The sequence below is a fragment of the Duganella sp. 1411 genome (assembly GCF_017833525.1).
GTDB lineage: Bacteria > Pseudomonadota > Gammaproteobacteria > Burkholderiales > Burkholderiaceae_D > Rugamonas.
This window is the reverse complement of the sequence record NZ_JAFICD010000007.1, coordinates 57,421-172,763: the sequence shown is the minus strand read 5'-3', so window position 1 is coordinate 172,763 and position 115,343 is coordinate 57,421. Positions and strand designations below refer to the sequence as shown.

The 115,343-nt window shown below is 63.9% G+C and carries 104 protein-coding genes (2 of these 104 only partly in view); 58 read left to right on the top strand and 46 right to left on the bottom strand.

Going from position 1 to position 115,343, the window contains the following annotated elements; all coding sequences use genetic code 11:
* Positions 1–778 carry the 3' portion of a molecular chaperone DnaJ gene (dnaJ, locus tag JOD97_RS27605; protein WP_209725649.1) on the top strand. Its footprint begins 353 nt before the window's first position, so only the last 778 of its 1,131 coding nucleotides appear in the window; its start codon lies beyond the left edge, outside the window; it ends in the stop codon at positions 776–778.
* Between the two features lie 104 nt (positions 779–882).
* On the top strand, positions 883–1,560 hold the full coding sequence (can, locus tag JOD97_RS27600) for a carbonate dehydratase (RefSeq protein WP_209725647.1): 678 nt from the start codon (positions 883–885) through the stop codon (positions 1,558–1,560).
* 58 nt (positions 1,561–1,618) lie between these two features.
* Here can and JOD97_RS27595 read toward each other — a convergent pair whose 3' ends face one another.
* The 5 genes from JOD97_RS27595 to JOD97_RS27575 are packed head-to-tail and all read right to left on the bottom strand — an operon-like array spanning position 1,619 to position 7,236.
* Positions 1,619–2,218: a HEAT repeat domain-containing protein gene (locus JOD97_RS27595; protein WP_209725644.1), complete on the bottom strand. Its 600-nt coding sequence runs from the start codon at positions 2,216–2,218 to the stop codon at positions 1,619–1,621.
* 35 nt (positions 2,219–2,253) lie between these two features.
* Complete coding sequence (locus JOD97_RS27590) at positions 2,254–2,520, bottom strand: PAAR domain-containing protein (protein WP_209725642.1); 267 nt, start codon at positions 2,518–2,520, stop codon at positions 2,254–2,256.
* 51 nt (positions 2,521–2,571) lie between these two features.
* Positions 2,572–3,039 carry a hypothetical protein gene (locus JOD97_RS27585; RefSeq protein WP_209725640.1) on the bottom strand — a complete coding sequence of 156 codons (468 nt, stop codon included), beginning with the start codon at positions 3,037–3,039 and terminating at the stop codon, positions 2,572–2,574.
* 1 nt (position 3,040) lies between these two features.
* Entirely contained in the window at positions 3,041–4,513 is a 1,473-nt protein-coding gene (locus JOD97_RS27580; RefSeq protein WP_209725638.1) for a hypothetical protein, read from the bottom strand.
* The gene (locus tag JOD97_RS27575; protein ID WP_209725636.1) at positions 4,510–7,236 is read right to left on the bottom strand and encodes a type VI secretion system Vgr family protein; all 2,727 of its coding nucleotides are present in this window, start codon (positions 7,234–7,236) and stop codon (positions 4,510–4,512) included. Before JOD97_RS27575 ends, JOD97_RS27580 begins: the two co-directional genes overlap by 4 nt.
* Positions 7,237–7,563: 327 nt before the next feature.
* Between JOD97_RS27575 and JOD97_RS27570 the strand changes: the two genes are divergently transcribed.
* The 18 genes from JOD97_RS27570 (at position 7,564) to JOD97_RS27485 (ending at position 28,938) form a co-directional block, all read left to right on the top strand.
* Positions 7,564–8,433, top strand: coding sequence for a TauD/TfdA family dioxygenase (locus JOD97_RS27570; RefSeq protein ID WP_209725634.1), 870 nt, complete (start codon positions 7,564–7,566; stop codon positions 8,431–8,433).
* Positions 8,434–8,459: 26 nt separating this feature from the next.
* Positions 8,460–9,467: an ABC transporter substrate-binding protein gene (locus JOD97_RS27565; protein ID WP_209725632.1), complete on the top strand. Its 1,008-nt coding sequence runs from the start codon at positions 8,460–8,462 to the stop codon at positions 9,465–9,467.
* A 4-nt stretch (positions 9,468–9,471) separates the two neighbouring features.
* Positions 9,472–10,317 (top strand): ABC transporter ATP-binding protein, encoded by an 846-nt coding sequence (locus JOD97_RS27560; protein WP_209725630.1) that lies wholly within the window; start codon positions 9,472–9,474, stop codon positions 10,315–10,317.
* Positions 10,314–11,192 carry an ABC transporter permease gene (locus tag JOD97_RS27555; protein WP_209725628.1) on the top strand — a complete coding sequence of 293 codons (879 nt, stop codon included), beginning with the start codon at positions 10,314–10,316 and terminating at the stop codon, positions 11,190–11,192. Before JOD97_RS27560 ends, JOD97_RS27555 begins: the two co-directional genes overlap by 4 nt.
* A 77-nt stretch (positions 11,193–11,269) precedes the next feature.
* Positions 11,270–11,893, top strand: coding sequence for an ANTAR domain-containing response regulator (locus JOD97_RS27550; protein ID WP_209725625.1), 624 nt, complete (start codon positions 11,270–11,272; stop codon positions 11,891–11,893).
* Positions 11,894–12,324: 431 nt separating this feature from the next.
* Positions 12,325–13,497: a CmpA/NrtA family ABC transporter substrate-binding protein gene (locus tag JOD97_RS27545; protein ID WP_209725623.1), complete on the top strand. Its 1,173-nt coding sequence runs from the start codon at positions 12,325–12,327 to the stop codon at positions 13,495–13,497.
* 41 nt (positions 13,498–13,538) lie between these two features.
* Entirely contained in the window at positions 13,539–14,435 is an 897-nt protein-coding gene (ntrB, locus tag JOD97_RS27540; protein ID WP_209725621.1) for a nitrate ABC transporter permease, read from the top strand.
* Positions 14,436–14,446: 11 nt separating this feature from the next.
* A complete protein-coding gene (locus tag JOD97_RS27535) occupies positions 14,447–15,253 on the top strand; it encodes an ABC transporter ATP-binding protein (protein WP_209725620.1) in 807 nt (268 codons plus the stop codon).
* On the top strand, positions 15,253–15,924 hold the full coding sequence (locus JOD97_RS27530; RefSeq protein WP_209725618.1) for a methyl-accepting chemotaxis protein: 672 nt from the start codon (positions 15,253–15,255) through the stop codon (positions 15,922–15,924). Before JOD97_RS27535 ends, JOD97_RS27530 begins: the two co-directional genes overlap by 1 nt.
* 406 nt (positions 15,925–16,330) lie before the next feature.
* Positions 16,331–17,635, top strand: a complete 1,305-nt coding sequence (locus tag JOD97_RS27525) for an MFS transporter (RefSeq protein ID WP_209725616.1) — start codon at positions 16,331–16,333, stop codon at positions 17,633–17,635.
* 17 nt (positions 17,636–17,652) lie between these two features.
* On the top strand, positions 17,653–20,184 hold the full coding sequence (gene nirB, locus JOD97_RS27520) for a nitrite reductase large subunit NirB (protein ID WP_209725614.1): 2,532 nt from the start codon (positions 17,653–17,655) through the stop codon (positions 20,182–20,184).
* Between the two features lie 11 nt (positions 20,185–20,195).
* A complete protein-coding gene (gene nirD / locus JOD97_RS27515) occupies positions 20,196–20,543 on the top strand; it encodes a nitrite reductase small subunit NirD (protein WP_209725612.1) in 348 nt (115 codons plus the stop codon).
* Positions 20,540–21,778: an NAD(P)/FAD-dependent oxidoreductase gene (locus JOD97_RS27510; protein WP_209725610.1), complete on the top strand. Its 1,239-nt coding sequence runs from the start codon at positions 20,540–20,542 to the stop codon at positions 21,776–21,778. Before nirD ends, JOD97_RS27510 begins: the two co-directional genes overlap by 4 nt.
* 29 nt (positions 21,779–21,807) lie before the next feature.
* Positions 21,808–24,531, top strand: coding sequence for a nitrate reductase (locus tag JOD97_RS27505; RefSeq protein WP_209725608.1), 2,724 nt, complete (start codon positions 21,808–21,810; stop codon positions 24,529–24,531).
* A 51-nt stretch (positions 24,532–24,582) separates the two neighbouring features.
* Entirely contained in the window at positions 24,583–25,953 is a 1,371-nt protein-coding gene (locus JOD97_RS27500; protein ID WP_209725605.1) for a glutamine synthetase family protein, read from the top strand.
* 94 nt (positions 25,954–26,047) lie between these two features.
* Positions 26,048–27,175: an ABC transporter ATP-binding protein gene (locus JOD97_RS27495; RefSeq protein WP_209725603.1), complete on the top strand. Its 1,128-nt coding sequence runs from the start codon at positions 26,048–26,050 to the stop codon at positions 27,173–27,175.
* A gap of 12 nt (positions 27,176–27,187) precedes the next feature.
* On the top strand, positions 27,188–28,096 hold the full coding sequence (locus JOD97_RS27490; RefSeq protein ID WP_209725601.1) for an ABC transporter permease subunit: 909 nt from the start codon (positions 27,188–27,190) through the stop codon (positions 28,094–28,096).
* Positions 28,093–28,938 (top strand): ABC transporter permease, encoded by an 846-nt coding sequence (locus JOD97_RS27485; protein WP_209725599.1) that lies wholly within the window; start codon positions 28,093–28,095, stop codon positions 28,936–28,938. The genes JOD97_RS27490 and JOD97_RS27485 overlap by 4 nt, the downstream gene beginning before the upstream one ends.
* On the opposite strand, the gene JOD97_RS27480 is transcribed toward JOD97_RS27485, so the two are convergent.
* Positions 28,921–30,447, bottom strand: a complete 1,527-nt coding sequence (locus JOD97_RS27480) for a PLP-dependent aminotransferase family protein (RefSeq protein ID WP_209725885.1) — start codon at positions 30,445–30,447, stop codon at positions 28,921–28,923. The two genes, JOD97_RS27485 and JOD97_RS27480, sit on opposite strands and share 18 nt — an antisense overlap.
* 98 nt (positions 30,448–30,545) lie before the next feature.
* On the opposite strand from JOD97_RS27480, the gene JOD97_RS27475 reads away from it, so the two are divergent.
* From JOD97_RS27475 to JOD97_RS27445, 7 genes are all read left to right on the top strand, one after another.
* Positions 30,546–31,304: a gamma-glutamyl-gamma-aminobutyrate hydrolase family protein gene (locus tag JOD97_RS27475; protein WP_209725596.1), complete on the top strand. Its 759-nt coding sequence runs from the start codon at positions 30,546–30,548 to the stop codon at positions 31,302–31,304.
* A 114-nt stretch (positions 31,305–31,418) separates the two neighbouring features.
* Positions 31,419–32,789 (top strand): glutamine synthetase family protein, encoded by a 1,371-nt coding sequence (locus JOD97_RS27470; RefSeq protein ID WP_209725594.1) that lies wholly within the window; start codon positions 31,419–31,421, stop codon positions 32,787–32,789.
* A 28-nt stretch (positions 32,790–32,817) separates the two neighbouring features.
* On the top strand, positions 32,818–34,281 hold the full coding sequence (locus JOD97_RS27465) for an aspartate aminotransferase family protein (protein ID WP_209725592.1): 1,464 nt from the start codon (positions 32,818–32,820) through the stop codon (positions 34,279–34,281).
* A gap of 36 nt (positions 34,282–34,317) precedes the next feature.
* Entirely contained in the window at positions 34,318–35,805 is a 1,488-nt protein-coding gene (locus JOD97_RS27460; RefSeq protein WP_209725883.1) for an aldehyde dehydrogenase, read from the top strand.
* A 14-nt stretch (positions 35,806–35,819) separates the two neighbouring features.
* Positions 35,820–37,154: a type III glutamate--ammonia ligase gene (gene glnT / locus JOD97_RS27455; RefSeq protein WP_209725590.1), complete on the top strand. Its 1,335-nt coding sequence runs from the start codon at positions 35,820–35,822 to the stop codon at positions 37,152–37,154.
* A 12-nt stretch (positions 37,155–37,166) separates the two neighbouring features.
* On the top strand, positions 37,167–38,504 hold the full coding sequence (locus tag JOD97_RS27450; protein ID WP_209725588.1) for a glutamine synthetase family protein: 1,338 nt from the start codon (positions 37,167–37,169) through the stop codon (positions 38,502–38,504).
* Positions 38,505–38,514: 10 nt separating this feature from the next.
* Positions 38,515–39,876 carry an aspartate aminotransferase family protein gene (locus JOD97_RS27445; RefSeq protein WP_209725586.1) on the top strand — a complete coding sequence of 454 codons (1,362 nt, stop codon included), beginning with the start codon at positions 38,515–38,517 and terminating at the stop codon, positions 39,874–39,876.
* 181 nt (positions 39,877–40,057) lie between these two features.
* Here JOD97_RS27445 and panB read toward each other — a convergent pair whose 3' ends face one another.
* The 6 genes from panB to JOD97_RS27415 form a co-directional block, all read right to left on the bottom strand.
* Positions 40,058–40,936 carry a 3-methyl-2-oxobutanoate hydroxymethyltransferase gene (panB, locus tag JOD97_RS27440; RefSeq protein ID WP_209725584.1) on the bottom strand — a complete coding sequence of 293 codons (879 nt, stop codon included), beginning with the start codon at positions 40,934–40,936 and terminating at the stop codon, positions 40,058–40,060.
* Positions 40,937–41,004: 68 nt separating this feature from the next.
* A complete protein-coding gene (folK, locus tag JOD97_RS27435; protein ID WP_209725582.1) occupies positions 41,005–41,520 on the bottom strand; it encodes a 2-amino-4-hydroxy-6-hydroxymethyldihydropteridine diphosphokinase in 516 nt (171 codons plus the stop codon).
* Between the two features lie 26 nt (positions 41,521–41,546).
* Positions 41,547–42,962: a polynucleotide adenylyltransferase PcnB gene (gene pcnB / locus JOD97_RS27430; RefSeq protein WP_209725580.1), complete on the bottom strand. Its 1,416-nt coding sequence runs from the start codon at positions 42,960–42,962 to the stop codon at positions 41,547–41,549.
* A complete protein-coding gene (locus JOD97_RS27425; protein ID WP_209725578.1) occupies positions 42,955–43,626 on the bottom strand; it encodes an HAD family phosphatase in 672 nt (223 codons plus the stop codon). The genes pcnB and JOD97_RS27425 overlap by 8 nt, the downstream gene beginning before the upstream one ends.
* Positions 43,627–43,636: 10 nt before the next feature.
* Complete coding sequence (gene hda / locus JOD97_RS27420) at positions 43,637–44,323, bottom strand: DnaA regulatory inactivator Hda (RefSeq protein WP_090325307.1); 687 nt, start codon at positions 44,321–44,323, stop codon at positions 43,637–43,639.
* Positions 44,324–44,371: 48 nt separating this feature from the next.
* Positions 44,372–45,454 (bottom strand): AI-2E family transporter, encoded by a 1,083-nt coding sequence (locus JOD97_RS27415; protein ID WP_209725576.1) that lies wholly within the window; start codon positions 45,452–45,454, stop codon positions 44,372–44,374.
* A gap of 181 nt (positions 45,455–45,635) precedes the next feature.
* Between JOD97_RS27415 and purM the strand changes: the two genes are divergently transcribed.
* Positions 45,636–46,679 carry a phosphoribosylformylglycinamidine cyclo-ligase gene (gene purM, locus JOD97_RS27410; protein WP_209725574.1) on the top strand — a complete coding sequence of 348 codons (1,044 nt, stop codon included), beginning with the start codon at positions 45,636–45,638 and terminating at the stop codon, positions 46,677–46,679.
* A gap of 51 nt (positions 46,680–46,730) precedes the next feature.
* Here the strand turns inward: purM and JOD97_RS27405 are convergent, their stop codons facing one another.
* On the bottom strand, positions 46,731–47,144 hold the full coding sequence (locus tag JOD97_RS27405) for a type II toxin-antitoxin system RelE/ParE family toxin (RefSeq protein ID WP_209725572.1): 414 nt from the start codon (positions 47,142–47,144) through the stop codon (positions 46,731–46,733).
* 86 nt (positions 47,145–47,230) lie between these two features.
* On the opposite strand from JOD97_RS27405, the gene JOD97_RS27400 reads away from it, so the two are divergent.
* Positions 47,231–47,524, top strand: coding sequence for a HigA family addiction module antitoxin (locus JOD97_RS27400; protein ID WP_209725570.1), 294 nt, complete (start codon positions 47,231–47,233; stop codon positions 47,522–47,524).
* A 68-nt stretch (positions 47,525–47,592) separates the two neighbouring features.
* Here the strand turns inward: JOD97_RS27400 and JOD97_RS27395 are convergent, their stop codons facing one another.
* From JOD97_RS27395 to JOD97_RS27355, 9 genes are all read right to left on the bottom strand, one after another.
* On the bottom strand, positions 47,593–48,360 hold the full coding sequence (locus JOD97_RS27395; RefSeq protein WP_209725568.1) for a hypothetical protein: 768 nt from the start codon (positions 48,358–48,360) through the stop codon (positions 47,593–47,595).
* A complete protein-coding gene (locus JOD97_RS27390) occupies positions 48,333–49,013 on the bottom strand; it encodes a polyphenol oxidase family protein (RefSeq protein WP_209725566.1) in 681 nt (226 codons plus the stop codon). Before JOD97_RS27390 ends, JOD97_RS27395 begins: the two co-directional genes overlap by 28 nt.
* 23 nt (positions 49,014–49,036) lie before the next feature.
* Complete coding sequence (locus JOD97_RS27385) at positions 49,037–50,251, bottom strand: 6-phosphofructokinase (protein ID WP_209725564.1); 1,215 nt, start codon at positions 50,249–50,251, stop codon at positions 49,037–49,039.
* An 84-nt stretch (positions 50,252–50,335) separates the two neighbouring features.
* Complete coding sequence (locus tag JOD97_RS27380; protein WP_209725562.1) at positions 50,336–52,288, bottom strand: alpha/beta fold hydrolase; 1,953 nt, start codon at positions 52,286–52,288, stop codon at positions 50,336–50,338.
* A gap of 148 nt (positions 52,289–52,436) precedes the next feature.
* A complete protein-coding gene (locus JOD97_RS27375) occupies positions 52,437–54,488 on the bottom strand; it encodes a S9 family peptidase (RefSeq protein ID WP_209725560.1) in 2,052 nt (683 codons plus the stop codon).
* A gap of 85 nt (positions 54,489–54,573) precedes the next feature.
* Positions 54,574–56,640 (bottom strand): sodium:solute symporter family protein, encoded by a 2,067-nt coding sequence (locus JOD97_RS27370; protein ID WP_209725558.1) that lies wholly within the window; start codon positions 56,638–56,640, stop codon positions 54,574–54,576.
* Entirely contained in the window at positions 56,637–56,897 is a 261-nt protein-coding gene (locus JOD97_RS27365) for a sodium/substrate symporter small subunit (protein ID WP_229264766.1), read from the bottom strand. Before JOD97_RS27365 ends, JOD97_RS27370 begins: the two co-directional genes overlap by 4 nt.
* 88 nt (positions 56,898–56,985) lie before the next feature.
* Entirely contained in the window at positions 56,986–58,545 is a 1,560-nt protein-coding gene (locus JOD97_RS27360) for a sensor histidine kinase N-terminal domain-containing protein (protein ID WP_373999952.1), read from the bottom strand.
* Positions 58,542–59,252, bottom strand: coding sequence for a response regulator transcription factor (locus tag JOD97_RS27355; RefSeq protein WP_209725554.1), 711 nt, complete (start codon positions 59,250–59,252; stop codon positions 58,542–58,544). Before JOD97_RS27355 ends, JOD97_RS27360 begins: the two co-directional genes overlap by 4 nt.
* Before the next feature lie 173 nt (positions 59,253–59,425).
* Here JOD97_RS27355 and recA point away from each other — a divergent pair, with 173 nt between their 5' ends.
* The 6 genes from recA to JOD97_RS27325 all read left to right on the top strand — a co-directional run bounded on the left by recA (position 59,426) and on the right by JOD97_RS27325 (position 65,130).
* Positions 59,426–60,535, top strand: a complete 1,110-nt coding sequence (recA, locus tag JOD97_RS27350; protein WP_209725552.1) for a recombinase RecA — start codon at positions 59,426–59,428, stop codon at positions 60,533–60,535.
* 118 nt (positions 60,536–60,653) lie between these two features.
* Positions 60,654–61,118: a recombination regulator RecX gene (recX, locus tag JOD97_RS27345; protein ID WP_209725550.1), complete on the top strand. Its 465-nt coding sequence runs from the start codon at positions 60,654–60,656 to the stop codon at positions 61,116–61,118.
* 632 nt (positions 61,119–61,750) lie between these two features.
* Positions 61,751–62,920 carry an ADP-forming succinate--CoA ligase subunit beta gene (gene sucC / locus JOD97_RS27340; RefSeq protein ID WP_209725549.1) on the top strand — a complete coding sequence of 390 codons (1,170 nt, stop codon included), beginning with the start codon at positions 61,751–61,753 and terminating at the stop codon, positions 62,918–62,920.
* A 13-nt stretch (positions 62,921–62,933) separates the two neighbouring features.
* Positions 62,934–63,815: a succinate--CoA ligase subunit alpha gene (gene sucD, locus JOD97_RS27335; RefSeq protein ID WP_209725548.1), complete on the top strand. Its 882-nt coding sequence runs from the start codon at positions 62,934–62,936 to the stop codon at positions 63,813–63,815.
* Positions 63,816–63,885: 70 nt separating this feature from the next.
* Positions 63,886–64,461, top strand: coding sequence for an FHA domain-containing protein (locus JOD97_RS27330; protein WP_209725547.1), 576 nt, complete (start codon positions 63,886–63,888; stop codon positions 64,459–64,461).
* 189 nt (positions 64,462–64,650) lie between these two features.
* Positions 64,651–65,130: a pilin gene (locus tag JOD97_RS27325; RefSeq protein WP_304511224.1), complete on the top strand. Its 480-nt coding sequence runs from the start codon at positions 64,651–64,653 to the stop codon at positions 65,128–65,130.
* A gap of 94 nt (positions 65,131–65,224) precedes the next feature.
* Here the strand turns inward: JOD97_RS27325 and JOD97_RS27320 are convergent, their stop codons facing one another.
* Both JOD97_RS27320 and JOD97_RS27315 read right to left on the bottom strand, forming a co-directional pair.
* On the bottom strand, positions 65,225–65,935 hold the full coding sequence (locus tag JOD97_RS27320) for a flagellar brake protein (RefSeq protein WP_209725546.1): 711 nt from the start codon (positions 65,933–65,935) through the stop codon (positions 65,225–65,227).
* Positions 65,936–66,211: 276 nt separating this feature from the next.
* Entirely contained in the window at positions 66,212–67,375 is a 1,164-nt protein-coding gene (locus tag JOD97_RS27315) for an alpha/beta fold hydrolase (RefSeq protein ID WP_209725545.1), read from the bottom strand.
* A 112-nt stretch (positions 67,376–67,487) separates the two neighbouring features.
* Between JOD97_RS27315 and JOD97_RS27310 the strand changes: the two genes are divergently transcribed.
* A complete protein-coding gene (locus JOD97_RS27310) occupies positions 67,488–68,426 on the top strand; it encodes a LysR family transcriptional regulator (protein WP_209725544.1) in 939 nt (312 codons plus the stop codon).
* On the opposite strand, the gene moaC is transcribed toward JOD97_RS27310, so the two are convergent.
* A complete protein-coding gene (gene moaC / locus JOD97_RS27305) occupies positions 68,423–68,929 on the bottom strand; it encodes a cyclic pyranopterin monophosphate synthase MoaC (protein WP_209725543.1) in 507 nt (168 codons plus the stop codon). The genes JOD97_RS27310 and moaC overlap by 4 nt on opposite strands.
* Positions 68,930–69,053: 124 nt before the next feature.
* Between moaC and JOD97_RS27300 the strand changes: the two genes are divergently transcribed.
* The gene (locus tag JOD97_RS27300; RefSeq protein WP_209725877.1) at positions 69,054–70,766 is read left to right on the top strand and encodes a M48 family metalloprotease; all 1,713 of its coding nucleotides are present in this window, start codon (positions 69,054–69,056) and stop codon (positions 70,764–70,766) included.
* Here JOD97_RS27300 and JOD97_RS27295 read toward each other — a convergent pair.
* The 4 genes from JOD97_RS27295 to JOD97_RS27280 are packed head-to-tail and all read right to left on the bottom strand — an operon-like array spanning position 70,741 to position 73,028.
* On the bottom strand, positions 70,741–71,346 hold the full coding sequence (locus tag JOD97_RS27295; protein ID WP_209725542.1) for a DUF2946 family protein: 606 nt from the start codon (positions 71,344–71,346) through the stop codon (positions 70,741–70,743). The genes JOD97_RS27300 and JOD97_RS27295 overlap by 26 nt on opposite strands.
* The gene (locus tag JOD97_RS27290) at positions 71,339–72,331 is read right to left on the bottom strand and encodes an alpha/beta fold hydrolase (protein ID WP_209725541.1); all 993 of its coding nucleotides are present in this window, start codon (positions 72,329–72,331) and stop codon (positions 71,339–71,341) included. The genes JOD97_RS27295 and JOD97_RS27290 overlap by 8 nt, the downstream gene beginning before the upstream one ends.
* Positions 72,332–72,347: 16 nt before the next feature.
* Positions 72,348–72,776, bottom strand: a complete 429-nt coding sequence (locus tag JOD97_RS27285) for a nuclear transport factor 2 family protein (protein WP_209725540.1) — start codon at positions 72,774–72,776, stop codon at positions 72,348–72,350.
* A 39-nt stretch (positions 72,777–72,815) separates the two neighbouring features.
* The gene (locus JOD97_RS27280; protein WP_090325353.1) at positions 72,816–73,028 is read right to left on the bottom strand and encodes a zinc-finger domain-containing protein; all 213 of its coding nucleotides are present in this window, start codon (positions 73,026–73,028) and stop codon (positions 72,816–72,818) included.
* 147 nt (positions 73,029–73,175) lie between these two features.
* On the opposite strand from JOD97_RS27280, the gene JOD97_RS27275 reads away from it, so the two are divergent.
* The 12 genes from JOD97_RS27275 (at position 73,176) to JOD97_RS27220 (ending at position 86,248) form a co-directional block, all read left to right on the top strand.
* Complete coding sequence (locus tag JOD97_RS27275; protein WP_209725539.1) at positions 73,176–73,955, top strand: AzlC family ABC transporter permease; 780 nt, start codon at positions 73,176–73,178, stop codon at positions 73,953–73,955.
* Positions 73,948–74,292, top strand: a complete 345-nt coding sequence (locus JOD97_RS27270) for an AzlD domain-containing protein (protein ID WP_209725538.1) — start codon at positions 73,948–73,950, stop codon at positions 74,290–74,292. Before JOD97_RS27275 ends, JOD97_RS27270 begins: the two co-directional genes overlap by 8 nt.
* Positions 74,293–74,359: 67 nt before the next feature.
* The gene (locus JOD97_RS27265; RefSeq protein WP_304511223.1) at positions 74,360–75,577 is read left to right on the top strand and encodes a phosphoglycerate kinase; all 1,218 of its coding nucleotides are present in this window, start codon (positions 74,360–74,362) and stop codon (positions 75,575–75,577) included.
* A 244-nt stretch (positions 75,578–75,821) separates the two neighbouring features.
* Positions 75,822–77,267 (top strand): pyruvate kinase, encoded by a 1,446-nt coding sequence (gene pyk / locus JOD97_RS27260; RefSeq protein WP_209725537.1) that lies wholly within the window; start codon positions 75,822–75,824, stop codon positions 77,265–77,267.
* 77 nt (positions 77,268–77,344) lie between these two features.
* Positions 77,345–78,409, top strand: coding sequence for a class II fructose-bisphosphate aldolase (gene fba, locus JOD97_RS27255; protein ID WP_090325362.1), 1,065 nt, complete (start codon positions 77,345–77,347; stop codon positions 78,407–78,409).
* 107 nt (positions 78,410–78,516) lie between these two features.
* Positions 78,517–79,410: a phosphoribosylaminoimidazolesuccinocarboxamide synthase gene (locus JOD97_RS27250; protein WP_209725536.1), complete on the top strand. Its 894-nt coding sequence runs from the start codon at positions 78,517–78,519 to the stop codon at positions 79,408–79,410.
* A 1-nt stretch (position 79,411) separates the two neighbouring features.
* Complete coding sequence (gene purE, locus JOD97_RS27245; RefSeq protein WP_209725535.1) at positions 79,412–79,918, top strand: 5-(carboxyamino)imidazole ribonucleotide mutase; 507 nt, start codon at positions 79,412–79,414, stop codon at positions 79,916–79,918.
* A 20-nt stretch (positions 79,919–79,938) separates the two neighbouring features.
* A complete protein-coding gene (locus JOD97_RS27240; protein WP_209725533.1) occupies positions 79,939–81,132 on the top strand; it encodes a 5-(carboxyamino)imidazole ribonucleotide synthase in 1,194 nt (397 codons plus the stop codon).
* Positions 81,129–82,211, top strand: a complete 1,083-nt coding sequence (locus JOD97_RS27235; RefSeq protein ID WP_209725531.1) for an L-threonylcarbamoyladenylate synthase — start codon at positions 81,129–81,131, stop codon at positions 82,209–82,211. The genes JOD97_RS27240 and JOD97_RS27235 overlap by 4 nt, the downstream gene beginning before the upstream one ends.
* Before the next feature lie 191 nt (positions 82,212–82,402).
* Positions 82,403–83,911, top strand: a complete 1,509-nt coding sequence (locus JOD97_RS27230) for a S9 family peptidase (protein ID WP_209725529.1) — start codon at positions 82,403–82,405, stop codon at positions 83,909–83,911.
* Between the two features lie 184 nt (positions 83,912–84,095).
* Positions 84,096–85,475, top strand: a complete 1,380-nt coding sequence (locus JOD97_RS27225) for an SGNH/GDSL hydrolase family protein (RefSeq protein WP_209725527.1) — start codon at positions 84,096–84,098, stop codon at positions 85,473–85,475.
* 74 nt (positions 85,476–85,549) lie between these two features.
* Entirely contained in the window at positions 85,550–86,248 is a 699-nt protein-coding gene (locus JOD97_RS27220; RefSeq protein ID WP_209725523.1) for an OmpW family protein, read from the top strand.
* A 72-nt stretch (positions 86,249–86,320) separates the two neighbouring features.
* Here the strand turns inward: JOD97_RS27220 and JOD97_RS27215 are convergent, their stop codons facing one another.
* Complete coding sequence (locus tag JOD97_RS27215) at positions 86,321–87,505, bottom strand: acyl-CoA dehydrogenase (RefSeq protein ID WP_209725521.1); 1,185 nt, start codon at positions 87,503–87,505, stop codon at positions 86,321–86,323.
* An 88-nt stretch (positions 87,506–87,593) separates the two neighbouring features.
* The gene (locus JOD97_RS27210; RefSeq protein WP_209725517.1) at positions 87,594–88,097 is read right to left on the bottom strand and encodes a flavin reductase family protein; all 504 of its coding nucleotides are present in this window, start codon (positions 88,095–88,097) and stop codon (positions 87,594–87,596) included.
* A 144-nt stretch (positions 88,098–88,241) separates the two neighbouring features.
* On the opposite strand from JOD97_RS27210, the gene msrA reads away from it, so the two are divergent.
* The gene (gene msrA, locus JOD97_RS27205) at positions 88,242–88,793 is read left to right on the top strand and encodes a peptide-methionine (S)-S-oxide reductase MsrA (protein WP_209725515.1); all 552 of its coding nucleotides are present in this window, start codon (positions 88,242–88,244) and stop codon (positions 88,791–88,793) included.
* On the opposite strand, the gene JOD97_RS27200 is transcribed toward msrA, so the two are convergent.
* Together JOD97_RS27200 and pdxH are read right to left on the bottom strand one after the other, a co-directional pair.
* Positions 88,786–90,024: a cyclopropane-fatty-acyl-phospholipid synthase family protein gene (locus JOD97_RS27200; protein WP_209725510.1), complete on the bottom strand. Its 1,239-nt coding sequence runs from the start codon at positions 90,022–90,024 to the stop codon at positions 88,786–88,788. The genes msrA and JOD97_RS27200 overlap by 8 nt on opposite strands.
* Positions 90,025–90,096: 72 nt before the next feature.
* Positions 90,097–91,332 (bottom strand): pyridoxamine 5'-phosphate oxidase, encoded by a 1,236-nt coding sequence (gene pdxH / locus JOD97_RS27195; RefSeq protein WP_209725508.1) that lies wholly within the window; start codon positions 91,330–91,332, stop codon positions 90,097–90,099.
* A gap of 85 nt (positions 91,333–91,417) precedes the next feature.
* Between pdxH and tcdA the strand changes: the two genes are divergently transcribed.
* From tcdA to cysK, 3 genes are all read left to right on the top strand, one after another.
* Complete coding sequence (gene tcdA / locus JOD97_RS27190; RefSeq protein WP_209725506.1) at positions 91,418–92,263, top strand: tRNA cyclic N6-threonylcarbamoyladenosine(37) synthase TcdA; 846 nt, start codon at positions 91,418–91,420, stop codon at positions 92,261–92,263.
* Between the two features lie 216 nt (positions 92,264–92,479).
* Positions 92,480–92,983 (top strand): FKBP-type peptidyl-prolyl cis-trans isomerase, encoded by a 504-nt coding sequence (locus tag JOD97_RS27185; RefSeq protein WP_209725873.1) that lies wholly within the window; start codon positions 92,480–92,482, stop codon positions 92,981–92,983.
* Positions 92,984–93,151: 168 nt separating this feature from the next.
* Positions 93,152–94,084, top strand: coding sequence for a cysteine synthase A (cysK, locus tag JOD97_RS27180; protein WP_209725504.1), 933 nt, complete (start codon positions 93,152–93,154; stop codon positions 94,082–94,084).
* Here the strand turns inward: cysK and JOD97_RS27175 are convergent.
* The 5 genes from JOD97_RS27175 to JOD97_RS27155 all read right to left on the bottom strand — a co-directional run bounded on the left by JOD97_RS27175 (position 94,081) and on the right by JOD97_RS27155 (position 97,496).
* Positions 94,081–95,124, bottom strand: a complete 1,044-nt coding sequence (locus tag JOD97_RS27175) for a cation diffusion facilitator family transporter (protein ID WP_209725501.1) — start codon at positions 95,122–95,124, stop codon at positions 94,081–94,083. The genes cysK and JOD97_RS27175 overlap by 4 nt on opposite strands.
* Positions 95,121–95,447 carry a helix-turn-helix transcriptional regulator gene (locus JOD97_RS27170; protein ID WP_209725499.1) on the bottom strand — a complete coding sequence of 109 codons (327 nt, stop codon included), beginning with the start codon at positions 95,445–95,447 and terminating at the stop codon, positions 95,121–95,123. Before JOD97_RS27170 ends, JOD97_RS27175 begins: the two co-directional genes overlap by 4 nt.
* 81 nt (positions 95,448–95,528) lie before the next feature.
* Positions 95,529–96,104, bottom strand: a complete 576-nt coding sequence (locus JOD97_RS27165) for a hypothetical protein (RefSeq protein ID WP_209725497.1) — start codon at positions 96,102–96,104, stop codon at positions 95,529–95,531.
* 6 nt (positions 96,105–96,110) lie between these two features.
* Complete coding sequence (locus JOD97_RS27160; RefSeq protein ID WP_209725495.1) at positions 96,111–96,863, bottom strand: hypothetical protein; 753 nt, start codon at positions 96,861–96,863, stop codon at positions 96,111–96,113.
* Between the two features lie 123 nt (positions 96,864–96,986).
* The gene (locus JOD97_RS27155) at positions 96,987–97,496 is read right to left on the bottom strand and encodes a CinA family protein (RefSeq protein WP_209725493.1); all 510 of its coding nucleotides are present in this window, start codon (positions 97,494–97,496) and stop codon (positions 96,987–96,989) included.
* Between the two features lie 279 nt (positions 97,497–97,775).
* On the opposite strand from JOD97_RS27155, the gene JOD97_RS27150 reads away from it, so the two are divergent.
* Positions 97,776–100,382 carry an EAL domain-containing protein gene (locus tag JOD97_RS27150; RefSeq protein WP_209725491.1) on the top strand — a complete coding sequence of 869 codons (2,607 nt, stop codon included), beginning with the start codon at positions 97,776–97,778 and terminating at the stop codon, positions 100,380–100,382.
* Here JOD97_RS27150 and thiL read toward each other — a convergent pair.
* The 8 genes from thiL to tssF form a co-directional block, all read right to left on the bottom strand.
* Complete coding sequence (gene thiL, locus JOD97_RS27145; protein ID WP_209725489.1) at positions 100,367–101,335, bottom strand: thiamine-phosphate kinase; 969 nt, start codon at positions 101,333–101,335, stop codon at positions 100,367–100,369. The genes JOD97_RS27150 and thiL overlap by 16 nt on opposite strands.
* A 77-nt stretch (positions 101,336–101,412) precedes the next feature.
* Entirely contained in the window at positions 101,413–101,676 is a 264-nt protein-coding gene (locus JOD97_RS27140) for a hypothetical protein (protein ID WP_209725487.1), read from the bottom strand.
* Positions 101,677–102,318: 642 nt separating this feature from the next.
* Positions 102,319–102,660, bottom strand: coding sequence for a hypothetical protein (locus JOD97_RS27135; protein ID WP_209725485.1), 342 nt, complete (start codon positions 102,658–102,660; stop codon positions 102,319–102,321).
* A 329-nt stretch (positions 102,661–102,989) separates the two neighbouring features.
* Positions 102,990–103,232: an Imm74 family immunity protein gene (locus JOD97_RS27130; RefSeq protein WP_209725484.1), complete on the bottom strand. Its 243-nt coding sequence runs from the start codon at positions 103,230–103,232 to the stop codon at positions 102,990–102,992.
* Positions 103,229–104,347 (bottom strand): DUF2169 domain-containing protein, encoded by a 1,119-nt coding sequence (locus JOD97_RS27125; protein WP_209725482.1) that lies wholly within the window; start codon positions 104,345–104,347, stop codon positions 103,229–103,231. The genes JOD97_RS27130 and JOD97_RS27125 overlap by 4 nt, the downstream gene beginning before the upstream one ends.
* Positions 104,348–104,354: 7 nt before the next feature.
* Complete coding sequence (locus JOD97_RS27120; RefSeq protein WP_229264765.1) at positions 104,355–106,520, bottom strand: type VI secretion system Vgr family protein; 2,166 nt, start codon at positions 106,518–106,520, stop codon at positions 104,355–104,357.
* Between the two features lie 91 nt (positions 106,521–106,611).
* Positions 106,612–107,649: a type VI secretion system baseplate subunit TssG gene (gene tssG, locus JOD97_RS27115; RefSeq protein ID WP_209725480.1), complete on the bottom strand. Its 1,038-nt coding sequence runs from the start codon at positions 107,647–107,649 to the stop codon at positions 106,612–106,614.
* On the bottom strand, positions 107,613–109,460 hold the full coding sequence (gene tssF, locus JOD97_RS27110; RefSeq protein ID WP_209725478.1) for a type VI secretion system baseplate subunit TssF: 1,848 nt from the start codon (positions 109,458–109,460) through the stop codon (positions 107,613–107,615). Before tssF ends, tssG begins: the two co-directional genes overlap by 37 nt.
* Before the next feature lie 355 nt (positions 109,461–109,815).
* Between tssF and JOD97_RS27105 the strand changes: the two genes are divergently transcribed.
* The 4 genes from JOD97_RS27105 to JOD97_RS27090 form a co-directional block, all read left to right on the top strand.
* Positions 109,816–112,134 (top strand): NADP-dependent malic enzyme, encoded by a 2,319-nt coding sequence (locus JOD97_RS27105; RefSeq protein ID WP_209725476.1) that lies wholly within the window; start codon positions 109,816–109,818, stop codon positions 112,132–112,134.
* Between the two features lie 263 nt (positions 112,135–112,397).
* Positions 112,398–113,441 carry a GDP-mannose 4,6-dehydratase gene (gene gmd, locus JOD97_RS27100; protein ID WP_209725475.1) on the top strand — a complete coding sequence of 348 codons (1,044 nt, stop codon included), beginning with the start codon at positions 112,398–112,400 and terminating at the stop codon, positions 113,439–113,441.
* Between the two features lie 10 nt (positions 113,442–113,451).
* Positions 113,452–114,369 (top strand): GDP-mannose 4,6-dehydratase, encoded by a 918-nt coding sequence (locus JOD97_RS27095; protein ID WP_373999951.1) that lies wholly within the window; start codon positions 113,452–113,454, stop codon positions 114,367–114,369.
* A 23-nt stretch (positions 114,370–114,392) separates the two neighbouring features.
* Positions 114,393–115,343, top strand: the 5' portion of a protein-coding gene (locus tag JOD97_RS27090) for a glycosyltransferase family 1 protein (protein WP_209725473.1). 207 nt of this gene lie beyond the right edge of the window; the window shows 951 of its 1,158 coding nt (coding positions 1–951); it begins with the start codon at positions 114,393–114,395; its stop codon lies off the right edge, out of view.

The following is a 115,343-nucleotide window of genomic DNA, read 5'->3' as shown; positions in this document are numbered from 1 at the left end:
CGGCGCCGATCTGCGCTACAACCTGGAGATCACGCTGGAGCAGGCGGCCCACGGCTTCGACACCACCATCCGCGTGCCGTCGTGGGACAAGTGCGACACCTGCCACGGTTCCGGCGCCAAGCCCGGCACCTCGCCGGTGACCTGCACCACGTGCGCGGGCCACGGCCAGGTGCGCATGCAGCAAGGCTTCTTCAGCATCCAGCAGACCTGCCCGAAATGCCACGGCACCGGCAAGATCATTCCCGAGCCATGCGCCGCGTGCGCGGGCCAGGGCCGCATCAAGCGTAACAAGACGTTGGAAGTGAAGATCCCGGTCGGTATCGACAACGGCATGCGCATCCGCTCGTCCGGCAACGGCGAACCGGGCACCAACGGCGGGCCGTCGGGCGATTTGTACGTGGAGATCCACATCAAGCCGCACACGGTGTTCCAGCGCGAAGGCGACGACCTGCACTGCGAGATGCCGATCTCCTTCGCCAAGGCGGCGTTGGGTGGCGAAATCGAAGTGCCGACGCTCTCTGGTAAAGTATCGTTCACGATCCCCGAGGGCACCCAGTCGGGCAAGACCTTCCGCCTCAAGGGCAAGGGCATCAAGGGCGTGCGTTCCGGCTTCGCGGGCGACTTGTTCTGCCACGTGGCGGTCGAGACCCCGGTCAAGCTGACCGAGAAGCAGAAGGAGATGCTGCGCGATTTCGAGAAGCTCACCACCGAGGGCGGCGCCAAGCACAGCCCGCAAAGCAAAACCTGGCGCGACAAGGTGAAGGACTTTTTTGAGTAACCGTTTTGTGTAACCGCGACGTCACGCAGGACGCGTAATATCGGACCGCCGCGCAGCCCATTTTGGGTGGTGCGGCGGTCTTCTTATGTAGAAGAGGAGCATTCATGAGCGATCAAGACATCAGCAATTCCCCGTTGCGCGGCCTGTTGGAAAACAACCGCAAGTGGGCCGAGTCGGAAGTGGAACGCGATCCGGATTTCTTCAACCGGTTGGCGACGCAGGCGGCGCCGGAATATCTGTGGATCGGTTGTTCGGACAGCCGGGTGCCGGCGAATGAACTGCTGGGCCTTGCGCCGGGCGACGTTTTCGTCCACCGCAATATCGCCAACGTGGTGGTGCATTCGGACCTGAACGCGCTGTCGGTGCTGCAGTTCGCCATCGACGTGCTGAAGGTGAAGCACGTGATCATCGTCGGCCACTACGGCTGCAAGGGCGTGCACGCGGCGATGACGGGCCAGCGTTTCGGCCTGGTCGACAACTGGCTGCGCCATGTGCAGGACGTCAACCAGAAGCACGGGCGGTATATGGGCGATGTGATGCCAAGCCAGGAACGGTCGAAGCGGCTGGTGGAGTTAAATGTGGTGGAGCAGGTCTCCAACGTTTGCCAGACCACGATTCTGCAGGACGCGTGGGATCGCGGCCAGGACGTTACCGTGCATGGCTGGGTCTACGGTATCGAGGACGGCAAGCTGCATGACCTGGGTATGACCGTTACCGCTGCGCATGAGCTTGCGCCGCGTTCGGCTGTTAGGTTGGGCAAGTATGAGGATGAGTTGGGCTGATTCAAGCAGCCAACGACGACGCCCCAATGGGGCGTTGTCGCAAGTAAGTAGCATCACTTTAGTCATATTGACGCTCTATCTCCCTAAACGCCTCCTCTATTTTAAGTAAGTCTTCGCTGTGCAGGTTCCGATAGATATTTGAGTATTTTCTCTTTCCTACAGTCTCCTTGTTTATGTCGTGATAGAGGAGTAGCGCGTTTACAGCATGAATGCGCGCAAGTTTGTCGGTCTCGGCCTTGATCATCGTCTCAAGGGCGAGCCTCAGATCCTCGGAGAAAAACGATAATGGCACGCACCTCGCGGCGGTGCCTCGAAGATGCTTATTCGTGTTCGACATAAAGCGTATGAAAATAGGTAGCAGTTTTTTATCGCCTGTAATTTGAAATATATTCGAAGCTGCCGCGAGCTGCGCTTCTTCATTCAGGGCCCCGCTTTCCATTAGCTGAGCAAGGGGCAGCAGGGCTCGTTCGAAATCCGCAGTAAAAATGCCGTTTACCGTCTCCGCAGTGCCACCTTTTTCGACGCGCCTCAACAGGTAATCGAACGCCATCTCTCTTTCTTGCTGCGTCATTCCACTGAAGTGCATTTCAGTGAGCCCATCCAAACGCTCTTTGTTGAACATCGAAAAGTGGTTCAGGAAATTTTGGTAGGTACCCATTTGATATGGCGTTTTGTGAAAAAGCTGTAGGCGGCTTAACCGTGGGTTGCTGTAGCTAGGCTGGAGATGAGGGTGCAACCACACGCACACTTATGCCCATGCAAAGCGACCATGCGTCCGGCAATTAAGTATGTCGTTGCTCCCTCGATAATTAAATTTACACCGTGCCCGGGTATGGGGCAGCCAACGTGATCGCCCATCCTTGCGATGCCTAGGCCTCCAATGCTATGGGTCGGAGATGCTGAAATGACCGAGCCGCCATGTGAAGTAAAGTCTCCCAATCGGACAATGGGTAGTGCCATGTTGATCCCTCCAGATGGTTCGCCAAGCGCAAGATTGAACTTCTATCGCTGTCATTCTTTGAGATATTTCATTTCCCGGGTGTAAGTCTTATAAAGTAGAGGATTGTTTATGTTTTGACAAAGCCAATAATAAAAATCAATATCATCACGAGTGTTGTTATATGGATGCAGTCCAATACCAAGTTTTTCCTCGTAGAACAAACCAAAGATGTGCTTTTCTTCATGTAATATTTGGAAATGAAAATATTTCCCATGATTTGTGATTTTTATTTTTGTTTTTTGAATTTCCGGATAGTATTTTTCATCTTTAAGGAATAGCAGTGGTCCTCTTGGTGTGGCTATTAGAGCAACTGAGTTTGGATTGGTTTCGTTCTCCTCAAAATCAAAGAGCCCAAAAGTAACATCTTTCTCGTCTACCTCGTCGGAGGAAATAACCTCTCGATCGCCGGTCGATAAGTTTATCTTTAATAAATTGACGGGTTTGTCAAACTGACTAATTGCGATTGTCAGATTTTCCATTTTAATCTCTCATGTTTTTCAGGGAATTGTCCAAATAGGTGGAGTCTTTCATGGCAAGCCAATTTTTAAAATTCGATAGCAGTTTATCTATGTCGCCGTTTGGTCTTGAAGATGATTTAATGATCGCCTCATACGGATCAAGCAATATTTCTTCTGCTTTCTTTTTCAACACCTCAAAGGACGGGCCCAGCGGGTCTTTATATCTTTTAGAGTTTAAGTCAAAGATGTAATCTCGTAAGGGTTCCGGCGTCATGCTTTTATATTTGACACCAATTCCCCTTCGGCGTGCCCACATTTTTCTCGCGATGGCTTCCTTTGTGGCACCTGATTTTGACATCATTTCCGCTTCTTCTTTAAGTCCGGTGACTTCTGCCTCGTATGCCTGCCTTAGCGGATGATTTTTGATGTCGCTGCCAACTTTCTCAGCGATTTTGTCGGCTTTTTCAAGCCGCGCAGCTGACTCAGCATCCAACGCATTTTGTTTTTTTGTGTTGCGCCCCTCATCAGGAGGCTTAGGGGCTGGGTCTGGCTGCAACGGCGGTTCATGTGCATTTTCAGGTTTTTTTGTCTGCGCTTTTGGTTGCGTCTCGGTCTTACTTGCAGCACCTGCAGCAGGTGTTTCATCCGCCATATTGGCCAAGACGTTTCCAGGCGTATCCTTGACCCGCCTTCTTGCAGGGACCGCCGCTATCGTTTTTTCAGCCTGAACACCAGCGGACACCGTGTGCGCTTCCTTGGGCGCAGCCTGCGCCAAAACCTTCGCCAGCCGCACATCGAGTTCGGCAAGCGCCTTCGGAATTTGTTTCAGCGCGTCCTGTTGGACCGCATAAAATTTCTTCTCCCACTCGACTAGTTTGGCGATAGCGGCCTTGGCACTATCAAAATACCGCAGACTTTCCAAGTGAGCGCGCAGCGACTTGACGATCTGGAGCAGCTTGCCGATGATCTTAGCCACAGCCTGAATCAGGGCCTTTTCATACTGCGCAAATTTAACCGCGCGCAAAAATTTTAAGACGTCGCCCTTGATGAACTTTTGCAGGAAACGCACCAGTTCCACCAGCTTGGACGCCTCCTTGATCAACAGCAGCATGACCGCCCGCAGCGCCGCGCCCAATTCCGAGCCGGCGATGCCGCCGACAATCGCACCGACGCCGGCCGCCGCCACACCGCCCGCAGCCATTGCCAGTGGCAAGGCGATGACGATCAAACAGGCGCTCAGCAACACCCATTCCATTAAATCTTCGCGCTTCTCCGGATGGTTGGCCAACCGCAGAATGACCGCGACCGCGTCGCGCGCGCTGGTGACGATGACCACACCAGGCAGAAAGCTCACCAACATATCGGCGATGACGGCCGACAGCGGCCGATGGTCGGAGAACTCGCCGAAGAGCACGGATTTGAGCCAATCCATGCCGCCAACGACCTGCGCCCACGTGTCATCCAGCATACCGCTTTCGTCTGGCTGCTTGGTCATGCTTGACCCTTTTTCGGACCGCGCGGGGTCCAGTTCAGTAGTTCGTGGATGTCGTCGTCCAATTCGGTACTGACGGTGGAGCTTGCCTGCAATGGCTTGTAGTCATATTCGATCTTCGCGCCTACGCCCGGTGGCACGTCGCTGATGCGGGCGACGCCCAACGCGTCGAGCACGCCCTTGCGAACGCTGCCGTCGCTTAACGTCGCTTTATACGCGGCGCCCGCCAGCGGCTCTCCCCAGTCGGTGAGGTGACGGAACTCGACATCGCTCTTCTGCAGTTCAGGTTTGGCCACATGCGGCATCACATAGGGGTTGTTTGTCGGTCCCGGCATGGTGTGCATCGACGCTTGGGCAGTCCAGGTGCCTGGCGTGCCATTTGTGATGCCGGAGCCGTTGATCTTGATAAATGAACCGCCGGCGGAGATCATCACCTCGTCTTTGGCATGAATTTCGATGCGCGACGTCGTCGATAACAGTCGCACGACTTTTTCGGCGATCAGATCGAGATCGTCGCTTTGTGCCTGGACTTCGACTTTGCCCTTGGCTGCAAAGAGTTTGATGCCGGCATTGAAGGCGAACAGACTAATTTTTTCGGCGATGCTGGCGATTAGGCTTTTGCCCGTGGCGACGTTGATATCTGTGCCCGACGACAGCGTGACCTCCGCACCCGCGTGCACGTGCGCGCCTTTGGTCGTGGTCAGGCCGATACCGGCCGGCGACGCGGCCAGCATTATCGGTTCTTTAAAGCGATTGGCGGCTCCCTGCCCATCGCCGTCGTACCGGTCTTGCGTCGCATCGATGAATCGATTGAGCGCGTCCTGACCGCCTAATGCTTCCGCGCCTGCTTTGGATGCGGTTTCGGACAGGCTTTTGGTAAGCGATGCACCTGCTTTAAGCTGACTAGTGGCGTCGGCTGCGTCGAGTTGCGTCCCTTGCGGCCCCGGGCGCCCATAGGTGCTCAGGTATAGACCTTTGTGCGTGACGATAGCGCCGAAATCATCGGTGCTGAGCGCAAATCCAGAGCCATAGAAGTTGCCGCGCCTATTACCCTGCTGGCTGACCAGATAGCCGAGGTTTAGCTGCGCATTGCCATTGGTGCTATAAAGTTGTGTTCTGTTTTGCCCGGTCGTGTCGTCGAACACCAGCTGATTGAAACCGCTGCCTTTGTATTCCTTGGACTTGTAGCCCGAAAGCTTGCCGTCCGTATGCCATTGGGGTGCCTGATCCTCGTTATACAGACGTCCGGTGATGACCGGGCGATCCGCATCGCCATTTAAAAAAGTGACGATGACCTCTTGCCGGACGCGCGGCACATTGACGCCTCCCCAGCCTTGGCCGGCGTTGGGATAGCTGACGCGTACCCAGCATGAGGCGCGTTCGTCGCCAGGATTTTGACGATCCCAGCGAAACTGGACTTTGACGCGGTTGAGGTGATCGGTATAAATCTCTTCATCCACCGGGCCGACGACCATGGCGGTCTGCGGATGCAAAGTGGGTTTGGTATGCTCGAACGGACTACGGAACGGCACGTTACGGCGTTGGACTTCCATGCGATTGAAGCAGTGGCCGGTAAGCTCTTGCGCCATGTCACGCGCCATGGAGTCCTTGGACGCATTCAACCGTGCCAACAGGCTACCCGGGAAGTTCTTCACCGTATTCGACACCGGTAAATTATTCTCGATACACCATTCCACCGCAATGACCAGGAACTGGCGGTCCTCGGGGACATCGGGTTGATGCACCCGATGGTCTTCGAAGGTGAACCAGCCACCTACTGGCAGCGAGCGCACGCCGGAAACGGCCGCGTACCGTTTCATGCTCGACTCCCATTGCTCCATCTTTAAACGCGCCAGTTTGTCGCCGTGATCCTGTTTTGAATAGGTATAGGGACCGGTGTATTCATAGACCTCCAACTGGGGAGGTAGATCGCCATATTCTGCGCGGACGAGAATATTGCTTTGCTTTGACACATTCGACGCTTTGTAATCGTCCGTTCTGATGGTGAGTTGACTTGGCGCCAAGCTGCGGTCCGCGCTCCAATGCGTGATCTTGTTTATTTCGTCTTCGGTGTCCCCGGCGTGGAAGTGAATTTGCTCCTGAGCGATAGGCTTGAGCTCAAATGTGGTGTCGGTAATCACCAGCACATGCCCGGAACCGTCGGGCTGTTGCTCGTGATAGCTGAACCAGCCTTCCTCTTCCATTAATCGTTGGGCGAAGTGCCAGTCTGTTTCGTACTGCGTGCAGTAAGAACGCGGCAGCGCCGGTTCCCTCACATCAAAGCGGAAATTCCCCTGCGCCTGTGGATGGGTGTTAAAGACGTCGCGGAGAATGTCTTCAGCGGTCTTGTCTTGCCAGATCCTGGCATCTTTCCGGAATTTCAGGAAGTGCAGCCACGGCGCAAATGCGAGCTGGTAGATCGTAAGCTGACCGTCACAGCCCAGGCGTTTCATCGTATGCACATACCCATGCACGGGCAGATATTCTCGATTTTCCTGTCGTACCCATAACGTGACAGGCTGCGCGATGAGCTTTTTAAGTTCGATATCGTGGACCACCGAAAGACAATCGAGCCAGTACTCGTAGCCCCGGCTTAGACGGTCGTGGGCGAGCACCCGTTGCGGTAGAAGGATATCTTCGCCAAGTGGCGTGGTTAATTTGACGAGGCGGTTGTGCTGTTCAACAAGTGCCGGATTCGTCGATACGAGGTTATTCAGATCGGCCATGAGGAACAGCTACCCTAGAGTGATCAAACCAGCGCAAACCGGGGAAATGAAGCGGCGCGCACTGATGGATTGATAACTGCCGATCATGTTGTGCAATCGGCTACTGCCGCACGGCGGAACCATCGAACATCCGAAGCCGGCTGAACATCGATTCTGCCTATTGCCCCACGGCATTGTCCATCGCTGCGTCCATCCTTCTTGCGCCCAGTCAAGTGTGTTGGATCAGCGTATCTAAGCAGCAATCCGAATATCGATATCGGATAAGCTTCGTTTTCTAAATATGGAGGGCGGCATAGACTGGACGCATATTTCTTCAATGGATGTGCCATGTCTGCCGTTCTCCAATCCTCCTTCGACATCGAATTGTTCGACGGGCCGCTCGGCGCCGAGATCCTCGGCCTGGACCTGAGCCGCCCGCTGTCGCCACGCCACTTCGAGCGCATCCACAAGGCCCATCTCGACCATCACCTGCTGGTGTTCCGCGACCAGCGCATCACGCCCCAACAGCAGGTCGATTTCAGCCGCCGTTTCGGGCCGCTGCAGATTCACGTGCTGCGCAACTTCCAGCTGCCGTCGCACCCCGAGGTGCTGATCATCTCCAACATCATCGAGGACGGTAAGCCGATTGGCCTGGGCGACGCTGGCCACTTCTGGCACTCCGACCTGTCGTACAAGGAGAAGCCTAGTCTCGGCTCGCTGCTGCACGCGCAGGAGCTGCCGGAGGAGGGCGGCGACACGCTGTTCGCCAATATGCACCTGGCGTGGGACACGCTGCCCGCCGCGCTGTGCCACGCGGTGCGGGACGCGCGCGCCGAACATAGCTACCTCGCGCAGTACGAAGAGCTGCGCCGCCGCAGTCCGTTCCGCCCGGCGTTGACGCAGGCGCAGATCGATGAAGTCAAACCGGTGGTGCACCCCGTGGTGCGCACGCATCCCGAGACCGGCCGCAAGGCGCTGTTCGTCAGCGAGCATTTCACCACGCGCATCGTCGGCATCCCGGAGGACGAAAGCCGCTCGCTGTTGGCCGAATTGTTCGCGCACAGCGTGCTGCCCGCGCATGTCTACCGCCACCGCTGGGCGCCGCATGATCTGGTGTTCTGGGATAACCGCTCGCTGATGCACCTGGCCGGCGGCACGCCCGACCACCTGCGCCGCAAACTCTATCGCACCACCATCGAGGGCGATGCGCCTTTCTGATGCCTCAACATATATAAAGGAATCCGATGTCCAGATTGACTCTCCGCGCGCTCGCATCCACCGTTGTTCTTAGCCTTGCCGCCGCATCGAACGCGCAGGCCGAGGGCACGCTGCGCATCGCCCAGCAGTTCGGTGTGGTCTACCTGCTGCTCAACGTCGCGCAGGACCAGCGGTTGATCGAGAAGGAAGGCAAAAAGAACGGCGTGGACGTCAAGGTCGAGTGGAAGCAGCTGTCGGGCGGCGCGGCCGTCAACGACGCGCTGCTTTCCGGCGCGATCGACATCGCCGGCGCCGGCGTCGGCCCCTTGCTCACCATCTGGGACCGCACCGCCGGCCGGCAGAACGTCAAGGGCGTGGCCTCGCTGGGCAGCTTTCCCTATTACCTGGTCAGCACAAATCCCAACGTGAAGACCATCGCCGACCTGACCGCGAAGGACCGTATCGGCCTGCCCGCCGTGACGGTCTCCGTGCAAGCCCGCATCCTGCAGTACGCCGCCGCCAAGCAGTGGGGCGACAAGGAGTTCGCCCGCCTCGACCAGTTCACCCAGACCTTGCCGCACCCGGACGCGGCGGCGGCCGTCATCGCCGGCGGCACCGAGATCAATGGCCACTTCGGCAATCCGCCGTATCAGGAGCAGGAGTTGGCCGGCAATCCCAACGCGCACATCATCCTCAACTCCTACGATGTGCTGGGCGGCCCGAGTTCGGCCACGGTGCTGTACGCGACGGAGAAATTCCGCACCGAGAATCCCAAGACTTATCGCGCCTTCACCGCCGCGCTGGCGGAAGCGGCCCGCTATGCGAGCGCCAATCCGGACGGCGCCGCCGACGCGTACATCCGCGTCTCGAAGAGCAAGGTCGATCGCGATCTGCTGCTGAAGATCTTCAAGAACCCGGAGGTGCGCTTCGGCGTCGAGCCGCAGAACACCCTGGGACTGGCGCAGTTCCTGCACCGCGTCGGCGCGATCAAGAAGAAGCCGGCCAGCTGGCGCGACTACTTCTTCGACGATCCGGTCATCACCAAAGGCGGGTGACATCATGGCCTTTCAAGTGGTTCGTCCCAACACCGGCGTGGCGCCCTTGCTGATCGCCGACGGCGTGACGCTGGAGTACGGGACCACGCGCGCCACGCACGACGTCAGCTTCAACGTCTATCGCGGCGATCGTTTTGTGCTGCTCGGGCCTTCCGGCTGCGGCAAGTCCTCGTTGCTGAAGGCGGCGGCGGGCTTCATCAAGCCCGTCGTGGGCGAGATCCGCATCGACGGCAAGCGGATCGACGGGCCGGGGCCCGACCGCATCGTCGTGTTCCAGGAGTTCGACCAGCTGCCGCCGTGGAAGACGGTGAAGGAAAACGTCATGTTCCCGCTGCTCATGACGAAGCGCCTGAACCGTCATCACGCCGAGGAGCGCGCGCTGCACTGGATCGCCAAGGTCGGGCTGACGGGATTCGAGGACGCGCACCCGCACACGCTGTCGGGCGGCATGAAGCAGCGCGTGGCGATCGCGCGCGCGCTGGCGATGCAGCCGGAGGTGCTGCTGATGGACGAACCTTTCGCGGCGCTGGACGCGCTCACGCGCCGCAATATGCAGGCGGAGCTGGGACGGCTGTGGGAAGAGCTGCGCTTCACGCTGCTGTTCGTCACCCATTCGATCGAGGAGGCGCTGGTGGTGGGCAATCGCATTCTGCTGCTGTCGCCGCACCCGGGGCAAGTCAGGGCGGAGTTGAACAGCCATCAGTTTGACCTGGACAGCGCCGGCGGCACCGACTTCCAGGCGGCGACGCAGCGCATCCACGGACTGCTGTTCGGCGCTCCCGCGCACGGACATGCCGTTGAGGTGCCAGCGGCCGCCGGCGCGCCCCATGAGTGGAGCCGCGTGTCATGAGCCTCGTCCTCGATCCGCCGGTGCGACAGGAATACGTCTACGTCACCAACACGGCCGCCGCGCGCGCCGTCGCCATCTCGCCGCCGCTGCCGCTCGCCCGGCGCCTGTGGCGGCAGGCATGGCTGCGTAAGATCTTTATTTTGATTGTGTTGGCGTTGCTGTGGGAGGGCGTCGCCCGCTGGCAGGACAACGACCTCCTGCTGCCCGGCTTCGTGCAGACCGCGCGCGCCTTCGCCGGCGGCGTCGCCAGCGGCGAGCTGCTCGAGCGCGTGCGCATCTCGCTGGCGGTTCTGCTGCAAGGGTATGCGGCCGGTGTCGCCGCCGCCTTCGTACTGACGGCGCTGGCCGCGTCCACCCGCGCCGGCCGCGATCTGCTGGAGACGCTGACGTCGATGTTCAATCCGCTGCCGGCGATCGCGCTGCTGCCGCTGGCGCTGTTGTGGTTCGGCCTGGGCAAGGGCAGTCTGATCTTCGTGATCGTGCACGCGGTTTTGTGGCCGCTGGCGCTGGGCGCCTATGCCGGCTTCCAGAGCGTGCCCGAGACGCTGCGCATGGCCGGCCGCAATTACGGCCTGAGCGGCCTGCGCCTCGTATGGCACATTCTGGTGCCGGCGGCGCTGCCGTCGATCCTGTCGGGACTCAAGATTGGCTGGGCTTTCGCCTGGCGCACGTTGATCGCCGCCGAGCTGGTGTTCGGCACCACGGGCGGCCAGGGCGGCCTCGGATGGTACATTTTCCAGAACCGCAATGAGCTCTACACCGACAAGGTATTCGCCGGGCTGGCCGCCGTGATCCTCATCGGACTGCTGGTTGAAAACGTCGTATTCCGGCCACTGGAAAGCGTCACAGTCGAGCGTTGGGGCATGCAGCGGTAATTTGAGGGCTGGCAGGATTTGGCCTTTGTGCCTTAGAATCTGCCCATGCACATCAAAATTACTGGTTTGGTATGACCATGCGTAATTTACGTATCGTGGTTGTCAACGCCATCATCCACGCCGGCGACGAGGATGATGAGGCGTTGCGCGCCCAGGTCGAACGAGCCCGCGTGCTGCGTATCGGCCTGCTCGAAGCGGGCTACGACATCGTCGCCTCGCTGCCGCCGGACATGTACCTGCCCGAGCGGATCGCCCAGCTGCAGCCCGATATGATCATCGTCGACGCCGAATCGGACGCGCGCGACGTCCTCGAACACATCGTCATCGCCACCCGCGACGAGCGCCGCCCGATCGTCATGTTCACCGAGAGCGAGGACACCGAGAGCATGGAGGCGGCCATGGCGGCCGGCGTGTCGGCCTATATCGTGGCCGGCCTGCAGGGCGAGCGCATCAAACCGGTGCTGCAGGTGGCGCTGGCGCGCTTCAAACGCGAGCAGAAGCTGCTCGACGAGCTGTCCGACACCAAGAGCAAGCTGGCCGAGCGCAAGGTCATCGAGCGCGCCAAGGGCCTGCTGATGGAGCGTCAGCGCTTCACCGAGGAGCAGGCCTACCAAAAGCTGCGCAGCATGGCGATGAGTAAAAACCTCAAGCTCTCCGAGGTCGCCCAGCGCATCCTCGACGTCGAAGACCTGCTGGGTTAATCCGGCCGCGTTCATACTTTATTTTAGTCTCCGTCCAAAATGATGCGAGGCGCACCGCCGGCGCGCTTTTCGCGACGCCGGCCAGCCATTCGGCGGTGCGCGCGTGGTCGCCGTTTTCTTTCCCTCCCTCTGTAAACAATGCTGGCACGGACATTGCATAGCCTGTAGGCAAGCGCAATGATGCGCCGATGAGCCCCGCCAACGGCGGTGGGGCACGCCAGACAACGACGTCTACCGAACATGAATGCGTTCATGGGGGTAGGCGTTTTTTTTGTCCGAACGGTTTTACTGTCTACAGAGGGATAGTCATGAACGATAAGAAGCTACCAGCAGATTCCGCCTTGCCACCAGCCGCCAGCGACGTTAATGTCTCGCGCAGAGCGGTAATTCAAAAAGTGATTCATGGTGCAGGTTTAGTAGCGGGAGGAAGTATGTTGGGTTTATCGACGGGTGGCGTGTGGGCGGCGGGTTCGGACAAGCCGGAGAAGGAAGAAATCAAGATCGGCTTTATTCCACTGACCGATTGCGCGTCGGTGGTCATGGCCTCGGTGCTGGGCTTCGACAAGAAGTACGGCGTCAAATTCGTGCTCAGTAAAGAGGCCTCGTGGGCCGGTGTGCGCGACAAGCTGGCCAACGGCGACCTCGATGCGGCCCATGTGCTGTATGGCTTGCTGTACGGCGTCCAGATGGGCATCGGCGGCCAGAAGAAGGACATGGCGGTGCTGATGGGCCTCAATAACAACGGCCAGGCGATCACGCTGTCGAAGAAGCTGGCCGACAAGGGCGCCGTCGATGGCGCCTCGCTGGCAAAGCTGATGAAGACCGACAAGCGCGAATACACGTTCGCGCAGACCTTCCCGACCGGCACCCACGCGATGTGGCTGTACTACTGGCTGGCCGCCAACGGCATCAACCCGATGAAGGACGCCAAGGCCATCACCGTGCCGCCACCGCAAATGGTGGCCAATATGCGGGTCGGGAACATGGACGGCTTCTGCGTGGGCGAGCCTTGGGGCCACCGCGCCATCATGGACGGCATCGGCATCACCGCCACCACCACCCAGGACATCTGGAAGGACCACCCGGAGAAGGTGCTGGGCTCCACGCTGGATTTCGCCAAAAAGAATCCGAACACCTGCCGCGCGATGATGGCCGCCATCCTCGAGGCGAGCAAATGGATCGACGCCTCGCTGGCCAACAAGAACAAGATGGCCGAGGTCATCGCCGACAAGTCCTATGTCAACACCAGCAAGGACGCGATCGACCAGCGCATCATGGGGCGCTACCAGAATGGCCTGGGCAAGACCTGGGACGACCAGAATCATATGAAGTTCTACAACGACGGCCTGGTGAACTTCCCTTACCTGTCGGACGGCATGTGGTTCATGACGCAGCACCGCCGCTGGGGCCTGCTCAAGGACGATCCGGACTACGCGGCCGTGGCCACCGCCGTCAACCAGATCGACTTATACAAGGACGCCGCGGCGATGACCAAGACGCCGGTGCCGAAAAGCCCGCTGCGCGCGTCCAAGCTGATGGACGGTTCGGTATGGGATGGCAAGGACCCGAAAGCGTACGCCGCCTCGTTCAAGATCAAAGCCTGATTTCGTCCCCAGCCTGATTCATCGCCCTAAAAAGGAATGCCATGAACGCCATGCTCAAACCCAATAGCGCCGCGCCGGTAACGGCGTCGCTCGACACCAGACCGGCGCGCCGTCCGCGCCGCCCGCTCGCCGCCAACTCCACCACGCGCGCGCGCCAGCAGGTCTCCGCCACCGCCATGAAGATCGTCGCCCCGCTGGTGGGCGCCCTGTTCCTGCTGCTGGTGTGGCAGATCATCACCGTCAAGAACAGCACCTTCCCGACGCCGATGGTGACGTTGACGGAGGCGGTCAAGCTGTTCTCCGACCCGTTTTACCGCAACAGCCCGAACGACCAGGGCATCGGCTGGAACCTGCTGGCGTCCCTGCAGCGGGTGGCGATCGGCTTCGGCCTGGCGGCGCTGGTGGGCATCCCGCTGGGATTCTTGATCGGCCGCGTGCAATTCATCGGCAATATGTTCAGCCCTATTATCAGCCTGCTCAAGCCCGTGTCGCCGCTGGCCTGGCTGCCTATCGGCTTGCTGGTGTTCCAGTCGGCCAATCCGGCCGCGATCTGGTCGATCTTCATCTGCTCGATCTGGCCGATGATCATCAACACCGCCGTCGGCGTGCAGCGCGTGCCGCAGGATTACATGAACGTGGCGCGCGTGCTCAATCTGTCGGAATGGAAGGTGCTGACCAAGATCCTGCTGCCATCGGCGCTGCCGTACATCCTGACCGGCGTACGCCTGTCGATCGGCACCGCGTGGCTGGTCATCGTCGCGGCGGAGATGCTGACCGGCGGCGTCGGCATCGGCTTCTGGGTCTGGGACGAGTGGAACAATTTGAACGTCCCGCACATCATCATCGCGATCGTGGCGATTGGCTTTGTCGGTCTGCTGCTGGAACAGGCGCTGATGGCGCTGGCCCGGGCATTCACCTACGAACAAGTATCCAACTAAGGAGCACGGTCATGGACGATCCAAAATTCATCGATGTCGAAGGCGTGGAGATGGTCTTCCACACCAAAAAAGGTGTATTCCACGCGCTGCGTGAAATCGATCTGACGGTGCGCAAGGGTGAATTCATCACCCTGATCGGGCACTCGGGCTGCGGCAAATCGACCTTGCTCAACCTGATCGCCGGGCTGCTCAAGCCCACCGACGGCGTGCTGCTGTGCGCCAACCGCGAGATCGCCGGTCCGTCGCCGGAGCGCTCGGTGGTGTTCCAGAACCACTCGCTGCTGCCCTGGCTGACCTGTTATGAAAACATCCACCTTGGCGTCGAACGGGTGTTCGGCAAGACCGAATCGAAGGCCCAACTGCGCGAGCGCACCATGCAGGCCTTGGCGCTGGTGGGCCTGACGGCCGCCGAAACCAAGCGTCCGCACGAGATCTCGGGCGGCATGAAGCAGCGCGTCGGCATCGCCCGCGCGCTGGCGATGGAACCGAAAGTGCTGCTGATGGACGAACCGTTCGGCGCCCTGGACGCGCTGACCCGCGCCCATTTGCAGGACGAGCTGCTCAAGATCGTCGCCGCCACCAAGTCCACCGTGGTGATGGTCACGCACGACGTCGACGAGGCGGTGCTGCTGTCGGACCGGATAGTCATGATGACCAACGGCCCGGCCGCCACCATCGGCGAAATCGTCGACGTGCGGCTGGAGCGTCCGCGCGACCGCGTCGCGCTGGCGCAGGACGCGCGCTACACCGAGTACCGCACGGCGGTGCTGGAGTTCCTGTACCGAAAACAGGCGCATCCCGCGAAGGAAGCGGCGTAATGGACATGTCCACGCCCGTCCTGGCGCCGGCCGGCGCCGTCAATAAGGCGCTGACCGGCGAGGTATTCAGCGCGTTGATCAACCTGTCGGGTCGGCGCCGGTTCACGTCGCAGCGCATCGTGCTGTACGCGCTGCTAGCGTCGCAGGGGCAGGAGGACGCCCCGGCCACGGCGCAGGAGGCGCTGGCGCTGTTCCGCGGCGCCCATAAGTCGCTCCTGAGCGAGGCGGACGGGCTGCCGGGCGTGTTCTGCCCGGAGCTGCGGGAAGCGTACTTTGGCAAGATGGACGGCGACCGCCGGATCGTCGCCTTCGCCGACCTGGGCGAGCGCACCTTGAACGCGATCGCGCGCGGCTCGTCGCAGGCGGCCGAACTGCTGGCGGAGCTGGTGCGCATCACCACGCCGACCCTGGGGATACTGAACGCGATCACCGGCATCTATGAGGAGCAGGCCAAGCAGAACGCGCGGCTGGTGCGCAAGCAGCTGCGCGGGGTGATCACTGATATAGAGACGATCAACCGCCAGGCGCGGATGGTGGCCTTCAACGCCCGCATCGTCGCCGCGCGGGCCGGCGCGGCCGGCAAGGAATTCTCGGTGGTAGCGGGCGTACTGTCCAACATCAGCGGCGAAATCGACGAGATGGTGGCCGCCGCGCTGGCCGCCGCCGGCTAAACCCCGGGGGTCAAGTCTAACATTCGTACATGAGCTTGACTGTGCGCCGGCTCTCGCGGATGTGTTCGTGTATGAATGTTAGACTTGACCCCCGGGTGGGATGTGAATAAAACAACGCACCGCCATCGCGCACCGTGAACGTGCATCGTGCACCGCAACATCGCACCGGAATAAGCTTGTAATTTCTTCACTGAAACGTCAAACCCGCATTCTCCCTCTGTAGCAGCCCTTCCGCACCCATTGGCACGCCTCTTGCATTAGAAGGAGCAGGGGATCAATGGCGATCCCTCCCAAATACACACGGCTGGTCCAACGACGGACCGGCAGGACAACGGCGTCCGCCCGACCTGGTTTCAAACACCTTGGTTGAGCGGACGCCTTTTTGTTTTCTGAACGGGATAAAAAAATGGCCAGCAAAGCTACCAGTATCAAGCTCTTCTCGATCTCGACGCCGCAGATGCGGGCGTTCCACCTGACCTGGATGGCGTTCTTCGTCTGCTTCTTCGCGTGGTTCGCCTGCGCGCCGCTGATGCCGGTGATTAAAGGCGAATTCGGTCTGAGCGTGGCGCAGATCGCCAACATCAACATCGCCGCCGTCGCCATCACGATCCTGGTGCGCCTGATCGTCGGCCCGCTGTGCGACCATTTCGGCCCGCGCAAGGCCTACACCGGCCTGCTGCTGCTCGGCTCCATCCCGGTCATCGGCGTCGCCTTCGCGCAGAGCTACGAGAGCTTCCTGTTCTTCCGCCTCGGGATCGGCGCGGCCGGCGCCAGCTTCGTCATCACGCAGTACCACACGTCGGTGATGTTCGCGCCTAAAGTGGTCGGTACCGCCAACGCGGCCGCCGCGGGCTGGGGCAACGCCGGTGGTGGCGTGGCGCAGGCGGTCATGCCGCTGCTGATGACGGCGATGATCATGCTGGGCGTGAGCGAGGGCTTCGGCTGGCGCGCCGCGCTGATCGTGCCCGGCATCCTGATGATCATCATGGCCGGCGTCTACTACCGCTACACCCAGGATTGCCCGCAAGGGAACTACAGCGAGCTGCGCGCCGCCGGCATCGCCATCGAAGGCGGTAAGAAAGGTGGCTGGGACAGTTTCAAGCTGGCCGCCGCCAACTACCGCGTATGGCTGCTGTTCATCACCTACGGCGCCTGCTTCGGCATCGAGATCTTCATCCACAACATCGCCGCGATCTACTACGTCGACCACTTCAAGCTGACGCTGGGCCAGGCCGGCATGGCCGCCGGCAGCTTTGGTCTGCTGGCGCTGTTCGCCCGCGCCCTGGGCGGCTGGGTGTCGGACAAGTTCGCCGCCAAGGGCAACCTGAATAACCGCGTCACCCTGCTGTTCGTGCTGATGCTGGGCGAAGGCGCCGGCCTGCTGATGTTCGCCCACGCCGGCACCGCCGCATTGGCGATCGGCGCGATGCTGGTCTTCGGCCTGTTCACCCACATGGCTTGCGGCGCGACCTACGCCGTGGTGCCGTTCGTCGACAAACGCGCCCTGGGAGGCGTGGCCGGCATCATTGGCGCCGGCGGCAACGTCGGCGCGGTGGCCGCAGGCTTCCTGATGAAGGGCCTGGGCGATACCCAGCAGACGCTGAGCATCCTTGGCATCGTCGTCGCCGTCACCGCGCTGTGCGCACTGGCCGCGCGCTTCAGCAGCGCCGCCATCGAAGAATCCGCAATCGCCAACAAACTGGCAGCTTAAGCTCAAAGGGACACGCTATGAAAATCATCGTTATCGGCCACGGCATGGTCGGCCACAAATTCCTGGAAAGCCTGGCCGCAAGCGGCAACACCAACCTGCAGGTGACGGTGCTGTGCGAGGAAGTGCGCCCCGCGTACGACCGCGTGCACCTGTCCGAATTCTTCTCCGGTAAAACGGCCGAAGACCTGTCGCTGGTGAAGCCGGGCTTCTTCGATCGCGACGACATGGTGCTGCGCCTGAACACCCGCGCCACCGCCATCGACACCGCCGCCAAAACCGTCACCACCGGCGACGGCAACGTGCTCCCTTACGACAAGCTGGTGATCGCTACCGGTTCCTATCCGTTCGTGCCGCCGCTGCCGGGCAAGGACCGCAAGGACTGCTTCGTCTACCGCACCATCGAGGATCTGGAAGCGATGATGGAATGCGGCCAGCGCTCGAAGACCGGCGTCGTCATCGGCGGCGGCCTGCTGGGCCTCGAATGCGCCAAGGCGTTGCGCGACCTGAAGCTGGAAACCCATGTGGTCGAATTCTCGCCGCGCCTGATGGCGGTGCAGGTGGACGATGGCGGCGCGCGCGTTCTGCGCCGTAAAATCGAAGACCTGGGCGTAACCGTCCATACCGGTAAAAACACCACCGCCATCGTCGACGGCGTCGACGGCACGCACCGGATGGAGTTCGCCGACGGCGGCCATCTGGACGCCGACATGATCGTCTTCTCGGCCGGTATCCGCCCGCGCGACATGCTGGCACGCGAATGCGGCCTGACCGTCGGCCCGCGCGGCGGCATCGAGATCAACAACAACTGCGTCACCTCCGACCCGAACGTCTACGCCATCGGCGAATGCGCGCTGTGGGGCGGCTTGATCTTCGGCCTGGTGGCGCCGGGCTACGAGATGGCGCGCGTGGCGGCCAAGCATATCCTGGGCGAGGCGGGCGAATTCGCCGGTGCCGACATGAGCACCAAGCTCAAACTGATGGGCGTGGACGTGGCCAGTATCGGCGACCCGCACGGCAGCGTGGCCGGCAGCCGCTCCTACCAGTTCACCGACGAGCGCAAACAGATCTACAAGAAGATCGTCGTCTCCGATTGCGGCAAGTACCTGCAAGGCGCCGTGATGGTCGGCGACGCCGCCGAATACGGCACCCTGCTGCAGATGATGCTGAACAAAATCGAGCTGCCGGAATCGCCGGAGTTCCTGATCCTGCCGCAGTCGGACGGCGCCGCCAAGCCTGGCCTGGGCGTGGACGCGCTGCCGGAGAGCGCGCAGATCTGCTCCTGCAACGACGTCTCCAAGGGCGCGCTGTGCGCGGCGGTGGCGGCCGGCTCCTGCACCATCGGCGATCTGAAAAGCTGCACCAACGCCGGCACCTCGTGCGGCGGCTGCGTGCCGCTGGTGACGCAGGTGATGAAGGCCGAGATGAAAAAGCTCGGCATGGCCGTCAACAACCACGTGTGCGAGCACTTCGCGTACTCGCGCCAGGAGCTGTTCCACCTGATCAAAGTAGGCCAGATCAAGACCTTCGGCGATCTGCTGGAAAAGCACGGCAAGGGTCTCGGTTGCGACGTCTGCAAACCGCTGGCGGCCAGCATCCTGGCATCGGTGTGGAACGACTTCGTGCTGAAGAAGGAACACGCCAGCCTGCAGGACACCAACGACTACTTCCTCGGTAACATCCAGAAGGACGGCACCTACTCGGTCGTGCCGCGCATGCCGGGCGGCGAGGTGACGGCCGATGGCCTGATCGCGGTCGGCATGGTCGCCAAGAAGTACAAGCTGTACACCAAGATCACCGGCGGCGCCCGCGTCGACCTGTTCGGCGCCCGCGTCGAGCAGCTGCCGCTGATCTGGGAAGAGCTGATCGCCGCCGGCTTCGAATCCGGCCACGCCTACGGCAAGTCGCTGCGCACGGTGAAGTCCTGCGTCGGCTCGACCTGGTGCCGTTATGGCGTCGACGATTCGATCGGCCTGGCCATCGAGCTGGAAAACCGCTACAAGGGCCTGCGCACGCCGCACAAGATCAAGTTCGGCGTCTCTGGCTGCACCCGCGAGTGCGCCGAGGCGCAGGGCAAGGACGTCGGCATCATCGCCACCGAAAAGGGCTGGAACCTTTACGTGTGCGGCAACGGCGGCATGAAGCCACGCCACGCCGAGCTGCTGGCCACGGACCTGGACAAGGCCACGCTGGTCAAGTACATCGACCGCTTCCTGATGTTCTACACCCGCACCGGCGACCGCCTGCAGCGCACCAGCACCTGGCGCGAGAACCTGGAAGGCGGCCTCGATTACCTGAAGCAGGTCGTCGTGCAGGACAAGCTGGGGATCGCCGCCGACCTGGAAGCCGACATGCAGCACGTGGTCAACACCTACGCTTGCGAGTGGAAAGAGGCCGTCGAGAATCCGGAGACCCGCAAGCGCTTCCGTACCTTCGTCAACAGCGAGAAGGGCGACGACAACGTCGTCTTCATGGAAGAACGCGGCCAGATTCGTCCGGCCACCGTGGAAGAACGCAAACGCGTGATTCCGATCGCCGTCAGCGCAGCTTGAGGAGAATACAAATGCATCGCGATATTCAAACTGATAACTGGATCGCCGTCTGCAGCCTGGACGAGATCGTGCCCAACACCGGCGTGTGCGCCCTGCTGAACAACGCGCAGATCGCCGTCTTCCACGTCAACGACGGCGGCCCGCGCGTGTTCGCCATCGATAACTACGATCCGAATTCGGAAGCGGCGGTGCTGTCGCGCGGCCTGGTGGGCAGCCTGGGCGAGCGCATCGTGGTCGCCTCGCCGATCTACAAACAGCACTTCGACCTGCAAACCGGCGAATGCCTGGAAGCGCCGGCCAACTCGGTCGGCACCTATCCGGCCCGCGTGGCGGACGGCAAGGTCTGGGTAGGCCTATGAAATCCGCGGCGCGCGTGGAATCGAAGCCTGCGCTGGTCGTCATCGGCAACGGCATGGCCGGCATGCGCACGGTCGAGGAGCTGCACAAGCTCGATCCGGACATGTACGACATCACCGTGTTCGGCGCCGAGCCGCATGGTAACTACAACCGCATCCTGCTGTCGCCGGTGCTGGCCGGCGAGAAGACCATGGACGACATCATGCTCAACACGCGTGAGTGGTACGTCCAGCATGGCATCACCCTGCACGCCGGCGATCCGGTCGAGCATATCGACCGCCGCAAGCGCATCGTGCGCGCCCGCTCCGGCCTGGAGGTGCGTTACGACCGCCTGCTGATCGCCACCGGCTCCAAGCCGTTCATCATCCCCGTGCCGGGCCACCAGCTGCCGGGCGTGCTGGCCTTCCGCGATATCCAGGATGTGGAATCGATGCTGGAGGCCGCGCGCAACCACAAGCACGCGGTCGTCATCGGCGGCGGCCTGCTGGGGCTAGAGGCGGCCAATGGCCTGCAGCGCCAGGGGATGTCGGTCACCGTGGTCCACGTGACGGACGCGTTGATGAACCAGCAGCTCGACAAGCCCGCCGCCCAGCTGCTGCAAAAGGCGCTGGAGGACAAGGGCCTGACGTTCATGCTCAACGCGCAGACCGCCGAAATCGTCGGCACCGACCGCGCCACGGCGGTGCGCTTCAAGGACGGCAGCGAGATCCCGGCCGACCTGGTGGTGATGACCGCCGGCGTGCGCCCGAACATAGAGCTGGCCAAGTCGGCCGGCTTGCACTGCGACCGCGCGATCATCGTCGACGATACGCTGCAAACCTACGATCCGCGCATCTACGCGGTCGGCGAGTGCGTGCAGCACCGCAGCGCGACGTTCGGACTGGTGGCGCCGATCTGGGACCAGGCCCGCGTCTGCGGCGCCCACCTGGCCGGTGCCGGCGTGCGCCGCTATGTGCAGCAAACTTCGCCGACACGGTTGAAGGTCACCGGTGTAGACTTGTACTCGGTCGGCGATTTCGTCGGCGGCGAGGGTTCCGAGGACCTGGTGCTGCGCGATGCGCGGCGCGGCGTCTACAAGCGGCTGGTGTTGAAGAACAATCGCGTCACCGGCGCCGTGCTGTATGGCGACGTCAAGGACGGCCCTTGGTATTTCGGCCTGATACAAAACAACACCGACATCACCTCGATCCGGCAAACCCTGTTATTCGGCGAGGCGCTCAGCGCCAGGGCCGCGTGATTTAAGTATTCAGTCTAAGCGAGCGAATTTTGAACCTGTCCCAAGACCATCTGTCAGTACGCACCACCTGCGCATATTGCGGCGTCGGTTGCGGTGTGAGCGCCACCCCCAAGGGCGACGGCACGGTCACCATCGCCGGCGACAAGCTGCATCCGGCGAACAAGGGGCGCCTGTGCGTCAAGGGCTCCGCCTTGGGCGAGACGGTCGGCCTGGACGGCCGCCTGCTGTACCCGCAGGTGCGCGGCGAGGACGGCCTGCGCCGCGTCTCGTGGGACGAGGCGCTGGACAAGGTCGCCGGCACCTGGCGCGCCATCATCGACGAGCATGGCCCGGACGCCGTCGCCTTGTACGTGTCGGGCCAGTTGCTGACCGAGGACTACTACGTCGCCAATAAGCTGATGAAGGGTTACATCGGCAGCGCCAATATCGACACCAACTCGCGCCTGTGCATGTCGTCGGCGGTGGCGGGCTACAAGCGCGCCTTCGGCGAAGATCTGGTGCCGTTGTGCTACGACGACCTGGAGCTGGCGGACATGGTGGTGCTGGTCGGTTCCAACACCGCGTGGTGCCACCCGATCCTGTTCCAGCGCATCCTGAAGGCCAAGGAAAGCCGGCCGGAGATGAAGATCGTCGTCATCGATCCGCGCCGCACCGCGACCTGCGAGCTGGCCGACCTGCACCTGCCGGTGAAGGCCGGCACCGACGTCTGGCTGTTCAACGGCTTGCTCAGCTATCTGAACCGCATCGGCGCGGTTGATCCGGCCTTCGTGGCGGAGCACACCAACGGCTTCGACGCGGCGCTTGCCACCGCCGATGTCGATTGCGCCGATCCCGCCGCCGTGGCCAGGATCTGCCGCATCGGATTGCCGGCGCTGATGGAGTTCTACGAGCTGTTCGCGGCCACGCACAAGACCATCACCGCCTATTCGATGGGCGTGAACCAGTCGTCGGCCGGCACCGACAAGGTCAATAGCATCATCAACTGCCACCTGATCGGCGGCCGCATCGGCCAGCCGGGCATGGGGCCTTTCTCGATCACCGGCCAGCCGAACGCCATGGGCGGGCGTGAAGTGGGCGGCCTGGCCAACATGCTGGCCGCGCACATGGACCTGGACCGCGCCGACCACCGCGATGTGGTGCGGACCTTCTGGGAGTCGCCGGCGATGGCGGACAAGCCGGGCCTGAAGGCGGTCGACCTGTTCAAGGCGATCGAGGACGGCAAGGTCAAGGCGGTGTGGGTGATCTCCACCAACCCGGTGGTCAGCATGCCGGACGCCGACCAGGTGCGGCGCGCGCTGGAAAAGTGCGAGCTGGTGGTCGCCACCGACATCATGCAGAACACCGACACCAACGCCTACGCCGACGTGCTGCTGCCGGCGCTGGGCTGGGGCGAAAAGGACGGCACCGTCACCAATTCCGAGCGCCGCGTTTCGCGTCAGCGCCCGTTCCTGCCGGCGCCGGGGGAGGCGATGGCGGACTGGAAAATCCTGGCGCTGTTCGCACAGCGCATGGGCTTTACCGGTTTCGACTTCGCCGGCGCGCACAGCGTGTTCGACGAGCATGCGCGCCTGAGCGGCTTCCGCAACAGCGCCGCCGACGTGCCGCGCGCCTTCGACATGTCCGGCCTGGCGCAACTGACGCAGCGCGGGTACGACGACCTGGAACCGGTCCAGTGGCCGGTGCGCCGTGGCGCGGCCGGCGCGCTCGAGGTGGAGGAACGCCTGTTCGCCGACAAACGCTTCGCCCACGCCGACGGCAAGGCGCGCTTCGTCGCCACCGCGCCGCGCGCGCCGGTCAACGCCATCAGCGAGGATTTCCCGCTGGCGCTCAACACCGGCCGCGTGCGCGACCAGTGGCATACGATGACACGCACCGGCAAATCGTTCACGCTGGCCGATCACATCTCCGAATCGTTCGTCGACATCCACCCGCAAGACGCGCTGCTGCACGGCGTGCGCGAGGGCGAGCTGGCGCGCGTCAGTTCCGAATGGGGCGCGATGGTGGCGCGCGTGCAGCACGGCGGCGGCATCCCGCGCGGCAGCGTGTTCATTCCCATCCACTGGTCGGGGCAGACGTCGTCCGATGCGCGCGTCGGCGCGCTGGTCAACCCGGTGGTCGATCCGGTGTCGGGCGAGCCGGAATTCAAGCACACGCCGGTGCGCATCGAGCAGTTCCGCGTCAACTGGCACAGCTTCATCCTAAGCCGCACCGAGGTGGATCTGGAGAGCGTGGCCCATTGGACCCGCATCCAGGGCCGCGAATTCGCCCGCTACGAGCTGGCCGGCCGCAATACCATTTCCGATTTCGGACTATGGGCGCGCGGCGTGCTGGGCGTGCGGGATCTCGACGCCGACTGGCTCGAATACGAGGACCGCACCGCCGGCGTGTACCGCGCCGTGCACGTGGTGAACGACCGCATCGAACAGTGCATCTTCCTGTCGCCGCGCCAGGACATGCCGTCGCGCGCGTGGCTGGCCAGCCTGTTCGTCAAGGAGCAGCTGAGCGAAATCGACCGCGTCGGCCTGCTGGTCGGCATGCCGGTGGAGAAGGGCGCCGACACCGGTCCGACCGTGTGTTCGTGCTTCGGCGTGGGCCGCAACACGATCTGCAACGCGATTATGGAGAAGGACCTGCAAACGGTCGCGCAGGTGACGTCCTGCCTCAAGGCGGGCGGCAATTGCGGCTCCTGCGTCCCCGAGATCAAGAAGATTCTTGTGCAAACCAGGGTGGAGGCGGCGGAGGCAAGGTTGTAAATATGGTAAATTAGACTATCGATCGCTTGATCATGACAACAGAGAGCGAACATGTCTATCCGTGAAAACTTCTCCGACGCCGATATGGACCAGTGGCTCAACGAGAACCGAGTCACTGAAATTGAATGCCTGGTGCCCGATCTGACGGGCGTCGCGCGCGGGAAAATCCTGCCGCGCGCGAAATTCACCCAGGAGCGCGGCATGCGCATCCCCGAGGCGGTGCTGGGCATGACCGTCACCGGCAACTACCCGACCGAGAACGCGGCCTACGACCGCGCCATCTCCTCCACCGACCGCGACATGATCCTGCGCGCGGACCCCGGCAGCATCACCACCGTGCCGTGGGCGGTCGATCCCACCGCGCAGGTGATCCACGACTGCTACTTCGCCGACGGCACGCTGGTCGACTTCGCGCCGCGCTCCGTGCTGCGCCGCGTGCTCAAGCTCTACGCGGAGCGCGGTTGGAAGCCGGTCGTCGGTCCGGAGCTCGAGTTCTACCTGACCGAAAAAAATATCGATCCGGACCTGCCTTTGCGGGCGCCGGTGGGCCGCAGCGGCCGCGCCGAGACCAGCCGCCAGGTCTACAGCATCGACGCCGTCAACGAGTTCGATCCGCTGTTCGAGGATATCTACGACTACTGCGCGCTGATGAACCTCGACGTCGACACGCTGATCCACGAAACCGGCGCCGGACAAATGGGCTTGAACTTCCAGCACGGCGACGCGCTGGCGCTGGCCGACAACGTCTTCTACTTCAAGCGCACCTTGCGCGAGGCGGCGCTCAAGCACGACATGTACGCCACCTTCATGGCCAAGCCGATGGCGGGCGAGCCCGGGTCGGCGATGCATGTGCACCAGAGCGTGAGCGACGCCGCCACCGGCCGCAATATCTTCACCGCGCCGGACGGTTCGCCGTCGGCGAGCTTCCGTCACTACATCGGCGGCCTGCAGCGCTACACGCCGTCGGTGATGGCGATCATGGCGCCGTATGTCAATTCGTACCGCCGCATCGTGCGCCACACGGCCGCGCCGATCAACGTCCAGTGGGGTAACGATAACCGCACCGTCGGCTTCCGCATCCCGATCTCCGGCGTCGAGCAGCGCCGCGTGGAAAACCGCATCATCGGCGCCGACGCCAATCCCTATCTGGCGATGGCCGTCACGCTGGCCTGCGGTTACCTCGGCATGGTCGACCGCCTGGAGCCGACCCCGATGATCACCGGCAGCGCCTACGACCACGTGTCCGAGCTGCCGCAGGGGTTGCCCCAGGCGCTCGAATGGCTGCGCCGCGAGGACCGCATCCGCGAGGTGCTGGGCGAGCGCTTCGTCGACGTCTACACCGCCATCAAGGAACTGGAACACCAGGAGTTCATGACGGTCATCAGCCCGTGGGAGCGGGAACACTTATTGCTGCATGTGTAAGTGACGAGCATTTATAATCACGTGTCCCAAAATCGGGCGGCCCGCGGATGGCCGCGTCCAGATATATTATTAATATCATTTATATTTTTATAACATGACCATAGAGCGAGCTGCTGAACCCTTTCTCCTGATCCGCAATCTGGTCAAGGAATTCGACGGTGTCCGCGCTGTCAACGACGTGTCGGTCGCCATCGACAAGGGCGAGATTTTCGCCTTGCTGGGCAGCTCGGGCTGCGGCAAATCGACCCTGCTGCGCATGCTGGCCGGGTTCGAGACGCCGACCCAGGGGCAGATCACGCTCGCCGGCAAGGACATCGTCAGCGTGCCGCCGTATCAGCGTCCGATCAACATGATGTTCCAGTCGTATGCGCTGTTTCCGCACCTGTCGGTGTGGGACAACATCGCCTTCGGCCTGCGCCGCGACGGCCTGCCGAAGGACGAAGTGGCCGCGCGCGTGGAGCAGATGCTCAATCTGGTGCAGTTGAGCGCCTACGGCAAGCGCAAGCCGCACCAGCTCTCCGGCGGCCAGCAGCAGCGCGTGGCGCTGGCGCGCAGCCTGGCCAAGCGGCCGCAATTGCTGCTGCTCGACGAGCCGCTCGGCGCCCTGGACAAGAAGCTGCGCGAACGCACCCAGATGGAACTGGTCGGCATCATCGAGGAAGTCGGCGTGACCTGCGTGATGGTCACCCACGACCAGGACGAGGCGATGAGCATGGCCACCCGCATCGCCGTCATGAGCGAGGGCCGCATCCTGCAGGTCGGCCCACCGGGCGAAATCTACGAGACGCCGAACTGCCGCTTCGTGGCGGACTTCATCGGCAGCGTCAACCTGTTCAACGGTAGCGTCGCGGTCGACGAGCCTGACCACGTCATCATCGATACGCCCGAGGGGCGCCACTACGTCACCCACGGCATCACCGGCACGATGGGCATGCCGGTGTCGGTGGCCGTGCGGCCCGAGAAAATCGCGCTGCAATCGGCGGCGCCGACGCTGGAGCAGCGCGCCAACGCCAGCGAGCATGGCTACAACTGCGTGCAGGGCGTGATCAGCGCGATGGCCTATTTCGGCAACGAGACGCTGTACCATGTGCGCCTCGACAGCGGCATGGAGATCAAGGTCTCGCGCACCAACGCCGCCCGCCACGACGACGCCGCGCTCAAACGCGAGCAGCGCGTCCACGCGTGGTGGGACGGCGCCGACGTCGTCGTGCTGACCAGCTAAGGCGGGGCCGGGATGAACTTTCTCAAGAACCTGCTGACCCTGCGATGGCTGACCGGCCGCCGCGTCGTCATCGCCGTGCCGTTTATGTGGCTGACGTTCGCCTTCCTGGTACCGTTCCTGATCGTGATGCGCATCAGCTTCACCGAGTCGGACATGGGCAACCCGTTCGGCACCCTGATGACGTTGGCCGACGGCGTCATCACGCTCAAGGTCAAGATCGCGAACTACCTGTTCATCGCCGAGGACGAGCTGTATGGGCTGACCTATCTCAGCTCCCTCAAGTTCGCCGCCATCACCACCGCGCTATGCCTGATCATCGGCTACCCGTTCGCCTACTTCATGGCGCGCGCCAAGCCGACCATCCGGCCGGTGCTGCTGATGATGGTGATGCTGCCGTTCTGGACCTCCTTCCTGCTGCGGATCTACGCGTGGAAGGGCATCCTGGCCACCAACGGTATCCTGAACAGCTTCCTGATCGGGATAGGCGCCATCAACGAGCCGCTGCACCTGATGAACACCCAGTTCTCGCTGATCATCGGCATGGTGTACGCCTATCTGCCGTTCATGATCCTGCCGCTGTACGCTAATCTCGCGAAGATGGACATGCGCTTCCTGGAGGCGGCCGCCGATCTTGGCGCGACGCCGCTGCAGACGTTCTGGCGCATCACGGTGCCGCTGTCGAAGTCCGGCATCATCGCCGGCTCGATGCTGGTGTTCATCCCGGCCGTCGGCGAATACGTGATCCCGGAGCTGCTGGGCGGCCCGGAAACCCTGATGATCGGCCGCCAGCTGTGGGACGAATTCTTCACCAATAACGACTGGCCGCTGGCGTCGTCGGTGACGGTGGTGGTGATCCTGCTGATCCTGGTGCCGATGGCGATCTTCAATAAATACAAGGCAGAGCAGGAGGCCCGCCCATGAAAGGCAACACCACTTTTATGCAGCGCTGGTTCGGGCGCGGCTGGCTGTCGATGGGCTATCTGTTTTTGTACCTGCCGATCGTGGTGCTGGTGGTCTTCTCCTTCAACAGCTCGCGCCAGGACATGGTGTGGACCGGCTTTTCGCTGCAATGGTACGCCGCGCTGATGAACGACACGGAGATCATCGGCGGCCTGGGATTGTCGCTGCGGATCGCGCTGATGACGGCCTGCGCGTCGGTGGTGCTGGGGACGTTCGCCGCGTTCGTGCTTGACCGCTACCACCGCTTCACCGGCCGCACCTTGTTCGCCGGCATGGTCAGCGCGCCGCTGGTGATGCCCGAGGTGATCATCGGTCTGTCGCTGCTGTTGATGCTGGTGTCGGTGCAGAAGGTGTTCGGCTTCCCGGAGCGGGGCATGCTGACGATCTGGATCGGCCACACCCTGCTGGGCATGGCCTATGCGGCGGTGGTGGTGCAATCGCGGTTGCAGGAGATGAGCAAGTCGCTGGAGGAGGCGGCGATGGACCTGGGCTGCAGGCCTTATCAGGTGTTCTTCCTGGTGACGCTGCCGAACATCAAGCAGGCGCTCGGTTCCGCATGGCTGCTGACGTTCACGCTGTCGCTCGACGACGTGGTGCTGTCGGCCTTCCTGTCCGGCCCCGGCTCGTCGACGATGCCGATCGTGATCTTCTCGCGCGCCCGCCTGGGCCTCGATCCGCGCGTGAACGCGGTCGCCGCGTTGACCATCCTGGTCGTCTCCATCGGCGTGATCGCATCGAGCCTTTACATCGCCCGCAACGAGCGGCAGCGCCAGAAGCAGGTTTCGTCAGCGGCGAAAGGCTGATCTGATGATCCCTGCCAGCAGCCTGGCGTAGGCTGCGATCTTCTCGGGGGTGCAGTAGGCGTAGCCCACCAGCAGGCCGCGCCGCCCCCGCTTCTTCAGATAGTAGGTCGACAGCGCCTTGACCTGTATCTCCGCTTCGGCGGCGAGCCGCTCCAGCGCCACGTCGTCCACGCCGTCCGGCAGCTCGATCACCAGATGCAAACCAGATTCCTCGCTGGAGATGGTCACCCGACCGCTTAACTCCGGTCCGAGGTGGTGCACCAACGTGCGTCGCAGCAGTTCGCGACGCGCGCCGTAGGTCTGGCGGATCTTGCGCAGGTGCGTGGTGAAGTGGCCGAGCGAGATAAAGTCGGCCAGCGCCGCCTGCACCATCAGCTGGCCGGGCCGCTGCAGGTCGTACAGCGCGGACTTGAAGCCGTCGATCAGCGCCGGTGGCACCACCAGATAGCCGATTTTGATGCCCGGATAAAGCGCCTTGGAGAAGGTGCCCATGTAGAGCACCCGGTCGTCGTTGTCCAGCCCTTGCAGCGCGGCCAGCGGCCTGCCGGTGTAGCGGAATTCGCTGTCGTAGTCGTCTTCCAGCACCCAGGCGTCTTTGCGCACGGCGACATCGAGCAGCTCGCGCCGTCGCGCAAGGCTCATGACCGCGCCGGTCGGATACTGGTGCGAAGGCGTCACATAGATCAGCCGTGGCTTCGTCGCCAGATCCGCCGCCTTGATCGCCATGCCGTCGCCATCCACCGCCACCGGATGCAGTTTGAGCTCGCGCGCCTGGAACACGCGGCGCGCGCCCCAATAACCGGGATCCTCGATCCACGCCGTATCGCCGGCATCGGCCAGCAGCTGCGCGCACAGGTCGAGCGATTGCTGGGTGCCGCCGGTGATCAGCACCTGTTCCACCGACACCTTGACCGAGCGCGATAGGCGCAGGTATTCCGTGATGGCCTGGCGCAGCGGGGCGTATCCGCCGGCCTGGCCGTAATCGAGCAGGTCGGAACGCAGGTCGCTGCCCACTTCGCGCCACACGCGGTTTTGCAGCCGCTGCCACAGCTTGAGTGGAAAGGATGAGAAGTCCGGGTCGCCCGGCGCGAACGGTTGGATCTCGAACTTTGGGCCGGCGGCCACGCGCGTGACTTCCTGGCCGCGTTTCGACAACCTCACCGTGCCCTGCGCCCGGAGCGTGGACCGGCCACCGTGCGGCGGGTGCGCCTGGCCGCCCCGCATGCTGGCGCTGTGCGCCTGCAGGTCGGCGACATAGGTGCCGCTTCCCAGCCGGCTGGTGACGTAGCCCTCGGCGGCCAGCTGCTCGAACGCGGCGATCACCGTATTGCGGGCGATGCGCAGGTCGGCCGCCAGGTCGCGGCTGGACGGCAGCTTGCCGCCGGCGGCCAGCTGCTGCTGGTGGATCGCCGCCTTGGCGGCCTCGTACAAACGTCGCTGCTGCGGCAACCGTGGATGGAAGCCGGGTTGGGCCAGCGTTTGCGCCAACAGATCGGATGTGGGGGACAGGGTGCGCAAAGTGGTTCTAATAAATATCAACAAGTGGTGCTCACCATGATACCAAAATAGGAATATGATCAAATGTAATTCATGTTAAATCGATAAATATGAGCAGCCCCATTGTTTTGGTTCCCGCTTGCGTCAACCTGGTCGGCGTCCACGCCAGCCACACGGCGCATCTCAAGTACGTCGCCGCCGTGGCCGACGGCGCCGGCTGCGCGCCGCTGATCGTGCCGGCGCTCGGCGCGGCCACCGATTTCGACGCGCTGCTCGACGTGGCCGACGGCGTCATGCTGACCGGCTCCCCGTCGAACGTGGACGCCGCCCTGTATGGCCAGCAGGTGCTCGATCCCTTGCTGCCGCGTGATCCGGCGCGCGACGCCACCACGCTGCCGCTGATACGCGCGGCGCTCGAACGCGGCATCCCGCTGATGGCGATCTGCCGCGGCTTCCAGGAAATGAACGTGGCGCTGGGCGGCACGCTGCACCAGGCGGTGCACGATGTGCCGGGCATGTCCGACCATCGCGAGCAAAAGACGCAAACGCTGGAGCAGCAGTACGCGGCGTCGCACCGCGTGGTGCTGGAGCCGGGCGGACGCATGGCGCAAATACTGGGCGGCGTATCGACCATCATGGTCAATTCGCTGCACGGGCAGGGCATCGACAAACTGGCGCCGCGACTGGCGGTCGAGGCGCGCGCGGACGATGGCCTGGTGGAGGCATACCGCGTGGAGGGCGCCACCGGATTCACGCTCGCGGTACAGTGGCACCCCGAGTGGCGGTTATCCGAGAACCCCGACTCGATCAAGTTGTTCCAGGCCTTCGGTGAGGCCTGCCGCATCTACAAGCAAGGGAGAGACGCATGAAGACCTACGAACAGTGGGCGCGGCGGGTCCCTTAGTGTCCCTTTTCGCGTCCATCCCACAACCGGAGCCCGCACGCGGCCCGGCGCAAGATCAAAACAACAATGAGAGAATCACATGGCAATCCGCGAGAATTTTACGTACACAGACATGGATCTGTGGCTGAACGAGAAGCACGTCACCGAAATTGAATGCCTGGTGCCCGACCTGACGGGCGTGGCGCGTGGGAAGATCCTCCCGCGCGGCAAATTCACCCAGGAGCGCGGCATGCGCATTCCCGAGGCGGTGCTGGGCATGACCGTGACCGGCAACTATCCAACCGAGGACGCGGGCTACGACCGCGCCATCTCCAGCACCGACCGCGACATGATCCTCAAGGCCGATCCGACCACCATCACCATGGTGCCGTGGGCCAGCGATCCAACCGCGCAGGTGATCCACGACTGCTATTTCTCCGACGGCCGCCTGGTCGATTTCGCGCCGCGCTCCGTGCTGCGCCGCGTGCTCAAGCTGTACGAGGACAAGGGCTGGAAACCGGTCGTCGCGCCGGAACTGGAGTTCTACCTGACCGCGAAAAACAGCGATCCCGATCTGCCCTTGAAACCGCCGATCGGCCGCAGCGGCCGCGCCGAGACCAGCCGCCAGGTCTACAGCATCGACGCCGTCAACGAGTTCGATCCGCTGTTCGAGGACATCTACGACTACTGCGATCTGATGAACCTCGACGTCGACACGCTGATTCACGAAATCGGCGCCGGCCAGATGGAGATCAATTTCCTGCACGGCGACCCGCTCGAATTGGCCGACAAGGTGTTCTTCTTCAAGCGCACCTTGCGCGAGGCAGCGCTCAAGCACGACATGTACGCGACCTTCATGGCCAAGCCGATGGCTGGCGAACCCGGTTCGGCGATGCACGTGCACCAGAGCGTGGTCGATGTCAAAACCGGCAAGAACATCTTCAGCGCCGAGGATGGATCCGCCGCGCCGATCTTCAAGCAGTACATCGGCGGCCTGCAGCGCTACATGCCGTCGGCGATGGCGATCGTCGCGCCGTATGTGAATTCATACCGCCGCCTGGTGCGCCACACGGCGGCGCCGATCAACATCCAATGGGGCATGGACAACCGCACCGTCGGCTTCCGCGTGCCGGAATCGGGCGTGCAGGATCGCCGCGTCGAAAACCGCATCATCGGCGCCGACGCCAATCCCTACCTGGCGCTGGCCGTGACGCTGGCTTGCGGCTATCTCGGCATGACCGAGCAGCTGGAGCCAACCCCAATGACCGTGGGCAGCGCCTACGACCTCAAAGTCGAGCTGCCGCAAGGCTTACCGGAAGCGCTGCAGCACCTGCGCAACGAGGATAAGCTGCGCAGCGTGTTGGGTGGCCGCTTCATCGACGTCTACGCCGCCATCAAGGACCTGGAGCACCAGGAATTCATGACCGTCATCAGCCCGTGGGAACGCGAACACCTGCTGCTGCACGTCTGATCGTCCATCCCTCTAACAAGGAATCACCATGGCTAATAACTCATTTGCACCAGGCGTGGTGCCCAGCGCCGCGCTGGTCGCCTCGGTAAAGAGTCCCGCCGCGCCGCAGGTCTACGACACCGCCGCCATCCAAAAGCTGGATACGGCCCACTATATGCACCCGTTCACCGATCACAAGGCCTTGGGCGAAAAAGGCGCGCGCGTGATGGTGCGCGGCGAGGGCATCTATCTGTGGGATTCGCAGGGTAAGAAGATCCTCGACGGCATGTCCGGCCTGTGGTGCGTCAACGTCGGCTATGGCCGCACCAGCATTTCGGAAGCGGTCTACCGGCAGATGGAGACGCTGCCGTTCTATAACAGCTTCTTCAACACCACCAACGTGCCGGCGGTGCAGCTGGCGGCCAAGCTGGCGAAGATCTCGCCGCCGGGGTTCAATCACGTCTACTTCACCGGTTCCGGCTCGGAGGGCAACGACACCAATCTGCGCATGGTGCGCCGCTATTGGGATGTGCTGGGCTACAAGGAGCGCCACACCATCATCAGCCGCCACAACGCCTATCACGGCAGCACCGTCGCCGGCGCCTCGCTGGGCGGCATGGACGGCATGCACGCGCAGGGCGGCTTGCCGATTCCCGGCATCGTGCACATCGGCCAGCCCAACTACCTGGAGTCGGGTCGCGGCATGACCGAGGACGAATTCGGCATCGAGGCGGCGTCGTGGCTGGAGCAGAAGATCCTGGAAGTCGGCGCCGACAAGGTCGCGGCCTTCATCGGTGAGCCGGTGCAGGGCGCGGGCGGCGTGATCATCCCGCCGGCCACCTACTGGCCCGAGATCCAGCGCATCTGCGACAAGTACGGCATCCTGCTGATCGCCGATGAGGTGATCTGCGGCTTCGGCCGGCTCGGCAAGTGGTTCGCGTCCGAGCTGTTCGGCATCAAGCCGGATCTGATCACGTTCGCCAAGGGCGTAACGTCGGGCTATGTGCCGCTGGGCGGTGTGCTGGTCGGCGACCGCGTGGCCGATGTGCTGATCGGGCAGGGCGGAGAGTTCAACCACGGCTTCACCTACTCCGGCCACCCGGTCGCGTGCGCGGCGGCGTTGGAGAACATCCGCATCATCGAGGACGAAAAACTGGTTGAGCGCGTGGCCGGGGAAACCGGGCCGTACCTGAAGAAGCGCTTTGGGGAACTGTCCGACCATCCGCTGGTCGGATACGCTGACAGCTGCGGTTTCGTGGCGGGCCTCAACCTGGTGCACACCAAGGCGCCGGCGGTGCACGACAACGTGCCGTTCGACGAGTCGCTGGGCGTGGGCATGGTCTGCCGCGGATACATGTTCGACAACGGCATGATCATGCGCGCCGTCGGCGACCGCATGATCATCGCGCCGCCCTTGGTCATGACGGTGGCGCAGATCGATGAGATGGTGGCGCTGATCCGCAAATGTCTGGACCTGACCTATGCCGACATCAAGCAACGCGGCTGGGTCTAAACCCGAATTGGATGGGAGCGAAAAATGACGACAAAGATGGTGGCAACATCGTGGCATGAGCGGGCGGCAAGCCTGCAGATGGACGGCCGCGCCTTTATCGGCGGCCAGCGCGTGTGGGCGAAAAACCAGCAGCAGTTCGAAAACCTGTCGCCGATCGACGGCCGCAAGCTGTGCATGGTGGCGCGCTGCGACGGCGCCGATGTCGACGCGGCCGTGGCCAGCGCCCGCGCGGCGTTCGAGGCGCGCGTCTGGGCCGGCAAGTCGCCGGCGCAGCGCAAGCGGATCATGATCAAGTTCGCCGACCTGGTGCAACAGTACGGCCCGGAGCTGGCGCTGCTCGAAACGCTGGACATGGGCAAACCGATCAAATACAGCCAGAGCGTGGACGTCGGCGCGACTGCAAACTGCCTGCGCTGGTACGGCGAGGCGATCGACAAGATCTACGACGAGATCGCGCCGACCGCCGACAACAGCCTGGCGCTGATCACGCGCGAACCGGTCGGCGTGGTGGCCGCCATCGTGCCGTGGAACTACCCGATGATCATGGCCGCCTGGAAGATCGCTCCGGCGCTGGCGGCCGGTAACAGCGTGGTGCTCAAGCCGTCGGAGAAATCGCCGTTGACGGCGCTGCGCCTGGCCGACATCGCGCTGGAGGCGGGCATGCCGGCGGGCGTGTTCAACGTGCTGCCGGGTTACGGCCACGAGGCCGGCGCCGCGCTGGCGCTGCACATGGATGTCGACTGCATCGGCTTCACCGGCTCCACGCGTGTCGGCAAGCAGATTTTGCAGATGGCCGGACAGTCCAACCTCAAGCGCGCGTGGACGGAATTGGGCGGCAAGTCGGCCAACATCGTCTGCGCCGATTGTCCCGACTTGGATGCGGCGGTGGCGTCGGCCATCGGCTCGATCTACTTCAACCAGGGCGAAAGCTGCAACGCGCCTTCGCGCCTGTTCGTCGAAGCGTCGATCAAGGACCGGTTCATCGAGAAGGCGCTGGCGATGATGCCGGACTTCCAGCCGGGCGATCCGCTCGACGAGAACACGGTGATGGGCGCCATCGTCGACGCCACGCAGCTGAAAACCGTGATGGGTTATATCGAGGCCGGCAAGGCGGGCGGCGCCAAGCTGCTGTCGGGCGGGCGCCAGGCGCGCACCGAGACCGGCGGCTTCTTCGTCGAGCCCACGTTGTTCGACCAGGTCGACAGCGGCATGACCATCGCGCGCGAAGAGATCTTCGGACCGGTGCTGTCGGTGCTGAGCTTTACGGACCTGAACGACGCCATCAAACAGGCCAACGCCACGCCCTACGGCTTGCAGGCGGCCGTGTGGACGTCGGACATGACCAAGGCGATACAGACGGCGCGCGCGCTGCGTGCCGGCACCGTGCACGTGAACCAGTACGACGGCGACGACATCACCGTGCCGTTCGGCGGCTACAAGCAGTCAGGTAATGGCCGCGACAAGTCGCTGCACGCGTTCGATAAATACACCGAGCTGAAAACCACCTGGATTCAAATCGGCTAATCTACAGAGGATCGATGAGCACAGCGGAAAAACAGGAGGAGATGGCGGCGCAGGGCGTGAAGTACATATTCGCCCAGTTCACCGACATCCACGGCGCGGCGAAGGGTAAGCTGATACCGATTGCCCATCTGGAGGACATCGTCTATCCGGGCGCCGGCTTTTCGGGGCCGTCGATCTGGGGCACCGGACTGCCGCGCACCGGGCCGCGCTCCGAATACTATGGGCGCGCCGACCTCGCGACTTTGCAGGCGATGCCCTGGCTGCCCGGTTACGCCCGCGTGGTGCTCGACGGGCATGTCGCCGGCCAGCCGTTCGATGTTTGCCCGCGCCAGATTTTGCGCAAGCAGGTGGCGCGGCTGGCAAAGCATGGCTGGACGCTCAATGCGGGCCTGGAGCCGGAGTTCTTCCTGCTGCAAAAAGGGCAGGACGGCCACGACGCCGAACCCGCCGACACCTTGGAGAAGCCATCCTACGACACTAAAAGCCTGCTGCGCCGCCGTTCATTCCTGGATAAGCTGACCACATCGTTGGACCGGTGCGGACTTGGCGTGTTCCAGATCGACCACGAGGATGCGACCGGCCAGTTCGAAGTCAATTATAAGTACGCCGACGCCTTGAAGGCGGCCGATAACTTCATGCTGTTCAAGATGGCGGCGCATCACATCGCCGAGGAGGAGGGCATGCTGTTCTCGATGATGCCCAAGCCCTTCGCCGATCGTCCCGGCAGCGGCCTGCATTTCCACCTGTCGCTGGCGGACCGGGACGGCAATCCGGTGTTCGCGGCCGATCAGGACCGCCGCGAGCTGGGGTTGTCGCCGCTGGCCTATCACTTCATGGCTGGACTGCTGCGCCACGCGCCAGCGCTGACGGCACTCTGCGCGCCAGCCGTCAACTCCTACAAGCGGTTGATGTGCGGGCAGTCGCTGTCCGGCACCAGCTGGGCGCCGGCCTTCATCGGCTATGGCAACAACAACCGCACCACCGTCGCGCGCGTGGTCTACCGGCGCATCGAATGGCGGCTGCCGGACAGCTCGGCCAATCCGTATCTGGCGCTGGCCGGCGTGATCGCGGCGGGGCTTGACGGCATCGAGAGCGCTTTGGAGGCGGCGGAGCCGGTGGACCTCGACGTCTACGAGATGTCCGATGCGCAGCGCGCCGAACTGGGGCTGCAAGTGCTGCCGCAGAATCTCGGCGAGGCTGTCGCCGCGCTGCGGGCGGACAGCGTGCTGGCGGCGGCGCTGGGTACGGACTTCGTCAAGGAATTCGCCGCGCTGAAGAGCGCCGAATGGATCGAATACAGTCAACACGTAAGCGCGTGGGAGACCGCGCGATATCTCGAACGGTTCTAACAGGAGAGTGGCATGAGCCAGGCAATGAAGGATTTTCTACGAGAGCGCAATATCCATGAAGTGGAATGCGTGATCGCCGACATGACCGGCATCGCACGCGGAAAAATCCTGCCCAAGGACCTGTTCCTCAGCGAAGGCGAGATGCGCCTGCCCAAGAGCGTGCTGCTCAACACCGTCAACGGCGAGCAGCCGAACAACCTGCCCTACACCGGCGCCACCGATCCGGACATGATCTGCGTGCCGGATCTGGCCACGCTGCGCCAGGTGCCGTGGGCGGCGGAGAACGTCGCGCTGGTGATCCACGATTGCCAGAACTTCGACGGCACGCCGGTCGGATTGTCTCCGCGCGCGGTGCTGCGCAAGGTGCTCAAACTATACGCCGATCGCGGCTGGCAGCCGGTGGTGGCGCCCGAGATGGAGTTCTACCTGGTCGCCCGCAGCAGCAATCCGCACGAGCCGCTGACGCCTCCACTGGGCCGCAGCGGCAAGACCGAATCGGGCCGGCAGTCGTACTCGATCGACGCCGTCAACGATTTCGATCCCTTCTTTTTGGAGCTGTCGACGTTCTGCAAGCAGCACCAGCTGGGCGTGGAAACGCTGATCCACGAAGCCGGCGCCGGCCAGATGGAAATCAACTTCACCCACGGTGACGCGCTGGAGCTGGCCGACCGCGTGTTCCTGTTCAAGCGCGCCGTGCGCGAGACGGCGCTGCGGCACGGGATCTTCGGCACCTTCATGGCCAAGCCGATGGAGACAGAGCCCGGCAGCGCGATGCACATCCACCAAAGCATTCTCGATAAGGCGACCGGCACCAACATCTTCAGCGAAAAAAACGGTGAGCCCAGCGCCTTGTTCTTCAACTATATCGCGGGCCTTGAACATTACACGGCGGCGGCCACGCTGCTGTTCGCGCCGCACGTCAATTCCTACCGGCGGCTGTCGCGCTTCATGTCGGCGCCGACCAATGTGCATTGGGGTTACGACAACCGCACCTGCGGCTTCCGCATTCCCAATTCGACGCCGACCAACCGGCGCGTGGAAAACCGCGTGCCGGGCGTCGACGTCAATCCCTACCTGGCGATGGCGGCGACGCTGGCGTGCGGCTACCTCGGCATGGTCAACGGCCTGACGCCGTCGGAGCCAACCGAGGGCAGCGCCGAGCATGTGCACGACCAGCTGCCGCGCAATCTGGAGGATGCCATTTTGCGGCTGCGCGAATGCGAGCCGCTCGGCGAGATACTGGGGGAGTTGTTCGTGCAGGCGTTCTGCGAAGTCAAGGAATTGGAGTTCGCCACCTACAGCCGCGTGATCAGCTCATGGGAGCGCGAGCATCTGATGCTGCTGGTGTGAGGAGAAAGCGATGCACGGTACCCGCGATGGATTGAACTGGCCGCGCGCGCAGGCGCTGGCGGCCCGGGAACGCGCCAGCTACATCGCCCGCAATCCGGAATCGGCCAGGCTGGCGGGATTGGCGGCCCAGCACCTGCTGTTCGGCGTGCCGATGCACTGGATGAACGACTGGTCGACGCCGTTCGCGTTGACGGTGAGCGAGGCTTCCGGGGCGCGCTTCCGCGATGTCGATGGTCATGAATATGTTGATTTCTGTTTGGGCGACACCGGCGCCATGTTCGGTCATGCGCCGTCCGCCGTCGCCCAGGCCATCGCGCGGCAGTCCATGCGCGGCTACACGGCCATGCTGCCGTCGGAGGACGCCGCGCCGGTGGCCGCCCAGCTGGCGCGGCGTTTTGGTTTGCCGTATTGGCAGTTCGCGTTATCGGCTTCGGACGCCAATCGCTTCGTGCTGCGCTGGCTGCGGGCGGCGACGGGGCGCGACAAGGTGCTGGTTTTTAATGGCTGTTATCACGGTACCGTGGACGATGTGTTCGTCGATCTGATCGACGGCGTGCCGACGCAGAGGGACAGTCTTCTGGGGCAGGTTCACACGCTGACGGATCACACGGTGGTGGTGGAGTTCAACGACTTGCCGGCGCTGGAGGCGGCTTTGGCGCGGGGCGATATCGCCTGCGTGCTGGCCGAGCCGGTGATGACCAACATCGGCATGGTGCTGCCGGAGCCGGGGTACTGGGAGGCGGCGCAGCGGATCATCAGGCATCATGGCGCGCTGCTGGTGATCGACGAGACGCATACCATCAGCAGCGGTCCGGGAGGGTACGCGCGGGAGCACGGCATGCTGCCGGATGCGCTGGTGGTCGGCAAACCGATCGGCGGCGGGATTCCTTGCGCGGTGTATGGGTTCACGGAGGAGTTGGCGCGCAAGGTGGAGCATGCCAAGCGTGGCGCGCCGTCCGGGCATTCGGGTGTTGGCACCACGCTGAGCGCGAACATGTTCGCGATGGCGGCGATGCGGGCGAATCTGGAGCAGGTGATGACGGAGGCGGCGTATCAGCGGATGTTCGGGCTGGCGGCGCGGCTGGCCGAGGGCTTGCGCGATGTGATTGCGCGGCATGGCTTGCCTTGGTGCGTGACGCGGGTTGGGGCGCGGACGGAATTTCAGTTCGCGCCGTCGTCACCGCGCAATGGTGGCGAGGCGCAGGCGATCCTTGATGGGGAGCTGGAACAGATCATTCATCTGTATCTGCTCAATCGAGGGCTGTTGATTACGCCGTTCCACAATATGTTGCTGGTGTGCCCCGCGACGGCTGAAAGCGACGTGGCGCGCTTGCTGACGGCGTTCGATGAATGCCTGGGGGAGATGCATTGATCGTGAACGCTATGCCAATTTTTGACCGCTGAAACACGGGATGCACGGGATGCACGTAGGGCGGATTAGCGCGCAGCGCGTAATCCGCCAAGCTCCGTCGGCGGCTCATAGATGGCGGATTACGGCGTCCCGCCTAATCCGCCCTACGTGGAACAACGTGACGCGCGCGTCGGCGCAGGGCTTAGAAGCAGTGTTCCAGCGCCGGGAAGCTGCCGCCCTTGACCGCCGCCACATATGCGCTGATGGCGGCGTCGATGCTGGTTTGGCCTTCCATGAAGTTCTTCACGAAGCGCGCTTTGCGGCCCGGGAAAACACCCAGCAAATCATGCATCACCAGCACCTGGCCGGAGCAGTCCGGACCCGCGCCGATGCCGATCGTCGGTATCGCCAGCAGGTCGGTCACCTCTTTGCCCAGCGCCGACGGTATCGCTTCGAGCACCAGCACCGAGGCGCCCGCCGCCTGCAGCTTGAGCGCGTCCGCCTTCAGCAAATCGGCGCTGTCGGTGGTTTTGCCCTGCACCTTGTAGCCGCCCAGCTGGTGCACCGATTGCGGCGTCAGCCCCAAGTGCGCGCAGACGGGAATCGCGCGCTCGGTTAAAAAGCGCACGGTGTCGGCCAGCCAGGCGCCGCCTTCCAGCTTGACCATGTGCGCGCCGGCCTGCATCAGCTGCACCGAGTTGGCGTACGCCGTCTCCGGCGTGCCGTAGGCGCCGAACGGCAGATCGGCGACGATCAGCGCCGACTTGCTGCCGCGCGCGACCGAGGCCGTGTGGTACGCCACCTCGGCGACGGTGACCGGCAACGTCGATTGGTGGCCGTTGCAGACCATGCCGAGCGAGTCGCCGATCAGCAGCATCTCCACGCCGCAGCGGTCCATCAGCGAGGCGAAGCTGGCGTCGTAACACGTCAGCATGGCGATTTTCTCACCGGCCGAGCGCAGGTTGGCCAGCGTGTGGACGGTGACTGCCTTGGTGGCGGCCGCTTTGGCCGGTGCAGGTGCGGTGGTGGCGGCGGGCTTTTGGCTCGCGGCCAGTTCGTTTCCTTGCAAATAACCAGACATAGGGATTCCTTTAGAGGTGAGATCAGACCGCGATAGTGTAGTCCTGAATGCTATCGCGTGCAGGGGAGTCAGGTGACCGGGGCGATGCCCTGGCCGGCGACGCCGGCCGCATAGTCGCGCGCCGGGCCGCGTCCCGGAATGTGGATCGCCGGCGCCAGTTCCAGCAGCGGCACCAGCACGAAGGCGCGTTCGGTCATGCGCGGGTGCGGCACCGTCAACGTCGGGCTGGCGATGACGGCGTCGCCGTACAGCAGCAGGTCGAGGTCCAGGGTGCGCGGGGCGTTGCGGTAGGGGCGTTCGCGCCCGTGCGCCTGTTCGATGTTGTGCAGCGCGCGCAGCAGCGCTTCGGCGTCCAGCGTTGTGGCGACGCGGGCGACGGCGTTGATGTAGTCGTCGCCGCTGGAGTCGATCGGCGCGGTGCGGTACAGGCTTGACGCGGCCATCAGGGTGCAGCCGGGCAGGCGTTGCAGGCGCTCGAGGGCGTCGGCGACGTTGGCGCGCGCGTCGCCGAGGTTGGCGCCGATGCCGATGTAGGCGAGGGTGAAGGCGAAGCCGCCTTCATCCTTCTTGCCGATGATGCTCACGTCGATGCTCCTGGCGCGCGTGTGGCTTACTCGCCGGTGCCGCCGGCGCTGCTGGCGCCCGGTGCGCCGCCTTCGGCCGCCGAAGCGGGGCCTTTGCTGCGGCCGCCGCGGCGCGGTGCGCGCTTGCGTTTGGCGCCGGCGGCGCCTTGGCCGGAGGACGACTGGCCGGCCGTCGCGATCAAGTCCTCGCGGGTGGCTTCGTCGCCCTCGTAGAAGGCGGTCCACCATTCGCCAAGTTCGGCGTCGATCTCGCCGGAGGCGCAGCGCAGCAGCAGGAAGTCGTAGCCGGCGCGGAAGCGCAGGTGTTCCAGCAGCTTGTACGGCGACTTGCCGGTGCGGCGCTCGAAGCGCGGCTGCATCGACCAGATGTCGCGCATGTCGGTGCCGATCTTGCGCTGCAAGGCCAGCTTCTCGGTCTGCGAATCGAGCACGTCGTCGGCCGCCAGGTGCAGCGCCGGGATGGTCTGCTCGCCGGCGGCGCGGTAGGCGGTCCACTTCTCCAGCACCTGGTGCCACAGCAGCGACGCGAACAGGAAGCCGGGCGACACCGTCTTGCCGGCGGCGATGCGGGCGTCGGTCGAGTCGAGCGCCAACGTGACAAACTTAAAGCCGAGCGGCTGCTCCAGCACCACGTCGAGCAGCGGCAGCAGGCCGTGGTGCAGGCCCTCCTTGCGCAGCTGCTGCAGGCAGGCCAGCGCCTGGCCGCTCATGAGCAGCTTGAGCATCTCGTCGAACACGCGCGCCGGCGGCACGTTGTCGATCAGCGACGCCATCACCGGGATCGGCGCGGCGGTGACCGACTCGATGGTGAATTTGAGCTTGGCGGCGAAGCGCACCACGCGCAGCATGCGCACCGGGTCTTCGCGGTAGCGCGCTTCCGGCTGGCCGATGATGCGCAGCGTCTTGGCGCGGATGTCCTCGATGCCGCCGTGGTAGTCCCACACCTGCTGGTTGGCCGGGTTGTAGTACATGGCGTTGATGGTGAAGTCGCGCCGCACCGCGTCCTCCGCCTGCGAGCCGAAGGTGTTGTCGCGCAGGACGCGGCCATGGTCGTCCTTGGGCGCGTTGTCGAGCGCCGTGCCGCGGAAGGTGGTCACCTCCAGCAGGTCCTGGCCGAACATCACGTGCACGATCTGGAAGCGCTTGCCGATGATGAAGGCGCGCCGGAACAGCTTGCGCACCTGCTCCGGCGTGGCGTTGGTGGCGATGTCGAAGTCTTTCGGTTTCACGCCCAGCAGCAGGTCGCGCACGGCGCCGCCGACGACGAACGCCTCGAAGCCGGCCTCCTGCAAGGTGCTGGTGACGCGCACCGCGTTCGACGACAGCAGCTTGGGATCGATGCCGTGGGCGTCCGGGCCGAGTATCACCGGCGTGTTGGTGTCGCGGGCCTTGGCGCTCTTGTCTTTGGTGCCGAGGATTTTTCGGATCAGTTTCTTAATCATTGAATAGGTCAATTAATGCCCAGCCTTGAGCGGTGGCGTGCGTTTTCAGGGTGGCGTTCGGGTTGGTCGCGATCGGGTGCGAGACGATCGACATCAGCGGCAGGTCGTTGTGCGAATCGCTGTAGAAGTAGACGGTGTCGAAGTCCTCCAGCGTTTTGCCCATCTTTTCCAGCCAGGCCTTGGTGTGGACGATCTTGCCGGCGCCCTGGGTCGGGGTGCCGAGCAGGCGGCCGGTGACGTTGCCGTCGGCGTCGAGCTCCGGCATGGCCGCGATCAGGTGCTCCACGCCCAGCGCCTTGGCGATCGGCGCGGTCACGAAGTGGTTGGTGGCCGTGACGATGGCCACCAGGTCGCCGGCGTCCTGGTGCTTTTTGAGCAGCGCCAGCGCGGCCGGGCGGATCGCCGGCGCGATCACCTCGGCCATGAACTGCGCCTGCATCCGCGCCAGTTCGGCGCGCGGGAAGCCGGACAGGGTGCCCAGCGCGAACTCCAGGTACTCGACCGGGTCGAGCGTGCCGGCCTGGTACTGGGCGAAGAAATCGTCGTTGCGGCGCGCGAAGGTGGCCGCGTCCACGGCGCCGATGCGCACCAAAAACTGACCCCACTCGTGGTCGGAGTCGATCGGCAGCAGCGTGTGGTCCAGGTCAAATAATGCAAGCTTCATGCGGGATTCGTCATTCTTTCGCTTCCGCCTGCAACCACTCGCGCAACAGCGGCAGGGTGATCGGGCGTTGGGTTTCAAGGGAATACTGGTCCAGCGAGTCGAGCATCGTCGATAACGATCGCATGTCGCGCTGGAAGTGGGACAGCAGGTAGGGTATCACGCCGGGCGACAGCGTCAAGCCGCGGGCGGTGGCGGCGGCGCCCAGCGCGGCCACCTTCTCGTCGTCGGTCAGGCCGTGGATCTGGTAGATCAGGCCCCAGCCCATGCGGGTGCGCAGGTCCTCGCGCACCGGCAGCACGGCCGGGGCGACGGCGCCGCTGCAGACCATGAAGGCATTGTTGGCGCGGATCTCGTTAAACAGCGCGAAGGCGTCGATCTGCGCCACCGGCGACAGTTTTTCGCAGTCGTCGAGCAGGTACAGGTCCACCTCCGGCGAATACTGGAATTCGGATTCGATCGAGAACGGCGAGATGTAGCGCGCGCGCCGCTGCTCGTCCTCGCCGCCGGCGCTGGCCAGCGCCTTGAGCAGGTGGGTCTTGCCGACGCCGCCCAGGCCCCACAGGTAGGCGAAGTGCTCGCGCGAGCTGCGGTCGGCGAATTGCGCCATCAGCGCCGCCGCCTCGGCGTTCTGTCCCACCTCGAACGATGCGAGGCTGTGCGCCTGGTCCGCGCCTAAATCGAGCACCAGTTGTTTCATGGCGTTCGCCTTGGTTTGATCGTTTGCATGACGTTTTTCTTGATTACATCACGCATTATAGAAGGTGCTGCCCAGGTAGTGGCGGCGCAGATGTCGAAATGCCACCATCAGGATGGCCGAGGCGGGCAGCGCCAGCAGCACGCCGACAAAGCCGAACAGCTGGCCAAAGGCCATCAGCGCGAAGATCACCGTCAGCGGATTGAGGCCGATGCGCTCGCCCACCAGGCGCGGCGTGAGCACGAAGCCCTCGAGCAGCTGGCCGAAGCCGTAGATGACGGCCACGGCGATCAGGCCGCTGAAATCGGCAAACTGCAGCACCGCCGAGATCATCGCCAGCACCAGGCCGATGGTGAAGCCCAGGTAGGGGATGAACACCAGCAGGCCGGTGATGATGCCCACGGGCAACGCTACGTCGAAGCCGGCGATGGCCAGCGCCGCCGAATAGTAGGCCGCCAGCACCAGCATCACCAGCAGCTGGCCGCGCAGGTACTGGGCCAGCAGGCCGTCGACCTCGCGCGCCATCGTCAGCGTCGGCGCGATCCAGCGGCGCGGCACGGCGCCGGCCACCCGGCCCAGCATGGCCGGCCAGTCCAGCAGCAGGTAGAACAGCACCACCGGTATCAGGAAGACCGTGGCCAGCCAGCCGAGCACGGCCGTGCCGCCGATGCGGGCCGAATTGAGCACCGCGCCCCAGATCTCGTCGCCGCTGGTGGCCATCTGCTGGGAGACGAGCTTGCGGATGCCGGCGCTGTCGAGCCGCACCTTGACGCCCATGTCCTGCAACTTGGGGGCGAGCGTGTCGTTGGCGCGCGCCAGGAAGGTGGGGATTTGCTCGCGCAGCAGCGGGATTTCCTTTTGCAGCACCGGCACCACGATCAGCACCAGCGCCAGCAGGGCGGCGCAAAACAGCGTCACCACGATCAGCACCGACAGCGCGCGCGGCAGGCGCAGGTGGCGCAGGCGCAGGCGGTCGAGGCGGTCGGCGGCCGGGTTGAGCGCGTAGGCCAGGATGGCGGCGGCCACGAACGGCGTCAGCACCGGCCCCAACATGAAGAGGAGGAAGAAGAATGCCGCCCACACCGCTACCCAGAATGCCGTTTGCTTTTGCTCTACCGAGAGGGGAAATGGCATGGAAAGTGATTTAGATGGTTAAAAACGGCAGGTGGACGAGGCATTTTGATAAAATAGCGGATTGACCGGGTTCGCGCAGGCTTATTTGCGTGGATTTGTGCAGAAAAGCGCTGAAAACGTGCGATTTTGTTACGAAACGGTCTCCGCCTTCTATTTTACCGCCTCCGCTGCGAAATACACCATGAGCCAAACTTCAAATGTTTCCCTGTCCTACCGTGACGCCGGCGTCGATATCGACGCGGGCGACGCCTTAGTCGAAGCAATCAAGCCTTTCGCCAAGCGCACCCTGCGCGAGGGCGTCATGGGCGGCCTGGGCGGTTTCGGCGCCATGTTCGAGATCAGCAAGAAGTACAAGGAGCCGGTGCTGGTGTCGGGCACCGACGGCGTCGGCACCAAGCTCAAGCTGGCGTTCGAGCTCAATCGTCATGACACGGTCGGCATCGACCTGGTCGCCATGAGCGTCAACGACATCCTGGTGCAGGGCGCCGAGCCGCTGTTCTTCCTCGACTATTTCGCCTGCGGCAAGCTCGACGTGGCTATCGCCACCGACGTCATCAAGGGCATCGCCCAGGGTTGCGAGCAGGCCGGCTGCGCCTTGATTGGCGGCGAAACGGCCGAGATGCCGAGCATGTACCCGGCCGGCGAGTACGACCTGGCCGGTTTCGCCGTCGGCGCGGTGGAAAAATCGAAGATCATCGACGGCAGCAAGATCGCGCCGGGCGACGTCATCCTGGGCCTGGCCTCGTCGGGCGTGCACTCGAACGGTTACTCGCTGGTGCGCAAGATCATCGAAGTGGCCAAGCCGGACCTGGAAGGCGACTTCCACGGCAGGAAGCTGGCGGACGTGCTGATGCAGCCGACCCGCATCTACGTCAAGCCGCTGCTGGCGCTGATGGAGGCGATGGAGGTCAAGGGCATGGTGCACATCACCGGCGGCGGCCTGGTCGAGAACATCCCGCGCGTGCTGCAGCCGGGCCTGGTGGCCGAGCTGGACTCGAAGGCGTGGACCTTGCCGCCGCTGTTCACGTGGCTGCAGCAGCACGGCGGCGTGGCCGACGCCGAGATGCACCGGGTGTTCAACTGCGGCATCGGCATGACCGTCATCGTCTCGCAGGAAAACGCCGCCGCCGCCATCGCGCAGCTGGAGGCGGCCGGCGAGACCGTCTACACGATCGGCAAGATCCGCGCGCGCGTCGGCGACGAGCACCAGACCATCGTCGTGTAACTGTACACGCACGCAAAACAAGCGGACCACGCGAAGGCGTCGTCCGCTTTTTTATTGGCCATCAGCATAGACAAACCGGGCAGACACGTAGGGCGGATTAGCGCAGCGTAATCCGCCAGGCTCCGCCGGCGGCTCATCGCCGCTTCGCGCCTCCGGGACGATGCAGATCTTCGAGATAAGATTGTAGATGATCCCGTTTTGGGGATCGGGACAGTCGAAGGTGATGCGCCAGTTGGCGTTGACCTCAATACTGTAGCGACAGGCATGACCGCTGAGCTGCTTGACGTTTTTCAACAAGCCCAACCCGCCGCGTATATCGTCGAGACTTCGCGCCGTGTCGAGATGCACCAGAATTGCACGAAGAACCCTGGCCCAAGAGGGGGAGATCCCGCTGAGATCTTTACCACCCGAGTTCCAAAAACGCTGCAAGCCTTTATGCAGAATTTCCTTCGCCTGAAAACTCATGACAGCACCCTGAGTGCGGTAGACGGTGTGTGGGTTTGCTCCTACCATGAAGAAAGACAATTCGATCAGCGCTGGAGGCTACTGTGATGACGATGCACCCGGGGGAGTATCTCTCTCTGTCCTACGTCGAACCGCATGGGATTAGTTTGGACGAGTTGGCGGAGCGACTAGGCTTGCCGTTGTTGGACGTTAAGCGATTGCTGGCGGAAGAAAAGGAACTGACAGCGGAGATGGCGGTGCGTCTTGAACTGGCGTTTGATCGGTCCGCCGCATCGTGGATGACGATGCAGGCCGAACATAGCTTGATGCAGGCAAGAAAAAAGGTCGATCCGAATTCGGTTCGACCTTTTGCGTTGCCTAGGCGAATAGACGCCGCGTAGGCAACGATTTACCCGCATACAGACCAGCCCGTGTAGAAATGGTGGACCTGACCCCGGAGTTGCTCGCGTCAGCCGCCCGCCGGGGGCGCCTCGCACGCGCCTTTGGTGAGGAACGCATGGATGACGCGGTTGATGGCCGCCTTGAGCTCGGCGCCGCCGCCGTCGTACATGTCGTTGTGCTTGGCGCCGGGCAGCTTGACGATGCAGGCGCAATGTTGCTTTTGCTCTTGCGCGTCCGGCAGCACGCCCGGGTCGGCCTGTGTGTCGCCGGCGCGGATCGATAGCACCTTGACCATCGCCGAACGCGGCAGCGCGGCGCGGCGGTTGTCCAAGGTGATCAGGCGCGTGATCGTGGCGTCGCCCTCGCTGGCGCGATCGGCGGAAATGTCGCCGCCCAGCGAGTGGCCGATCAAGGTCACGTGGCGCCAGTCGTAGCCGGGATGCGATTTGCTCAGCGTTTCTTGTACGAAGTGCAGATTGGCCACGCCCCGGCGCCGCATCGGCTTCAGCTGCGCGGCGATGTCGCCATTTCTGTCGAGCTTGGCGTCGGTCGGCAATTGATGCTCGACGCTGACCACCAGCCAGCCGGAGCGGTTGAGCTCTTCGACCAGGAAGCGGTATTCCTTGTGGCCGTTGCCGTAGCCGCCGCTGAGCAGCGCGACCGGGCACGGCGCCGTCGTGCACGGCGCTGCCGGGAACGATAGTTCGACCGGCACCGCGCGCTGCCGCGCCTGGTCCTGCAGGGTCAGATCAAGCGTGGCGGCCGAGGCGGCCAGGCCGGAGGCGGCCGCCAGCGCGACGGCGAGGTTTAGTGCGAGATGGTGATAACCGACCATTGGACGTCCTTGATCGGCGTGCGCGTTGCGCGGTCACGCCGGTAGCTGTGATAGGCGAAGCCGCCGTCGCCGGGATGGCACATCGTGCATTCCGGCGCGGCGGAGACAGTGGCGAAGCCGGCGCGCTCGAGTTGCCAGCCGGCGATGCCGGCCAGGTTCAGCTTGCCCGCCTCGGAGGCGATCACGCGCGGCGGCATCGGGTAGCGCTCGCCGAACTGCGCGATCAGTTCGGGCGACACCTGGTAGCAGCATGGGCCGGCCGCCGGCCCGGTCGCGGCCAGCCAGTCGCCGGCGTTGTCGCCGCGCGCCGCCAGCAGCTCGGCGAAGCGGCCGATGATGTCTTCGTAGGCGCCGCGCCAGCCCACGTGCAGCGCGGCCACGGCCCGGCCGTCCTTGCGCGCCAGCAGCACCGGCACGCAGTCGGCGGTGGCGATGGCCAGCAGCAGGCCGGGGCGCTCGGTGAGCATGCCGTCCGCCTCGCCGCAGTCCTGGTGTTCATGCTCGGCGACGGCGATGTGCGTGCCGTGCCGTTCGTGCTGCATCGGCCGCCGCGCCCAATACTGCGGAAAGTGCCGCGCCATGTCGTCGTGGCGCCCGCCGAAGCCGTGCTCGACCGACGCCACCGAGGTTAAAACCGTGCTTCTAATCACCATCGATTCCCCATTGATTCCCATCGCTAGCGTTTGAGGATTTTTTCCACCGGCGATGGACGCAGGCGGAACGCGTCCGGCATGCCCGAGCCGAGCAGCGGCCGCAAATACATGCGGAAGGCGTCGGTGACGTCGGTGCCGCTGGCGCTGATGAACTCGTCCTCCATCACGCGCGTCTTGCCGGCCACCGCCTGCAAGGTCTGCAGTTCGTAGTCGACCGAGTAAAAGCCGGTGCGGCGGATGGCGACCGAGCCGTCGCGCTCGCCCCACATGGCGAACTGCACCGCCTTTTCGGCGACCTCGCGCGCTTCGCGCTGGTCGACGTCGGAGACGCAGCCGATGAACGAGCGCTGCAGGTAGCCGAAGGTGTCGCCGCGCACGCGCTTGATGCCCAGCTTGGCCTTGATCTCGTCGCACAGCAGGTCGGCCAGCGCGCCGGTGCCCGACAGCTGGACGTTGCCGTGCGCGTCGCGCTCGACCTCCTTGGCCAGCAGGCTGGCGATCGCTTCGCCGGAGGCGTCGTGGATGCCTTCGGAGACGGCGATCACGCAGCGCCCGTGGCGCTCGTAGACGGCTTTGACGTCGAGCAGGAACTGGTCGAGCGAGAACACGCGCTCGGGCAGGTAGATCAGGTGCGGGCCGTCGTCGGAGAATTTCTTGCCCAGCGCGGCGGCGGCCGTCAGGAAGCCGGCGTGCCGGCCCATCACCACGCCGACGTACACGCCCGGCAGCGCCGCGTTGTCGAGGTTGGCGCCGGCGAAGGCTTGCGCGACGAAGCGCGCGGCCGACGGGAAGCCCGGCGTGTGGTCGTTGCCGACCAGGTCGTTGTCGATGGTTTTCGGGATGTGCATGCAGCGCAGCGGATAGCCGGCCTGCTGCGCCTGCTCGCTGACGATGCGCACCGTGTCGGACGAGTCGTTGCCGCCGATGTAGTAGAACTGTTCGATCTGGTGCGCGCGCAGCACCTTGAAGATTTCCTCGCAATACGGCAGGTCCGGCTTGTCGCGGGTCGAGCCCAGCGCCGACGACGGCGTGGCCGCCACCAGTTCGAGATTGTTGCTGGTCTCGCGCGTGAGGTCGACGAAATCCTCGTTGACGATGCCGCGCACGCCGTGCATGGCGCCGTAGACGCGGGTGACGTCGCGGAAGCGGCGCGCCTCCAGCACCACGCCGGCCAGCGACTGGTTGATGACGGCGGTCGGCCCGCCGCCCTGCGCGACCAGAATTTTTCCTGAAGTCATGTTTCGCTCCGTGTCGTTGACAAGAATGAATCGTGACTATACGCGAGTGGCAACGGCGCGGTTATTTATGACGTCAGATTGACGTCAATTTCGCTGGGCGCCGATGTTTTTGTCCAGGAACTTCTCCACCCGGCCCCAGAAATCGATGCGGTTCTTCGGCAGCGCCCAGCCGTGGCCTTCCTCCGCGTACTCGATCCATTCGACGCGCGGGTTGGTGCGCTTGACCGCGTCGTAGAACTTGACGCCGTGCACCAGCGGCACCCGCAGGTCGGCGCCGCCGTAGGCCAGCAATAGCGGCTGCTTGATGCGCGCCGCCTGCTCCAGCGGCGAGGTGGCCTTGAGCTGCTCGGCGTCCTTGACGCGGTCGCCGATCAGCTGCGGCATGCCGTACTCCTTCCAGTCGTTCGAGAGGTCGGAGCTGTAGCGCCAGCCGCTGTCGTACATCAGGCCGATGTCGGTGACGCCGACCCAGTCGATGCCGCATTGGTACAGGTCCGGATCGTTGATCAGGCCCATCAGCGTGGCGTAGCCGCCGTAGCTGGCGCCGGCGATGCACACGCGCTTGGCGTCGGCGGTGCCCTGGGCGATGGCCCAGCGCGTGCCGTCGGCGATGTCGTCCTGCATCTTCAAGCCCCATTGCTTCCAGCCGGCGCGGAAGTGCTTTGCCCCGTAGCCGGTGCTGCCGCGGAATTCCGGCTCCAGCACCGCGTAGCCGCGCGAGGACAGGAACTGGGCGTCGGCGTGCCAGTTCCAGCTGCCGCCGCGCACGAAGGGGCCGCCGTGGACCAGCACCACCATCGGCAAATTCTTGTGCGCGCCGCCCGGGGGCAGGGTCAGCCACGCCGGGATGTCGAGGCCGTCGCGGGCGGCGTAGTGCACCAGTTCGCGCGTGCCCATCGCGGCCGGCTTGATGTCGGGGGCGAGGTTGCCCACTTCGCTCATGCGCTTGGTCTCGGCGTTGTAGATCAAAAAGCGCGACGGTTGCTGGTCCGAGTACGCCTCCACCAGCACCCACGGCGTTTCCGGGTGCCGCGCCGGCGTGATCAGGTTGATGGTGCCCGGCAGTTTGGCGTCGACGCTCTGCTGCAGCGTCTTCATTGCCGGATCGAACCACGCGGTGCCGGCCGCGTCGGCGTGCACCCGCACCCCGAGCAGCTTGTTGTTGCTGATGATCAGGCTGCCATGGAAATCGAAGCCGTCCAGCGTGACCAGGCGCTCGCCCAGCGTGTTGTGGGCCAGGTCGTAGCGATACAGCGAGGTGCGGTCTTGGCCGTGGTTGGCGGTGACATACAGCGCGCCGTCCGGACCGAAGGCCAGCGGGTGGAACTCGTTGGTGTCGCCGGTGTAGGCGTCGAAGCTGGCCAGCACCCGCCATTGCCCGGTGGCCGGGTCCAGGTAGCGGATCGAGCGCATATTCTTGTCCAGCGTTTCGACCAGGCGCGGTTCGCCGTTCTGGTCCAGCAGCCACGAGCGCGCCACGCCGGGATGCGCGACCGGGGCCGCGCTGGCGGTGCGGGTGTTGACCCGCAGCAGGTCGAGCGCGACCAGGATGCCGGGGCTGACGATGTCGGCGTCGCTGACGTAGACGTACTCGTCGGTCTGCGACCCGTCCTGGTTCAGCATGTAGGTGTGCCACGGCAGCATCTCGATATTATCGTTACCGTTGGTCACGAACGGCATGTTGCGCTTGGCCAGCTGGCGGTAACCCTTGCCGTCGCGGTTGACCGCGAACAGGCCGGGGGCGAAGCGCAGGTCGCGCTGGCCGGACTCTTTGTCGGCCGTGCTGAACAGCAGGCGATCGTTGTTGACCCAGCGCGCCTGGCCGATGTCGGTGTCGGAAAATTGCGCCACCATACGCGCGCTCAGGTCGCTCAGGTCGACCACCGCCAGGCCGTCGCGGCGGTCCTTGGCGCCGACGAAGGCGGCCAGATAGCGTCCGTTGGGGGAGAGCACGGCGCCGTTGAAGGCCGGATTGGAGAAGAAGCTGGCGATCGGCGGCGCCGCCGCGGCGCCCGGCGCGTCGGCGGCGTGGACCATCGGGGCAAGGACTGCGGCGGCCGTCAGGACGGTCCGCGCAAATAACTGGTGGAATCGCATGTTTTCAAGGTGAAATATTTAACTCTAGAACCATACCATTAAGTTATTAAATTAGCCATGGTTCTTTGCCGCCGGCGCGCGCCGGCCGTCACGGCTGCGCCGGGTTCGCGCCGATATTTTTATCGAGGAATTTCTCCACCCGGCCCCAGAAGTCGATGCGGTTTTTCGGCAGCGCCCAGCCGTGCCCCTCCTCCTCGTACTCGATCCATTCGACATTGGGGTTGCCTTGCTTGACGGCCTGGTAGAACTTGGTGCCGTGCGGCAGTGGCACGCGCATGTCGGCGCCGCCATAGGCCAGCAATAGCGGTTGTTTGATGCGCGCCGCCTGCAGCAGCGGCGAGGTGGCCTTGAGTTGTTCGGCGTCCTTGACCTGGTCGCCCACCAGCGTCGGCATGCCGTATTGCTTCCAGGCGTCGGGCAGGTCGGACGTGAAGTTCCAGTGGCCGTCATACAACAGGTTGATGTCGGTGACGCCGGCCCAGTCGATGCCGCACTTGTACAGGCCGGGATCGTTGATCAGGCCCATCAAGGTGGCGTAGCCGCCGTAGCTGGCGCCGGCGATGCAGATGCGCCCGGCGTCGGCGGTGCCCTGGGCGACGGCCCAACGGGCGCCGTCGGCGATGTCGTCCTGCATCTTCAAGCCCCATTGCTTCCAGCCGGCGCGGAAATGCTTGGCGCCGAAGCCGGTGCTGCCGCGGAATTCCGGTTGCAGCACCGCGTAGCCGCGCGAGGCCAGGAACTGGACCTCGGGGTCCCAGCCCCAGATGCTGCCGCGCAGGTAGGGACCGCCATGGACCAGCACCACCAGCGGCAGGTTCTTGCCGCCGCCCTTGGGCAGGGTCAGCCACGCGGGGATGTCGAGGCCGTCGCGCGCCTTGTAGTGGACCAGCGATTCCTGCCCCATCTGGTTCGGATCGATGTGCGGATGGCTGCCGCCGACCAGGTTCAGCTTCTGCGTGTCGCTGTTGTAGAGCAGGATGCGCGGCGGCGACCGGTCCGAATACGATTCCACCAGCACCCACGGCGACTCCGGCCTGGTCGGCAGGGTCAGCAGGTTGATGGTGTACGGCAGCATCTCGTCGACCTTGGCCTGCATCGCCTTCATGCCGTCGTCGAGCCAGGTCGTGTCGAGCGCGTCGGTCACGCGCCGCACGCCGAGCACCTTGTTCTTTCCGAAGATTAGCTTGCCACGGAAATCGTAGCCGTCGAGCACGACCAGCGGCTGGTCCGAGACTTTGTTGGTGGTCAAGTTGAACGTGTAGACGGCCGACTTGTCCTTGCCGGCGTGGCTGACCACGTACAGCGTGCCGTCCGGGCCGAAGGTCAGCGGCGTGAACGAACCCTTGCCGCCGGTGTAGGTGCCATAGTCGACCAGCTTGCGCCATTTTTGTTCGTCGGCCGGGTCGCGGTAATAGATCGCGCTGACGCCTTTGTCGACCGTGGTGGTCAGGCGCGGCTCGCCGTTGTTGTCGAGCAGCCAGGACTCGCTGTCGCCGGGGCGGCCGAACGACGTGTAGCGGCCGTTGAGCGTGTTGAGGCGTTGCAGGTCGACATGGTCGAGCTGGCCGGGACGCTCCATGATGCGGTGGACCACGTAGACGTACTCGGAATCCTGGCTGTTGCGCTGGCCCAGCAAATACGTATTCCACGGCAGCAGCTCGCGGCTGTGGATGGCGCTGCCGCCGCCGACGGTGATGAACGGCTTGCCGGCGCGGCTGGCCAGCTGGATGAACTTGCTGCCGTCGCGGTTGGCGGCGTACAGGCCGGGGGCGTAGCGGGCGTCGCCCTGGCCGACAGTGCGGTCGGTGGCGGTGAACACCAGCCGCTCGTCGTTGACCCAGTCGAAACGGCCGATGTCGGCGTCGCTGAAGCTGCCCACGCCCTTGACGCTGTTGTCGGCCAGCGTGATCACGGCCAGCGCGTCGCGTTGGCCCTGGCGGCCCATGCGCACGGCCAGGTACTTGCCGCTGGGCGAGAGCAGCGCGCCGCTGAACTCGGGATTGCTGAAGAAGTCGGCGATCGGCGGACGCGCCGCCGCCGGCGCCGCGGCGGTGGTGTCGGGCGCGGCCGTCGTCGCCAACGGCGACAGGGCGGTCAACGCGCCCAGGGCGGCGCGGGCGAGCAATTGCTGGAATCTCATGAGGCTTTATGAAAGTAGGATAACGCCAGAGGATATCACCCAGTTATCAAATCCGTCACATGCCGATGATGTCTGAAATGTAATGTTACAAATCCGTGCGCTCGGCCGCGCGGATGTAGTCGACCAGGGCGGCGGTCTCGCGGTCCGGCGCCGGCGTCATCAGGCTGACGGCGACCATCGTCAGCAAGCCCACCGGCACGCCGAAGATGCCGGCCGAGATAGGCGCGATGTGGAACCACTGGCCGGCCGCGCTGCCGCCGAGGATGGCATTGGTGTGCAACATATAGTAGAGGCACACGGAGAAGCCGGCGATCATGCCGGCCACGGCGCCCTGGTAATTGGCGCGCTTCCAGAACACGCCCAGCGCCAGCGCCGGGAACAGCGCCGAGCCGGCCAGCGAGAACGCCGCGCCCACCAGCGAGATGATGTCGCCGGGCTTGGTCGAGGCCGCGTAGGCGGCGATGAAGGCCACCCCCAGCAGCAGCAGCTTGGAGATCGTCACCCGCTTTTGGGTGGAGGCGGTGCGGTCGACGATCTTGTAATAGATGTCGTGCGACAGCGCGTTGGAGATCGCCAGCAGCAGGCCGTCGGCGGTCGACAGCGCCGCCGCCAGCCCGCCGGCCGCCACCAGGCCGGACACCACGTACGGCAGGCCGGCGATCTCCGGCGTGGCCAGCACCAGCACGTCGGCGTCGATGGTGATCTCGGCCAACTGCACCACGCCGTCGTGGTTGATGTCGTTGATGCTGAACAGCGGATTGAGCTTGTCGACATTGCTCCAGTACGACACCCAGTTGGGCAGGTGGGCGAAGTCGGTGCCCACCAGCGCGCTGTAGATGTCGTACTTGACCAGCACCGCCAGCGCCGGGATGGTCAGGTAGATCAGCAGGATGAAGAACAGGGTCCAGAACACCGACACGCGCGTCTCGTGCACCGACGGCGTGGTGTACGAGCGCATCAGGATGTGCGGCAGCGCGGCCGTGCCCAGCATCAGGCAGAACACCAGCGCCAGGAAGTTGTTGCGCTTGATGTTGGCGGTGGCGGCGTCGCCGGGGTAGGGCGTGGCGTGCGGCGTGATCGGCTCGGCCCGGACCAGGTTTTGCGCGCGCGCGTCCGTCCACATGCGGGCGGCCTCGTCGGCGTCCTTCGGGTAGGCGATCAATGCGCGCTCGGCGTTGCGGATCTCCAGCAGCGAGGCGTTGCGCAGCTTGACGTCGTCGAGCTTGCGCTGCATTTGCAGCCGTCCGGCCTCCCACGACGATGGCAAGGTGTTGATGCGCAGCTGGTAGTCGTCGGCGCGCTGGCGGAAGATGGCGCGCACCTCGGCCTCCTTCGGATCGTTCTGCAGCACCGCCTCGCGCGCGCTCAGTTGCGGCAGCAGCTTGCCGTAGGCCACCTGCGGGATCGGGTTGTCGCTGTGCTTGGCCGACAGCCACACCGCCGGCATCAGGAACGCCACCACGATGATGATGTATTGCGCCACCTGGGTCCAGGTGATGGCGCGCATGCCGCCCAGGAACGAGCACACCAGGATGCTGGCCAGGCCGAGGAAGATGCCGACCGAGAAGTCGACGCCGGTGAAGCGCGAGGCGATCAGGCCCACCGCGTAGATCTGCGCCACCACGTACGTGAACGAGACGATGATGGTGGCGATGACGGCGAGGATGCGCACCGCCCGGCCGCCGCGGCTCAGGTCACCGTCGGCGCCGCCGTAGCGCATCGCCAGGAAATCGGGGATGGTGTACTGGCTGAACTTGCGCAGGTAGGGCGCGATCAGCAGCGCCACCAGGCAGTAGCCGCCGGTCCAGCCCATGATGTAGGCCAGGCCGTCGAAGCCGTGCAGGTACAGGCCGCCGGCCAGGCTGATGAAACTGGCGGCGGAGATCCAGTCGGCGGCGGTGGCCATGCCGTTGAACATGGCCGGCACGCGCCGCCCGGCGACATAGTATTCGAGCACGTTGGAGGTGCGGCTGAGCACCCCGAGCGTGGCGTACAGCACGATGGTGGCGAACATGAACAGGTAGCCGATCCACACGCGCGGCATGCCTTCCTGCTCCAGCACGGCCAGCGAGATCAGAAAGCCGACGAAGCCGCCGGTGAACAGCAGGTAGTAGCGGCTCAGGCGCCGGAAGAACGAGCGGTGTTCTTTCACGGGCGCGGCTCCCTGGGCGCGGCGGGCTTGGCCGCTGGGTTGGCCGCTGAATTGGCCGCTGCGTTGGCCGCCAGGTCGAGGCGGCGCATGCGCCAGGCGTAGAAGCCCAGGATGGCCAGGTACACCAGCGAGGCGCCCTGCGCGGCCAGGTAGAACGACAGCGGCCAGCCGAACACGCTCAGGCCGGTCAGCTCGCGGGCGAAGAAGGCGACGCCAAAGCCGGTGAGCAGCCAGAGCAGCAGTAGCCAGCCGGTCATGAGGCGGGTCTTGCGCCAGTGCTGGCGGCGCGATAATGGAAGCAATGAGGGTGTCGGCGCGGGCGCCGGGCGGGCGGTATCGATATCGTTATCCATAATGTGGTGGCTCCTCTTCGTCGGCCGGCGGCGCCGGCGGCAGCGGGAAGCCGACCCGGAACAGGCAGCCCGGCAGCTTGGCTTGCAGCGAACGGGGATTGCTGAAGATGTCGACCTCGGCGCCGTGCTGCTGGGCGATCTCGCGCACGATCGCCAGGCCCAGCCCGCTGCCCTCGGCGGTGTGGCCGAGGATGCGGTAGAAGCGCTCGAACACCCGCTCGCGCTCGCCGGGCGGGATGCCCGGCCCGGTGTCCTCGACCTCCAGGTAGCCCGGCTCGCCGTGGTTGCCGCGCACCCGCACCGTGACGCTGCCGCCGGCCGGCGTGTAGCGCAGCGCGTTGTCGATCAGATTCGACAGCAGCTCGCGCAGCATGGTCGGATCGCCGACGATCTGCACCGGCGCCGGCGGCGCCTCGAAGCCGAGGTCGATGCGGTGCGCGAACGACGCCTGCACCCAGTCGCGCACCACGCCGCGCGCCAGCTCGGACAACTCCAGCGGCTGCATCGCGGTGCCGGCCTGCGGCTGGTTCTCGGCGCGCGCCAGCGCCAGCAGCTGGTTGACCAGCCGCGTGGCCGCCTGCGAGCTCTTGGCCAGCTGCTCCAGCGAACGGTGGATCTCGCCGCTGTCGGTCTGGCGCAGCGCCAGCTCGGACTGCATGCGCATGCCCGCCAGCGGCGTGCGCATCTGGTGCGCGGCGTCGGCGATGAAGCGCTTTTGCATCTCGATCGACAGCGACAGCCGCGCCAGCATCTCGTTGAGCGAGCGCACCAGCGGCGTGATCTCCTCCGGCACGTCGCTCGAGGCGATCGGACTCAAGTCGTCCGAGCCGCGCGTGCGGATGCGCTCCTGCAACTGGGCCAGCGGCGACAGCCCGCGCGCCAGCGCGAACCACACCAGCGCCAGCACGATCGGCAGGATGATGAATTGCGGCAGGATCACGCCCTTGATGATCTCGTTGGCCAGCTGGGCGCGTTTTTCCAGCGTCTCGGCCACCTGCACCAGCGCCAGCTGCGGCTCGGCGTCGCCGACCCGCTCCAGCCGCACATAGGAATAGGCCACGCGCACCGGCGTGCCGTGCATGCTGTCGTTGCGGAAGCGCACGCTGCCGGCGCGGAAGCGCTCCTCCTCGTCGGCCGGCGGCGGCAGGTCGCGGTCGCCGTCGATGTGCTCGCCGCGCGGGCCGTGGATCTGGAAGTACACGTTATCGACGTCGTCGGCGCGCAGGATGTCGCGGGCCGAGCCGGGCAGGCTCTTGATGATCTTGCCGTCGACCGAGCGCACCTGCTGCGCCAGCACCGTCACGCTGTCCTCGAGCGCGTGGTCGAACGGCTGGTTGGCGATCGATTTGGCGACCAGGTAGGTGATGGCGATGCTCATCGGCCACAGCAGCAGCAGCGGCGCCAGCATCCAGTCGAGGATCTCGCCGAACAGCGAGTTTTGCACGCCTTCGTCGGCCTCGACGGCCGGCGGCTGGTATTCGGGGGCGTCGGCGTCGGCGTCGAGGCGCGCGCCGTCGCGCCCGCGCCGCAGCCGCCGCGCCAGCTGTCTCACTTGGCGGCGTCGCCGACGTCGGCGCTGGCGCGGGCCGCCTCGGAATATTTCTCCAGGCAGTAGCCCAGGCCGCGCACGGTGGCGATGCGCACGCCGCCCAGCTCGATCTTCTTGCGCAGCCGGTGCACATAGACCTCGATGGCGTTGTTGCTCACTTCCTCGCCCCATTCGCACAGGTGGTCGACCAGTTGTTCCTTCGACACCAGGCGGCCGGTGCGCGCCAGCAGGATCTCCAGCAGGCCCAGCTCGCGCGCCGACAGGTCCAGCATCTGGTCGTTGATGTAGGCGCTGCGACCGACCTGGTCGTACGACAGCGGCCCGTGCTTGACGATGGCGGCGCCGCCGCCGGCGCCGCGGCGGGTCAGCGCGCGCACCCGCGCCTCCAGCTCGGACAGCGCGAACGGCTTGGCCATGTAGTCGTCGGCGCCCAGGTCGAGCCCGTTGACGCGCTGCTCGATCGAATCGGCCGCCGTCAAAATGAGCACCGGCAGCAGCGACGCGCGCGCGCGCAGGCGCCGAAGCACCTCCAGCCCGGACAGCTTGGGCAGGCCCAGGTCGAGGATCAGCAGGTCGAACTCCTGGGTCGACAGGGCGGTGTCGGCCTCCTGGCCGTTGCGCACGCAATCGATGGCATAACCGGACTGGCGCAGCGAACGCGTCAGCCCGTCGGCCAGCACGCTGTCGTCTTCGGCAAGTAAAATACGCATGTAGGGCACTCCGGCTGCAGAAGCTTGTATTGTGTTTCATTTCCCGCAAGGTGGCGAGTTTTTGTACGATTTCGCCGATTCGCTACAAATCCGCTTGCATTGATCACTGTTTTTTTATACAGTACTGCCTGAATCGACGATTAGTCCAACCTCCCACCGGCTGAAAGCACATTATGGATGACAAAAAAGCTGTAGTACCCGCATCTGAGAAAGCCAAGGCGCTGGCCGCCGCGCTGGCCCAGATCGAAAAGCAATTCGGCAAAGGCTCCGTCATGCGCATGGACGCCAACGCCCCGATCGAGGACGTGCAGGTCGTCTCGACCGGCTCGCTGGGGCTGGACATCGCGCTGGGCGTCGGCGGCCTGCCGCGCGGCCGCGTGGTCGAAATCTACGGTCCGGAGTCGTCCGGTAAAACCACGCTGACCCTGCAAACCATCGCGGAAATGCAAAAGCTGGGCGGCACCTGCGCGTTCATCGACGCCGAACACGCGCTCGACGTCGGCTATGCCCAAAAACTGGGCGTCAACCTGCACGAACTGCTGATCTCGCAGCCGGACACCGGCGAGCAAGCGCTGGAAATCTGCGACGCGCTGGTGCGTTCGGGCTCGGTGGACATGGTCGTGGTCGACTCCGTCGCCGCGCTGACGCCGCGCGCCGAGATCGAAGGCGACATGGGCGATTCGCTGCCGGGCCTGCAGGCGCGCCTGATGTCGCAAGCGCTGCGCAAGCTGACCGGTTCGATCAACCGCACCAACACGCTGGTCATCTTCATCAACCAGATCCGCATGAAGATCGGCGTCATGTTCGGCAGCCCGGAGACCACCACCGGCGGCAACGCGCTGAAGTTCTACGCCTCCGTGCGCCTGGACATCCGCCGCACCGGCTCGATCAAGTCCGGTGACGAGGTGATCGGTAACGAAACCAAGGTCAAGGTCGTCAAGAACAAGATCGCGCCGCCGTTCAAGGAGGCGCACTTCGACATCCTGTACGGCGCCGGCACCTCGCGCGAGGGCGAGATCCTGGATCTTGGCGTGGAAGCGAAAATCGTCGAGAAGTCCGGTTCGTGGTACAGCTACAACGGCGAGCGCGTCGGCCAAGGCAAGGACAACGCCCGCATCTTCCTACAGGAGCGTCCGGCGCTGGCGTGGGAAATCGAAAACAAGGTGCGCGAATCGCTGGGCGTGCGCGCGTTGCCGCCGCTGGCCGCCGACAAGGGCGACAGCGTCGTCAAACTGAAGTCCGTCGACAAAGCGGACAAGGGCGACAAGGCCGACGCGGCGTAATCCAACCCGAAACCGGGGCAATGCGCAGTGCGGGTTAAAACGCCGCGCCGCCTAAGCCCAAAAGCCAACCACCGCGCCAACCATGGCCGGTGGTTTTTCTCATTGTGCAGGAGGTTTTATGGCCGCACCCCAACTTAGCCTGAAGGCGCGCGCGCTGCGGTTCCTGTCGATGCGCGAGCACAGCCGGCTCGAGCTGGGCCGCAAGCTGTCCAAGTACGCGGAGGAGGGCGACGACGTCGAAGCGCTGCTTGACCTGTTGGAAAAGAACAACTGGCTGTCGCAGGAGCGGTTTTCGGAATCGCTGATCCACCGCCGGGCGGCGCGCTTTGGCAACAGCCGCATCGTGGCCGAGCTGCAAAGCCACGGCGTCAAGGGTGAAGCGCTGCAGGAGCTCAAGGCGGGCCTGGCCGACAGCGAAACGGCGCGCGCATGCGAGGTGTGGCAGCGAAAATTCGGTGAAGTCGCCACCGACCCCAAGGAGCGCAACAAGCAAATGCGCTTTTTGATGCTGCGCGGCTTTTCCCAGCGCGCCGTGCAAGCGGCGATGAAGGGCGTCGACCTCGACGAGTTCGACGAACAGTAAATCAAGCGAACCAGACACCTAAACCACATCTAAACCACGTAGGGCGGATTAGGCGAAGCCGTAATCCGCCATGCATAATCCGCCGACGGAATTAAATCTGGCCACACAACATCCCCGTCCCCGCGGCACGGTTTTCCAACGACTTGGCATCAGGCACGTCGCAAGTCGGGCTGGGGTGTGCTACACTTTTAGGGTTTTTGCAGCACCGTGGGTGCGGTGGTTGTCCGTAGAAGCTACGGCAACGTGCATTTTCGATAAGAGAAATGCGCAAGGCTGCTAACTAACTCATGCCGCGAGAGCGGTATATTCTTATGTCACTGTCAATACCAGTTCACTGTCGTGCGTTCCGCACGCTCGTCCCAGCTTATCCGCGCACCGATGGCCTGTGGAAGATTGACGTCTGTTTCACCTCCGGCCACCAAGCTGGCTGCACCCCCCTGATAGTCGCAACAACCCCCAATTCCAAAACATTGCCCCGCACCGCGTCCCGACGCCGGCGCGCCGGCCGGTTTTACCCGCGCTGGGTGGACAAAGCAGCACCGGGTAGCGCGTAGCAACATCTGCTTATCGAGCATCACACATTTCGCAGTATCAACCGATTTATACACATCAGCATCAGAAGGGAAGCCAGCATGAAAATCCATGAGTATCAAGGCAAAGAAATCCTCCGAAAATACGGAGTGACGGTTCCGCGCGGTATTCCGTGCATGTCCGTAGAAGAAGCAGTCAAAGCTGCGGAAACCTTGGGCGGCCCGGTCTGGGTTGTGAAAGCACAAATCCACGCCGGTGGCCGTGGTAAAGGCGGCGGCGTGAAAGTCGCGAAATCGCTGGAACAAGTCAAAGAATACGCCGAGCAAATCATGGGCATGCAGCTGGTCACGCACCAGACCGGCCCTGAAGGCCAAAAAGTACGCCGCCTGCTGATCGAAGAAGGCGCGGACATCAAGAAAGAACTGTACGTGTCGATGGTCACCGACCGCGTCTCGCAGCGCGTCGTGCTGATGGCCTCGTCCGAAGGCGGCATGGACATCGAAGAAGTGGCTGAATCGCATCCGGAACTGCTGCACTCGATCGCCATCGACCCATCCGTCGGCCTGACCGACGCTGAAGCCGCCGGTATCGCTGCCAAGATCGGCGTGCCGGAAGCGTCGATCGCCGACGCCGTCGCCAACCTGAAAGGCCTGTACAAAGCCTACTGGGAAACCGATTCGTCGCTGGCCGAAATCAACCCGCTGATCCTGACCGGTTCGGGCAAGGTCATCGCGCTGGACGCCAAATTCAACTTCGACGCCAACTCGCTGTTCCGCCAGCCGGAAATCGTCGCCTACCGCGACCTGGACGAAGAAGATCCAGCCGAAGTGGAAGCGTCGAAGTTCGACCTGGCCTACATCTCGCTCGACGGCAACATCGGCTGCCTGGTCAACGGCGCCGGCCTGGCCATGGCCACCATGGACACCATCAAGCTGTTCGGCGGCGAGCCGGCCAACTTCCTGGACGTGGGCGGCGGTGCGACGGCTGAGAAAGTCACCGAAGCATTCAAGATCATGCTGAAAAACCCAGGCCTGAAAGCCATCCTGGTCAACATCTTCGGCGGCATCATGCGCTGCGACGTGATCGCCGAAGGCGTCATCACCGCGGTCAAGGCTGTCTCGCTGAACGTGCCGCTGGTGGTCCGCATGAAGGGCACCAACGAAGACCTGGGCAAGAAGATGCTGGCCGATTCCGGTCTGCCTATCATCGCTGCCGACACCATGGAAGATGCAGCGAAGAGCGTCGTCGCCGCCGCTGCCGGTCAAGCTTAATTAAGGAATCAACATGTCCATTCTGATCAATAAAGATACCAAAGTCGTTACCCAAGGGATCACCGGCAAGACCGGCCAGTTCCACACCCGCGGCTGCCGCGACTACGCGAACGGCAAAAACTGCTTCGTCGCCGGCGTGAACCCGAAGAAAGCCGGCGAAGACTTCGAAGGCATTCCAATTTTCGCTAACGTCACCGAAGCGAAAAAAGAAACCGGCGCCAACGTGTCGGTCATCTACGTCCCGCCAGCAGGCGCGGCCGCCGCGATCTGGGAAGCCGTCGAAGCCGAGCTGGACCTGGCAATTTGCATCACCGAAGGCATTCCAGTCCGCGACATGATGGCCCTGAAGGACCGCATGGCCAAAGCCGGCTCGAAGACCCTGCTGCTGGGCCCTAACTGCCCAGGCCTGATCACCCCTGACGAAATCAAGATCGGCATCATGCCAGGCCACATCCACAAGAAGGGCCGTATCGGCGTGGTCTCGCGTTCGGGCACGCTGACCTACGAAGCGGTCGGTCAGCTGACCGCGCTGGGCCTGGGCCAATCGTCGGCAGTCGGCATCGGCGGCGACCCGATCAACGGTCTGAAGCACATCGACGTCATGAAGATGTTCAACGACGATCCTGACACCGACGCGGTCATCATGATCGGCGAAATCGGCGGCCCGGACGAAGCCAACGCGGCTTACTGGATCAAAGACAACATGAAAAAACCGGTGGTCGGCTTCATCGCCGGTGTCACCGCTCCTCCGGGCAAGCGCATGGGCCACGCCGGCGCGCTGATCTCCGGCGGCGCCGACACCGCGCAAGCCAAACTGGAAATCATGGAAGCGTGCGGCATCACCGTCACCAAGAACCCGTCCGAAATGGCGCGTCTGCTGAAAGCCATGCTGTAATAACAGCCCGGTTGAATGTGGAATAATGAAGGGGAGCCCAGCGCTCCCCTTTATTTATTGGAGAATCGGATTGGCCAAGATCATCGTCACGCGCGACGGCCAGGTGGAGCGGCAGGTTCAGCTGAGCAAGGAACGGATGACCATCGGCCGCCATCCGCGCAACGACATCGTGCTGGCGCACCCGGCCGTCAGCGGCGAACACGCGGTCATCGTCACCATCCTCGACGACTCTTTCCTGGAAGACCTGCACAGCACCAACGGCACCTTCGTCAACGGCCACCGCATCGGCAAGCATTTCCTGCAGCATCAAGACGTCATCAAGATGGCCAAGTTCCAAGTCGAATTCCTGGCCGACGGCGTACGGCCGAGCATGGCCGCCGCGCCATTGCTGGCCCATATCGAAGTCTTAAATGGCAACAATGCCGGAAAACAAATGGCGCTGACCAAGCCGCAGACCACGCTCGGCCGCGCCGGCGTGCAGGTGGTGGTGATCGAGCGCCATCCGGATGTCTATACGCTGACGCATGTCGAGGGTGGGCAGGCGCCGCTGGTCAATGGCACGGCGGTCGGCCGGCAGGCCTGGCGGCTCGGCCATGGCGACGTGATCGACCTGGGCGGCACGCAAATGGCTTTCCGCATCGCCTGACAATAATTGTCACACATTGTCACGGCTGACAAATCGCGGCGGTAGGGACTGACAAAAAACGGCAGGGAACGCGTTGAAAATGGCGCTTATGAAAATATTCCGCCCCATTTTGCCTAAAAAATAGGCTGGCACACCGCTTGCGATAAGGAAGGTGTACCACCCGATTTTTTACCCCACAGGAGTCGCAAAATGAAATCCATGAAAATGATGAAGAAACAAGCCCAGGCCGGCTTCACCCTGATCGAACTGATGATCGTCGTCGCGATCATCGGCATTCTGGCAGCGGTCGCCATTCCTGCGTACAGCGACTACACGGTCAAAGCCAAAGTGGCCAATGCCCTGAGCGCGGTGGATTCGCTGAAAACCGCCGTCGCATTGTGCGCCCAGGAAGCTGGCGGCGACGCGTCGACCTGCACCAACGGCGCCGGCGGCATACCTCCAGCTAATAACTTCACGGCAACCAAGGAAGTCGCCTCCGCCACGGTTAATGCCGGCGTAGTGTCGTTCACCTTTGCAACCGGCGTCGGTAGCGGCGTGGACGGCGGTGTGGTCACCTTCACCCCGTCGCCACCGGTGGCAGGGCAGACGGCATCGGCGATGCGTTGGACGGTGGCCTCAACCGGCATCACCAACACCGCTGCGACTGCGGCGCTGACCAAGAACAACTAAGCTGTCGATGGCATCAAAAAACCCGGCGCCGCCGGGTTTTTTTTCGTTCGCCGCAGGCGCGCGGGCGCCGGCGTGCCCATCCTTCCTCCCGCGCTCAAACGATCTTTTGACGATCGGCGATCAACGCCTCATAGGTCAGATTTTGCAGCATGGTGTAATGCACCGGGTCCAGATCGACAAATTGCACGCCATAGGTGAACACTTCCGGCTTATCCCCGGCGGCGGGCTTGACCACATTGATATTGCGGATAGTCGCCTTCGGATTAACGCGCACCTGCCGATTACCCGGCTGGGCGATCAGGTAGAACGACAGCCCCACCTGCGCATCGTCCTCCGGCAAGCGCTTGGCCGATTCGATCAGCGCCCCCGACACGCTCAGGTTGACGAGGAACACGGACGAGGTGCCCACCGGCGTCGTCACCTGCGCCGGAATATCGACCTTGACCCGCATCGCCGCGCGCAGACTGGTGCCCTGGATCGACACCGGGAACGACAGATGGGCATAAAAGAATGGACGGGGAAACACGCGCTGCACGACGCACGCGAACGAACACACGTTCACGCCGGAAAACACGCGGATGGTCAGCTTGTCGCCCTCGTTGATCGAGATCGGCGCGTTGTTTTCGAACGGCACCTTGACGATCAGGTACTCGTCCTTGACCCAGCCGATGATCGTGGAGAAGTGCTGGATCGGTTTGATGGTCCGATGCGTGATGAACTGGATCCGGCCGCCCACCTGCAGGTTCATTTGCTCGAATTCGTATTCCTGAGTCTTGGCTTCGCTTGGGGGCGGGTTGCTGCTCATTCAAGTTCTTTCTCGCAGACGCATGGGCGACCACGGTAAGCTAACTGTCAAAAAATTACTTCCGTGCTATTTATTATATACGCGTTAACTTAGAGTAACAAAGCGACACTTAGCCATGCTGTCATGGACATTGGTTCGGGGGGATTAAAGCGTTGCATTTTTGACGATCAGCCGAGCCGCTATGAAGATTCGGTGTTGTTAGCATATGTGCGAGCAGGCGCGTGACCAATGGCGCCTGCGGTTCGCCTCACATGGGTACGGGGCCGTACGCCTGGGTTAATCGACCCCCAGAGGATTCGATATGCGCAGCCTCCAGCCACCGTCGCGCCCTTTTTCCACGATTTGCGTGGCAGTCCCATATTCTTCGTGCGATTTCCCATCCGGGAGCGTCATGCTCAGGCGCCAATCGAGCAGGACGAGAGCCAGGTCGCCGCTTGGCAGCACCCGGCGTACCGTATTGTGTATACGCGGCTTTAATGTCAGGAGCTGTGCCAGGGCACTACGTAGTTCGGCCGGGTTTTCCTGTACCACTTCGCCGTTCGTCATCCGCATCGTTGCACGGCTACTGAAAACCGCCATCACGGCATCAAGATCACCGCAATTCAAGGCTGTATCGAAGGCAACGGGGACCTGTTCGGGCGTTTCGCACAAAGCCGACCTGTTCTCGATGGCCTCGATAAACCATGCGATCTTCTGTGCAATCGCCTCCGGGGCCTCCAACGGCGACAGGTGACCGACTCCCGGCAGCACATGCAAGGCCGCGTGCGGGATACGCGGCAGAAGTTCGGCCTGCAATGTCGTCACGCGGTCTACCTGATCGTGCTCGCCCGAGATGACGATCGTCGGCACATCAATTGACGACACCGCCTTGGTGATGTCTTCCCGCATCCCGACATCCGGCCACGCGGCCTTTGCCTGGGGGGCACCTTTCAAGCTGTCCTCGATGACTTGAGCGCGGCTCGCAGCGTCCAGCGGTTTTGCGGTCAGGACGTTGTCGATGACAAATTCAACCGATTGACGTGACTGGTAGGCCCCGGCCAAGGTTGCGCGCTGTTCTTCGGAGAGCGCCATGGGCGAGGGCGGCGAGGGCGCGATGAGGACTATGCCTTCCAGTCCGGCCGGCCGCTGCGATGCCATCAGCTGTGCAACCTTGCCTCCCATGGAGTGGCCGACGAGGATGTAACGTTGCAACCCCAGAGTGTGGATGACTCCTTCGGCATCGGCGGAAAGATCGGCAATACCGTATCCGTGGGCAGGCGCGTCGGACTCGCCCCACCCGCGATGATCGATGGCGACAATTCGATACCGCCCAGATAATTTTGCGGCCACCGGGTCCCACGTGCGTGACGAGCCGCCGTAGTAGTGCAAGAACACCAACGCCAATTCCCCGCCACCTTGCTGCCTTACATGGATTCGCGTGCCGTTCGTTTCGATTTTCATTTCATCACTCCTATGTCTTTTCGGTGCGGAGATGATAGATTCGATTCTAAAAATTGATAATGGCGTCATTTGTTACGACAGTAGATAATTCTGTTATCGAATGGGGGAGCGAATGGATAAATTGATGAGCCTTAGCGTCTTTGTTGCGGCGGTCGAAGAAGGCAGCTTCGCCGGCGCGGCGCGGCGATTTAATTTGTCGCCGGCCATGGCTGGCAAACACATCAGCGCGATTGAATCGGATTTGAATGCGCGTCTGTTCCAGCGCACGACGCGGCGCTTGAGTCTTACGGACGTCGGGCGGACGTATTACGACCGATGCAAGCAAATCCTCGGCGCATTCGTTGAGGCGAATCGAGAAGCTAGCGCTGCGCAAGGCATCGCTCGCGGGACGCTACGCGTCGCTGCACCGGTCACGTTCGGCGCCATGCATCTGGGGAAGGTCGTTGCGCGCTACGTGGAAGAGCACCCTGAAGTCAACGTGGAAGTGCTGATGGGGGACCGCTATATCGATTTGCTTGATGCCGGTGTCGATGTCGCGATCCGGATCGGAAGGCTCGACGATCCATCGCTGGTGACGCGTCGGCTTGCGCCATGTCGAATGGTGGTGTGTGCCTCGCCCAAGTACCTCGAGCGGCATGGCACACCGCGTACCCCGCAGGATTTACTGCAGACGCCGCGTCTTGCTTTCAGTGAAGCGGTATCGGCCGGCGACTGGACATTTATTGATGAAACAGGGCGTTCGTACGTGGTTGATGGACCCTGTCGCGTAACCGCCAACAATACACAAATGCTGCTTGCCTGCGCGCTTGCCGGCGCAGGGCTTGCGTATGGGCCAACGTTCGTATTCGGCGAGCATATTCAACGCGGCGAACTTGTTGCCCTGCTGCCGGCTTACCGTACCACCGAATTGACAATCCAGGCCGTCTATCCGAGCGCGCGCAGCATTCCAGTAAAGGTGCGACGATTCGTCGACTATCTGGCTGAAGCGTTTGGCAATGATCCTGTCTGGGATCGAAAAGCGTGGGATCAGCATGCCGAATCAAGGACTTAACTCGTCGCGCTCCAATCCCCCGACTTGCCACCATGCTTTTCCATCACCCGGATATCGCTCATCACCATGCCGCGATCGACCGCCTTGCACATGTCATATACAGTCAACAAGCCGACCTGCACCGCGGTGAGCGCTTCCATTTCCACCCCGGTCTTGCCGAAAGTCTCCACCTGCGCCTTGCAGTGAACGCTCGAATTGGCCTCATCGGTCTCAAAATCCACCGTCACCCGCGTCAACGCCAGCGGGTGGCACAGCGGTATCAGATCGCTGGTGCGCTTCGACGCCATGATCGCCGCGATGCGGGCGATGCCGAGCACGTCGCCCTTCTTGGCCGTGCCGCTGGTGATGATCGCCAAGGTTTCCGGCTTCATGCGGATGGTCCCGCTGGCGACCGCGATGCGGTGCGTCTCCTGCTTGGCGCCGACGTCGACCATGTGGGCTTGCCCGGAGGCGTCGAAGTGGGTCAGGTGCTCGGCTGGCGGGGCGGATTTGGTGTCGGTCATGATCAAGAGCTAACAAAATAATTCAGTGGAGGGCGACGTGCGTAAGCGCCCCGGTTGCGGGTATCATATCACCGTGAAATCGAACCGCCGCCCCCCTACCTCCGACGGCCGCCGCCCGCTGCGCATGCGCATGATCGCGGCCGCCCTGCTGGTCGCCATGCCGATGGCCATGGCGCAGACCGCGCTCGCCCCGGCGCGTATCCCCAACCTGCCGGCGTTGGGCGATACCGAACGCCAGGACTTGTCGCCGCTGATGGAGCGCAAGCTGGGCGAGGAGATCATGCGCGATATCCGCCGCGACCGCGATTTCCTCGACGACGGCCCCATCCTCGAATACCTGAACAGCTTCGGCAACGCGCTGGTGGCGGCCCGCCCCGACGCGCGCGGCGAGGCCAATTTCGACTATTACTTCTTCGCCGTGCGCGATCCGAACCTGAACGCGTTCGCGCTGCCGGGCGGCTTTATTGCCGTGCACTCGGCGCTGCTGCTGGCGGCGCAGTCCGAATCGGAGCTGGCGTCCGTGCTCGGCCACGAGATCGGCCACGTGGCGCAGCGCCACATCGCCCGTTCGATCGGCCAGCAAAAGCAGGATGCGCTGATCCCGCTGGCGGCGATGATCCTGGCCGCGCTGGCGTCCCGGGCCGGCGGCGACGCGGCCATGGGCGTGTTCATGGGCGGGCAGGGGCTGGCGATCCAGCGGCAACTGAATTTCGGCCGGGACGCCGAGCGCGAGGCCGACCGCATCGGCTTCCAGATCATGGGCGAGGCCGGCTTCGACACGTCCGGCATGGTGGCCTTCTTCCAGCGCATGCAGGCCGCCACGCGCAATTACAGCGATCTGGTGCCGGCCTATCTGCAGAGCCATCCGCTGACCACCGAGCGCATCGCCGACATCCAGGCGCGCATCCGCGACCAGCCGTACAAGCAGCGCGTCGACAGCCTCGACTTTTATCTGGTGCGTTCGCGCGCGCGTGTGCTGCAGGATCAGACGTCGCAAGGCTATGCCGAGGCGAAGACGTTTTTCGAGAACCAGATGCTGCAGGAGAACCGCCATCAGTTGACGGCCGGCCAGTACGGCATGGCCTTCCTGTCGCTGAAAAAAGGCGACACCGCCAACGCCCAGGTGTGGCTGGACAAGGCGCGCGCGACGTTCAGCAAGGCGCCGCCCGCCGGCACCTTCAGTGTGGCGGCCAAGCCGTCGTCGGATGCGATTTTCGTCAGCACCGCCATCGAGATCAAGCTGGCGCAGCCGGATAACAAGGCCGTCATCGCGCAGGCGCTGGTCGATGCCGAGGCGGCGCACCAGCGTTATCCGCTGTCGCGCGGCATTGCCCACCAGTATGGCGAGGCGCTGATCGCCGCCGGCAAATATGAAGAGGCGGCCGCCTATCTGCGCGAGCAGGTGCAGTCGTACCGCGAGGACCCGGACGCCTACGATTTGCTGGCGCAGGCGTATTCGAAGCAGGGCAAGGTGGCGCTGCAGCACATCGCGCTGGCCGAGTCGTATGTGTTGCAGGGCGGCGTGCTGTCGGCGCTCGACCAGCTCGGCTACGCGCGCAAGGCGCCCGATGCGTCGTTCTACGACCAGGCCGTGATCGACGCGCGCGAGCGCGAGTTGCAGGCGCGCCGGCGCGAGGAGATGGGCGACAAGGGCAAGAAGGATTTGCGCGAGGCCGAGAACCGGCCGGCGTTCAAGGCGGAGTTGCGCTCCGGCTCCTCCGAGGACAACAACCGGACCAACAATCCGTCAGGCAGCCCGTTTTCCAACCAGTCGACCAATCCGTTCGACCGCTTGCGGCAAGGTTCCGACCTTACGCCGGGGCGGACGGTTCGCTGACGAAGCCGAAGTGGCCCGCCAGCTGCGCGGCGGCCACGCGGTGCACCGGGATCTGGCGCTCGTGATCGGTCAGCGTCAACGTCGAGGCGAGCGAACGCGCCTCGCTCTCCATCCATTCCAGCAAGGTTTCGTCGGCGACCGGCTCGTCGTTCATCCTCAGTAGCGGCAGTACTTGCGCGAAGTCGCGGTCGTCGAGCTGGGCGACGATTTCGCCGCTGCGCAGGACCAGCGCGCCGGTCTCCGTCAACACCGCTTTGTCGATGCCGCCCATGGCCGTGCCGGTGTGCAACAGCCAGCCGCAGGACGGATCGGTGCGCACGATGTAGGGCGTCGCCTCCAGGTTGACGTAGACGCGCTGCGGGCCATTCTGGAAATACCAGCAACCCCGGTCATCGGCCGCGTAATTGCGCACGATGAAGGCGATCAACGCCTCGTGCGCGAGCTTGTCGCCGGGCAGCTTGAGCTGCTGGGCGCGCTCGTCGCGCATGCGCCAGTTGCCGCGCGCGTCCAGTCCCAGCCAGCCGTAGCAGTGGGGCACGTTTGGCCATTTGGCCAGGGCCTGCTTGACGATGTCATCCATGTTGTTTCGCCATCCCTTGCTTGTCCATACTGTCGTTGGCGCCTTCCATAAAGTGAATCAGACGCCGCGGCAGCCAGTGCAGCTTGCCCGGTAGCCCGCCGACGGCGAAGCCGACATGGCCTCCCTCGGCAGGATAGTCCAATACGACGTTGGGCGACGCACGGCGCGGCAGATGGCGTCCGGGCAGGAAGGGATCGTTTTCGGCGTTGAGCACCAGGGTCGGCACGGTGATGTCGTTGAGCACGTGTTTGGCGCTGGCGCGGTCCCAGTAGTCGTCGGTGTCGCGGTAGCCGTGCAGCGGCGCGGTGACGACGTTGTCGAAGGCGTACAGGTCGCGCGCCGCGTGCAGCGCGTCCAGGTCGAACAGTCCGGGAAACTGGCGCAGCTTGGCGATGCACTTGGGCTTGAGCGTTTGCAGGAACATGCGCGTGTAGATCATGTTGAAGCCGCTCGACAGCGAGACGCCGCCCTGCGCCAGGTCCAGCGGCGCCGACACCGAGCAGGCGGCGTCGACGAAGTCGGCCTGGTGCTGCGATTCGCCCAGCCAGCGCAGCAGCGCGTTGCCGCCCAGCGAGACGCCGGCCGCGTAGAATTTGCCGCCGCCTTGCGCGCGATGGTTCGTGTGCAGGCGGCGGATGATCCAGTCGACCTCGGCGGCGTCGCCCGAATGGTAGAAGCGCGGCGCGCGGTTGGCCTCGCCGGAGCAGCCGCGGAAATGCGGCACCGCGCCGGACCAGCCGCGCGCGGCGATGTCGGCCATCAGCGCGCGCGCGTAGTGGCTGTCGGACGAGCCTTCGAGGCCGTGGAACAGCACGACGAACGGCTGCCCCGGCCGGCCGTCGACGAAATCGACATCGACGAAGTCGCCGTCCGGCGCATCCCAGCGTTCGCGGCGGAACGCCACCGCCGGCTTGGCGATGGCGACGGCCGGGTAGATGGTTTGCAGGTGACCGCTAGGCAGCCAGAACGGAGCGGTGTACTTCACGGCGGCGGGGGAGTTGTCAGTGCAGCACTTGCGTCGGCGTGTCGACCGGCACCGCTCCCGGCGCCACCGAGACGTGATGCAGCACGATGCGCCAGCCGCGCGGGGTCTTGACGTAGACGTTGGTGGCGATCAGGTGCGCCGGCTCGCCGCTGGCGGCGGTGGTGCCTTCGACCACCGTGTGCACCGAACTCATCAGATTATGCGTCTCGTGCAGCTGCGACGGCATGATGTGCAGGCCGCCGTGCTCGAGCACCTTGCTCCACGAGTCGCGGATGGCGGCGTGCCCGATCAGGCGCGTGCCGCCAGGATGGACGCAGACGATCTCTTCGTCGTCGGCCCACAAGGCCATCAGCGCGTCGAGGTCGGCGCGGTTGAGCGCGTCGTAGAACGCCGTCTCCACCTCGGCGGCGCTGCCGTTCAACTGTTTTGCTCGTTTAATCGGCATGCTGGCTCCGGAGGCTGCGGCTGGCGGTTTGCATAGCTATTAATGGTGGCCGACGACGGTGCCCGGCTTGAGGCGGTAGGCGGTGCCGCAGTACGGGCACTTGGCGACGCCGTCGTGGTTGAACTCCAGGAACACGCGCGGGTGCGACGACCACAGCGGCATCGCCGGGTTCGGGCAGTGTGCCGGCAAGTCCTTGCCGTCGAGCTCAACGGCGTTGGTGGCGGCTGCGGCGGACGTGTTGGCGTTGGTCATTTTGTAATGCTCCGAAAGGCGTGAAAAGCACGATTTTAACGGAATTGCGCATTGAGCAAAAATCATCGGTAAAATAGCGCCTCAACAATCCCGGTGTGGCCTGCTATGTGGCGGGAATGCCACATACAACTGAGCACCCGCAGCCACATGACTGAACCGAGCAGCACCCCTCCCGCGCCTGCCCGTTACGTGGCGGAACACCATGAGCCTTCCTGGCGGGAGGGCCTGAAGACGGGCACGCCGACGTTGTTCGGCATCGGCGCCTGGGGGCTGGTGGTCGGCATCGCGATGGTCAAGTCCGGGCTCAGCGTGCCGCAGGCGCTGGGCATGACCTTGCTGGTGTTCGCCGGCTCGGCGCAGCTGGCCGCGCTGCCGTTGATCGCCGCCAGCGCGCCGATCTGGGTGATTTTCCTGACCGCGTTCGTGGTCAATCTGCGTTTCGTCATCTTCGCGGCCCTGTTGGCGCCGCACTTCGCGCATCTGCCGTGGCGCCGCCGCTTTCTGCTCGGCTATGTCGCCGGCGACATGACGGTGGCGCTGTTCCTGCAAAAATACCCGTCCGAGGCGCCGCAGGTGGGCAAGCTGTCGTATTTGAAAGGCTTGCTGTATCCGAACTGGGGCGCGTGGCAGGTCGGTTCGATCGCCGGCATTTTCCTCGGCAGCACGGTGCCGGCCGAGTGGGGGCTGGGTTTTGCCGGCACGTTGGCCATCATTTGCGTGATGATCCCGTTGATGGTCGGGCGGCCGGCGTTGTGCGGCGTGCTGGTGGCGGGCGCGGTGGCGGTCGCCGCGGCGGGATTGCCGTATAAATTGGGCTTGTTGCTGGCCGTGCTGGTCGGCATGTCGACCGCGATGGCGGTCGAGGAGGGTACCGAAAAGTGGCGCAACCGGCGTGACAAATCAAATGGGATAAACACCGATGGCTGATTGGGAAATTTGGGTCGTCATCGGCGTGCTGGCGCTGGCCACCGCCGCCACGCGCAGCTCGTTCTGGCTGATCGGCCACCACATCACCATCCCCAAGCGGGTGCAGGAAATGCTGCGCTACGCGCCGGCCTGCGCGCTGGCCGCGATCATCGCCCCGGACCTGGTGCTGGGCCCGGACGGCCACGCGGTGCTGGATCTGAGCAACCTGAAGCTCATCTCCGGCATCGTCGCCACCTTGTATTATTTGCTGCGGCGCAATATGCTGGAAACCATCATCTTCGGCATGGCTTTCTTTACAGCATTACGCTTGCTCCCCACCCTTGTTCCTGTATTTTAATAACAAGAAAACACGCCTCGGCTTGCGGTAAAATAGCGCTCTTCTTTCAACTCACCTTTGGGTCGCCATGTCCGCTGTTTTGAACTTCATCCGTCTGCAAGATCTCATCGCCCAGAATGCGCTGCAAGGCAAGCGCGTCTTCATCCGCGCCGACTTGAACGTGCCGCAGGATGATGCGGGCAATATCACCGAAGATACGCGCATCCGCGCCTCCGTTCCCGCCATTAAGGCCGCCGTGGCCGCCGGCGCGAAGGTCATGGTCACGTCCCACCTGGGCCGTCCGACCGAAGGCGAGTTCAAACCGGAAGACAGCCTGGCCCCGGTCGCCGCGCGCCTGTCCGAGCTGCTGGGCCAGCCGGTCGAGCTGAAACAGAACTGGGTCGACGGCGCCGGTCTGGAAAACCTGCAAGCCGGCCAGGTGGTGCTGCTGGAAAACGTCCGCGTCAACAAGGGCGAGAAGAAGAACAACGACGAACTGGCGCAAAAAATGGCCAAGTTGTGCGATATCTATGTCAACGACGCCTTCGGCACCGCCCACCGCGCCGAGGCCTCGACCCACGGCATCGCCAAGTTCGCGCCGGTCGCCGCGGCCGGCCCGCTGCTGGCCGCCGAGCTGGACGCGCTGGGCAAGGCGCTGGGCGCCCCGGCCCGTCCGCTGCTGGCCATCGTCGCCGGCTCCAAGGTGTCGTCCAAGCTGTCGATCCTCAAAGCGCTGGCCGACAAGGTCGACAACCTGATCGTCGGCGGCGGCATCGCCAACACCTTCATGAAGGCCGTCGGCCTGAACATCGGCAAGTCGCTGGTGGAGAACGAGCTGGTCGATGAAGCCAAGGCCATCATCGACATCATGTCCAAGCGCGGCGCCCAGGTGCCGATCCCGGTCGATGTCGTGTGCGCCAAGGAATTCTCGCCAACGGCCGCCGCCACCGTCAAGGACGTCGCCGACGTCGCCGACGACGACATGATCCTCGATATCGGTCCGAAGACCGCCGCCACCCTGGCCGCGCAGATCGCCGCCGCCGGCACCATCGTCTGGAACGGCCCGGTCGGCGTGTTCGAGTTCGACCAGTTCGGCGAAGGCACCAAGACGCTGGCGCTGGCCATCGCCAACTCCAAGGCGTTCTCGATCGCCGGCGGCGGCGACACGCTGGCGGCGATCGCCAAATACGGTATCACCGAACAGATCGGTTACATCTCGACCGGCGGCGGCGCCTTCCTGGAATTCCTGGAAGGTAAGACCCTGCCGGCGGTGGAGATCCTGACGCAGCGTGCTGCGGCGCAATAAAGTAGAGATAAAAGCACGGTCGTGCGGTGTAGCAAATTGCCAGTAAAATCCCAGTAATAGCTGGAAAAAGCCCGGTTCTTGAAAGTTTGCTACAAACATTTGTAGTTTGGCTACATCAGTAGCATCATGAAGCGGGCGACACCAAGCTCAACACAGGCTTAGAGTGCAGCTTTTCCTGGTTTTTTTCCTGGCCCCCGCCGCTGTCGCGGGGGCTGTCCGCATGACCCAACGCTCAAGGAATCCTATGTCCCGTAGTACCAAAATTGTCGCAACGATCGGCCCGGCTTCTACAGATTTCAACGTTCTGGTGAAAATGATACGCGCCGGGGTGGATGTGGTACGTTTGAATTTCTCGCACGGCAAGGCGCAGGACCATATCGACCGCGCCAGGCTGGTACGCGAGGCCGCCGCCGAGTGCGGCCGCGAAGTGGCGATCATGGCGGACATGCAAGGTCCTAAGATTCGCGTCGGCAAATTTGAAAATGGTAAGATCGATCTGGCCAATGGCGACAAGTTCATCCTGGACGCCAAGTGGGGCGAGAACGGCGAACTGGGCAACCAGGAGCGCGTCGGCCTGGATTACAAGGCGCTGCCGCAGGATTTGCGCGCCGACGACAAGCTGCTGCTCAACGACGGCCTGATCGTGCTGGTGGTCGACAAGATCGTCGGCCACGAGATTTACACCACCGTCAAGATCGGTGGCGAACTGTCCAATAACAAGGGCATCAATCGCCAGGGCGGCGGCTTGACCGCGCCGGCGCTGACCGCCAAGGACATGGAAGACATCAAGACGGCAATGAGTTTCCAGTGCGATTACCTGGCGATCTCGTTCCCGAAAAGCGCGACCGACATGGAAATGGCCCGCACCCTGGCGAACATCGCCGGCGAGCCGTTCAACCATAAGCCGATGATGATCGCCAAGATCGAGCGCGCCGAAGCGATCCCTGTGCTGCAGGAGATCCTCGACGCCTCCGACGGCATCATGGTCGCCCGTGGCGACCTGGCGGTGGAAGTGGGCAACGCGGCGGTGCCGGCGTTGCAAAAGCGCATGATCAAGATGGCGCGCGAGTCGAACAAGCTGGCGATCACCGCGACCCAGATGATGGAGTCGATGATCTTCAACGCCGTGCCGACCCGCGCCGAAGTGTCCGACGTGGCCAACGCCGTGCTGGACGGTACCGACGCGGTGATGACCTCGGCGGAAACGGCCTCGGGCCGCTACCCGATCGAGACCGTGGAGATGATGGCCGCCATTTGCGTGGAAGCCGAGCAGTCCGAGTACAACAAGCTCGACGCCGACTTCCTGAATGTGACCTTCACCCGCATCGACCAGTCGATCGCTTACGGCGCGCTGTTCACCGCGCACCACCTGGCGGTCAAGGCGATCGTCGCGCTGACCGAGTCCGGTTCGACCGCGCTGTGGATGAGCCGTCACAACATCGACACGCCGATCTACGCGTTGACGCCGAGCGTGACGACCCAGCGCAAGGCGGCGCTGTACCGCAACGTGAAGGCATACAATCTGGCGCAGGCGGGCGACAGCGCCGCCGTGCTGAAGCAGGCCGAAGACTTGTTGGTGCAGAACGGCATCGTCAAGAAGGGCGATATGATCGTCGTGACGTGGGGCGGCCAGATGGGCCAGGCCGGCGGCACCAACGCGCTCAAGATCGTCAAAGTAGGTATTAAGTAAGTCCGATAGCGCGCCCCCGCGGAACGGGGGCGCAACGCTCCGGCAACCAAGTTTTTTTATTGTTTGGAGTACACATCATGTCCCTCGTATCCATGCGTCAACTGCTGGACCACGCCGCTGAAAACGGCTATGGCATTCCTGCTTTCAACGTCAACAATCTGGAACAAGTGCAAGCCATCATGGCCGCCGCCGACGCGCTCGACAGCCCGGTCATCATGCAAGCCTCGGCCGGCGCCCGCAAATATGCCGGCGAAGCGTTCCTGCGTCATCTGATCGACGCCGCGATTGAAGCCTATCCCCACATTCCGGTCGTCATGCACCAGGACCACGGCCAGTCGCCGGCGGTCTGCATGGCCGCGATCCGCTCCGGCTTCTCGTCGGTGATGATGGACGGCTCGCTGGAAGCGGACGGCAAGTCGGTCGCATCGTACGAGTACAACGTCGAAGTGTCGCGCGAAGTGGTCAAGTTCTCGCACGCCATCGGCGTCACCGTTGAAGCCGAGCTGGGCGTTCTGGGTTCGCTGGAAACCATGAAGGGCGACAAGGAAGACGGCCACGGCGCCGACGGCACGATGACCCGCGAGCAGCTGCTGACCGACGTCAACCAGGCCGCCGACTTCGTCAAGCAAACCCAGTGCGACGCGCTGGCCATCGCCATCGGCACCTCGCACGGCGCCTACAAGTTCACCCGCAAGCCGACCGGCGACATCCTGGCGATCGACCGCATCAAGGAAATCCACGCGCGCATCCCGAACACCCACCTGGTGATGCACGGTTCGTCGTCGGTGCCGCAGGAACTGCTGGCCATCATCCGCGAATTCGGCGGCGACATGAAGGAAACCTATGGCGTGCCGGTTGAAGAGATCCAGGAAGGCATCCGTCACGGCGTACGCAAGATCAACATCGACACCGACATCCGCCTGGCGATGACCGCCGCGATCCGTCAGTTCATGTTCCAGAATCCGTCGAAATTCGACCCGCGCGACTACCTGAAGCCTGCCCGTCTGGCCGCCGAGCAGATCGTCCGCGCCCGTTTCGAGCAGTTCGGCTGCGCTGGTCAAGCGTCGAAAATCAAGCAAGTGACGCTGGAAAAAATGGCCGAGCGTTACAAGGCCGGCGAGCTGCAACAGATTGTGAAGTAAAATTCGGGTTGGACGGGCAAAGCTTGCCCGAATCTCTTGACCGGCTGGCAAGGTTTCCTTGTCGCCGGTTTTCGCTTTTTCTACGTTTGGTTAATACATTCTCCGCTATGAACAGCCTTTACCAATCCTCCATCAAATCCCTGCCACTGCTCGGCCATGGCAAAGTCCGCGACAACTACGCCGTCGGCGACGACAAGATCCTGATCGTCACCACCGACCGCCTGTCAGCCTTCGACGTTGTCATGAACGAGCCTATCCCCGGCAAGGGCATGGTTTTGAACCAGATGAGCGATTTCTGGTTCGAGAAACTGGGCCACATCGTGCCGAACCACCTGACCGGCGTCGCGCCCGAGTCCGTGGTCGCCGCCGATGAGGTGGAGCAGGTCAAGGGCCGCGCGGTGGTCGCCAAGCGTCTGAAGCCGATCATGGTCGAGGCGGTGGTGCGCGGCTACATCATCGGTTCGGGCTGGAAGGATTACCAGGCGACGGGCAGCGTCTGCGGCATTCAATTGCCGGCCGGCTTGCGCCAGGCGGAGAAATTGCCGGAGCCGCTGTTCACGCCGGCGGCCAAGGCCGATCTGGGCGAGCACGACGAAAACATTAGCTTTGCCGACATGGAAAGCCGCATCGGCGCCGAACTGGCCGCCAAAATGCGCGATATCAGCATCAAACTGTACACCGCCGCCGCCGACTACGCGGCCACGCGCGGCATTATCATCGCCGACACCAAGTTCGAATTCGGCCTGGACGAAAACGGCGTCATGCACCTGATGGACGAAGTGCTGACGGCCGACTCGTCGCGCTTCTGGCCGGCCGATTCGTACGCGCCGGACATGTCGCCACCGTCGTTCGACAAGCAATTCGTGCGCGACTACCTGGAAACGCTGGACTGGGGCAAGACCGCGCCGGCGCCCGCGCTCCCGGCCGACGTCATCGACAAGACCCAGGCCAAGTACTTCGAGGCGATCGAGCGCCTGACCGGCCAGAAGCTGAAGGCCTGAGATGGCGGACGTTCAAAGCACTAAGCCGCTGGTCGGCGTCATCATGGGTTCGTCCTCGGACTGGGACGTGATGCAGAACGCGGTCGCCATCCTCAAGCAGTTCGGCGTGCCGTTCGAAGCGCAGGTCATTTCCGCGCACCGCATGCCGGACGAGATGTATGCGTACGCCAAAAGCGCGCGCGCGCGCGGCCTGCGCGCCATCATCGCCGGCGCCGGCGGCGCCGCCCACCTGCCGGGCATGGTTGCGGCGATGACCATCGTGCCGGTGCTGGGTGTGCCGGTGCCGTCGAAGTATCTGCGCGGCGAGGATTCGCTGCTGTCGATCGTGCAGATGCCCAAGGGCGTGCCGGTATCGACCTTCGCCATCGGCGAGGCCGGCGCCGCCAACGCCGCGCTGACGGCGGTGGCGATGATCGCCGCCACCGACGACGCGCTGGCCGACAAGCTGGAAGCCTTCCGCGTCACGCAAACCGACGCCGCCAAGGCCATGACGCTGCCGCTTGAATAAATCGTTCGAATAAATAATCAATGAGCAAAGATTTTTCTCCACTACTGCCCGCCGCCAATCCACCGGCATGGCTGGGCGTGATGGGCGGCGGTCAACTGGGCCGCATGTTCGCCCAGGCCGCCCAGAGCATGGGTTATCAGGTCGCCGTGCTGGAGCCCGCCGATGAATGTCCGGCGGGGCAGGTCGCGCAGCGGCTGGTCAACGCCGGCTACAGCGACGCCGCCGGGCTGGACGCGCTGGCGGCGCAATGCCTGGCCGTCACCACCGAATTCGAGAACGTGCCGGCCGACAGCTTGTCGCGTCTGGCCGAGCGCGTGTTCGTCGCCCCCAACGCGCATGGCGTGTCGGTGGCGCAGGACCGCATCGCCGAGAAGAAATTCTTTGTCGACTGCGCGCCGCGTTCGGGCGTGATGCCGGCGCCGCACAAAGTGATCGCATCGCAGCAGGATATCGACGATATCGCCGACGATCTGCTGCCGGGCATCCTGAAGACGGTGCGCATGGGCTACGACGGCAAGGGCCAGGTCCGCGTGAAATCGCGCGAGGACGTGCGCGCCGCGTTTGAAAGCATGGACAAGGTCACCTGCCTGCTGGAAAAGATGCTGCCGCTGGCCTATGAAGTATCGGTGCTGACCGCGCGTGGCGCCGATGGCGCGTCGGTGGTCTATCCGATCGCCGAGAATGTCCACCGCGACGGCATCCTGTTCACCACCACGGTGCCGGGCCCCAATGTTTCCGACGCCAGCGCCAAGGTGGCGCAACAGGCGGCGCAGGCCATCGTGGCCGAACTGGGCTACGTCGGCGTGCTGTGCATCGAATTCTTCGTGCTGACCGACGGCAGCCTGGTGGTCAACGAAATGGCGCCGCGTCCGCACAACAGCGGCCACTACACGATGGACGCCTGCGTTACCAGCCAGTTCGCGCAGCAGGTCCGCGCGATGGCGCGCCTGCCGCTGGGCGACGTGCGCCAGCATTCGCCGGCGGTCATGCTCAACATCCTAGGCGATGTCTGGTTCGAAGGCGACAGCGACACTGCGCGCGAACCGGCCTGGGACCGCATCCTGGCGTTGCCGGGCGCCTGCCTGCATCTGTATGGCAAGGACGACCCGCGCCGCGCGCGCAAGATGGGCCACCTGACCATCGTCGCGCCGACCCTGGACGAGGCGCAGCGGCAACTGAACGCCGCCTGCGCCATCCTGGGTATCGAACCGTGAAGCAACCGCGCCACGAGGTCGCCGACGCGGCGGACATCGCGGCGGCCGCCGCCGTTTTGGAGGAGGGCGGCCTGGTCGCGTTCCCGACCGAGACCGTCTACGGCCTGGGCGCCGATGCCGAGAATCCGGCCGCCGTGGCCCGCATCTACCAGGCCAAGGGCCGCCCTAACGACCATCCGGTGATCGTGCACGTGGCGCCCGGCGCCGATCTGGACTATTGGGTCAGCGACATTCCGCCAGAGGCGCGGCAACTGGTCGCCGCCTTCTGGCCGGGACCGTTGACCTTGATTTTGAAGCGCGCCGGCCACATACCGGACGCCGTCTCCGGCGGCCAGGACACGGTGGGCATCCGCTGCCCCTCGCATCCGGTCGCGATCGCCCTGCTGAGCGCCTTCAAGGGTGGCAAGGGCGGCGTCGCCGCGCCGTCGGCCAACAAGTTCGGCAACGTCAGCCCCACGACGGCGCAGCACGTGCGTGACGAGTTCGCGCTGGACGATGACGATGAAGGCTCGATCAGCGACGAAGACGCCTGTTCGGCCCAATTACTTAACACGGTGCTGGAAGGCGGCCCCAGCCAGGTCGGCATCGAATCGACCATCGTCGATCTGTCGCGGCTGGCGACGCACGGCCCGGTGCTGTTGCGCCCAGGGCACATCGGTGCCGAACAGATAGCCGACGTCATCGGCCGTTTGCCGTCCGCGCCGGACCAGGCCGCGCCGCGCGCATCGGGCACGCTCGAATCGCACTACGCGCCGCGCACGCCGGTGACGATGCTCGACGGCGACGCCTTGACGGCCACGCTGGCACGGTTGCACGCCAAGGGCATCAAGGTAGCGGTCATCGCCCACGCGCTGCCGGCGCTGGCGCCGAGCCAGCGACTGTTGCCCGCCGACCCGGCCGGGTACGCCTACGGCCTGTACGCCGCCTTGCGGGACATGGACCAAACCGGCGCTGACGTAATTTTGGTGCAAACCCCTCCGCAAGATCCCCAATGGCTGGGCGTCAACGACCGCCTGCGCCGCTCCGTGTTCGGCTCCGCCGGCATCATCGAATCTCTGTTGAACCGTAGGGCGGATTAGGCGGAACGCCGTAATCGGCCATCTATGCGCCGTCGATAACGCACGCATGGCCGATTACGCCGCGCCAATCCGCCCAACGTGGCGCCGATGTTTGGTTGGGCTCGCTTCGCAGGAAATTTCCATAATCCAGTGCTAAGATGAATTGTTGTCGGCCCGAAAACCTCGGCCGGCCATCTTGCGAGGATTGTGATATGCGCTGCGCTAAAGTGACGTTGATTTGCCTGGCGCTCGCGCTGGCTTCGTGTGGCGGGGGCGGCGGCTCCGGCAGCCAGAGCAGCGGCTCGGTGGTAGTGTCGCCGCCGCCGCCCCCGCCGCCGCCGCCGCGCGGCTCCGTCATCGGCGCCGCCACCGTGGTGCCGGCCACACTGATCGGCGGCGCCACCGCCGGCACGGTCGAGCCGGGCGAACTCAAGAAACTGGTCGATCAATCCGTGGTGCTCGGCACCACCGTGACCAGCACGCCGCTGTGCGCCGTCACCACCTATACGCTCAAATATCATACCGTCGATTCGTTGGCGGCCGATACCGACGCCAGCACCGCCGTCATGGTCCCGTCAGGCAAGGACGCGGCCTGCCAGGGTAATCGGCCGGTGCTGCTCTACGCGCACGGCACCACCGTGCAAAAGAGCGACGACATGGCCGACCTGTCGTCCAGCGAGCCGTTGATGATCGCCGCGATGTTCGCCGCCCGCGGCTATATCGTGGTGGCGCCCAATTACGCCGGCTACGCGGGCTCGTCATTGGCCTATCACGCCTATCTCGACGCCAACCAGCAATCGGCCGACATGGTCGACGCCCTGCGCGCCGCCCGCAGCTCTTTCGCGTCGATGAAGGTCGGCGCGTCGAGCCGGCTGATGGTGACCGGTTATTCGCAGGGCGGCTATGTGGCGCTGGCCACGCAGCGGGCCATGCAGACCGGCTACGCGGGCGAATTCAACGTCACCGCCGCCGCGCCGCTGTCCGGCCCTTACGCCTTGCTGCTGTTCGGCGACACCATCTTCGCGGGCGCGCCGACCGTGGGCGCGACCGGTTTCCTGCCCCTGGTGATCAATGCCGGCCAGCGCGCCGGCGCCGCGCTCTACGCCAGCACGGCCGATGTCTACGAGGCCAAGTACGCCACCGGCATCGATACGCTGCTGCCGGGCACGCGCGGTTTCGGCGCGCTGGTGGCCGCCGGCAAGCTGCCCGACGATGTGCTGTTCGCCCAGGATTCGCTGCCGCAGCCGGACGGCTACGCGTCGTTCTTCGGCGTCGATCACTTGATCAAAACCGCGTATCGCAACGGTTATCTGGCCGATCTGAAGGCCAACCCATGCAATACCAGCGCCGCCAATCCGCTCGACTGCGCGCCGGCCCAGCCGCTGCGCCGCTGGCTGCTGAAAAACGATTTGCGCACCTATACGCCGTCCGTGCCGCTGTTCCTGTGCGGCGGCGGCGACGATCCGGTGGTGTCGTTCGCCAATACCAAGGCGGCCGGGGCGTATTTCGCCGCCAGGGGCGCGCCGGCGCTGACGGGACTCGATCTGGAGGACACCTCGCTGGCCACGCCGTATCTGGCCACGCGCCTGGAATTCGCGGCCGCCAAGGAGGTGCTGCGGCAGGCCAACAAGTCGGTGAAGGATAGCTACCACGCCGGCCTGGTTGCGCCATTCTGCCTGCGGGAGGCGCGCGCGTTTTTCGATTCTGCCCCAAACCGCTAGACCCCTGTTTGAGGCAGATTAAGCTTGCAATTGAAAAGCCGAGCAACTGTTCTTTTTTGCTCACACACCGGCGGATTGTCCGGTGTTTTTCTATACAAGCAGCGCTAACGCTGGCATATTAGTTGGGATGCGAATAGCACGCCCGTTCGTATCAAACCATAAAAGAATATTCACAGGAGACAACATGCGCAACACCAAATTTGCACTGGCTGCAATGACTCTGGCTGTCCTGGCGGGTTGTGGCGGCAGCGCCGACCCGAAGCCCGGTGATCAAACCATCAAAAACAAGTACAGCGCGCAAGTGTCCTTCGGCGATAGCCTGTCGGATGTCGGTTCGTATGCCGTCGGCACTGTGGCCGCCCTCAAGGGCGGCAAGTTCACCATCAACGGCGATAACACGGCCGTCGCCTCCACCCTGACCGGCAAGAACTGGACCGAACTGGTGGCCGCCCAGCTGGGCCTGCCAGCTCCGTGCGCCGCCGTGACCGGCCTCGACGGCGACGCCAGCAAGGGCTTCTCGGTGCCGCAGGTGGCCCACGCCGGCTGCTACGGCTACGCCCAGGGCGGCTCGCGCGTCACCAATCCCGTCGGGCCGGGCAACAAACTGGCCGGCAGCGCGCTGGGCGCGCTGACCATACCCGTCGTCACCCAGGTGGCCAACCACCTGAAGGCGGTCGGCGGCAAGTTCAAGGGCGATGAAATGGTGTTCGTCATGGCCGGCGGTAACGATGTGCTGTTCCAGCTGGCCGCGTTGAGCGCCGCCGCCACCGCCGAAGGCACCAAGGCCGGCGGCATCGCCTACTTGCAGAGCCTGGTGCCGCAACTGGCGGCCGGCGCGACCAATCCGCAGACCGCCGCCCAGGCCATCGCCTTTGCCGCGCAAACGGAAGCTGCCAAGCCCGGCAGCACGCAGACCAGCATCACCACGGTGGCCATCGGCGCCGCCGCCGTCCAGCCGGGCAACTCGGCGGTCGCCTCGCAGACCGTCTACGGTCCGATGGTGGCCAAGGCCACGGCCGACGCCACCGCCGCCGGCAACAAGGCCGGGCTCGACTACGCCACCGCCAAGGGCCCGGAACTGGTCGCCGCGCTGGGCACCGCCGGCACCGAGCTGGCCAACCTGGTCAAGACGCAGATCATCGCCAACGGCGCCAACTTCGTGACCGTCAACAACCTGCCCGACGTCGCCACCACGCCGTCCGGCCGCGGCCAGTCGGCCGCCACCCAGGCGCTCATCAACGCCATGGTGAGCGCCTTCAACACGGCGCTGACCGCCGGCCTGTCGGCGGAACCGAAAGTGGTGATCGTCGACGTGTTCGCCGTCAGCCACGACCAGGCCACCAATCCGGGACCGTACGGGCTGACCAACGTGACCGAACCGGCGTGCGACCTGAGCGCGGCCAAGAATCCGCTGGGCACGTCGCTGGCGTGCAATGCCGGCAACCTCAAGTCGGGCGACGTGAGCCACTATTCGTTCGCCGACGAGGTCCACCCGACCCCGTTCAACAACCTGCTGCTGGCCCGTTACGTGTCCAGGAGCCTGGTGACCAAGGGCTGGCTGTAAATTCTGTCGTCGCAGGCAGCGCCGCCGCAAAGGGCGGACGCTGCCGGACTATCACATAAAAATCAGGAGACGATATGAACAATGGTTTTAAAACGACGGTAAAACTGCTGGCGCTGGCCGCCGCGATGTCGGTGGCCACGGCCGCTTCGGCGCAACAAACGGCCGGCACCTGGCTCGCCACCCTCGGCATCAACAAGATCACGCCGAAGGTCGAATCCGGCGATGTGTCGGCGCCGGCGCTGCCGGGCACCAAGGCCGACATCGATTCGGACACCAAGCCGCGGCTGGCGTTCGCGTACATGTACACCGACAACATCTCGGCGGAGCTCGACCTGGGGATGCCGTACAAGCACGACCTGATCGGCGGGGGATCGATCCAGGGCACGGGCAAGCTGGGCACCTCGGAGGTGTTGCCGCCGACGGCGTTCATCCAGTACCGCTTCCTGCCGGCCAACGCGATGTTCCGGCCGTATGTCGGCCTCGGTATCACGTACGCCTACTTCCAGAAGGAGCGCGGTTCGGGACAATTGACGGCGATCCTGAACACCGGCGGTCCGGGCGCGACCTTCAAGGTCGACAACAAATGGGCGGCCAGCTACCAGATCGGCGGCACGGTCAAGATCAACGAGCAGTGGTTTGTCGACGCCACCGTGATCAAGACCAAGCTCAAGACCAAGGTGCATTTCTCGACCGGCCAGGACCAGGACATCCGCCTCGATCCGCTGGCCGTCAGCGTCAGCATCGGCTACAACTTCAAGGGATTTAATTTCTGATTGTCGTGGCCCAATAAAAAAACCGCTGCCTGTTCGCAGCGGTTTTTTTTCATTCGGGGGTGCCGACGCGTCTTATTGGAACGCCTGGATGCCGGTCTGCGCGCGCCCCAGGATCAGCGCGTGGATGTCGTGCGTGCCCTCGTAGGTGTTGACCACCTCCAGGTTGACCATGTGGCGGATGACGCCGAATTCGTCCGAGATGCCGTTACCGCCCAGCATGTCGCGCGCGACCCGGGCGATGTCCAGCGACTTGCCGCACGAATTGCGCTTCATCATCGAGGTGATTTCCACCGCCGCCGTGCCCGCGTCCTTCATGCGGCCCAGTTGCAGGCAGCCCTGCAGGCCCAGGGTGATTTCGGTCTGCATGTCGGCCAGCTTCTTTTGCACCAGCTGGTTGGCGGCCAGCGGACGGCCGAACTGCGAGCGGTCCAGCACGTACTGGCGGGCGATGTGCCAGCAGGCCTCGGCCGCGCCCAGCGCGCCCCAGGCGATGCCGTAGCGCGCCGAGTTCAGGCAGGTGAACGGACCCTTCAAACCGCGCACGTCCGGGAAGGCGTTCTCCTCCGGGCAGAACACGTTGTCCATGACGATCTCGCCGGTCAGCGAGGCGCGCAGGCCGAACTTGCCGTGGATGGCGGGCGCGCTCAGGCCGGCCATGCCTTTTTCCAGCACGAAGCCGCGGATGGCGCCCTCGTCGTCCTTGGCCCAGACCACGAACACGTCGGCCACCGGCGAGTTGGTGATCCACATCTTGGCGCCGGTCAGCGCGTAGCCGCCCGGGACCTTCTTGGCGCGCGTGATCATCGAGCCGGGATCGGAGCCGTGGTTCGGCTCGGTCAAGCCGAAGCAGCCTATCCATTCGCCGGTCGCCAGCTTGGGCAGGTATTTCTGGCGCTGCGCCTCGGTGCCGAATTCGAAGATCGGCACCATCACCAGCGACGACTGCACGCTCATCATCGAGCGGTAGCCGGAATCGATGCGCTCGACCTCGCGCGCGATCAGCCCGTAGGAGACGTAGTTCAGGCCGGGACCGCCGTACTGGTCGGGAATGGTCGGGCCCAGCAGGCCCAACTCGCCCATTTCGCGGAAGATCGAGGTGTCCATCTTCTCGTGGCGGAACGCCTCCAGGATGCGCGGCGCCAGCTTGTCCTGGCAATAGGCGGCGGCGGCGTCGCGCACCATGCGCTCGTCGTCGGTCAGTTGCTGGTCCAGCAACAAGGGGTCATCCCAGTGGAATTGGGCGCGGGCTTGGCTCATGGTGGTCTCTCATTATGGTGAATGCTGCCAGCATTCTATGCCGCGCCGGGCGGCCCGGCTTTTCAAATGGCGACACCAATTTCCGTTTTTAGCCCAGGCTGCCGAACTGGCCGCCGTGGAAGATCAGCGGCGGCGCCGGCGTGAACTCGCACAACTCGACCTCGCCGACGAAGATCACGTGGTCGCCCTCGGGATAGCGGCTGCGGTTGTGGCACTCGAACCAGGCCGATCCGCCCTTGAGGATGGGCTGGCCGGTGCGCGACAGTTCGTATTCGGCCGTTTCCCACGGATTGCTGCCGCGCGTGGCGAACAGCTTGGCCAAATGCGCCTGGCCGGCGCTGAGCACGTTGATGACATAATGCGAGTTGCCGGTGAAGATGGGCATGCTGTTGGCGCCGTTGGACAGGCTCCACAGCACCAGCGGCGGATCGAGCGAGACCGAGTTGAAGGAACTGGCCGTCAGGCCGCGAAACGTGCCGTCGGCCAGCCGGGTGGTGATCACGGTCACGCCGGTGGCGAACTGGCCCAGCGCCTGGCGGAAATGGGCGGTGTCGAAAGCGCGTTCTTCGGCGCGGGGGGAGATGGTGTGCATGGTCGGCCTGTGTTCTTTTAGCCATTATGCCAAAGATTCGTGGCCGTGGCGGATCGCCGTCCTTGTCCAGCGGTAAACTAGCTGCGTGCGGCGGGCGATTGCGTTACAGTGGATCATGCAGGCAGCTTCGATACGGAGGGGGCTATGGGCAGCAATGGCGCGCCGGGCGCGGCGCTCGAGACGGCGGTTCTGGGCGGCGGCTGCTTCTGGTGCCTGGAGGCGGTGTATCTGCAGGTGAAGGGGGTAGTCAGTGTCGAGTCCGGCTACACGGGCGGCCACGTGCCCCATCCCACCTACGAACAAGTGTGCGTGGGCGACACCGGCCACGCCGAAGTGGTGAAATTGCAATTCGATCCGGCCATCATCGCCTACCACGACCTCCTCGAGATTTTCTTCACGATTCACGATCCGACCACCTTGAACCGGCAGGGCAACGACATCGGCACGCAGTACCGTTCGGTCATCTATTACCAGTCGCCTGAGCAGGAGGCGACCGCGCGCCAGGTCGTGGCCGAGATGGCCAACGTGTGGGACGCGGCCATCGTCACCGAACTGGCGCCGGCGCAGCCGTATTACAAGGCCGAGGACTATCACCAGGATTATTTCCGCCGGCATCCGCTGCAGGGCTACTGCGCGTTCGTGGTCGCGCCCAAGGTGGACGAGTTCCGCAAGATCCACGGCCACCGTATCAAATAACCGCAGCCGCATCCACCAATGACTTTTGATCCGGGTACATGTACTTGCGCGACCATGGCAAGGTGTTGCTGCGCTGCCCGGCCTTGTGGCCGACAATCTGATACAGGCTGATCCAATCCTGCTCGAACGCGTAGCTGCAGCCGGCCAGATACACATGCCAGATCCTGAAGCGCTTGTCGCCGGCCAGCGCCCGCAGCCGCTCGGCCTGCGCCTCGAAATTGTCGGTCCAGATGGCGCAGGTGCGCGCGTAGTGGCGCCGCAGGTTTTCCACGTCGTACGCTTCGAGCCCGCCCTGCTGCATCGCCTTGAGCACGCTGCCGATATGCGCCAGCTCGCCGTGCGGGAACACATATTTGTCGATGAACTCGCCGCCGCCGTACGGCGTCTGGCCGTTGTCAGGATCGGTCGAGGTGATGCCGTGGTTCATCACCAGCCCGTCCGGCGCCAGCAGGCGGTCGATGGCGGCGAAATACTCGGGCAAATGCCGCACGCCGACATGCTCGAACATGCCGACGCTGGTGATGCGGTCGAACTGCCCGCGCACGTCGCGGTAGTCCTGCAGCCGGATCTCGACCAGGTGCTCGAGCCCGGCGCGCCGCACGCGCTGCGTGGCCAGCGCGTGCTGGTTCTCCGACAAGGTGACGCCGACGCAGCGCACCCGGTACTGCTGGGCCGCGCGGATCACCAGCGCGCCCCAGCCGCAGCCGATGTCGAGCAGCGTGTGCTCCGGCCGCAGCGCGATCTTGCGCAGGATGTGGTCGATCTTCTTGAGCTGGGCGGCGGCCAGGTCCTCGTCGCCGTCCTCGAAATAGGCGCAGGAATACACCATCGCCGGATCGAGGAATTGCGCGTAGAAATCGTTGGAGACGTCGTAGTGGTAGCGGATCGCCTCGGCGTCCTTTTGCTTGTCGTGCTTGATGCCGCGCGCCAGGCGCGAGAACTTGCCCTGCGGCTTGAGCGTGCCGCGCGCCAGCGCGTTGACGACGGCGATCATGTCGCGCGCCGCGCCCTTGACCTCGATCGCGCCCTCGACATACGCCGTGCCCAGGTTGGCCAGCGACGGCGTCAGCAGATAGCGCGCGGCCGACACGGTGGGCAAGCGTATCGTCACGCGCGGCGCCTCGTTGGAGAAGTCGATGCACTGGCCGTTCCATAACTCGATCCGCAGCGGCAGCGCGCTTTGCCGGCGGATGGACGCGATCCAGGCACTCAATCGATTTTGTACGAACATCTTCGCCTCCGGTTCAGAAGTAAAAAGACCACCGCAAGCGATGGTCTGCGAACCGGCGCGCGACCGTGCGATTTACGGTTGCAGGCGCTCTTTGATCCAGCGGCCATCGGCTTGTTTCACATACACGATCCGGTCGTGGAAGCGCGATCGGCGCCCCTGCCAGAACTCGATACGCACCGGTTCGAGGCGGTAGCCGCCCCAGTGTTCCGGCCGTACCGGATGCTCGCCGCTGGTAGCGGCGACCGCATCGTAATTGGCTTCCATCTGTTCCCGGTTGGCGATGGGCGCGCTCTGCCGCGAGGCGATCGCGGCGATCTGGCTCTTCACCGGCCGGCTATAAAAGTATTGATCGCTTTCTTCGGCGGAAGTTTTGACGACCTTGCCTTCGATGCGCACCTGGCGCTCGAGTTCATTCCAAAAGAATAGCAGCGCGGCGTGCGGATTGGTGCGCAATTGCTCGCCTTTTTGACTTTTGTAGTTGGTGTACCAGGTGAAACCGCGCTGGTCGAACTGTTTGATCAACACAATGCGCGAGGTCGGCTTGCCTTCCTCGTCCACGGTGGCAACGCTCATCGCGTTCGGTTCGTTGACTTTGGCGTGCAGCGCCTCGTCGAACCACTTGCCGAACTGGGCGATCGGATCGTCGAGCACATCGTTTTCGGTCAGGCTGGCGCGGCCATAATCGAGGCGCAGGTCGGCCAGCACCACGCCGTCGGCCACCGTGTTGCGCACCGGCACTTGCCGCTGTTCCGGCACCTGGCTGTCCGGCAGCGCCGGCGTGATGCCGCGCCGCGCTTGCATCGCGCTGCCCAGTTGCGCCATCTGCTCGGCGCTGAACAGGCGCTTGGCCATCGGCGCGATGTTGGCCTCTTCCTTGGCCATGTGCGCGGCGTAGGCGTCGCAAAACCGTTGCACGTCCGCCGCCGACAGCGCGGCGCCGTCGCCGGCGGCGATTTTGTCCAGCTGCGCGCGGACGATCTCCCAGTCGCGGTCCATGTGCTGGTGGTCGGCCAGGATGCCGGGTACCAGTTCGTCGAGCAGCGCGGCGTCGGCGTCGCGCGCGGTGGCCTGCAGCATCGGCATCAGGTTTTGCTCTTCGTCATCGTGATGCAGATGGGCGGCGTGGTTGAAATATTTGAGCACGGCCTGCGCGGCCTTTTGCGCGTCGGCGTCGGCGCCGTGCGCGGGCAGGTGGCTGAGCAGGTTTTGCAACGTCAGCAATTGTTTGCGGATGCGGTCGTGGCAATGTTTCAAAACTGCTATCGGTTGGCTGAAATCGGGGGCGGTGTCGAACAGGGAATGACTCATGGCGTTGCTCATCGAATGTGGTTCTGGCTGGGTGGGAAAGTCATTCTAGAATAATTCTTGCCGCCGCGTCCGGTAAAATGGCGGCATGAACAGTATCTCCGACCTGAATCCCGACCCCGGTGCCGACCCGGTCGACTTCGACCGCCGTTTCGGCGGCATCGCCCGATTGTACGGCGAACGCGCGCTGGCGCGCTTCCGCGGCGCCCACGTGTGCGTGGTCGGCGTCGGCGGCGTCGGCTCGTGGATCGTCGAAGCGCTGGCCCGCAGTGCCATCGGGCAATTGACCTTGATCGACCTCGACAACGTGGCCGAATCGAACATCAACCGCCAGATCCAGGCGCTGACCGGCACCGTCGGCATGGCCAAGATCACCGCGCTGGCCGAGCGCATCGCGCAGATCAACCCGTACTGCGTGGTCAACCAGATCGAGGACTTCGTCGGTGCCGACAACCTCGACACGATGCTCGGCGCCGGCAAGTACGACTACGTGGTCGACGCCATCGACAGCGTCAAGGCCAAGGCGGCGATGATCGCGTATTGCCGCCAGCACGCGCTGCCGCTGGTGATCATCGGCAGCGCCGGCGGCCAGACCGACCCGACCCAGATCGCCGTGCGCGACCTGGCGCGCACCGAGCAGGAACCGTTGCTGAAAAAAGTGCGCAAGGTGCTGCGCAGCCAGTACGGCTATCCGCGCGGCGAGAAGACCAAGTTCCACGTGGACGCGGTGTTCTCGATGGAGCCGCTGAAGTTTCCCGAGACGGGGGAGGTGTGCGCGGTCGACGGCGACGACCGCGCCGGCGGCGTGACCGGCTTGAATTGCGCCGGCTTCGGCTCGGCGATGGTGGTCACGGCCACGTTCGGCATGGTGGCCGCCGGCCACGTGCTGCGCCAGCTGGCCGACGGCGCCCAAGCGGCGCCGGAGCCGGTTTAACCCGCACCGCCAAGCAGGGTCGTACCCCGAGGGGTACGACCCTTGAGTGGTGGCGCTGGCGTCCGCGCAAAAGCATACGGGTTTTAACTAACAGCCAATTTTATCCAGTGCGCCAAGCAGGTTTGCTATCATTGTGCGCGCTGGCACGGCCGCCGTGCCGTCCACAGAAACCCATTGAAAGAAAAAAACATGACGCGTAGTTCCGTTTTAGTAGCAATGCTGTGCGCGCTGGCGGCCTCCGTGGCCCAGGCCCAAACCCCGGCGCCCGCCGCCGAAGCCGCCCCGGCGGCGTCCGCCGCGCCGGTGGCCCCGGCCGTCGTGCCGCCACCGCCGCCGATGGTGGTCGGTTCGGCCACGCCCGGCCCGGCCGCCGAGCAGTTGATCGTCACCGACACCAAGGTCGGCACCGGCAAGGAAGCCACCACCGGCGCCACCGTTTATATGCACTACACCGGCTGGCTGTATCGTCCGCTGGCCAAGCACATGCACGGCAAGCAGTTCGACTCGTCGATTCCGCGCGGCGAGCCGCTCGACTTCGTGCTGGGCGCCGGCCGCGTCATCAAGGGCTGGGACCAGGGCATCCAGGGCATGAAGGTGGGCGGTAAGCGCACGCTGATCATCCCGTCCGAGCTGGCCTACGGCTCGCGGCCGTCGCCGGGCAGCGGCATCCCGCCGAATTCGGCGCTGATCTTCGACGTCGAACTGATGGATGTGAAGTAGGGCGGATTAGGCGAAGCCGTAATCGGCCATCGATGAGCCGCCGACGGCGCATGCACGGCGGATTACGCTTCGCTAATCCGCCCTACGTGATTTAGAATTTGCTGGGAAGACGTTATTCGCGCGCGGGAGGAGTAGACTGGCTATTCCCCATCGCGCGGAGGTTTTTCCATGAAAATTGCCAACGACGTTACTGAACTGATCGGCCGCACCCCGCTGGTACGGCTGCATCGATTGACCAAGGGCCTGAACGCCGAAGTGCTGGTCAAGCTGGAATACTGCAACCCGGCCCACAGCGTGAAAGACCGCATCGGCCTGTCCATGATCGAAGCGGCCGAGGCGGCCGGCCAAATCCATCCCGACACCATCATCCTCGAACCGACCAGCGGCAACACCGGCATTGCGCTGGCGATGGTGTGCGCCGCGCGCGGCTACCGCTGCACCCTGGTCATGCCCGACACCATGAGCCGCGAGCGCCGCATGCTGCTGCGCGCGTACGGCGCCGAGTTGATCCTCACGCCCGGCGCCGAAGGCATGCTGGGCGCGATCCGCCGCGCCGAGGAACTGGCCGACGGCGACCGCCGCTACTTGATTCCGCAGCAATTCAACAACCCCGCCAATCCCGACGTGCACCGCCGCACCACGGCCGAGGAAATCTGGAACGACACCGACGGCCGCGCCGACATCCTGGTGGCCGGCGTCGGCACCGGCGGCACCATCACCGGCGTGGGCGAGGTGATCAAGGCGCGCAAGCCGGAGTTCCGCTGCATCGCGGTCGAGCCGGAGGCATCGCCGGTGCTGGCCAAAGGCGTCAAGGGGCCGCACCCGCTGCAGGGCATCGGCGCCGGCTTCGTGCCGGCCGTGCTCAACACCCGGGTGTACGACGAGATCATCGGCGTGGGCAACGACGACGCCTTCGAGACCGCGCGCCAGGCGGCCAGCCAGGAGGGGCTGCTGGTGGGCATATCGTCCGGCGCGGCGCTGTGGGCCGCGCTGCAGGTGGCGCGCCGGCCGGAAAGCGCCGGCAAGATGATCGTGACGATCATCCCATCGTTCGGCGAGCGCTATCTGAGCACGGCGCTATACGCCAAGTTCGCCGATTAGTGCGCCGGCTCCTGTAGGCAACACTCGTGCACGGTGGTGCCGAGCCGCACCTGCAGCGTGCTGTGCTGGATGGAAAAATCCTCGCGCAGCTGCCGGGTGATGTCGTCGACCGCCACGTCGCCGGGATAACCGGCCGGCGTCACCAGTTGCGCGGTGAGGGCGGTCTCGGTGGTGCTCATCGCCCAGATGTGCAGGTCGTGCACCTCGGTCACGCCGGGACGATCGCGCAGGAATTGCTCGATGCCGGCGCGGTCCACGTTGTCCGGCACGGCGGCCAGCATCAGGCGCAGCGACTGCTTCAGCAGCGACCAGGTGCTGTAGACGATGATGGCGACGATCACCATGCTGACGGCCGGATCGATCCAGTTCCAGCCCGAATAGCGGACGATCACGCCGGCCACCAGCACGCCCAGCGAGATGGCGGCGTCGGCCGCCATGTGCAGATAGGCGCCACGGATATTGATGTCGTCCTTGCTGCCGGACATGAATAACCACGCCGAGAAGCCGTTGATCAAAATACCGATGCCGGCCACCACCGACACCGTCATGCCGGCCACCGGTTCCGGACGCATCAGCTGTTGCACCGCCTCGAAGGCGATGCCGCCGCAGGCCACCATCAGCAACATGGCGTTGAACAGCGCCGCCAGCATCGAGGTACTGCGCAGGCCGTAGGTGTAGCGCTGGCTCGGCAGCCGCTTGGCCAGGATGGCCGCGCCCCAGGCCAGCATCAGGCCCAGCACGTCGGACAGGTTGTGGCCGGCGTCGGCCATCAGCGCGGTGGAGTTGGCCAGGAAACCGTAGAAGAATTCGACCGCGACGAAGGCCGTGTTGAGCACGATGGCGATGGCGAACGCCCGGCCCATCGTGTTGGGATCGCCGTGGTGGTGATGGTGGCCGTGGGCGTGGTCGTGCCCATGGTCGTGGCCGTGGCCTTTCGCCGCCGGCTTGGCGCTGCCGTGGCCGCCGGCCTTATGATCGTGATCGTGTCCATGATCGTGGTCGTGGTGGTCGTGGCCGTGATGATCGTCGTGCTTGCTCATGCTTCGTTCCCGTTGGCAGGTTCGGCGATATGTTCCAGCATATCGTTCAGGACGTCGCTGATATGCGCATCGGCGGCGGAGTAGAAAACTTGCTTGCCTTGCCGCTCGGACTTAACGATGCGCGCCGCGCGCAGCAAGCGCAAGTGGTGGCTCACTAAGGAGCTGCTCAGTTCAAGCGAGGTGGCGATGTCGCTGACGGCGATCGGCGCCGCCACGCAGGCGAGCACGATGCGCAAGCGGGTCGGATCGCCCAACAGGTGGAACAGGTCGGCCAGTTGCGCGATGGCCGGATCGACGCCGGTATAGTCGTGTTGACAGCTCATGTATTTTGTATAACTCGTCATGTGAACAGGTATTCACATGTTAGCACGAAAACCCACTGCGATGGCGCCAGCGGGGCGACGCTATTTCTGCAACTCGGCCTGCAACTGGTTGCGCGTCTTCGGGTCCAGCTTCTCGATGGCCTTGCTCAGCTTTTCGGCGTTGCGCAGCGCCAGCGTTTGCTCCGGCGTCAGCGCCTTGGCTTGTTCGATGACGGGCGCCGGCGCCGGTTTCGACAACAGCGCCTGTGCGCCCACCACGACCAGCGCGCTGACGATGGCGATGCCGGCCGCCGCCGCCAGCAGCCGCGACTCGCGCGGGGTGATCGCCATCGACTGCGTGGCGATCGGCCGCACCGGACCGGGCGGCGTCGGCACGTAGCCGGGCACCGGGGCTGGCGCCGGCCGGCCGGCGTCGCGGCCCATTGGCTCGTTGGTCGCGTCCAGCACCGCCGCCGACGATGTCGCCGGCAAGCCGCCGGCCAGCCGCGCGTGTTGCGTCAGCTCGCGCGAGGCGGCGTCGATGGCGGCGATGTGGCGCTCGACCGCTTCCTCCAGCACCGCCTCGTTGAGCGCCACCAGCGCGAAGATCGGGTCGTCGATATCGATCTTGACGCCGGTTTTTTCAAAGACCAGGGTGCGCAGCTTTTGCTGATCCATGGCCGCTTACCACTCGACCTTGTCGAGCTGCTCGAACAGGTCGCGGAACACCACCTTGATGCGCTGCTTTTCCATGACGTTGAACTTGTCGCTCTCGCGCACCTCGTTGGCGGTCAGGCGCGCCGTGTTCATCTTCTTGATGTCGGCGCCGAAAGTGTCGGCGTTGCGCGCCGACAGCACGATGCGCCCGCGCACGCGCGACGCATTGTCGGCGTAGGTTTGCGACTCGGTGAACTGTTTGCCGGACGCCGATTGCAGCAGGCCGAAATGCTCGTTTTCCCACAGCACCAGCGGCACCTTGGTCGCCTTGGCGGTCGAGACGAAGCCCATCGCCGTGTCGTGCAGCGTGTCGCCGCCGCCGACGATGGTGTGGATGTAGACCTTGCGGCCCGATTCCTCGAGCAGCGCGAAGCAATCGTTTTCAAGCAGATAGCCCATCAGCGGGGAGAAGGTGTTGGCGCCGTTGTCGATGACGCAGTTGCCTTCCTCCTCGAGGATGTCGATCATCAGCGCGTCGAAGCGCTTGGGGTCGATGGTGCGGCTGTCGGTCATCACCGGCACATGCTTGACGTCCATCGCCTTGTAGCGCGAAAACGTCGCGTTCTCCTGGTCGGTGTCGTAGCAGCGCAGCGGCTGGCGCTGCTCTTCCATGTCGCCGGCCGCGTCCTTGCTGGCAAGCCACTGCGCGAGAATGGTCGACACCAGTGTCTTGCCGATGCCGCCTTTACCCTGGAGTATAAAATGTACCGTGTTTTGCATCGAAATCACCCCTGAATCTGCTGGAAATAGGCGCGCCACCGCGCGCGAACGCATCGAGAGTAATTGTTTTGTGGCGGGAAGGCAACCACCACCGCTGTGGTGGCGCCGTCGCGGGGAGGGACGTTAGTCGATGAAGCGCAGCAAGCCTTGCAGCGCGTGGATCACGGTCTGCTCGCGCACCGCCTTGCGGTCGCCGCTGAACACCAGGCGCTCGGTGTGCACGGTGTCGGCGTTGGCCCAGCCGAAGCACACGGTGCCGACCGGCTTGCCCGGCACGGCGCCGGTCGGGCCGGCGATGCCGGTGGTCGACAGCGCCAGATGGGCGTTGCTCGAGCCGAGCGCGCCGGTGGCCATGGCCGCCGCCACCTCCTCGGACACGCTGCCCATCTGCGCGATCAGCGCGGCCGACACGTCCAGCAGCTCGGTCTTGGAGGCGTTGGAATAGGCGATGAAGCCGCAATCGAACCACGCGGTCGAGCCGGCGATCTCGGTGATCGCCTGGGCCACGCCGCCGCCGGTGCACGACTCGGCGGTGGCCAGGATCAGGCCCTTGGCCTGCAAGGCTTTGCCGACCTGCGCGGCCAGGTTGAGAATGGTGTCGGTGTTGTTGTCGGTTTTCAGTTCATTACTCATGAAACTCTCCTTGAAGCGGCGTCCGTCGGGGGTGGTGCCACTGTACCACGCAGATCACAATCGTTGCCAGCGATGCACCGGTGATTGGCAGCAAGCTCAACTTTGCATAAAAACATTAGACCGGCGATTTGAACTTGCGTACACTCAATAGTACTGCGTGGCGTGCCGCCCAAAAATCGCGGAACGCCCCCCAGTCCGGCGAGCCAATGTAGCTTGCTGGAAGAAAGCGGACTGATCCGGCCAGGACGCCGGTTCGATAGCCCACCGGAGGCGTATCCCATGATCAGCCAGACCGATATATTTCATGCGCGCATTTTGATTGTCGACGATCAGCCCGTCAACGTGGAGTTGCTGGAGTTTCTGCTCAAGTCGACCGGCTACAAGGCCGTCAGCGCCACCACCGACCCGCGCGTGGTGGCCGACTGGCATCGCCGCCAGCGCTTCGACCTCATCATCCTCGACCTGCAGATGCCCGGCATGGACGGCTTCGAGGTGATGGACGCGCTGCGCCCGCTTGAGGCGGATGCCTGGCTGCCGGTGCTGGTGGTGACGGCGCAGCCGGACCATAAACTGAAGGCGCTCGAATACGGCGCGCGCGACTTCCTGTCCAAGCCGATCGACCCGGTCGAGGTGCTCACGCGCATCCGCAACATGCTCGAGGTGCGCCTGTTGCACCGCGAGGCGCGCAGCTACAACGTGCGCCTGGAGCAGACGGTGCGCGACCGCACCGTCGAGCTTCAGCGCTTCCGCAGCGCCATGGACGCCACCGCCGATGCCATCTTCCTGCTCGACGCGGCCAGCGCCGAACTGGTCGACGTCAACGAAGGCGCCTGCCGCATGCTCGGCTACCCGCGCGACGAGATGCTGGGCCAGACCGCCAGCCGGCTCGGCCTGGGCACGCAGGCGCTGCTGCGCGCGCAGGCGCACCGGCTCGACGACTACGCCGCCGCCATCGGCCAGCCGCGCACGCCGGAACTGGCCGAGATCGAACTGATGCGGCGCGACCTGGTCGCCGTGCCGGTGGAGATCTACTGGCAGCTGCTCAAGCGTCCCGGCCAGGCCGCCGTGCTGCTGGGCGTGGCGCGCGACATCAGCGAGCGGCGCCACTCGGAGGAGCTGCTGCAGCACATGGCGCATTACGACACGCTCACCGGCCTGCCCAACCGCACCTTGTTCTTCCAGACGCTGGCCGACGCCATCGCGCTGGCGCAGGAAAAATCGTGGCGCATCGTGGTGCTGTTCATCGCGCTCGACCGCTTCAAGAACATCAACGACTCGCTGGGCGCGGCGCTCGGCGACGAATTGCTGCGCCAGTTCAGCAACCGGCTGGTGCAATGCGTGCGCCTGCGCGACACGGTCGGGCGCGTGGGCGGCGACGAATTCGCGCTGATCCTGTCGATGCCGCGCGACCAGCAGGACGCCGTCCACACGGCCAACGAGGTGCGCGAGGCGCTGCGCCAGCCGTTCGATCTGGACGGCCATCCGGCGGTGCTCAGCGCCAGCATCGGCATCGCCATGTACCCGGACGACGCCACCGATCCCGAAACGCTGCTCAAGTACGCCGACACGGCGATGGAGCGCGCCAAGCAGGCCGGCCGCGACGGTTACCGCTTCTTCACCGCCGGCATGAACGTGCAGGTGCTCGCGCGGCTGGACATGGAGCTGGCGCTGCGGCGCGCGCTCGACAACGACGAACTGCTGCTGTACTACCAGCCCAAGGTCAACCTGCACACCGGCGCCATCGCCGGCGCCGAGGCGCTGCTGCGCTGGCAGCGGCCCGGCTTCGGCCTGGTGTTCCCGTCCGAGTTCGTGCCGGTGCTGGAGGACACGGGGCTGATCGTGCGCGTCGGCGCCTGGATCATCGACGCCGCCTGCAAGCAGATCGGCGCCTGGCTGCGCGGCGGCGTCGGCCCGGTGCGGGTGGCCGTCAACGTCGCCAGCCGCCAGTTCATCGAAGGCGACCTGGAACAGGTGGTGCGTTCGGCGCTGGTGCGCCACGAGGTGCCGCCGGAGCTGCTGGAACTGGAGCTGACCGAGACCGCGCTGATGTCCAACGCCGAGCGCACGATCATGGTGCTGACCAACCTGAAGGCGATCGGCATCAAGGTCGCGATCGACGACTTCGGCACCGGCTATTCGTCGCTGGCGTATCTGCAGCGCTTCCCGATCGACAAGCTAAAGATCGACATCGCCTTCGTGCGCGAGATCACCACCAACCCGAACGACGCGGCCATCGCCACGGCCATCATCAGCATGGCGCACAGCCTCAAGCTGCGGGTGATCGCCGAGGGCGTCGAAACGCGCGCGCAGCTCGAATACCTGCGGCGCAGCCGCTGCGACGAAATCCAGGGATATTTTTTCAGCCGCCCGGTGGCGCCGGTGGACATGGCGGTGCTGGTCGAATCGGGTCGCTGCCTGCCGGTCGATCCGTCGGCGCCGAACCAGCCGGCGCAAACGCTGCTCATCGTCGACGACAACCCGGATATTCTATGGTCGCTCGACCAGCTGTTCCAGCGCGACGCCTACCAGATCCTGACGGCGGGATCGGCCACCGAGGCGTTCGAGCTGCTGGCGCTGCACCCGGTGCAGGTGATCCTGTGCGACCAGCGCCTGCCGGGCATGAACGGCACCGAGTTCCTCGGCCAGGTCAAGGACATGTACCCGGAGACGATCCGCATCATCCTGTCCGGCTACATGGGGCTCGACGCGGTGCTCGACTCGGTCAACCGCGGCGCCATCTACCGCTTCTACACCAAGCCGTGGGACGACACCCAGCTGCGCGACAACATCCGGCTGGCGTTCCACCACTACTGGCTGATGCACGGCAGCGGGCGCAGGGTCGGCCAGCCGGACGAGGACGTGACGGCGCTTCAGGACGTGAAGTGATCGAAGCTGGCTAGTTGCAGGTCGAGCGGCTGCCCGGCGGCGTCCACCAGGCGCAGGCCCGGCGCGGCCTCGATGCTGCCGACGCGCGTGACCGGCGTGGCCACGCTGCCGGCGGCCGCGATGATGGCCGCGCGCGCCGAGACGGGCGCGGTGAAGCACAACTCGTAATCGTCGCCGCCGGCGGCGGTGAAGGCGCGGCGCAGCTCCGGCGCCCGGGTGGCTAGTGCCTCGCCGGGCGGCAGCGCGTCCACATTCAAGGTGGCGCCGACGTTCGACATCGCCAGGATGTGACCGAGATCGCCGACCAGGCCATCGGAGATATCGACGGCGGCGTGGGCCAGGCCTTGTTCGGCCAGCACCGCGCCCAGTTCCACGCGCGGCACCGGCGTGTGCATGCGCACGGCGGCCGTGTGCAGCGCCGCCGCGTCCAGGGTTTGTTCCAGACGGTAGCCGGCCAGCGCCAGGCGCGCATCGCCCAGGGTGCCGGAGACCCAGATATCGTCGCCGGCCCGGGCCGCGTTGCGGCGCAAAGCCTGGCCGGGACGCAGCTCGCCGAACACGGTGATGCAGATGGTCAGCGGCCCCTTGGTCGTATCGCCGCCTATCAGCTCGATGTTGAAGGCGTCGGCCAGCGCGAACAGGCCTTGCGAAAAGCCGGCCAGCCAGGCGCGGTCGGCGATCGGCATCGCCAGCGCCAGGGTGAAGCCGACCGGACGCGCGCCCATCGCCGCCAGGTCGGACAGGTTGACGGCCAGGCTTTTATGGCCGAGGCGATAGGCATCCTCGCCGGCGAAGAAGTGGCGGCCCTCGACCAGCATGTCGGACGAAATGGCCGTCTGCATGCCGGGTGTGGGGGTGAGCAGGGCGCAGTCGTCGCCGATGCCGAGCGTGGCCCGGCCCGGATGCTGGGGGCGCTGGAAGTATTCTTTGATGAGGTCGAATTCGGAGATCATGGCCTATTGTACCCAGCCATGCGATCAACGGCGGAAAAATGCGACACCGAGGTGGTCAGGCAACTTAAACAAGACCACTAGGCAAGCACGGTCTGGACGCCACCTGATTCCGCAATAAATTCACTGGCGGCACTTTTCAGGTCAACTATAGCGACTCGACCGATATCAACTGAGTTTTTTTCATTTTCATCCAAGGGCCAATGAGACTCAACGAGGCTCCGGTATCGAATGAGTTCAGACCAAAAAGCGGGAAAAAGGGGATCTCTGTCAATCGCCATAAGGTCTTTTGTGTCGCTGATAACTTGATCAATTTTATTGATTGCGAGCGCTTGAATTTTCATTTTTGATTACTCTGAAATCATGGAAAAGCTTTTGCTACCGCAGGGGGAGATCAGTTGTATCACTCCCAGCCATGCGATCAATGGCAGAAAAATGGGACACCGGGGTGGCCAGGCAAACTTACCCAAGGGCCATCAAAGCAAGCACCCGTCTAAATCACGTAGGGCGGATTAGCGCAGCGTAATCCGCCAAGCTCCGTTGACGGCTCAAACTGCATAGGTGGTTATCGAAAAGCTTCGCAAAAACAACCAAGACAGGACCGTGTCATGAAACTCTCTTCCACAGACCTTTAAATGGAGGGTCGGGTTCTACTAACCGCCAAACAGTGCCGCAACGCGTGCACCGGTACCATTTTTCAGGCAGCCCGACGTTCGCGTAGGGTGTTGTGACGGTAGTGGCTACAAATTCCAGATTATTTAATAAAGACGAAGAGAAATTGTCGAATTCTGTCCAATCTGAAAATGTTTCGCTCTTACGAATCGTTGTGCAGTGGCATTCGTTATTTAATTGGGTGTTCATTGCCTGGCCTTCCTCCAAGTTTCGATGCCGGTTTTGTCCGCAGTTAAAAGTTGAATTTCCCCACTTTCCTACACGCTATCTGTGATGCGACCTTTTCGATGCGGATTGAAATTGCTTTCGGCACCTCAATTAAATAGAAAGCCTTGCAATTTTAAGAAATTCAGCACTCGATTTCTTTTCCCTTCTGGACTCAAGCTGTTCCATAAATCATGTTTTACTAAAGGGACTTCGATATCCACGAACACTGGTGGGTCGGCCATCTGCCATGACACAGGTTCAGCGGCATTGCAGTTTTCACAGTAAGGCCATAAATTCATTTCGAACGGCTTACCATCAGTATCGGGATCACATGCAACTGGTCCAAAAACAATTTGCAAAAGGTCGCTCGATTCAAACTTGACGTCGGGAAAAAATTCTTTGATTATTTCGCTCACTTCGTGATAGACATCGTCTTCCAGCGCATTCAAGTACCGAATTCCCGAACTATTTCTTTTTCTCAAGAGAAATTCGCCATAGGAATATTCAAGCACCTCAGGTGCCGTGATCTTGCAATCTAGGGGGTAGACGTATTCGTATAGAACTAGCTTCATAAGAAACATGATTTGCAATTTAAATTTCAATCACATGAACGTCACGGTTATTTTTAGTTTTCGCGGATTAATATGCCTGCAGGACCTTTTCACGCGATATCCACGTGGATGTTGATAATTGCATGCATAGCCTCGACACTTTAGGTAGGGATCTTCCTAACGATAGTCTTGTTATTCTTCTTAAAATAAGCCATAAAATTTCACCCTTACTCAATCTCTAAAGAGTGGCCTCCTTTTTTGAATTCGTCTTGTATATCATGGAGGATTTCATCAATTTCGCCTTGAGTGAGTTCCAAGTCTTGATGAGGGAAGTCCCAATGTTTGAGATTTTTTATGTCTATTGCGAATCCCATCTTATCGTTCGGTGGGAAGAACATTTCGCCTGGGACGTGCACGGTTTTTCCATATAGAGAAACCTTAATATTGCCACGATTGACTTCCAGTATCATAATTTTCTCCTATTGAAAATTTCCGTTTCGGCCCTTGTGACAGGGGGCAGCACCAGCGAGAGGAACTGATGACCACGGGCATTTCTAACCATGTGCAATGTATGCGGTGGACAAAGGTTGATCAGGTCGACCACGTCGCCGCCGGTCAAAAAAATGGTTTGCTGATCCGGCGGCGCGGCGTTCCAGAAGCCAAAATCAAATCCCAGCGGCAAAGGCGCGCTTGAATTCATGTACGCACTGTCAAGCTCGCCGATCAGACTTCGCCGACCCGGATGAAGCTTGCTGCGAATCCCGAAGCCGGCCGCATCGAGCTTGGTCGCATTTCTGTTCCCGGATTTTTGCGTCCGCCAGAATTGTTTTTCCGTGAACTTCGCGCTTGGATCTTCGATGCGGGGTGCCGGAACGCGCGCGCGGCGAGTCGCCTTCAAATACCAATCCGTCGCAAACCCGATACCTGCGGCATTCGCGTCGAACACGACGTGCGCGACGGGTGGCTTTTTATCAGCGCCCCGCGCGTCCGGATGCGCCGCCAACTGTTCCTTGCTCAGCCGATACTTCTCCGGCACGCGCCTGGCCGCCCGCTCATCTTGCTCCACCCGGCATTCACCGCCATACGAATACTCGGCGCGCAAGGGCAGGGAAGTGAACAAGGCCGGAGAAGTCAGCTTCCATGGATTCGGGCGAACCAGCGATAGCGTTCCCCATTTGACGCACCACTGAATCAGCCGCGCCAGCGCAAAGCGCTTGCGAAAGAGCCGCTCACCGGATATCAGCAGTGTCTTTTCGATGAGCTGTTTTCCATCCCGGGTCACGATCAATCCAACCGGGAATTTCGGCACGGCCTTGCCGGATGGCGAATACGCGGTGGCGTTGACGATCACATCGCACATGGGCTTGTACGGGCAATACTCCGACTCTTGCCGCGGACTTCCCGCTTGGTCCTTCCCGAAGTATTCATCCTCGTCGCACAGTGGTTGCTGCTTGTCTGCATACTCCAGTTTCCCGCTGGAGAAATCGAATGTTTGCCGCAGGACGAACACGTGAAATTGCTGCTCGTACTGATCGATCGCCTCGAACGCCTGCGCGGGAAAAGGGGTAGGGTTGACGGCCTCCATCGCGGCCCTAGTTGATATCCACGTCTTTACCGTTGATATTGACCGGGCCGGAGGCGCTGATGGCGATGCTGGTCCCGGTGATCGTGACCGCGCCGCTGGCCGTCATTTTGAAACTGGCGCTGCCCACCGTGATTTCAAACGAATCGCCGGCATTGATCGAAAAGCTTTTGCCCACGTTCGTGCTCAGGTTCAGGCCCACGTTGTCGAACTGGGCGCCGCCCACCGAGGTGACCATGCCGGCGCCGACGGTGACCGCGTACGCGCCACCGATCGTCAGCGCCTTGGCGACCGTGATCGTCTCCTCCTTGTTCAGCCCGACGCGCTCGGTCTTGGTCATGCCGATAACGACGGTCTCGTCCTGTCCGACTTTTTCGGTGCGGTTGCCGCCGATGTCGATGTGCTCGTCCTGATCGACGCGCTCGGTGCGGCAATTGTGCACGGTGATTTTTTCATCGTTGCCCACCGTCTCGGTGCGGTCGTGCTTGATCTCCACGGTCTCGTCGCGGTCGACGGTCTTGCGGCGGTCGTTGCCGACCGAGTGCGATTCGTCGTGCTCGACCTCGATGCGTTGATCCTTTTCCGCGTGCAGCCACAGCTCCTCGGCCCCTTTCCTGTCCTCGAAGCGCAGCGCGTTGGCGTTGGCCGCCTTGCCGCCGATGCTGGAGCGCGTGACGATGCCGCTCTGCGTTTTGTTGGCCGGCAGTTCCCACGGCGGCATGTTGGCGGCGTTGTAGACGCTGCCGATGATCAACGGCCGGTCGCAGTTCCCGTCCAGGAATTGCACCACCACTTCCTGGCCGATGCGCGGCACGCTGATGTGGCCGAAACCCGATCCGGCCGCGCTCGTCATCACGCGGACCCAGGGCGAGCTTTTGTCGTCCGCTTTGCCTTGCCGGTCCCAGTGGAACTGCACCCGCACCCGTCCGTATTGATCGGTGTGGATCTCCTCGCCCTTGGGGCCGACCACGGTCGCCGTCTGCACGCCGTAGATGCGGGTGTCGCGGCTCTGCGCACCCAGTTGGGGCCGCCACCGTATGCTCTTCCTCAGGCACGTGAAGAAATTGCCGTACTGGGAGACGCTGTCCTGGCCGTCGTGGTAGTTGTTGCTGGCCTCGTGATGCGCCGACACGATCAGATATTCGCGCCCGGCCTTGTCGCCGGCGGGCTGGCCGTCGACGGCGCCGCCGCTGAAGTGGCCGCTCATCGTGAAAGACCGCCCGGCCTGGACGTTGCGCTCGTTGCTTTCGGCGGCGAAGTCCAGGCCGCCGGAATCGACCACCTCCATGCGCTGCGCCGCCAGTTGTTCGCCGGCGTCGTCGTCCTTGAAGCCGTAGGCGCCGGTGTCCTGGTAGACCTCGTACGCCTCGACCGCGCCCTGTTGATTGCCGGACGGCCGCTCGGTGCGGTCGCTGCGGGCGTTCTTGAAGTTGTAGCTGTTGAGCGAGATCTTGCCGGACGAGATCTGCCGGATCGGCCGCCAATGTCTGATGCCGTCGTCCTCCTGCGAGCCGCCCTGGCTTTGATAGGCGATCTCGCCGCCGCCGGCGATCGGCTGCGCCAGCGTGCTGTCGTCGCCGATGCACAGCGTGTGGCCGTCGGCGCGGTGCTCGTACCAATAGTGCGCGCCGGCCGCCTCCAGGCGCCGGTGCAGGTGGTTGTGGTCGGTTTCGTTGTACTGGACGGCCAGCGTCATCGACGGCGTTTCATCCACCAGATGGTATTTATAATCGCGCTGCAGATAGTTCTGGAATATCAGGTCGCACAGCTCGGTCAGCGTGACGTTCTGAAACACCCTGCAGTCCCCCCGGAGCCGCAAAAACGCCAGCCAGGGTCTGAGCACCATGTGGTAGAACGCGAAGCCGCCATCGGTCTTGTCGAAGCCGAAGGCGAAAACGTAGCCGTTGAAATAGCGCAGCGTGCCGTCGTCGCGCACCAGGGAAAGCGTCACCATTTTTCCCATCACGTCCTTGAGCGGGATCAGCGCGTCGTCCGACAGGACTTCGACCTCGACAGTGAAGTCCGACGATAGCGCCTCGTCCGCGACCAGCGCGTTGGCCAGCATGACGGCCGCCGGGCCGTCGCCGTTGGGAAAATCCAGACGCAGCAGCCTCTGGCCTTGGGGATCGCCGGCGAGTGCCGGGATGAGGGCGGTAACCCCCTGAAGCAGATTCATGATGTCTGTTCCTTGGATATCAAAGGATGGGGCGATTCCCAACTTTAGCGACCTGGTCCCAGCCCGCCTTGCGTCGGATCAGATGCCTCTTTCAGATCAGGTAGCGGGTGTCAAAGCGGTCCCGTTCGGCCGGGCCGGTGGCCAGGAAGGCGTCGATCCCGAGCCGGGCGCCGTCCGACCCCGACAAGGTGATGCCCTGGACGTCGGCCGCGCGCAACACCAGCTGCACCTCGTAGCGCAAGGTCGGCGTCTCGAACATCGCCAGCATGTTTTTCAGCGCGGCGGCGCCGGCGCTGTCTTTCAGGAAATCGTCGTAGCGCCGCTTGTCCAGCGGGCCGATCCGTATCACGACCACCAGGTCGCGCCGCCACATGCTGGCGCCGAGGACCGCGCCCGCGCTCAGCAGGCAGTTCCGGGTGCCCAGCGCGCTTTGCAGGTGTGGTTCCAGCGCGTGCCAGCGGCCGGCGTGGGGCACGACCCGGATCGGCACCCTGAAATAGTCGTTGAGCACGTTTTCCACCATTGCCGCCGACACCGGGCGGTGCGCGAACGCCGCCGCGTAGTGGGCGGCGACGCGGTCGGGCACCGGCTGCGTCTGGCCGCCGCCCAGCGACAGCAGCAACGACTTCAGCCGGTCCGGCGCGCCCGGCAGCTCCGGCCGGTGCTTGCGCCAGGCCTGATAAAACAAGGCCACCATGCGGTGGGAGAAGATGTCCAGAAACTCGGCCGCGCCGTCATGCTTTTCGACCAGTTGATGAGAATTGATGCGCTCGCCATAGTGGTTGGGCAGCACGCCATGATTGCCAAGAAATCCGATGAAGGTCGGCGTGATGGCGATGCAGCCAAGGCGGCCCTGGTCCAGCGCGGCGATCAATTCCTGCTCGGTGGCGCGCTTGCGCGAGCCGGTGTCGCCGCGCAGGTGCAAGGCCTCGATCTCGCTGGCGGGAAAACGCTCGCTGGTGCTGTTGCGAAACCGCAGGAAATCGGTCAGCGCGGTCCCGGCGTCCAGGCCGCGCTCGGCCAGCAGGCGTTCCAGCAACAGCACCGCCTGGAAAAACTCGAACCGGTGGGGGTGGTCCAGCAGTTGCTGTATTAGTCCAGCAGGTTGGTGCCGCTTCGTGGTTGACATCGCAACAGTTCCTCCCCCGTCTTGTTGGACACCACCACCAGCTGGCTGAATACATTGATTTGGCAATACAGGCCGAAGAAGTGGTCCAGCGTCTGCGCGAACACATGCACGCCGCCGCCGACGAAGGCGTCCTCGTCGACGGTCACGCCGATCTCCAGCCCGGGCATCAGTGCGCCGCTGGGCTCGCCGGGTATCCAGGCCATGGTGGTGCGGTAGCGCAGCGCCGTCACCCCCTGTATCTGGCGCTGGACGCTGGCGCTGCGCGGCAGGTTGTAGAGCGTGAGCATTTCCCGGAATTCATCGAGTCCGACGTCGCTCAAGGACCGGTGGTTGAGCGTCAGGTGCGATATCAAACGCCAATGGCCGCCGTTGGCGGCGTCGAACCGGTAGGGCCGCGAAGGCTTGCGCAGCAGCCGGATCGGCGTGCGGGTGAATTGCCCGTCCAACATCAGATCGCCCTCGGCCTGGCCGATGCGCAACATCGTGGGCAGATCGCGATTGCTGCAAAGCAGCTCGACCGACAGCGTCTGCGTCTTGCCGCTTGCCGCCAGCGGGACCAGTTCGGTGTTGACCAGGCTGATGCGCATTTCGTGTCCGGGGCTGAGCTCGGCCGTCAGCGGGTCGCGCCGCAGCACCCAGTAGTGGCCCGGCGGCTGCGGGTGTTCGCCGTGATGCATGCTGTAGAACGGCCTGATCTGCTCAATGCCTTCCGGTCGGGAAACGTCGGTGATCAGCCGCGCCGACTCGATGCCGTGGATCTCGTACGCTTCGGGCTTGGCGGTATCGGCCAGCAGGGCGTAATCGGTGGTGGTGTGCCGCACGTCCACCGGGGCGCCGGGGCGGTGGAACAGGTTGACCACCGGCGCGCAATTCAACAGCAGATGCTGGTCCGATAATTTGGCCAATATCTGCGCCAGGTGGCCGCCATGCGGGATATCTTTCAGCGCCAGATGCAAGGTCAGGCGCCGGCATGTTGCCGGCATCAGCGCCGCGATCTCGTCCCAGGCCAGATCGAAGAAGTTGAATTTTTCCGGGAAGGCGAAGTACTCCGTCAACAGCCGGTAGGCCGGGTGCGACCTGGCGCTGAAGGGGAGCAGCGCGTCGCGCTGCGCAAAGCCCGCGGCCCCGACCAGTTGCCGCCGCAATGGCAGCCAGGGCGCGCCGTCGAACGACACATAGGCCGATTGCAGGCGGGTGAACAAGGTGTCGCGCAAGGCCGCGCCCAACGATGGCTCGGCGTCGATGAACAGCCGCAGCCGGCCGAGGGCGATCTCCGGCAGCGCCGCCCGGCCGGCGCCTTCGAAGCTCAGCTCCATGCTGGAGGTGACTTCGCCGTCCAGGCGGATCGACGCGGGCGCGTTGACGATGGGGTGGTACCTGGCGGCGGCCAGCGTTACCGGCGCCACCTCGATGTCGGCTGTCGTGCGGAACCGGCATTTGACGCCGCGCACCGGGGCCGATTTCAACTCCGTGCCGCGCGGCAGCAAGGTGGTGATGTCCGGCTGGTCCGAGGCGGCCGAGCGAAAATCGAGATGCATGATCGAGCAGGACGGAAAGCTGCGCAGATAATGCGGATAGAGCATTTCCAGCAGCGATTCGGTGAACAGCGGATAGTCGTCGTCGAGCCGCTTGGAGATGCGCGCGGCGAGCAGGGCCGAGGCCTGGATCAGCCGTTCGACGTGCGGGTCCTTGCAGGTGTCGCCGCTCATCAGCAGGTTGCCGGCGATGCCGGGATACTGTTCCGCAAAGCCCCGGCACAGGCGCCGCAACAGCGCCAGCTCCGTTTCGTAGTGCGGCAACAGGTCCTTCATGGATAACCTCCAGCGTCTCGTGACTGCCATGCTGACACCGAAGCGGGGACGGATTATTGACGACGAGCAAGAGATTGGCCGAGGGTAATTTCATGCCCGTGTCGCAATATTGCTAATTGCAATCACGATGGTAAAACCCATAGTCAAAATGGATTGAGCCGGAAAACCGATTATTTTGAAGCTATTGATAGCCTAAAGCCGCTAAAAACGGCAAAAATTCGGTCATTTGCTGTCGGGCATCATAAAAAATGCCCATAACCGTTATCATCGTTGGTGAAAATACCTACTTAAATGAAAGAATTGGTCTGATAAAATCGTAGGCTTTCCGACCGCACAAACAGGAAGGCAGCACAGCATGGATTCGTCATCTGAGAAAAAAGAGGAAATTCGTCAACAATTGCGCGTCGCCGCGCTCGAGTACCACGAGTTCCCGACACCAGGCAAAATCAGCGTTACGCCGACCAAGCAACTGACCAACCAGCGCGATCTGGCGCTTGCCTACTCCCCGGGCGTGGCCGCCCCGTGCGAAGAAATCGTCATCGACCCGGCCGCCGCCTATAAATACACGGCGCGCGGCAACCTGGTGGCCGTCATCACCAACGGCACCGCCGTGCTGGGCCTGGGCAACATCGGTCCGCTGGCCGCCAAGCCGGTGATGGAAGGCAAGGGCGTGCTGTTCAAGAAATTCGCCGGCATCGACGTCTTCGACATCGAGATCAACGAATCGGACCCGGACAAGCTGGTCGACATCATCGCCTCGCTCGAGCCGACCTTCGGCGGCGTCAACCTGGAAGACATCAAGGCGCCCGAGTGCTTCTACATCGAGCGCCAGCTGCGCGAGCGCATGAAGATTCCGGTCTTCCACGACGACCAGCACGGCACCGCCATCATCGTCGGCGCGGCCATCATGAACGGCATCCAGTACGTCGGCAAGGACATCAAGCACTGCAAGCTGGTCGTGTCCGGCGCCGGCGCCGCCGCGCTGGCCTGCCTGGACCTGATCGTCGACCTCGGCTTCCCGCTGGAAAACATCTACGTCACCGACCTGGCCGGCGTGGTCTACAAGGGCCGCACCGAGCTGATGGACCCGGACAAGGAACGCTTCGCGCGCGACACCTCGGCCCGCACCCTGGCCGAAGTGATCCCCGACGCCGACATCTTCCTCGGCCTGTCGGCCGGCGGCGTGCTGAAACAGGACATGGTCAAGTCGATGGCGTCGAACCCGCTGATCCTGGCGCTGGCCAATCCGAATCCGGAGATCCTGCCCGACGACGTCAAGGCCGTGCGCGGCGACGCCATCATCTGCACCGGCCGCTCGGACTATCCGAACCAGGTCAACAACGTGCTGTGCTTCCCGTACATCTTCCGCGGCGCCCTCGATTGCGGCGCCACCACCATCACGCGCGAGATGGAGATCGCCGTGGTGCACGCGATCGCCGAGCTGGCGCACGCCGAGCAGTCCGACATCGTCGCCACCACCTACGGCTTCACCAACCTGTCGTTCGGCCCCGAGTACCTGATCCCGATGCCGTTCGATCCGCGCCTCTTGATCAAGATCGCCCCGGCCGTGGCCAAGGCGGCCGAGGAATCGGGCGTCGCCACCCGTCCGATCAAGGACCTGCAAGCGTACGCCGACAGCCTGCAGCAATTCGTCTACCGCAGCGGCACCTTCATGAAGCCGCTGTTCCAGGTGGCCAAGAAGACCGCCATCGAACTCAAACGCATCGTCTACGCCGAGGGCGAGGAGGAGCGCGTGCTGCGCGCGGTGCAGGTCATCGTCGACGAGAAGCTGGCGCGCCCGATCCTGGTCGGCCGTCCGGCCGTGCTGGACACGCGCATCGCCAAGTTCGGCCTGCGCCTGAAGCAGGGCGTCGATTTCGACGTCATCAACCCGGACCACGACGACCGTTACCGCGACTACTGGCAGACCTACTACGACATGACCAGCCGCAAGGGCGTGACGCAGGAATACGCCAAGCTGGAAATGCGCCGCCGCCACACGCTGATCGGCGCCATGATGATCAAGAAGGGCGACGCCGACGGCATGATCTGCGGCACCTTCGGCACCACCCAGCTGCACCTGCACTACATCGACCAGGTGCTGGGCCGGCGCGAGGGCGCCTGCGTCTACGCGGCGATGAACGTGTTGATCATGCCGGAGCGTCAGATCGTCATGGTCGACACCCACGTCAACGAGAACCCGACGGCCAACGAGCTGGCGGCCATCACCGTCATGGCGGCCGAGGAAATGCGCCGCTTCGGCCTGTCGCCGCGCGCCGCGCTGCTGTCGCATTCGAACTTCGGCTCGTCCAACAGCGAGTCGGCGCAGAAGATGCGCGCCGCGCTGGCGCTGGTCAAGAAGCTCGATCCGACCCTGGAAGTGGACGGCGAGATGCACGGCGACACCGCGCTCGACTCCAAGCTGCGCCACGCGATCATGCCCGAGTCGACCCTGACCGGCGACGCCAACCTGCTGGTGGCGCCGAACATGGACTCGGCCAACATCGCCTACAACCTGGTCAAGACGGCGGCCGGCAACGGCATCGCGGTCGGTCCGATCCTGCTCGGCTGCGCCCAGGCGGTGCATATCCTGACGCCGTCGGCCACCGTGCGCCGCATCGTCAACATGACCGCGCTGTGCGTGGTCGACGCGGTGGCCCAGCGCAAGGCCTAGGCGCGTTTGCGGCACCGCGACCGGCGTGGCTCCCTCGGGACCGCGCCGGTTTTTTTTTACTCGCGCGAACCCGCACGGCCACGCGGGGTCGGACCCGGCGGGTCCCCTAAGCGGAGGAGCGGGGGCCGAGGCGAGGGGATGGGGTTTGACGTGCTGTAACAGGATGTAATTTTTGTAATGGATGGGCCGCGCCGGCCCGTGCGCCAAGACGACCCTGTTACAATACCGGACAATTTTTATCTCACAATTTGTAGCCACACACCATGACGAAAACAAAAAAAGCCCTGATTACGGGCATCACCGGGCAAGACGGCGCCTATCTGGCGGAACTGCTCTTGGAAAAGGGTTATGAGGTTACCGGCACATATCGCCGCACCAGCTCGGTTAATTTCTGGCGCATCGAGGAACTGGGCATCCAGTCGCATCCGAACCTGAACCTGGTCGAGTACGACCTGACCGACCTGGCGTCGAGCATCCGCCTGATGCAGACCGTGCAGCCGGACGAGGTGTACAACCTGGCCGCGCAAAGCTTCGTCGGCGTCTCCTTCGACCAGCCGCTGACCACCGCCGAGATCACCGGCGTCGGCCCGGTCCACCTGCTCGAGGCGATCCGCATCGTCAATCCGAAGATCCGCTTCTACCAGGCGTCGACCTCGGAAATGTTCGGCAAGGTGCAGGCCGTGCCGCAAAAGGAAGACACCCCGTTCTATCCGCGCAGCCCGTACGGCGTGGCCAAGTTGTACGCGCACTGGATGACGGTCAACTACCGCGAATCGTACGGCATCTTCGGCTCGTCGGGCATCCTGTTCAACCACGAGTCGCCGCTGCGCGGCCGTGAATTCGTCACCCGCAAGATCACCGACTCGGTGGCCAAGATCCATCTGGGCCTGCTCGAGGTGCTGGAGCTGGGTAATATGGACGCCAAGCGCGACTGGGGCTACGCCAAGGAATATGTCGAAGGCATGTGGCGCATCCTGCAGGCCGACGAGCCGGACACCTATGTGCTGGCCACCAACCGCACCGAGACCGTGCGCGACTTCGTCAGCATGGCCTTCAAGGCGATCGACGTCGCCATCGAATGGAGCGGCGCGGCCGACAACGAGATCGGCACCTGCAAGAAGACCGGCAAGGTGCTGGTGCGCGTCAACCCTAAATTCTACCGCCCGGCCGAAGTCGAGCTGCTGATCGGCGACCCGGCCAAGGCCACCGAAAAATTGGGCTGGAAGCCGAAGACCACGCTCGAAGAGCTGTGCCAGATGATGGTCGACGCCGACCTGCGCCGCAACAAAGCCGGCTTCTCCTTCTAAGGTGAACGCGGTGACGGCGGCGTTGGAGGGCGAAGGAAGCGGCAAGCGGGCGTTGGTCACCGGCCTGTCCGGCTTCACCGGCCGGTATGTCGAGCAGGAGCTCAGCGCCGCCGGCTACCAGGTCTTCGGCACCGTTTCGCCGGACGGCGCGCCCGCCGAAGGGCGCTTCGCGGTCGATCTGAACGACCGCGCCGGCCTGGCCGACGTGGTGCAAGCGGTGCGCCCGGACGTGGTGCTGCACCTGGCCGCCATCGCCTTCGTCGGCCACGGCGACGTCGAACAAATCTACCGCGTCAACGTGGCCGGCACCCGCAATCTGCTCGAGGCGCTGGCCGGCCTGGAGACGAAGCCGTCGGCCGTGCTGCTGGCCTCGAGCGCCAACATCTACGGCAACACCGACGTCGGCGTGATCGGCGAGGACGTGCCGGCGGCGCCGGCCAACGATTACGCCGTCAGCAAGCTGGCGATGGAATACATGGCGCGCCTGTGGCAGGACAAGCTGCCGCTGATCGTCGCGCGTCCGTTCAACTACACCGGCGTCGGCCAGCACGAGAACTTCCTGCTGCCGAAGATCGTCGCGCACTTCCGCCGCCGCGCCGCCGACATCGAACTGGGCAACCTGCACGTGTGGCGCGACTTCTCCGACGTGCGCATGGTGGCGCGCAGCTACCGCCGCCTGCTGGCCGCGCCGGCCGCCGCCGGCCAGGCCTTTAACATCTGCTCGGGCCACGCGTATTCGCTCGGCGAGGCGCTCGACATGATGGCCGACATCGCCGGCTACAAGATCAACGTCCACGTCAACCCCGCCTTCGTGCGCGCCAACGAGGTGGTGCGCCTGGTCGGCGACAACCGCCGCCTGGCCGCCGTCACCGGTCCGGTCGCCACCGTGCCGCTGGCCGACACGCTGCGCTGGATGTACCAGGCTTGAGCGGCGGCCCCGCGGTGAGCGCCATGCCCCGGCCGCGCGTCGGCCTGTCCACCACCACCGTCGAACCGGTGCTGACCGGCGGCCGCCTGGACGGCATCGGCGTCTACAGCCGCGCCTTGCTCGAGCACCTGCCGGGCGCCGGCTGCGAGGTGCTGCCGTTCAGCTTTGCCCCGCCCGGCGACGCCGCCCGCCTGACGGTGGGCCGCGCGCTGCCGCTGTCGTTCCCGCTGGCGACCCTGGGCGACTTGATGCTGCCGGCCAGCGTGCACCTGAACGCCAGCCGCGCGCTGGGCAAGGGCGCGCCGCCGCTGGACCTGTTCCACGCCACCGACTACCGCATCGTGCGCATGGATTGCCCGGTCGTGGCGACCCTGCACGACGCGCTGCCGATTTCCCATCCCGAGTGGTGCAGCCCGAAGATGCGGCGCCTGAAGAACTGGCTGCAGGCCAAGGCCGCGCGCAAGGCGCAGCACGTGATCACCGGTTCGCGCTATTCGATCCGCGAGTTGGTCGAATGCTTCGGCGTCGACGAGCGCCGCATCAGCGTGGTGCACCACGGCGTCGGCGCCGCATGGTTCGACGCCCCGCCCCCGGCGGAGCGCGACGCCACGCTGGCGCAATACGGACTGCGGGCCGGCTACTTCCTGTTCGTCGGCACGTTGCAGCCGCGCAAGAACATCGCGCGCCTGCTGGAGGCCTACCTGGCGTTGCCGCCGGTGCTGCGGTCGGCGCGCCAGCTGGTGATCGTCGGCGCGCCGGGCTGGCGCAGCGAGGAGCTGGTCGCGCGCGTCAAGGACGCGCGGCAGCGCGGCGAAAACGTCGTCTGGCTCGACCAGTTGACCGACCACGGGCAGCTGCGCCACCTGTACGCCGGCGCCGGCGCCTTCGTGTTCCCGTCGTTGTACGAGGGGTTCGGCTTGCCGCTGGTCGAGGCCTTCGCCAGCGGCGTGCCGGTGGCCACCTCCAACGCCACC

Bases quoted from the DNA above. Each gene is read 5' to 3' on its own strand.
- can (WP_209725647.1), top strand. From the start codon at position 883: ATGAGCGATCAAGACATCAGCAATTCCCCGTTGCGCGGCCTGTTGGAA.
- JOD97_RS27595 (WP_209725644.1), bottom strand. From the start codon at position 2,218: ATGGGTACCTACCAAAATTTCCTGAACCACTTTTCGATGTTCAACAAA.
- JOD97_RS27590 (WP_209725642.1), bottom strand. From the start codon at position 2,520: ATGGCACTACCCATTGTCCGATTGGGAGACTTTACTTCACATGGCGGC.
- JOD97_RS27585 (WP_209725640.1), bottom strand. From the start codon at position 3,039: ATGGAAAATCTGACAATCGCAATTAGTCAGTTTGACAAACCCGTCAAT.
- JOD97_RS27580 (WP_209725638.1), bottom strand. From the start codon at position 4,513: ATGACCAAGCAGCCAGACGAAAGCGGTATGCTGGATGACACGTGGGCG.
- JOD97_RS27575 (WP_209725636.1), bottom strand. From the start codon at position 7,236: ATGGCCGATCTGAATAACCTCGTATCGACGAATCCGGCACTTGTTGAA.
- JOD97_RS27570 (WP_209725634.1), top strand. From the start codon at position 7,564: ATGTCTGCCGTTCTCCAATCCTCCTTCGACATCGAATTGTTCGACGGG.
- JOD97_RS27565 (WP_209725632.1), top strand. From the start codon at position 8,460: ATGTCCAGATTGACTCTCCGCGCGCTCGCATCCACCGTTGTTCTTAGC.
- JOD97_RS27560 (WP_209725630.1), top strand. From the start codon at position 9,472: ATGGCCTTTCAAGTGGTTCGTCCCAACACCGGCGTGGCGCCCTTGCTG.
- JOD97_RS27555 (WP_209725628.1), top strand. From the start codon at position 10,314: ATGAGCCTCGTCCTCGATCCGCCGGTGCGACAGGAATACGTCTACGTC.
- JOD97_RS27550 (WP_209725625.1), top strand. From the start codon at position 11,270: ATGCGTAATTTACGTATCGTGGTTGTCAACGCCATCATCCACGCCGGC.
- JOD97_RS27545 (WP_209725623.1), top strand. From the start codon at position 12,325: ATGTTGGGTTTATCGACGGGTGGCGTGTGGGCGGCGGGTTCGGACAAG.
- ntrB (WP_209725621.1), top strand. From the start codon at position 13,539: ATGAACGCCATGCTCAAACCCAATAGCGCCGCGCCGGTAACGGCGTCG.
- JOD97_RS27535 (WP_209725620.1), top strand. From the start codon at position 14,447: ATGGACGATCCAAAATTCATCGATGTCGAAGGCGTGGAGATGGTCTTC.
- JOD97_RS27530 (WP_209725618.1), top strand. From the start codon at position 15,253: ATGGACATGTCCACGCCCGTCCTGGCGCCGGCCGGCGCCGTCAATAAG.
- JOD97_RS27525 (WP_209725616.1), top strand. From the start codon at position 16,331: ATGGCCAGCAAAGCTACCAGTATCAAGCTCTTCTCGATCTCGACGCCG.
- nirB (WP_209725614.1), top strand. From the start codon at position 17,653: ATGAAAATCATCGTTATCGGCCACGGCATGGTCGGCCACAAATTCCTG.
- nirD (WP_209725612.1), top strand. From the start codon at position 20,196: ATGCATCGCGATATTCAAACTGATAACTGGATCGCCGTCTGCAGCCTG.
- JOD97_RS27510 (WP_209725610.1), top strand. From the start codon at position 20,540: ATGAAATCCGCGGCGCGCGTGGAATCGAAGCCTGCGCTGGTCGTCATC.
- JOD97_RS27500 (WP_209725605.1), top strand. From the start codon at position 24,583: ATGTCTATCCGTGAAAACTTCTCCGACGCCGATATGGACCAGTGGCTC.
- JOD97_RS27495 (WP_209725603.1), top strand. From the start codon at position 26,048: ATGACCATAGAGCGAGCTGCTGAACCCTTTCTCCTGATCCGCAATCTG.
- JOD97_RS27490 (WP_209725601.1), top strand. From the start codon at position 27,188: ATGAACTTTCTCAAGAACCTGCTGACCCTGCGATGGCTGACCGGCCGC.
- JOD97_RS27485 (WP_209725599.1), top strand. From the start codon at position 28,093: ATGAAAGGCAACACCACTTTTATGCAGCGCTGGTTCGGGCGCGGCTGG.
- JOD97_RS27475 (WP_209725596.1), top strand. From the start codon at position 30,546: ATGAGCAGCCCCATTGTTTTGGTTCCCGCTTGCGTCAACCTGGTCGGC.
- JOD97_RS27470 (WP_209725594.1), top strand. From the start codon at position 31,419: ATGGCAATCCGCGAGAATTTTACGTACACAGACATGGATCTGTGGCTG.
- JOD97_RS27465 (WP_209725592.1), top strand. From the start codon at position 32,818: ATGGCTAATAACTCATTTGCACCAGGCGTGGTGCCCAGCGCCGCGCTG.
- JOD97_RS27460 (WP_209725883.1), top strand. From the start codon at position 34,318: ATGGTGGCAACATCGTGGCATGAGCGGGCGGCAAGCCTGCAGATGGAC.
- glnT (WP_209725590.1), top strand. From the start codon at position 35,820: ATGAGCACAGCGGAAAAACAGGAGGAGATGGCGGCGCAGGGCGTGAAG.
- JOD97_RS27450 (WP_209725588.1), top strand. From the start codon at position 37,167: ATGAGCCAGGCAATGAAGGATTTTCTACGAGAGCGCAATATCCATGAA.
- JOD97_RS27445 (WP_209725586.1), top strand. From the start codon at position 38,515: ATGCACGGTACCCGCGATGGATTGAACTGGCCGCGCGCGCAGGCGCTG.
- panB (WP_209725584.1), bottom strand. From the start codon at position 40,936: ATGTCTGGTTATTTGCAAGGAAACGAACTGGCCGCGAGCCAAAAGCCC.
- pcnB (WP_209725580.1), bottom strand. From the start codon at position 42,962: ATGATTAAGAAACTGATCCGAAAAATCCTCGGCACCAAAGACAAGAGC.
- JOD97_RS27425 (WP_209725578.1), bottom strand. From the start codon at position 43,626: ATGAAGCTTGCATTATTTGACCTGGACCACACGCTGCTGCCGATCGAC.
- hda (WP_090325307.1), bottom strand. From the start codon at position 44,323: ATGAAACAACTGGTGCTCGATTTAGGCGCGGACCAGGCGCACAGCCTC.
- JOD97_RS27415 (WP_209725576.1), bottom strand. From the start codon at position 45,454: ATGCCATTTCCCCTCTCGGTAGAGCAAAAGCAAACGGCATTCTGGGTA.
- purM (WP_209725574.1), top strand. From the start codon at position 45,636: ATGAGCCAAACTTCAAATGTTTCCCTGTCCTACCGTGACGCCGGCGTC.
- JOD97_RS27405 (WP_209725572.1), bottom strand. From the start codon at position 47,144: ATGAGTTTTCAGGCGAAGGAAATTCTGCATAAAGGCTTGCAGCGTTTT.
- JOD97_RS27400 (WP_209725570.1), top strand. From the start codon at position 47,231: ATGACGATGCACCCGGGGGAGTATCTCTCTCTGTCCTACGTCGAACCG.
- JOD97_RS27395 (WP_209725568.1), bottom strand. From the start codon at position 48,360: ATGGTCGGTTATCACCATCTCGCACTAAACCTCGCCGTCGCGCTGGCG.
- JOD97_RS27390 (WP_209725566.1), bottom strand. From the start codon at position 49,013: ATGGTGATTAGAAGCACGGTTTTAACCTCGGTGGCGTCGGTCGAGCAC.
- JOD97_RS27385 (WP_209725564.1), bottom strand. From the start codon at position 50,251: ATGACTTCAGGAAAAATTCTGGTCGCGCAGGGCGGCGGGCCGACCGCC.
- JOD97_RS27380 (WP_209725562.1), bottom strand. From the start codon at position 52,288: ATGGTCCACGCCGCCGACGCGCCGGGCGCCGCGGCGGCGCCGCCGATC.
- JOD97_RS27375 (WP_209725560.1), bottom strand. From the start codon at position 54,488: ATGAGATTCCAGCAATTGCTCGCCCGCGCCGCCCTGGGCGCGTTGACC.
- JOD97_RS27365 (WP_229264766.1), bottom strand. From the start codon at position 56,897: ATGACCGGCTGGCTACTGCTGCTCTGGCTGCTCACCGGCTTTGGCGTC.
- JOD97_RS27355 (WP_209725554.1), bottom strand. From the start codon at position 59,252: ATGCGTATTTTACTTGCCGAAGACGACAGCGTGCTGGCCGACGGGCTG.
- recA (WP_209725552.1), top strand. From the start codon at position 59,426: ATGGATGACAAAAAAGCTGTAGTACCCGCATCTGAGAAAGCCAAGGCG.
- recX (WP_209725550.1), top strand. From the start codon at position 60,654: ATGGCCGCACCCCAACTTAGCCTGAAGGCGCGCGCGCTGCGGTTCCTG.
- sucC (WP_209725549.1), top strand. From the start codon at position 61,751: ATGAAAATCCATGAGTATCAAGGCAAAGAAATCCTCCGAAAATACGGA.
- sucD (WP_209725548.1), top strand. From the start codon at position 62,934: ATGTCCATTCTGATCAATAAAGATACCAAAGTCGTTACCCAAGGGATC.
- JOD97_RS27325 (WP_304511224.1), top strand. From the start codon at position 64,651: ATGAAATCCATGAAAATGATGAAGAAACAAGCCCAGGCCGGCTTCACC.
- JOD97_RS27320 (WP_209725546.1), bottom strand. From the start codon at position 65,935: ATGAGCAGCAACCCGCCCCCAAGCGAAGCCAAGACTCAGGAATACGAA.
- JOD97_RS27315 (WP_209725545.1), bottom strand. From the start codon at position 67,375: ATGAAAATCGAAACGAACGGCACGCGAATCCATGTAAGGCAGCAAGGT.
- JOD97_RS27310 (WP_209725544.1), top strand. From the start codon at position 67,488: ATGGATAAATTGATGAGCCTTAGCGTCTTTGTTGCGGCGGTCGAAGAA.
- moaC (WP_209725543.1), bottom strand. From the start codon at position 68,929: ATGACCGACACCAAATCCGCCCCGCCAGCCGAGCACCTGACCCACTTC.
- JOD97_RS27300 (WP_209725877.1), top strand. From the start codon at position 69,054: ATGCGCATGATCGCGGCCGCCCTGCTGGTCGCCATGCCGATGGCCATG.
- JOD97_RS27295 (WP_209725542.1), bottom strand. From the start codon at position 71,346: ATGGATGACATCGTCAAGCAGGCCCTGGCCAAATGGCCAAACGTGCCC.
- JOD97_RS27285 (WP_209725540.1), bottom strand. From the start codon at position 72,776: ATGCCGATTAAACGAGCAAAACAGTTGAACGGCAGCGCCGCCGAGGTG.
- JOD97_RS27280 (WP_090325353.1), bottom strand. From the start codon at position 73,028: ATGACCAACGCCAACACGTCCGCCGCAGCCGCCACCAACGCCGTTGAG.
- JOD97_RS27275 (WP_209725539.1), top strand. From the start codon at position 73,176: ATGACTGAACCGAGCAGCACCCCTCCCGCGCCTGCCCGTTACGTGGCG.
- JOD97_RS27270 (WP_209725538.1), top strand. From the start codon at position 73,948: ATGGCTGATTGGGAAATTTGGGTCGTCATCGGCGTGCTGGCGCTGGCC.
- JOD97_RS27265 (WP_304511223.1), top strand. From the start codon at position 74,360: ATGTCCGCTGTTTTGAACTTCATCCGTCTGCAAGATCTCATCGCCCAG.
- pyk (WP_209725537.1), top strand. From the start codon at position 75,822: ATGTCCCGTAGTACCAAAATTGTCGCAACGATCGGCCCGGCTTCTACA.
- fba (WP_090325362.1), top strand. From the start codon at position 77,345: ATGTCCCTCGTATCCATGCGTCAACTGCTGGACCACGCCGCTGAAAAC.
- JOD97_RS27250 (WP_209725536.1), top strand. From the start codon at position 78,517: ATGAACAGCCTTTACCAATCCTCCATCAAATCCCTGCCACTGCTCGGC.
- purE (WP_209725535.1), top strand. From the start codon at position 79,412: ATGGCGGACGTTCAAAGCACTAAGCCGCTGGTCGGCGTCATCATGGGT.
- JOD97_RS27240 (WP_209725533.1), top strand. From the start codon at position 79,939: ATGAGCAAAGATTTTTCTCCACTACTGCCCGCCGCCAATCCACCGGCA.
- JOD97_RS27230 (WP_209725529.1), top strand. From the start codon at position 82,403: ATGCGCTGCGCTAAAGTGACGTTGATTTGCCTGGCGCTCGCGCTGGCT.
- JOD97_RS27225 (WP_209725527.1), top strand. From the start codon at position 84,096: ATGCGCAACACCAAATTTGCACTGGCTGCAATGACTCTGGCTGTCCTG.
- JOD97_RS27220 (WP_209725523.1), top strand. From the start codon at position 85,550: ATGAACAATGGTTTTAAAACGACGGTAAAACTGCTGGCGCTGGCCGCC.
- JOD97_RS27215 (WP_209725521.1), bottom strand. From the start codon at position 87,505: ATGAGCCAAGCCCGCGCCCAATTCCACTGGGATGACCCCTTGTTGCTG.
- JOD97_RS27210 (WP_209725517.1), bottom strand. From the start codon at position 88,097: ATGCACACCATCTCCCCCCGCGCCGAAGAACGCGCTTTCGACACCGCC.
- msrA (WP_209725515.1), top strand. From the start codon at position 88,242: ATGGGCAGCAATGGCGCGCCGGGCGCGGCGCTCGAGACGGCGGTTCTG.
- JOD97_RS27200 (WP_209725510.1), bottom strand. From the start codon at position 90,024: ATGTTCGTACAAAATCGATTGAGTGCCTGGATCGCGTCCATCCGCCGG.
- pdxH (WP_209725508.1), bottom strand. From the start codon at position 91,332: ATGAGTCATTCCCTGTTCGACACCGCCCCCGATTTCAGCCAACCGATA.
- tcdA (WP_209725506.1), top strand. From the start codon at position 91,418: ATGAACAGTATCTCCGACCTGAATCCCGACCCCGGTGCCGACCCGGTC.
- JOD97_RS27185 (WP_209725873.1), top strand. From the start codon at position 92,480: ATGCTGTGCGCGCTGGCGGCCTCCGTGGCCCAGGCCCAAACCCCGGCG.
- cysK (WP_209725504.1), top strand. From the start codon at position 93,152: ATGAAAATTGCCAACGACGTTACTGAACTGATCGGCCGCACCCCGCTG.
- JOD97_RS27175 (WP_209725501.1), bottom strand. From the start codon at position 95,124: ATGAGCAAGCACGACGATCATCACGGCCACGACCACCACGACCACGAT.
- JOD97_RS27170 (WP_209725499.1), bottom strand. From the start codon at position 95,447: ATGAGCTGTCAACACGACTATACCGGCGTCGATCCGGCCATCGCGCAA.
- JOD97_RS27165 (WP_209725497.1), bottom strand. From the start codon at position 96,104: ATGGATCAGCAAAAGCTGCGCACCCTGGTCTTTGAAAAAACCGGCGTC.
- JOD97_RS27160 (WP_209725495.1), bottom strand. From the start codon at position 96,863: ATGCAAAACACGGTACATTTTATACTCCAGGGTAAAGGCGGCATCGGC.
- JOD97_RS27155 (WP_209725493.1), bottom strand. From the start codon at position 97,496: ATGAGTAATGAACTGAAAACCGACAACAACACCGACACCATTCTCAAC.
- JOD97_RS27150 (WP_209725491.1), top strand. From the start codon at position 97,776: ATGATCAGCCAGACCGATATATTTCATGCGCGCATTTTGATTGTCGAC.
- thiL (WP_209725489.1), bottom strand. From the start codon at position 101,335: ATGATCTCCGAATTCGACCTCATCAAAGAATACTTCCAGCGCCCCCAG.
- JOD97_RS27140 (WP_209725487.1), bottom strand. From the start codon at position 101,676: ATGAAAATTCAAGCGCTCGCAATCAATAAAATTGATCAAGTTATCAGC.
- JOD97_RS27130 (WP_209725484.1), bottom strand. From the start codon at position 103,232: ATGATACTGGAAGTCAATCGTGGCAATATTAAGGTTTCTCTATATGGA.
- JOD97_RS27125 (WP_209725482.1), bottom strand. From the start codon at position 104,347: ATGGAGGCCGTCAACCCTACCCCTTTTCCCGCGCAGGCGTTCGAGGCG.
- JOD97_RS27120 (WP_229264765.1), bottom strand. From the start codon at position 106,520: ATGAATCTGCTTCAGGGGGTTACCGCCCTCATCCCGGCACTCGCCGGC.
- tssG (WP_209725480.1), bottom strand. From the start codon at position 107,649: ATGTCAACCACGAAGCGGCACCAACCTGCTGGACTAATACAGCAACTG.
- tssF (WP_209725478.1), bottom strand. From the start codon at position 109,460: ATGAAGGACCTGTTGCCGCACTACGAAACGGAGCTGGCGCTGTTGCGG.
- JOD97_RS27105 (WP_209725476.1), top strand. From the start codon at position 109,816: ATGGATTCGTCATCTGAGAAAAAAGAGGAAATTCGTCAACAATTGCGC.
- gmd (WP_209725475.1), top strand. From the start codon at position 112,398: ATGACGAAAACAAAAAAAGCCCTGATTACGGGCATCACCGGGCAAGAC.